Genomic DNA, 112,279 nt, shown 5'->3' with positions numbered 1-112,279 from the left:
CGCGACGATGTCACGCGGGGCGAGGTCCTTGATGGTGGGGGCGTAGCGCTCCATGAAGCGCTCACCGGAGGCGTTGCGCAGGATCGCGCCTTCGCCTCGTGCGCCCTCGGTCAGGAGGATGCCGAGACCGGCGAGCCCGGTCGGGTGGAACTGGAAGAACTCCAGGTCCTCGAGGGGGAGTCCCTTGCGCCACACGATGCCGACGCCGTCACCCGTGAGGGTGTGCGCGTTCGAGGTGGTCTTGAAGATCTTGCCGAAGCCGCCGGTCGCGAAGATCACGGCCTTGGCCTGGAAGACGTGCAGCTCGCCGGTGGCCAGGTCATATGCGACGACGCCGGAGACCTGGGTCTTGCCGTCGGCGTCCTTCACCGTGAGCAGGTCGAGCACGTAGAACTCGTTGAAGAAGTTGATGCCGAGCTTGACGCAGTTCTGGAACAGCGTCTGCAGGATCATGTGGCCGGTGCGGTCGGCGGCGTAGCAGGCCCGGCGGACCGGAGTCTTGCCGTGCTCGGCCGTGTGACCGCCGAAGCGACGCTGGTCGATCTTTCCCTCGGGCGTGCGGTTGAACGGGAGGCCCATGTTCTCGAGGTCGATGACCGCGTCGATGGCCTCCTTCGCGAGGATCTCGGCGGCGTCCTGGTCGACGAGGTAGTCGCCGCCCTTCACGGTGTCGAAGGTGTGCCACTCCCAGGAGTCCTCTTCGACGTTCGCAAGGGCTGCCGCCATGCCGCCCTGCGCCGCACCGGTGTGCGAGCGCGTGGGGTACAGCTTGGAGATCACCGCGGTCTTCGCGCCAGGGCCCGCTTCGATGGCGGCACGCATGCCCGCTCCACCGGCTCCCACGATCACGATGTCGAACTGGTGGTAGTGCACGCCGTCACGGACGACGGAATCCTGCGTCTCGGTAGTCACTTCTCGTATGCCTTCTTCTAGTTCCCGACGATCGCGGCGCATTCGGACCAGAGGACGCTGTCCTCGGTCACACCCAGGCACGGGTCGAACGTGAAGACCACGAGCGTGCCGAGGATGATGAGCAGGCCGGCGGCCAGCCCGAGCGCCCAGACCAGCGCCTTGCGCGCCGTGCTGTTCGTCACGTAGTCGTTCACGATGGTGCGCATGCCGTTGGCGCCGTGGATGAGTGCGAGCCACAGCATCAGCACATCCCACCACTGCCAGAACGGCGTGGCGAACTTGCCCGCGATGAACGCGAAGTCGAGGGCGTGGATGCCTTCGCCGACCATGAGGTTGACGAACAGGTGACCGAAGATCAGCACGACGAGCACGACGCCCGAGACGCGCATGAAGATCCAGCCCCACTTCTCGAGATTGACGCCGCGGCGGCGACGAGCCGGGGCGGCGGCGATGGTCTGTGCAGACATCAGTGTCCCCCTCCGAATCCGGCGAACGCGAGCATCAGGTGGCGGGGCACGAAGCCGGCCATGATGATGCCCCACACCAGCAGGACGCCCCAGAACAGCTGGCGCTGGTACTTGGCGCCCTTCGACCAGAAGTCGACGGCGATGATGCGCAGGCCGTTCATCGCGTGGAACACGATGCCGGCGACGAGCACGACCTCACCGAGGGCCATGATCGGGTTCTTGTATGTCCCGATGACGGCGTTGTACGCCTCCGGTGACACCCTGATCAGCGCCGTGTCGAGCACGTGCACCAACAGGAAGAAGAAGATGGCGACTCCGGTGATGCGGTGAAGCACCCACGACCACATGCCTTCGCGACCCCGGTAGAGGGTGCCGCGGGGGGTCTTGGACGTGGTTTCCGAAATCGACGGTGTCAAGCGGGCGCTTGTGGACACGGTCGTCCTCCCTGGATCGATGTGACTCGGTCGCGTGCGCTGCGCTTGTCCAAGTGTGAGCCTGTCGAAGTGTCAGGCACGCCCGATCGGTGACCATCCTATTCCTGTCAGATCACTGGGAGCGACGAAGGGGAGCCTAAGTGTCTCGATGTCGAGATGATCGCTGCGGCTACCCTGGGCAGGGTGAGCACACCCATCGAGGACTTTTACGCAGTGATCCCCGCCGGCGGCATCGGCAGCAGGCTGTGGCCGCTCTCTCGTGCGGATGCACCGAAGTTCCTGCATGACCTGACGGGATCCGGACACTCCTTGCTGCGCGACACCTGGGATCGGCTCGTGCCGCTCGCCGGTGCGGATCGGATCGCCGTGGTCACCGGCCGGGCTCACCGGGCGGCCGTCGAGGCGGAGTTGCCGGGGATCCCCGACCTGAACGTGTTCCTGGAGTCGGAGCCGCGCGAGTCGGCAGCCGCGATCGGGCTCGCCGCGGCCATCCTGCACCGTCGCAATCCCGACGTGATCATCGGCTCCTTCAGCGCGGACCACGTGATCCGCGGCACCCGGGTGTTCGAGTTCGCCGTGCGCGATGCGGTCGAGGTGGCGCGTGAGGGCTACATCTGCACGATCGGCATCACGCCGACCGAGCCGGCGATCGGCTTCGGCTACATCAAGATGGGACCCGAGCTCGTCGTCGACGGTGCGCGTGAGGCCGCGCTGGTGGCGAGCTTCGTGGAGAAGCCCGACCTCGAGACCGCCAAGGCGTACATCGCCGACCGCGGCTACCTCTGGAACGCGGGCATGTTCATCGCCAAGGCCGGTGTGCTGCTGGAAGAGCTGGCCGTGAACGAGCCTGAGCTGCACGCGGGACTGCTCGAACTCGCCGAGGCCTGGGACGATCGCGACCGTCGTGGCCCCGCGGTCGATCGGATCTGGCCGCGACTGAAGAAGATCGCCATCGACTACGCCGTCGCCGAGCCCGCCGCCCGACGGGGACGCCTCGCCGTGGTCCCCGGTCACTTCGACTGGGACGACGTGGGGGACTTCGCGTCGCTGACGAAGCTCATCACCAACGGTCGCAAGAACGACCTCGCCGTGCTCGGCCCGAACGCGCGGGTGCTCACGGATGGTGCGAGTGGGATCCTCGTCAGCCAGACGTCCCGCGTCATCAGCCTGGTGGGGGTGCAGGACATCGTCGTGGTCGACACCCCCGACGCGCTGCTGGTCACGACGGTGCAGAATGCGCAGCGGGTGAAGAGCGTCGTCGAGTCGCTCAAGCTCACCGGTCGCGGGGACGTGCTCTGACGTCTGCTCCGATGAGCAGGCGGAGACGCTCATCGGCTGTCTTGATTTCAGCTTGGTAACCATTGGCCAGCACGTGCGGCACGGGCGTGCACAAAAGCCGAAACAGTAGGTAACTTTGATCGATCCGCGATGGCCGCGGTTTCGTTGAGGGAGGCATCAGTTGACCATCTCCACCACCAAGAAGCTGCTCGGCGTCACCGTCGCCGCTGGCGTCGTCTTCGCACTCGCCGGTTGCGGCCAGGCTCCGACAGACAAGCCCGCCGGCTCCGGCGAGCCGGTTGCCTCCGACTTCCTTCCCTGCCTCGTCTCCGACGCCGGCGGATGGAACGACAAGTCGTTCAACCAGTCCGCCAAGGAGGGCATGGACAGCGCCGCCAAGGAGCTGGACATCAAGCCGCTCGAGTTCGAGTCGGCCAACGACAACGACTACGCGCCGAACCTCGAGACCGCGGTCTCGGAGGGCTGCTCGCTCATCGTCTCGGTCGGCTTCAAGCTGTCCGCCGCGACGGTCGAGTCGGCTCTCGCGAACCCCGACATCGACTACGCGATCATCGACGACTGGGCCGACAACGACTTCGACGGCAACGTCGATGCTCCCAACATCAAGCCCCTGGTCTTCGACACGGCTCAGGCCGCATACCTCGGTGGTTACGCCGCCGCGTCCTGGTCCGCGCAGAGCGGCGTGAACAAGGTCGGCACCTTCGGTGGAATGCAGATTCCGTCGGTCGCCGTGTTCATGGACGGCTACCAGCTCGGTGTCGAGAAGTACAACGAGGACAAGTCCGCTGCGGTCGAGGTCTTCGGCTGGGACGAGGCCACGCAGAAGGGCTCGTTCACGGGCGGCTTCGACGCGAACGACACCGCCAAGCAGACCGCACAGGGTGTGCTCGACCAGGGCGTCGACGTCATCCTCCCGGTCGGCGGCCCCGTCTACCAGAGCGCGGCTGCGGCGATCGCCGACAGCGGCAAGGACACCCTGATGCTCGGTGTCGACAGCGACCTCGCCGTCGCCGACCCGAGTGTCGCCGGCATCACGCTCGTCTCGATCATGAAGGCGATCGACGTCGCCGTGAAGGACGCGACCATGGCCGCGGCCCAGGGCGAGTTCGACCCGGCCCCGTACGTGGGCACGCTCGAGAACGAGGGCGTCAAGCTCTCCGGCTTCGGTGACTTCGAGTCGAAGCTCCCGGAAGGTCTGACCGACGAGCTCAAGACTCTGCAGGAGCAGATCATCTCGGGCGACATCAAGGTGGAGTCCCCGAACTCCCCGACCTCCAAGTAAATCCGTCGCAGTTCCCGCACGGGGCGAGTGGTGAGCAGGATGCCACTCGCCCCGTGTCGTGGACGCACGATGATCCCCCTGGAAGACTCGTCTGGATGGCTCTTCTGGATGACTCTTCTGGATAAGGTGCAGATATGAAGCTCGAACTTCGCGGCATCACCAAGCGATTCGGCACCCTCGTTGCCAACGACCACATCGATCTGGTGGTCGAACCGGGTGAGATCCACGCGCTGCTCGGTGAGAACGGCGCAGGCAAGTCCACCCTCATGAATGTCCTCTACGGCCTGTATCAGGCCGACGAGGGCGAGATCCTCCTCGACGACGAGGTGCAGCGCTTCCGCGGTCCCGGTGACGCGATGGCTGCGGGGATCGGCATGGTCCACCAGCACTTCATGCTCGTCCCGGTGTTCACCGTGGCCGAGAACGTCATGCTCGGACATGAGCAGACCAAGGCCCTCGGCACGCTCGACATCGCGAAGGCGCGAGAGCACGTGCGATCGGTCGCGGCCCGCTTCGGCTTCGACATCGACCCCGACGCGCTGGTCGGAGATCTTCCCGTCGGCGTGCAGCAGCGCGTCGAGATCATCAAGGCGCTGTCGCGTGACGCGAAGGTGCTCGTGTTCGACGAGCCCACCGCGGTGCTCACTCCGCAGGAGACGGACGAGCTGATGGGCATCATGCGCCAACTGCGTGACGAGGGCACGGCGATCGTGTTCATCACGCACAAGCTCCGTGAGGTCCGCGAGGTCGCGGACAAGATCACGATCGTGCGCCTCGGCAAGGTCGTGGGTGAGGCTTCGCCCACAGCGACGAACTCCGAGCTGGCATCGCTCATGGTCGGCCGCGCGGTCGAGCTCACCGTGCACAAGGAGCCGCCGCGCCTGGGCGAGGGCGGCTTCGAGGTCACGGGTCTGCGCGTTCTGACGCCCACCGGCGCCATCGTCGTCGACGGGGTCGATTTCGCCGTCCGGCCGGGGGAGGTGCTCGCGATCGCGGGCGTCCAGGGCAACGGTCAGACCGAGCTGGTGGAGGCCATCGTCGGTCTCGCCGCCCGTGTCGAAGGCAGCATCCGACTCGACGGCAACGAACTCGTCGGCAAGAGCGTGCGGGCGATCCTCGACGCCGGCGTCGGCTTCGTGCCGGAAGACCGGACGGAAGACGGCCTGGTGGCCGGGTTCTCCGTCGCCGAGAACCTGATCCTCGACCGTTCGGACGACCCGGCGTTCAGCCGCGCCGGCACGCTGCGGCGTGGAGCACTCGACGAGTTCGCCCGTGCGCGCATCAAGGAGTACGACATCCGCACGCAGGGTCCCGAGACCCCCGCCGGCACGCTGTCCGGCGGAAACCAGCAGAAGGTCGTCATCGCCAGGGAGATGAGCCGCGATCTGCGCCTTCTCGTCGCGGCGCAGCCCACCCGCGGCGTGGACGTCGGCTCGATCGAGTTCATCCACAAGCGGATCATCGAGACGCGTGACGCGGGTGTGCCCGTGATCGTGGTCTCCACGGAGCTCGACGAGGTCGCAGCTCTCGCCGATCGGATCGCGGTCATGTACCGCGGCACGATCGTCGGCATCGTCCCCGGCGACACGCCTCGGGAGACGCTCGGACTCATGATGGCCGGAGCGGCCGAAGGGGAGGTGGCCGCGTGAGCGGAGCGACGCCCGGCGCAGGAGATGTGACCAAGGGGATCCCGCCGCAGGAGCTCGCCACGAGCACCGGCACGGTCCCGCGCGACCCTTCCGACGTGCCGCCGCCCCCGCGCGGCAACGTCATCCTCAAGGAGATCCTCCGCGGCAGCGCCGTGACCACGGTCCTCGCGATCGTGCTGGCGCTCATCGTCGGCGGCATCCTCATCGCGCTGACGAACGAAGACGTCCAGGCGGCATCCGTCTACTTCTTCGCGCAGCCCGGTGACACGTTCGTCGCCGCCTGGAACGCCGTCTACAACGGATACGAGGCGCTGTTCCGCGGGGCCATCTTCAACGCCCGTGGCGCGGACTTCGCGGCGCAGATCCGACCCCTCACCAACACGCTCGGCTTCGCGGCACCGCTCATCGCGGCCGGCCTCGGCGTCGCGCTGGCGTTCCGCGTCGGGCTGTTCAACATCGGTGCCCGCGGTCAGATGCTGATCGGCGTCGCCGTCGCCGCGCTGCTGACGTTCTCGCTCGACCTGCCGATCTGGCTGCACATCCCGGTCACGCTCATCGCCGGTATCGCGGGCGGTGCGCTCTGGGGTGCGATCGCGGGACTCATCAAGGCCCGCACCGGTGCGCATGAGGTGATCCTCACGATCATGCTCAACTACATCGCGTACTACCTGCTGCTCTGGATGATCCGCACCCCGGGGCTGCTGCAGAAGCCGGGCACCAACCAGGCCCTCGGATCGGCGACGCCGGAGAGCGCGCAGTTCCCGACGCTGCTCGGACCGCAGTTCCCCCTTCTCGACCTCGGCTTCGTGATCGTGATCGTGGCGACACTGTTCGTCTGGTGGCTCATCGAGCGCTCGTCGCTCGGCATGCGGATGCGCGCCGTGGGCGAGAACCCGCACGCCGCGCGGGCCGCGGGCATCAGCGTGCAGCGCATCTACGTGTACGCCATGCTCTTCGCGGGTGGCCTCGCGGGCCTCGCGGGCATGAATCAGATCCAGGGAGCGGTGACCACGGGTGTCACCGAGACGATCGACGCCGGCATCGGCTTCGACGCCATCACCGTCGCCCTCCTCGGGCGCAGTCGTGCCTGGGGCACGTTCGCCGCCGGCATCCTGTTCGGCGCGCTCAAGGCGGGGTCGTTCTCGATGCAGGCGCAGGACATCCCGGTCGACATCGTGCTCGTCGTGCAGTCGCTCGTCGTGCTGTTCATCGCCGCGCCGCCGCTGCTGCGCACGGTGTTCTTCCTCCCCAAGACCGATATCGAGAAGGCGGCACGGCTCAGAGCCAAGGCCGCGAAGAAGGCGGTGGCGGCATGATGTCCCTCGTGCAGACCCAGGCCGCCGACGGCACGGTGCAGCTCGCGACCGTGAAGGAGCGGCACCTCAAGGCGCCGATCGTGCTGGCCGGAGCGACCGTGCTCCTGGCCCTGCTGTTCCTGCTCGTGCCGCGCGACGGCATCAGCACGTTCCGCCTTTCCGACCAGTCCTCGGCGCTCGCGCTGCCGGATGTGGCGCTGCCGACGGCCTCGACCTTCTGGGTCGTGTTCGGCATCCTCGTGGTGCTCACGGTGGGGGCGTTCCTGCGGGCATGGACCTACCGTCCGCCGTCCCTGTGGCTCGTGATCGCCTTCAGCGTGCTGGCCGTCTTCGCGTTCCTCGTCTGGGCCTCCGCCGGCGGACTCGTGCCGGTCACGAGCCTGCTGTTCGGCGCGGTCTCGCTCTCGGTGCCCCTGGTGTTCGGTGCCCTGGGCGGTGTCATCGGCGAGCGTGCCGGCGTCGTGAACGTCGCGATCGAGGGGCAGCTGCTTCTCGGCGCCTTCTCGGCAGCGCTCCTGTCGAGCATCACCGGAAACCCGTTCGTCGGCCTGGTCGGCGCGATGATCGGCGGCGTCCTGGTGGCGAGCGTCCTCGCCGCGTTCGCGATCAAGTATCTGGTCGAGCAGGTCATCGTCGGTGTCGTCCTCAACGTGCTCGTCACCGGTCTCACCGGCTTCCTCTACGGCGCACTCCTCGCTCCGAACGAGGCGACCCTGAACACACCCGTGCGATTCCCGCGCGTCGAGATCCCGGTCCTCAGCGACATCCCGATCATCGGGCCGGTGCTGTTCAACCAGACCTTCATCGGGTACCTGATGTTCATCACGGTCGCCGTGGTGGCCTGGGGCCTCTACCGCACCCGGTGGGGTCTGCGGCTGCGTGCCGTCGGCGAGCACCCGCAGGCGGCCGACACCGTGGGCATCAAGGTGAACCCGACCCGGTTCTGGAACGTGCTGCTCGCCGGCGCGATCGCCGGCATGGGAGGTGCGTACTTCACCCTCGTCTCGGTGCCGCAGTTCGGCAAGGACATGACGGCCGGGCTCGGCTTCATCGCCCTCGCCGCTGTGATCTTCGGCCGATGGGATCCCATCCGTGCGACCCTCGCGGCGCTGCTGTTCGGTTTCGCGACCAACCTGCAGAACCTGCTGTCGATCCTGAAGACGCCCATCCCGGGCGAGTTCATGCTGATGCTGCCGTATGTCGTGACGCTGCTCGCGGTCGCCGGATTCGCCGGGCAGATCAAGGCCCCTGCCGCAGACGGCAAGCCCTACATCAAGTCGTAGCCCTGCCGGAAGAGAGAATCATCGCAATGACCGACATCGACTGGGATGAACTGCGCCAGGTCGCCACGGATGCCATGACGAAGGCGTACGCGCCGTACTCGCGCTACCGCGTGGGTGCGGCCGCCCTCGTCGGCGACGGCCGCATCGTGGCCGGCTGCAACGTGGAGAACGCGTCGTACGGTGTGACGCTGTGCGCGGAGTGCGCGCTGGTCGGTGACCTGCACATGTCCGGCGGCGGCCAGCTCGTCGCGTTCGTGTGCGTCAACAACGAGGGGCAGACGATCATGCCGTGCGGACGCTGTCGCCAGCTGCTGTTCGAGCATGCGATGCCCGGGATGCTCCTGGAGACCGTCTCCGGCATCCGCACAATCGACGAGGTGCTGCCCGATGCGTTCGGGCCGCGCGACCTGGAGGAAGCACGATGACCGCTGGACAGGCTCAGGGAGCCATCGAACCGTTCGACGCGATCGATGTGATCCGCGCCAAGCGCGACGGGGGTGCCGTGCCCGAGGCGGAGTTGCGGTGGATGGTCGATGCCTACACCCGCGGCTATGTCTCGGACGCGCAGATGGCGTCGTTCGCGATGGCGATCTTCCAGCGCGGCATGGAGCGCGACGAGATCCGCGTGCTGACCGACGCGATGATCGCGTCGGGGGAGCGGATGAGCTTCGCCTCCCTCGGCAAGCGCACGGTCGACAAGCACTCCACCGGTGGCGTCGGCGACAAGATCACGCTGCCGCTCGCCCCGCTGGTCGCCTCGTTCGGCGTGGCCGTGCCGCAGCTGAGCGGTCGCGGGCTCGGTCACACGGGCGGCACGCTCGACAAGCTCGAGTCGATCCCCGGATGGCGCGCTGCTCTGAGCAACGAGGAGATGTTCGCGCAGATGCAGGGAGACGTGGGTGCGGTCATCTGCGCCGCCGGCTCTGGCCTCGCACCCGCGGACAAGAAGCTGTATGCGCTCCGCGACGTCACCGGCACCGTCGAGGCGATCCCGCTGATCGCGTCGAGCATCATGTCGAAGAAGATCGCCGAGGGCACGGACGCTCTCGTGCTCGATGTGAAGTTCGGCTCCGGTGCGTTCATGCAGGACATCGATCGCGCCCGCGAGCTCGCCCGCACCATGGTCGCTCTCGGCACCGACTCCGGGGTCGCGACGACGGCCCTGCTGACCGACATGAACGTCCCGCTCGGCCTTGCGATCGGCAATGCGAACGAGGTCCGTGAATCCGTCGAGATCCTCGCCGGTGGCGGACCCTCGGATGTGCGCGAGCTCACGATCGCCCTGGCACGCGAGATGCTCGCCCTCGCAGGACAGCCGGACGCCGACGTGGAGGCCGCTCTCGAGGACGGCCGCGCCATGGACACCTGGAAGGCGATGATCCGCGCTCAGGACGGAGATCCGGATGCCGCGCTCCCGACGGCGCGCGAGACCCACCAGGTGCTCGCCCCCACCGACGGAATCATCACGCGCATGGATGCCCTCCCGTTCGGCGTCGCTGCCTGGCGTCTCGGCGCGGGGCGCGCCAGGGCGCAGGACCCGGTGGTCTTCGAGGCAGGCATCGATCTGCATGCGAAGCCGGGCGATCGCGTCGTCGCCGGCCAGCCGCTCTTCACCCTCTCAGCCGCCGACGATGCCCGGTTCGGCAGGGCTCTCGACGCCCTCGATGGTTCGTGGGAGATCGGGGATGAGGCGCCGGTGACCGGCCCCATCGTCCGTGAGCGCATCACGGCGTGACGGCGGACCGCTAGCCTGAACTGAGCACATCCGCGACCGAGAGGATCACCATGTCGATCGATGCGAACGGCGACGTCACACTTCAGGGGGTCTCCCTGCGGAGCCTTCCCAAGGTGTCGCTGCACGACCACCTCGACGGCGCGCTGCGGCCCGCCACGATCATCGAGCTCGCGGACGCGATCGGCCTGGAGATTCCGGAGTCCGACCCGAAGGCGCTGGGATCGTGGTTCGCGAAGCAGAGCGATTCCGGTTCGCTGGTCGAGTACCTCAAGACGTTCGACCTCACGACCGCCGTGATGCAGACGCAGGAGGGCCTCACCCGTGTCGCACGGGAGTTCGTCCAAGACCTCGCCGCCGACGGCGTGATCTACGGCGAGGTGCGCTGGGCGCCCGAGCAGCACCTGGCTCGCGGCCTCACGCTCGAACAGACGGTGGAGGCGGTGCAGCAGGGCATCGAAGAGGGTGAGGACGCCGCGGACCGCTCGGGACGCAGCATCCGCGTCGGGCAGCTGATCACGGCGATGCGGCACACCGATCGCGCCCTCGAGATCGCCGAACTCGCGGTCGACTTCCGCGGACGCGGTGCCGTGGGCTTCGACATCGCCGGTCCTGAGGATGGCTTCCCGCCGTCGAACCACCGCAGGGCGTTCGACTACCTCGCCGAGAACTTCTTCCCCGTCACCGTGCACGCGGGAGAGGCGGCGGGTCCCGCCTCCATCCGCTCGGCTCTGCTGGACGGACGCGCGCTGCGGCTCGGCCACGGTGTGCGCATCGCCGAAGACCTCGAGGTCATCACCCAGGAGGGCGACGAGGTGCAGGTGCAGTTCGGCGACCTCGCGCGCTGGGTCCGCGACCGCGAGATCCCGCTCGAGCTCTCGCCTTCGTCGAACCTGCAGACCGGGGCCATCGCCGCGTGGGGCAACACCATGGTGGACCACCCCTTCGACCTGCTCTACCAGCTCGGGTTCGCGGTGACCGTGAACGTCGACAACCGCACCATGAGCGCCACGTCTCTCACGCGTGAGCTCGCCCTGCTCGTCGAGGCGTTCGAGTACGACCTCGACGACCTCGAGACCTTCCAGTTCAACGCCGCCGCCGCGGCGTTCCTCCCCGTCGAGGAGCGCGAGGAGCTCGTGGAGATGATCGCCGAAGGCTTCGACGCCTGACCATGGCTTCCGGGGGGAAGAAGCGCCGCACGCGCGCCGCGATCATCGTCAGCGCCGTCGTGACCGCCGTCGTCGTCGGAGGTGGCGCTGCCGCCTTCGTCTGGCTGAACCGTGCGCAGGAGAACACGATTCCGAAGGCGCAGTCCGCCACGATCGAGCATCCGCTGACGCCGGCGGAGCAGATCGTGGCGGATGCGAACGATCCGCGCGCCTGTGCGGTGACCTTCTCGGGCGACGGGGCTCCTGCCGACCCGATGCTGCAGTTCCAGGACGCCCTGTACCAGGGCCTTCCGATCCCGCAGCTGGAGGGTCGGGTGTTCGCCGGCTGGTACGCGACGGCGGCGGACGCCGGAGCGTTGACGGTCGCGGCCCGCGTGAACGGCGCCGACCCCGTGGTGTGCACGGACCAGCAGGTCGAGCTCTTCGCCGCCTGGAAGACGCCGGAGCAGAACGCCGCGGAGAACGTGCGAGTGCCCATCCTCATGTATCACCAGTTCACGGCGAACCCCGAGGGGGAGAAGGGCTGGCTGCGCGGCAACTACGCCTACATCGGTGACTTCGATGCACAGATGAACCACATCGCGACGACGGGCTTCTACCTGCCCACCTGGGACGAGCTCAGCGCCTTCATCGACGGGCGGCTCTCGCTTCCTGCGAAGAGCGTGATCATCACCGATGACGACGCCGACCAGTCGTGGTTCGATCTCGCGGTGCCGGTCGTGGACAAGTACAAGCTGCTCAGCACGTCGTTCATGATCACGGCCGCTCGGCAGGACCCGGCGCCGTCCATCTACGTGCAGCGCCGCTCGCACACGCATGACATGCACCAGGCGGGCGACAACGGCAAGGGGCGGATGGTCAACTGGACGGCCGATCAGATCGCGGCAGACTTGACGACGTCGGCTCAGATCCTCGGTGTGGGTCAGGTCGTGGCGTATCCGTACGGGCATTACAACGACACCACCAAGCAGGGCGTCGCCCAGGCCGGCTACGAGATGGGACGTACCATCGAGCCCGGATATGTGAAGGTCGGCACCGACAAGCTCGCCCTTCCCGTCGTGCGCATCGACTACGGCATGGGGCTGGACGCGCTGGTCTCGCGCATCGGCTGAAGGAGACGGCCGAGACGAGGCACGGCAGGATGGTCCCATGCCCTCCTCCTCAGAGTCCGCAGCGGAATCCGCCTCCGTCGTCATCGTCGGGCCGGCATCGTGGAACACGATCATCGTGCTGGATCGGCTTCCCGAGCCGGTGCCGCACATGCAGTTCGCCGAGGACACGTGGGAGACGGTCGGAGGGACCAGCGCGGGCAAGGCGCTCAGCCTGACCGCGCTGGGCCGGACCACACGGCTGCATGCCATCTCCGGGACGGATGCGGAGGGCGGGCGCGTGCGCGACGCACTGCGCGCCGCCGGCGTGCAGACCTCCTGGGACGACGGGGTCACCGAACGGCATCTGAACCTGATGACGCGTGAAGGCGGTCGCGTCTCGCTGTACCTGTCGACCCCGAGCACGGCCGAGGGCACGCGCGACGACCGGATGCGCGACCGGATGGTCGCTGCCGATGCGGTCGTGCTCGACCTCGCCGCGGAACCCCTGCGCCTGCTGCCTCTCGCCCGATCGACCGGCACGCCGATCTGGGTGGATGTGCACGACTACGACGGCAGGGCGCACTACCACCGGCCGTTCCTCGACGCCGCTGATGCGGTGTTCTGCAACGCCGACCGGCTGGACGACCCGGTCGTGTTCCTGCAGTCCCGCATCGCGGCGGGAGCGCGCCTGGCCGTGTGCACCCTGGGAGCGGAGGGGGCCGTGGCGGTCGACGAGCACGGCGTGGTGCATCGGGTTCCTGCGGTGCCCGTCGAGGTCGTCGACACGAACGGCGCGGGTGATGCGTTCCTCGCGGGCGTGCTCGACGCGCGGCTCGACGGGGCGGGCGTCACCACTGCGCTCGAGGCGGGGGCGCGTTCGGCGGCGGCGGTCCTGCGCACCCGGCACCTCCATCCGCTGCTCGACCCGGTCCTCGGGGCCGTGGGGAGGTGACGCTCAGGGCGAGAGCGGTGCGAGGAACTCGTCGGTCAGACGCGTGACCTCCGCGTGCATCTCGTCGCGGGAGATCGTCGGAGTGCCGTCGCCGTCCTGCGGTCCGTAGTCGCCGAAGGACGCGTGCGACGCCCCTTCGATCTCGACCATGTCGGCATCGGCGGGCAGCTGATCGCGCGCATCGGCGATCTTCTCGGGGGTGGACAGCCCGTCTTCGCTGCCGGACAGGCTGAGGACGGGAAGCCCACTGCCGGAGAGATCGTTCGCGCAGTAGGAGGCGAACAGGACGAGCGCATCGGCGTCGTCCGCGAGCTGGCATGCACGCACGCCGCCCAGGGAGTGCCCGCCGACGCCCCAGACATCGACGTCGGGGGCCGCCGAGGTGAAGGCGTCGAGTCCGCGCGGGTCGAAGAACGCCAGGTTCAGCCACGGGCGTGTGATCACGACCGTGACCCCCTCTTCGGCCAGCCCCTGCAGGATCGCGGCATACGCCCACGGATCCACCTTGGCCCCGGGGATGAAGACGAGGCCGAGGTCCGATCTCCCGTCGGCGGGGGCGAGCACGATGCCCTGGTCGGCATCGGTCACGGTGATGGCCGGGTTCTCCCGCACCGAGGCGAGCGGCTCCGGCTCCGCGGCCATGACGCCGATCTGGGTCCAGGCGAGCACGCCGCCGACGGCGACGACCAGCACGATCGCGACGCTCCACAGCACGCGCTTCAGGATCCGGCGGGGCTTCTTCTGCACGAGACAACGCTACTCCGCCCGGTCGACGGTCGCTCGTCACCGAGGGGTGCTACGCCCGTGACTCCAGAATGCGCTTCTCGTTCCGGACGGCACCGCGGTAGGCGTCCTTGTTGACGTAGTAGGCCATCCGATCCAGGCCCAGGTAGCGGTAGCCGCCGGTCACATCGGGCCAGGGGCTTCCGGTCACACGATCGCGGAATCGCGACGCGCGCTCCGGATCCTGCTCGACCGCGTTCAGGTAGGCCGCGAGCAGCTCCGCCTGCTCGTAGCGGCCCTGCCAGCCGATGCCCGAGGCCTCGATCATGCCCATCACGTAGAGGCCGTTGAACGAGGCGGGGAAGACGTTCAGGAACAGCCGCGGCGCGGCACCGCGCCAGTGCAGGTGCTCGCGGTCGACGAACGGATAGTCGAGGGTGTAGCCGGTGGCGAGCAGCACGAGGTCGTAGTCGTCGGCGCTGCCGTCACGGAAGTGCACGCTCGCGCCGTCGAAGCGCGAGACGTCGGGACGGATGCGCAGATCGCCCTGCCCGAGGTGGTTCAGGACCATGGTGTTCACGATCGGGTGCGACTCGTAGATGCGGTAGTCGGGCTCCGGGAACCCGAACCGCACGGGGTCGCCGGTGAAGGCCCGCAGCACACGACTGTCGATGGCCTGCTTGATGCGCGCGGGGAGCGGTCGCCCCTGGTTGAGAGTGTCGCTCGGCCTGCCGAACAGATACCGCGGAACGAAGTAGTACCCGCGGCGGACGCTCATGTCGACGGATACCGCATGATGCACGGCGTCGACCGCGATATCGCAGCCGGAGTTGCCCGCGCCGATCAGCAGCACGCGCCGGTCCTTGAGCTGCTCGGGCGACTTGTACGCGTGTGTATGCAGCAGTTCGCCGGTGAACTCACCAGGGAATGCCGGGATGTTCGGCTCGGCGAGCGTCCCGTTCGCGAGAACGACGCCCGCGTACCAGTGCGTCTCGTCTCCCCTGGGGCCGGAACTGGTCAGATCCCAGCCGCCGTCGCGCGGCTCGAGACGCGCGACCCGCGTGTCGAAGAGGAAGAGGTCGGTGAGCCCGAAGTGCCGGGCATAGTCGTCGAAGTAGTCCCTGAGTGCCCGGTGTCCGGGGTAGTCGACCCGGGACCGCATGGGGAACTCGGTGAACTCGGTCGTCGTGCGGGAGGAGATGAGATGCGCGGACTCGTACATCGTGCTGCGGGGATTGCTGATGTCCCACAGCCCGCCGACGCCGTGCGAGGCCTCGTATCCGTCCACGGAGATCCCGCGCTTCTGCAGGGCGCGCGCTGCGGCGAGGCCGGACGGACCAGCGCCGATCACGGCATATCTGTTCATGTGGCTCCCGGATACCTGTGTGTTCTCGCACGTCGTCGTGCGCGAAACGCCCCCGCCCACCGATCGTATCGGCAGGCGGGGGCGTCGACGGGTCGCGGCTCAGGCCCTCTCGATGTGCTGCTGGTGGGCGGTGACGGCATCCCGGATCAGCGGGAACAGCGGATGCTCGGGGTCGAGGCCCGTCGTCCGCGTGGTGAACCCTGCGGCGTCCTCCGCGCGCAGCATCTGCTGCAGCTCGACCGACTGCTCGTCGGCCGGGTCGTCGAACTCGAGCGCTGCCGAGACGGCGGCGACCAGGGCCTCGGTGGACAGTCCGCGCTCCGCGGCCATGGCTGCGGGGCCCACGAAGCGCTCGTGACGCGAGATCTTGCGCAGCGGCTGACGTCCGACCCGCTGCACGGTGTCGACGAGTGCGGGGTTGCGGAACCGGTCGAGGATCTTCGCGCGATAGGCGGCGAGATCCTCCGGGTCCAAGCCGTGCTCGGCGACCAGCACGGCCGACGTCTCTTCGAGGGCAGCCGAGACGCTCGCGGCGATCGTCGGATCGGCCAGGGCATCCGAGATGCGCTCGATGCCCGCACGGGCCCCGAAGTATGCCGTTGCCGCATGCCCCGTGTTCACGGTGAACAGCTTGCGCTCGATGTACGGCGCCAGGTCGTCGACGAAGTGCGCGCCGGGGATTCTCGGCAGCTCTCCGCCGAACGGTCCCGACTCGATCGCCCATTCGAAGTAGGGCTCGACCGTCACGTCGACGCCCGATCCCTCCGGCTGCGCCGGCACGATGCGATCCACGGCGGTGTTCGCGAAGACCGCTCTGGTCAGCAGCGTCTCGGCATCGGCTCCTGCTGCGGCGACGATCTCGCGGCGCAGCAGGTCGGTGGCGCCGATCGCGTTCTCGCATGCCATCACCTGCAGCGGTGCGGCGGCGGGGGAGCGCAGGGCCAGTCCCGCGACGATCGACGGGGCCACGAACCGCAGCACCGTCGGTCCGACGGCGGTGGTGACGACGTCGGCCGACGCCACCTCTTCCGCCACTGCGGCGGGGTCCGTCCGGCTGTTCACGGCACGGAATCCGGTGACGACGTGATCGGTCCCTCCGGGGCCGGCCTCGTGCACGGTGTACGAGTCGACCGCGTTGATCGCGTCGACCAGCGCGTTGGCGACGTCCGAGAAGACGACCTCGTACCCGCCCTCGCGCAGCAGCAGACCGACGAATCCGCGCCCGATGTTGCCCGCCCCGAAGTGGACCGCCTTCATCCCTCGTTCACCTCCGAGAGGAGGGCGTAGAGCTCCTCCGGGGTCTGCGCAGCGGAGAGCCGGGCCACGTCGTCCTCCTCGGAGAACAGGATCGCGATCCGGGAGAGGATCTCCAGGTGCTCGTCACCCACGCCGGCGATGCCGATCACGAACGTCGCAGGGTCACCGGACCAGTCGACACCGCCGTCGTAGCGGACCACCGACAGGGCGGACGCGAGGATCGTGTCCTTCGCGTCGTTGGTGCCGTGCGGAATCGCCAGCCCGTTCCCCATGAAGGTCGAGACGGTCTCCTCGCGCTGCCGCATCGCGTCGACGTAGGCCGGGGTGACGGCTCCGGCCGCGACCAGGATGTCGGTCGCCTCCTGGAGGGCCTCGTCGCGCGACGCCCCTCCGGGGTGGATGCGGACCTGTTCGGGGGTGAGAACACTCATTCGTTTTCCTTTCGCTGTTCACGCACCATCTCGACGACCTCTTCGTACTTGGGCGAGTTCATGAAGTTGTCGACCGACACGTGGACCGAGTTCGGCGACTTCGCTTCGGCGCGCTCGGTGAGCTGCTGCTGCGTGATCACCACGTCGGCCGTTCCGTCGAGGTTCGCGATCGCCTGGTTGGTGACCGTGATGTCCTCGATGCCGGCCTTCTTCAGCTTGTTGCGCAGCACACTGGCGCCCATGGCGGATGAGCCCATGCCGGCGTCGCACGCGAACACGATGCGCTCGATCGGCGCGGCGGCGATCACCGTCGTGCTCGCGGCGGCAGCCGCCTCGGGGGATGAGGTCGCGGTCGACGTGCGCAGCGCGTCCATCGCGGCCGACGACTTGCCCTTGTTCGCCTCGGTCTGGGCGATCGCGGCACCGAAGGTGTCACCCTCGGCCTCCAGATCGCGCTTGCGGGAGGCCCGCAGGATCACACCGGTGATGAGGAAGGTGACGGTGGCGGCGATGATCACCGACAGGTACACGACCAGCAGGTTGCCGACGCCGGGTCCGATGGCGGCTGCGGTCACGGCGATGATGCTCCCCGGTGCGGCCGGGAATGCCAGACCGCCGCCGAGCACCATGTTCGTGGTGACTCCGGCCGCGCCACCCGCGATGAGCGCGAGGATCGTGGTCGGCTTGCTCAGCGCGTACGGGAAGTAGATCTCGTGGATGCCGCCGAAGAACTGGATGATCGCCGCACCCGGTGCGGAGGCCTTCGCCGCGCCGACGCCGAAGAACGTGAAGGCGAGCAGCAGTCCGAGGCCGGGGCCGGGGTTCGCTTCGATGAGGAAGAGGATCGACTTGCCGGTCTCCGCCGCCTGCTCGATCCCGAGCGGGGTGAAGACGCCGTGGTTGATGGCGTTGTTCAGGAACAGCACCTTCGCCGGCTCGACGATGATCGACACCAGCGGCAGCAACTGCAGCGTGACGAGCCAGTGGACCGCGGAGCCGAGCGCCGCGCTGATGCCGAGCATGACGGGGCCGAAGGCGAAGAAGCCGACGATCGCGAGGATCATTCCGAGGATGCCGGCGGAGAAGTTGTTCACCAGCATCTCGAAACCGGGGCGGATCTTGCCTTCCCACAGCCGGTCCATCTGCTTGGTGATCCACGCGGCGATCGGGCCCATGATCATGGCGCCCAGGAACATCGGGATGTTGGTGCCGACGATCACACCGACGGTGGCGATGGTGGCCACCACACCGCCGCGCTCGCCGTAGACCATGCGGCCGGCCGTGTTCGCGATCAGCAGCGGAAGCAGGTACGTGACCATCGGTCCGACGAGGCCGACGTAGGCGAGGATGTTCCCGTTGTCACCCTCGGCGACCGCGGTCATGGCACCCTGCCACCCGATGATGGCGGAGTCGCCGCCCCCGCCGATGATCTCGGACACGCCGGCCCAGTGCCAGCCGAACGGGCTGTCCGCGCCGAAGAACCCGGCCGGGATGAAGAGCATCGTGATGAAGCCCCAGGCGATGAAGGCCGCGATGTTGGGCATGATCATGCCCGAGAGGAATGTGCCGAAGCGCTGCACTCCTACGCGGAGGCCGCCGGGTCTGGTGGCGGCAGGTGACGTCGTCGTCATGATGTCGTCTCTTTCTTGTGGAGGGGGAGTTCCGCGGCGAGCGTCGCCACGGCGGTTCGGGCGGAGGAGGCATCGTCGGCAGCCAGGGCGGCCTGGGCGAGGCTCCGCGCCTCGGACGGGGTGCGCTCGGACAGCGCGTGTCGTACGTCGGCGAGGGCCGACGGTGCCATCGAGAGGCTGGTCGCGCCGAGCCCGACCAGCACCACGGCGAGGAGAGGGTCGGCCGCGGCCTCGCCGCAGATCCCGACGGGCTTGCCGAGACGTGCGCCCGCATCGCCGACCTCGCGCACCAGGCGCAGGACGGCGGGGTGCCAGGGGTCCTGGAAGCCGGCGACCGAGCCGAGCATGCGGTCGGCAGCCATCGTGTACTGCGTGAGGTCGTTGGTACCGATCGACGCGAAGTCCGCATGGGCGAGCACGCGGTCGGCGAGCAGGGCGCTCGCCGGGATCTCGACCATGACGCCGGCGGTCTTCAGCCCGTATTCCCGAGCGAGGCCGGTGAAGTAGATCGTCTCCTCGACCGTCGCCACCATGGGGGCCATCACCCAGAGGTCCGCCTCCGTCTGGGCGTCGGCTTCCGCAAGCGCGGTGAGCTGCTCGCGCAGGATGTCCTCGCTCGCCCGCAGCGCCCGCAGGCCCCGAAGACCGAGAGCCGGGTTCTCCTCGTGCGCGTCGTTGAGGAACGCCAGCGGCTTGTCGGCGCCCGCATCCAGCATCCGGACCACGACCTTCTTGCCGGGGAACGCCGCCAGCAGTTCGCGATACGACTCGCGCTGCTGCGCGATGGTGGGTGCCTGCGCCGAGGACAGGAACAGGAACTCGGTGCGGAACAGCCCGACGCCCTCGGCCCCCCGAACGACCGCATCGGCCGCGTCTGCAGGCTTCCCCAGATTCGCGAGCAGCGCGACAGGCGTGCCGTCGGCGAGAGCGCCGGGAGTGGGTGGGGCCGCGTCGGCCGACTGGCGAGCGGCTGCGCGCTCCGTGGCTCGGGCCTTCTCGTCATCCGTCGGTTCGCGTGTGACGACGCCGCTGGCCGCGTCGACGATCACGGTCTCGCCGGTGGTGAGCATCTCGCCGTCGGCGACCCCGACGATCGCGACGATGCCTTTCTCCCGCGCGAGGATCGCGGTGTGGGATGTCGGGCCGCCATCGGTGGTGATCAGCGCGAGCACCTGGTCCAGATCGAGGAGCGCCGTGTCGGCGGGGGCGAGGTCGCGCGCGACCAGGACGAACGGGTGTCCCGGGTTCGGAACGCCGGGGGCGTCGACGCCGCGGAGGCGGGCGAGCACGCGCTGCGCGATGTCGTCGAGGTCGGCTGCGCGCTCGCCGAGGTAGCCGCCGACGGCTTCGAGCGTGGCGCGGAATCCGGCGAACGCATCGTGCACAGCCCATTCGGCCGTCGCACCCGCGTCGATCCGGGTGTCGACCTCGTCCTGGAGAGTCGGGTCCTCGGCGATCATGGCCTGCGCCTCGAGCACCTCCTGCGCGGATCCGCCGGCGGCTTCGCCCCGTTCGTTCAGCTCGTTCGCAACGGTGGAGACGGCGTCGCGGACTCGGGCGCGTTCGACGTCCGCGCCCGCGGTGCTGGGCGTGTTCTCCGGAGCGGGCATCGCCTCGGCCATGCGGACGATCGGGCCCTGGGCGACCCCGAGACCGATCCCCACTCCCCGGAGCTCGCTCATGCGGAGTCCTGATCGTGGTCGGTGGTGAGGAGTTCGGTGAGCGTGTCGAGCACGTTCTCGGCGCCTTCGCCGTCGGCCGTGAGCGTCACGTAGTCGCCGTGCTCGACGGCCAGGGCGATGACCCCGAGGATGCTCGCCGCGTTGACCGGCTTGCCCGAGTCCTTGGCGATCGTCACGGCGATGCCGGAATCCTTCGCGGCCTGCGCGAAGAGCTTCGCGGGGCGGGCGTGCAATCCGTGCGAGGAGCCGATCCGAACGGTGCGGGTGGCGGTCATGATGTTCCTTTCGGGGTTTCGCCGGCGGCGGCGAGGATCGATCGGGCGAGGTCGAGCGTGCGCGAGCCGTCGAGATCGGCGAAGACGTCGTCCGGAAGCACCGCGACGGGCGCGCTCGCACCTTCGCGGATGGCGTCGAGGCGGTCGCTCAGATGAGGGCCGACGAGGACGAGGTCATGGTCGGATCCGGCGACGGAGCTCTCCATACCGGCCGCCGCGTCCCAATCGAGACCGGCCGCGGCTGCCGCACGGCGGAGCCGCTGCGCGACGAACGTGCTCGATGCTCCCGCACCGCACACCACGAGAATCCTCATCGATGCCCACCCTTCCTGAGAACAGTCTGGGAACGGTGGAGGGGTGCGCGCCAACACGTTCCTTTCCGCCCCTGCGGAACAGGCCCTTCCGCCCGAGGGCGCCGGGCACCTGACATCATGGAGAACACGTCGAGACAGTGCGGTCAGCACGCGGAAGGGGAGGATCATGTCGCGCCAGCGCCAGGACCAGCTCCTCGCGGCGTTGCTGCGCCAGGAGGGGTGGGCGACGGCGGCGAGCCTCGCCGACCTGATGGGCGTCACCCCGCGCAGCATCCGCTCCTATGTCGCGGCGCTGAACGCCCGCACGCCCGGGGCCGCGGTGATCGAGTCGGGTCCTGCGGGCTACCGTGCCGGATCCGGCGCCCGTGGCGCGCTGCGGATGCGCCAGACGGGGGATTCCGCACCCCGCGACCGTCTGCACACGCTTGTGCGGCTCCTGCTCGACGAGCACGGAGGCATCGACGTGTTCGACACCGCCGAGGATCTGCACGTCAGTGAAGCGACGCTCGAAGCGGACCTGGTGCGCGTGCGGGGTCTGCTCGACGGCACGGATCTGGTGCTCGAGCGCGAGCGCGAGACCGTGCGACTGCGCGGCAACGAGACGGCGCAGCGCCGCCTGCTCAGCAGACTCGCCCACGACGAGATGGACGACGCCTCGTTCCATCCGGAGACGTTCCGTCGGGCGCTCTCCGGATCGGCGGTGGCCGCCAGCGCGGTCGGGCCGTTCAAGTCCGCGCTCGTGCGCGAACTCGGCGAACTCGGCTACTACGTGAACGAACTCGCGATCTCCGATGTGCTGCTGCACATCGCGATCGCCGCCGAGCGGGTCGCCGCTGGACACACCCTCGAATCGACCCCGGCGGGCACCCGAGAGGAGATCCCGCGCGTCGGGACCGTCATCGCCCGCCTCGCCTTCGAGCATTTCTCCGTGGTCCTCGGCGAGGGGGACAGCGGTCATCTCGCATCCCTCGTGCTCACCCGCATCGTCGCGCCGGGCGAGGACGCGACGCGTGAGGTCGCACGCAGCGGCGTGGATCCGAAAGTCGAGGCCGCGGTACGCGCGGAGATCGCCCGAGCGGCGGAGGACTTCCAGGTCGACCTCGTCGACGAGACCTTCGTGCTGCGTCTCGCCCTGCACGTGCAGAATCTGCTGCGCCGCGCCGAAGAGAGCGCCCTCACCCGCAATCCGCTCACCCGGTCGCTGAAGACGACGTACCCGATGATCTTCGAGGTGGCCGTCTCGATCGCCAGCGGCCTGCACGACCGGGTCGGCACACCCATCCACGACGACGAGATCGCCTACATCGCCATGCACGTGGGTGGGCGTCTCGAACGCAGCCGCAAGGCCGAGTCGATCCTCACCGCCACCATCGTCTGCCCGGGCTATCACGAGTTGCATGAGCTGCTCCGCTCCAGCGTCGACCGCTCCCTGGGGTCGGCGATCGAGGTCACGACCGTCGTGACCAACGTCGATCCCGACTGGGCGTCCTTCGACACCGACCTCGTGCTCAGCACGATCGAACCGGGGTCGTCCGGCGACCGATTCGTGCGCATCCAGCCGTTCCTGACCGACGCCGACGTCGACCGGATCCAGCAGGCGGCCGCCCGGGTGCGCCGGGGGCGACGTCTCACGCGCCTCCGTGGCGAACTCGCCCGCTACTTCCTCGCCGACGCGTACGTGTTCCCGCTTCCCGATGAGGGGGAGGAGGCGATCATCCGTCGTCTCGGCGGTCTCCTGGTGCAGGCCGGCCTGATCGGCGAGGACTACGTCGAGAACACCATCGTGCGCGAGCGGATGTCGTCGACGGCGTTCACCGATGCACTCGCCGTCCCCCACGCACTCCAGATGACCGCCACCCGCACCGCGATCGCCATCGGCGTCGCGGACGGCTCAGCGGCCTGGGGCGGCGGACGCGTGCAGGTCGTCGCGCTCGCCGCGTTCAGCGAGAGCGATCGTGCGGCGTTCCAGACCGTGTTCGAACAGCTCGTCGAAGTGTTCAGCGAACGCGAGAGCGTGCAGCGGATCGTCCGGAAGGGAACGACGTTCGAGGCGTTCCTCGATGAGCTCGTCGCTGTGATCGACGGCTGACGGCGCAGCGGTCACCCGCGGGGAGCGAGTACCTCCGCGAGCTGGTCGAGAACGGCCTCCGCCGTCGCGGAGGGCGCCGTCTCGATCACCACGGAGTCCCCGGAGGCGATCCCCAGGTCCATGACCGCCAGCACGCTCGTCAGATCGACGGTCGTGCCGTCGGCCGTGCGCAGGGTGACCGGAGCCTCGTGCGACTGCGCGAGTCGCACGAGCTCGGCCACCGGACGCGCGTGAACCCCGTTGTGCGCGCTGACGATGAGGCGTCGGACCGGCATGCTCAGGAGCGTTCGTCGAGGAGGGCGCGGACGCCCGCTTCGAGCTCCGCGACGGCGTCACGTGCGCTCTCGGCCGACTCCGCCCTCGCATCGATGTAGACCTTCAGCTTGGGCTCGGTCCCGCTGGGGCGCACGATCACACGGGAGCCGTCGCCGAGACGGTACCGCAGCACGTCTCCGGAGGGCTGACCCGGTGCGGCCTGCAGCAGGTCCTCGGCCGAGGCGATCGATCGGCCGCCGATGTGCGTCGGCGGGAGTGTGCGCAGCGCGAGCATCACGGAGCCGATGACGGCGAGGTCCTCGACCCGCACCGACACCTGACCGCTCGCGAAATGCCCGTACGTCTCACCCAGCTCGTCGAGCAGATCGACGAGCGTGGCTCCGCGATCGCGGGCCTCGGCGGCGAGGCCGAGGATGGCGACGGCCGCCGACACCCCGTCCTTGTCGCGCACGGTCTCCGGATTCACGAGGTAGCCGAGAGCCTCTTCGAAGCCGAAGACGATACCCGGTGCCCGGGAGATCCATTTGAAGCCGGTGAGGGTCTCGTGGAAGTCCAACCCGTGATGCGCGGCGACGGCGCCGAGGCCGGGGGAAGAGACGAGAGAGCACGCGAGCGAGGCGCCCGGTGTGCCGGCCGCCGCGCGTGCGGCTCTCGCGCCGAGCAGGAGACCGACCTCGTTGCCGGTGAGACGACGCCAGCCGTCGGGGGCGGAGTCGTCGGGGACCGCGACGGCCAGTCGATCCGCATCGGGGTCGTTCGCCAGGATGAAGTCGGCCTTCACTCGTCGGGCGCGCGCGAACGCGAGATCCATCGCCCCCGGTTCTTCCGGATTCGGGAACGACACGGTGCGGAACGTGGCGTCGGGGGTGAGCTGCTCGTCGACGACGAACGGCTGCGGGTATCCCGCTTCCTTGACGATGCGGGACAGCGTCTCCCAGCCGACCCCGTGCATCGCGGTGTACACCCACCGCATCCCGGTCGTCCCGGCGGGTGCTGGCGCCACGGCCACGGTTGCCGCGATGTAGGCTTCGACGACCTCTTCGCCGGCCGTCTCATACTCGGTGGAGCGCGGCAACGCGGTGAAGGAGCCCGCGTCGGCGATGCGCTGGATGTGCGCGGCGATCTCGGCGTCCGCCGGGGCGACGATCTGGGATCCCTGGTCGGCGCCACCGAGGTACACCTTGTAACCGTTGTCGTTCGGCGGGTTGTGGCTCGCCGTCACCATCACGCCGGCATCGGCGCCGAAGTGGCGCACGGCGAAGGCGAGGACGGGCGTCGGGAGCAGGCGGGGAAGCAGGATCGCCCGCAGACCGGCTCCGGCGAACAGCTCGGCGGAGTCCGTCGCGAACACGCGGGAGTTCCGGCGCCCGTCGTAGCCGATCACGACCGTCGGGGTCGCGCCGTGCGACTTCTCGCGCAGGTAGGCGGCGAAGCCGGCTGCGGCCTGGCCGACGAGAACCCGGTTCATCCGGTTGCTGCCGGCGCCGAGTTCGCCGCGGAGACCCGCGGTTCCGAAGGCGAGGCGAGTGCGGAAGCGGTCGTCGAGGTCGGCGACGGCCTCTCGGTCGCCGGCGGCGGCACGTGTGATCACGCCGGCCAGCTCGTCGCGCGTCTGCGGATCCGGGTCCTGTCGCAACCAGGCGCGGGCCTGGGCGAGCCGCTCGTCGCTCACAGGGCCTCGACCACCCTGGCCAGAAGCCCGGAGATCACCGGTTCGGCCTCGCGCCCGGCCTCGATCACCTCGGCATGGCTGAGCGGTGTCTGCTGGATGCCGGCGGCGAGGTTGGTGATGAGCGAGAACCCGAGGATCTCCATGCCGGCCTCGCGGGCGGCGATCGCCTCGAGCGCGGTCGACATGCCCACGATGTGGCCACCGATGTGCTTCGCCATCTGCACCTCCGCCGGGGTCTCGTAGTGGGGGCCGCGGAACTGCGTGTAGACGCCCTCGTCGAGCATCGGGTCGATCGTCCGGGCGATCTCGCGCAGACGCTTCGAGTAGAGGTCGGTGAGGTCGACGAACGTGGCGCCCTCGAGCGGAGAGTCGGCGGTGAGGTTGATGTGGTCGCTGATGAGCACGGGCTGACCGGGCGTCCACGTCTCGCGGATGCCGCCGGCGCCGTTCGTGAGCACCATGATCTTGGCGCCCGTCGCGGCGGCGGTGCGCACGCTGTGCACGACACGGCGCACACCGTGGGCTTCGTAGTAGTGGGTGCGCGCGCCGATGACGAGGACGTTCTTGCCGTCGGGGGTGCGGATGCTGCGCAGGGTACCGACGTGTCCTTCGAGCGCGGGCTTGGAGAAGCCGGTGACCTCGGTCGCGGGGATCGTCGCCACGGTCTCGCCGATGATGTCCGCGGCCTTGCCCCAGCCGCTGCCGAGGGTGAGGGCGATGTCGTGCTTCTCGACGCCGGTCAGACGGGCGATGTCGGCGGCGGCCTGTGCGGCGACCTCGAACGGGTTCGCGGTCGGGTCGTCGAGGGGGTTGCTGTGCGTTTCGGGCATGGATCCACTCTAGGAAGGTGCAGGCTCGGGTGCCAGGATTGCGCGAGAATGGATTCCATGTCTTCCACCACTTTCGAGCGCACTCAGCGCGTCGCCGTCCTCGGCGGCGGTCCCGGCGGCTACGAGGCGGCCCTCGCGGCAGCCCAGTTGGGGGCCGAGGTCACCCTGGTCGAGCGCGTGGGAGTCGGCGGATCCGCCGTCCTCACCGACGTCGTGCCCTCGAAGAGCCTGATCGCCACCGCCGATGCGGCCGTCGCCATCTCCGAGGCGAGCGACCTCGGGGTCAACTTCTACGCCAAGGGCGACCACTCGCGACCCCTCAAGCCCGAGATCGCGATCAACCTCGCCGCCGTGAACAAGCGGCTCCTCGCGCTGGCGGGTCAGCAGTCCGAGGACATGCGTGCGACGCTCCTCGAAGCCGGCGTACGCATCCTCTCCGGTCACGGTCGCCTCGAGGGGCCCACCGCGATCATCGTGTCGACGGGCCAGGGCGGGACCGACTTCGACCGGGTCGAGGCCGACACGATCATCGTGGCGGTCGGTGCCTCTCCGCGCGAGCTGGACTCGGCCAAGCCCGACGGCAAGCGCATCCTGACGTGGACGCAGCTGTACGACATGAAGGCGCTCCCCGAGCATCTCATCGTGGTCGGTTCCGGTGTCACCGGTGCGGAGTTCGCCTCCGCCTATATGAACCTCGGTGCCAAGGTGACCTTGATCTCCAGCCGCGAGCAGGTGCTCCCTGGCGAGGACAAGGATGCGGCGAGCGTTCTGGAGAAGGTCTTCAAGCGCGGGGGCATGCAGGTGCTCTCCAAGTCCCGTGCCGACCGCGTCGAGGTCACGGATGACGGGGTCACGGTCACCCTGTCGGACGGGCGCACGGTCGATGGCAGCCACTGCCTGATGGCGGTCGGTTCCATCCCGAACACCGCGGGCATCGGTCTGGAGGAGGCGGGTGTCGAGCTCGATGAGTCGGGACACGTGCGGGTGAACCGGGTCGCGCGCACCTCCGTCCCCAACGTGTACGCGGTCGGCGACTGCACGAACTTCTTCCCGCTGGCCTCGGTCGCCTCGATGCAGGGGCGCACGGCCGTCTTCCACGCCCTCGGCGACATCGTCATCCCGCTCGAACAGATCAAGATCACCTCGAACATCTTCACCGCGCCCGAGATCGCCACGGTCGGCTACGGCGAGAAGGACGTCGAGGACGGTGTGGCCGACGGCCTGGTCTACAAGCTCCCGCTCGCGGCGAACCCGCGCGCGAAGATGATGGGCATCAAGGACGGCTTCGTCAAGCTCATCGCCCGCAAGGGATCGGGCACCGTGATCGGCGGCGTGATCGTGGCGCCGAAGGCATCGGAGCTGATCTACCCGATCGCGGTCGCCGTCGAACGCCGTCTCACGGTCGACCAGGTCTCGCGGGTCTTCGCGGCATACCCCTCGCTCTCCAGCAGCATCACCGATGCGAGCAGGGCGATGCATCTCGTGAACATCTCCTGATCCCGGGAGAGATGCGGAAAGGGCGCCCCACCTCGGTGGGGCGCCCTTTCCGCTGATGCCGGGTGTCAGCTGATCGTGAGCAGCTGGTGTCCTGCGGAGACCGTGGCGCCGGCATCCGCGTTGATGTTGCCGACCACGCCGTCCTTGTGCGCCTGCAGCGGCTGCTCCATCTTCATGGCTTCGAGCACGACCACCAGGTCGCCCTTGACGACCTGCTGTCCGTCGGCGACGGCGATCTTGACGACGGTCGCCTGCATGGGCGACTTCACCGCGTCGCCGGAGGCCCCGGCGTTGGCGGTGGTGGCGTGGCTGCGGCGCGACGGCGGAACCGCTGCCGGGCGTCCGGCGGTACCGGCGGCGACGGCCACGCGGTCGGGGAGGCTCACCTCGAGGCGCTTGCCGGAGACCTCGACGACCACGGTGTGACGTGCTTCGGCGGAGGCCGGTGCTTCGAGCTCCCCGTCCCACGCGGGGATGTCGTTGACGAACTCGGTCTCGATCCAGCGGGTGAAGATCCCGAACTCGCTGTCCTCCGCCGTGAACGCGGGATCGCGCACGACCTTGCGGTGGAACGGGATGACGGTGGGGAGACCGGCGACCTCGAACTCATCGAGTGCGCGGCGCGAGCGCTCCAGCGCTTCCGCCCTGTCCTTGCCCGTCACGATGATCTTCGCGAGCAGGGAGTCGAAGGCGCCGGACACCGAGTCGCCGGCGGTGACGCCGGAGTCGAGACGGATGCCGGGGCCTCCGAAGGTCTTGAAGACGTGGATCGGGCCGGGCTGGGGCAGGAATCCGCGACCGGGGTCCTCGCCGTTGATGCGGAACTCGATCGAGTGCCCCTGGGGCTTCGGGTCGTCGTAGTCGATGGTGCCGCCGGCCGCGATGCGGAACTGCTCGCGCACCAGATCGATACCGGTGACCTCTTCGGAGACGGGGTGCTCGACCTGCAGGCGCGTGTTCACCTCGAGGAATGAGACCGTGCCGTCGGCGCCGATGAGGAACTCGCAGGTGCCGGCACCGACGTATCCGACCTCCTTCAGGATGGCCTTCGATGCCGAGTAGAGCAGCTCGTTCTGCTCCTCCGTGAGGAACGGGGCCGGTGCCTCTTCGACGAGCTTCTGGTGGCGGCGCTGCAGCGAGCAGTCGCGCGTCGAGATGACGACGACGTTTCCTGCGGCATCGGCCAGACACTGGGTCTCGACGTGACGCGGCTTGTCGAGGTACTTCTCGACGAAGCACTCGCCGCGTCCGAAGGCGGCGACGGCCTCGCGGGTGGCGGATTCGAAGAGCTCTGCGACCTCGTCGAGCTCGCGGGCGACCTTGAGGCCGCGTCCGCCGCCGCCGTACGCGGCCTTGATGGCGATCGGGAGGCCGAACTCCTTCGCGAAGGCGATGACCTCATCGGCGCCTTCGACGGGGCCGGGGGTGCCGGGAGCGAGAGGCGCGCCGACCTTCTCAGCGACGTGACGCGCGGTCACCTTGTCGCCGAGAGCCTCGATGGCCTCCGGAGACGGGCCGATCCAGGTCATCCCCGCCTCGATGATGGCGCGTGCGAACTCGGCGTTCTCGGCGAGGAACCCGTAGCCGGGGTGCACGGCGTCGGCACCGGCGCGGCGGGCGATGGAGAGGATCTTCTCGATCTGGAGGTAGGTCTCCGCGCTGGTCGAGCCGCCGAGAGCGTAGGCCTCGTCGGCGAGGCGGGTGTGCAGGGCATCCCGGTCCTGGTCGGCGTAGACGGCGACCGAGGCGATCCCGGAGTCGCGGGCGGCGCGGATGATGCGGACGGCGATCTCGCCGCGGTTGGCGATGAGCACCTTGGCGATAGCAGGCATGCTTGCCAGCCTAGCGAGAACGACCCCGATCCCTTTGACGACTCCCCACAAGAAAGTCGGGAAAACGTGGAGGGGAGTCTACGACCAGAGGTCGGTCCAACGGACACCGAGCTCGGTGGCGAGACGGCGGACGGTCGACAGGGACATGCCGACGACCGTCGAAGGATCGCCGTCCACACGGGTGATGAATGCCCCGCCCAGGCTGTCGACGGTGAAGGCTCCCGCCACGAGGAGCGGCTCTCCGGAGGCGACGTACGCGGCGATCTCGGCGTCGCTCACGTCGTCGGCGAACGTCACGGCGGCCGCGGCGACCGCGGTGGCCTCTTTGGGTTCGGCGTCGGGGGAGACCCGGAACACCGAGTGCCCGGAATGCAGGATGCCGGTCTCGCCGCGCATCTCCTGCCAGCGCCTGGTCGCCTCCTCGGCGGTGTACGGCTTGCCGTAGACCCGCCCGCCGAGCGCGAACATCGAATCCCCGCCGATCACCAGGCCGTCGAAGGTCCCGTCCGCAGCGAGGCTCCGTGCGACGGCGGCCGCCTTCGCGCGGGCGAGCAGAAGCACCAGTTCCTCGGGCGCGAGGGGGGCGCCCCTCTTCTCCTCCTCGGCGGCGGCGACCGCATCCTCATCGACGTCGGGCGACAGCGTGAGCGGTTCGATTCCCGCCTGCCGGAGCAGCATGAGGCGGGCGGGCGAGGTGGAGGCGAGGCAGACGCGCATGTCCACCACCGTATCCTCGAAGAATGACTTCCTCCCCAGCCGACGTGCTCGAACTCGACATCACCGGCATCGCGCACGGGGGCACGTTCATCGCCCGCCACGAGGGACGCGTGGTCTTCGTCTCCGACGCGATCCCCGGAGAGCGGGTCCGTGCCCGACTGATCGCCCCGCAAGAGGGGGCGGACGCCTCGACCCGCAGCTTCTGGCGGGCCGAGACCATCGAGGTGCTGGAGGCGTCGGAGCACCGCCGCCCGCACGTGTGGGCGGAAGCCGACGTGTCGCGGGACCCGGCCGACCGCCCCGGTGGCGCCGACCTCGGCCACATCGACATCGACCACCAGCGTGAGCTCAAGCAGCGTGTGCTGACCGAGGCGCTGGAGCGTTTCGCAGGCAGCGGTCTGGTCGCCCCCGAGATCGAGTCGGTGGAGTCGGGCGACGGTCTCGGATGGCGCACACGCGTCACCCTGCACGTCGACGACACGGGAGTCGCCGGTCCGTTCGCCGCGCGCAGCCACCGCGTCGTCCCCGTGACCTCGCATCCGCTGGCCCGGCCCGCGATCGCCGAAGCGGCGCTCGCGCTGCGGGGCGAGGCCCCCGGCCGCATCGAACTCGTCGAGCCCGCCGACGGCACGGTGCGCGTCATCCGACGTGAGGAGACCGAGCGCGCCCCCCGCGTGCAGCGTGGGTTCCGCAAGCGTCCCACTCCCGAGGTGATCCACGAGATGGTCAACGACCGTCGATTCGAGGTCGACGCCACGGGCTTCTGGCAGGTGCACCCGCGTGCGGCCTCCGTGCTCGACGCCGCGGTCTACGGAATCCTCGACGGACATGTCGACGACCAGAAGACGCACTACGACCTGTATGGAGGGGTCGGCCTGTTCGCCGCGACGCTCGCCGATCTCGGCGGGACCGACATCGTGACGGTCGAGTCCAGTGCACGCGCCACTGCGCACGCCGCCGTGAATCTCGCGCCGCTCGACGTGAACGCCGTGACGGCGCGCGTCGATCGCTTCCTGGCGACGCAGAAGAGCGGGCGCACCGGCGCCGTCGTGCTCGACCCGCCCCGCGCCGGTGCCGGTCGGCAGGTCGTCGAAGCGCTGCACGCGCTCGCGCCGGAGGCCATCGCGTACGTCGCGTGCGACCCCGTGGCACTCGCCCGGGATCTCGGCACCTTCCGCACCCTCGGTTGGAACGTCGACCGACTTCGGGGCTTCGATCTGTTCCCGCACTCGCACCACTTCGAAGTCGTCGCGCTGCTCACACGATGAGCGATCCGCGGCTTCTCGGGGGGACTCAGTAGGCTGAGGGGATGAGCACGGTCGCACTCATCGACGATCACGAGTCCGTTCGCCTCGGCCTCGAGGCCGCGTGCGCGCGTGATTCGCAGACCGTGGTCTTCTCCGGGAGCACGGTGGTCTCCTACCTCGAATGGCGCAAAGCCACCGCGGCCGCACCTGCCGAGGTGGTCGTCCTCGACCTCACCCTCGGCGACGGCACGACCGTGACCGAGAACGTGACCTCACTGGTCAACGACGGCGCGAGCGTCGTGATCCACAGCGTCGCCGATCGGCCGGCAGCCGTGCGCGAGGCGCTCGCCGCCGGGGCCGCCGGCGTGGTGAGCAAGTCCTCCGCCCTCGACGACGTGCTCGACGCGATCCGCACGGTGGCGCAGGGCGAGGCTCTCAACAACGTCGAATGGGCGAGCGCGGTCGAGGGAGACCGGGCGTTCGCCGATGCGCAGCTCGCCACGCGCGAACGCGAGGTGCTCCGTCTGTATGCGACGGGGCTGCCGTTGAAGGCCGTCGCCGAGAAGCTGGGTGTCGCCTACTCCACGGCCAAGGAGAACATCACCCGCATCCGCGTGAAGTACGTCGAGGTCGGGCGCCCGGCGCCGACGAAGGTCGACCTGCTGCGCCGGGCGATGGAAGACGGGATCGTCACGGCTGACGAGGCACCCGGTGGCCGCTGAGCCGCTCAGCATCCGCGACGCGTGGAGCAAGATCCCCTCTCCGGGGAGCACGGAGACGGCGTACGAGCGCTTCACCGGCACACGCATGGAGCGGATCCTCGCGATCGTCGTCGCGATCGGCTCGGCGGTTCTCGGCGCGCAGGCGCTGATCTCTGCGATGGCGTCGCTCTCGCACGCGGATCCTGCGCACGTCGTCACCCTGATCGTGGTGTTCGTGCCGTTGGCTGCGATGCTGGTCGCTTGTCTGGTGGGCCGGGGGGTGCGCACCTTCTCCGGTATCTTCGCCGTGGTCTACGTCCTCGCGCTCGCCGCCTGGCCGACGATCGTCGACCCGTCGGACAAGGGCGCCGGCGAGCAGCCCTGGATCTTCTTCCTGGTCAATGTCGGCGTGGTCGCGGCGATGCTCGCGTTCCCGTTGCCGCTCCAGTTCGCCTGGGCGGCGGGGATGCCGTTCGTCTACGGCTACGTGCGGCTCGTCCAGGGGGAGTTCTCGCGCGAGTTCTGGGTGACGACGGCGTTCGACGTGTCGTTCACCCTCATCCTCGGGGTCGTCATCATCTCCCTGGGCTGGATGTTCCGTTCCGTCGCCGCCGGCGTGGACGAGGCCAGGGGACAGGCGGTGGCGTCGTACTCGACAGCGGCTGCGGCGGCCGCCGCGGAGGAGGAGCGGGCGACGATGTCCGCACTGATGCATGACAGCGTCCTCGCCGCGCTGATCGCCGCGGAGCGGGCTGAGGGGGAGCGTGCCGAAGAGCTCGCCGTCGCCATGGCCCGGGAGGCACTCACTCGCCTCGCCAATACCGAAGCGGCCGTCGCGCAGGAGGGCAGTGACGAGCCGGTCGGCACGGCGCAGATCGTCGTGGAGCTGCGTAGAGCCCTGTCCGAGCTCGGCGCTGATGCGATCGTCGAGGAGCGCGGCGGCATCGGCCTCATACCCGGGCGGGCCGCTCGCGCACTCGTGCTCGCCGCGCGGCAGGCGATCGGCAACGCCGTGTCCCACGCCAACGGTCGTGGACTCCACATCATCGTCGAGGGGCACGGCGACGAGGGGATCGGCGTGACGGTTTCGGACACCGGCGGCGGCTTCGACGTGGCGTCGATCGGTGCCGACCGTCTCGGGATCCGGGCGTCGATCTTCGCACGTATGGCGGGCGTCGCCGGCACGGCCGACATCGTCTCCGACGCGCACGGCACGACCGTGACCCTGGGATGGGAGCGCGCGTGAACCGCACCGTGCGCAGCGTCGCCACCTCTCTCGCCGTCGGCTTCGCCCTGTACTTCGTCGCACGGGGGATCTGGTGGATCGAGCAGCCGACCGCTCCGCTGCTCATGGTCCTCGCCATCGGCCTGTATCTCGTGGTCGTGAACATCGCCATCCTCGGCGACGGCTCCTCGGTGCGGATGCCGACGTGGTCGGCGGTCCTCGCGCTGCTCGCGAGCATGGCGATTCCCGTGCTCGTGACCTTCTCGCTCGAGCCGGCGGATCGTACCGCCCCGTTCGCGACCTGGTACATCGGGGCGCTCGGACTGCTCGCGGTCGTGTGTGTGGTGCGTCGGCGGTCTCTGATCGGCTGGCTCGTGTTGGCGGTGCTCGTCCTGGCCGCGTCGGTGGCTCTGGGGTTCGTCGTGGCCCTCAACCTGGGGCTGGTCGGCTCGATCATGTGGGTGGCCGTCGCTCGACTCCTCGTGATGTTCTGGGATCGTGCGGTGCGCGACACCGAGCGCCTCGCCGAGATCCAGCAGGCGGTGTCCGCGTGGCATGCCACGCAGCGGGTGCGTCAGCGCGAGAGGCGTCTGCGCACGCAGTTCGCTCTGGCTGTCGCCGGTCCGGTGCTCAGCAGAGTGGTCGCGGCGCGAGGTGTGTTGAACGATCAGGAACGTCTGGACGCGCGGCTCGCCGAGGGCAGGCTGCGCGACGAACTGCGCGGCGCCGACCTCCTCAACGACGCGGTACGCAACGCGATCGAAGCTGCCCGACGGCGTGGAGTGGTCGTGACCGTCTTCGATGAGGGCGGGTTCGACGGCATAGACGAGTCCCGTCGCAAGGCGATCAGGGACGAACTGGCGGTCGTGCTGAGTCATGCACAGACATCTCGGCTCATCATCCGCTCGGGGCGGGACCCGCGTGTCGCCGTGACGGTGGTGGGCCGCGCGGGCACCCGATCCTCGGGTGATGACGACGCGGTCGACCTCTGGCACGAGATTCCGCGCTGACGCAAGAACTATCGGCAGGACCGGTGAGCGACCTCGGCTCCGTCCTCGGCCCCGGCCTGGGGAGGTGACCGGAGTCGAGGATGTGAGAGTGGGAGAGGGGCGGCGAATCCGCCTGCCCCTCTCCGTGCGGACAGTTACCCGAAAACCATCCGCTGGTGGCCGATCAGCGTCTGTCTACCCTGGGACAGAGAGACCAGCCGAACGCGAAGCGTCCTCTTCAGTCTGAGGGGTTCCGCAAACATTGTCTGTAGGTATTTTGGGGGACAAGATTCGGCATTTCGGGGGACACGATTTTCCGTCGATGGGGGATCATTGGACGATGGCAACGCGTCGTGGCACCAATCTTCCGCGTATGGGCGACTTCAACCAGTCCGTGATCCTGGAGGCGATCCGCCAATCAGGCGAGGGGTTGAGCAGGATCGAGCTGTCGACCGCGACCCGGCTGTCGGCGCAGACCGTCACCAACATCACTCGGCGACTGCTCGATGACGGCTTCATCCGAGAGGCCGGCCGCACGATCAATGGACCGGGCAAGCCGCGCGTGACCCTGCGGCTCGTCGCCGACAGCCGCTTCGCGGTCGGCGTGCACCTCGATCCCGCCCTGATGACGTTCGTGCTGCTCGACCTGTCCGGCGCCATCGTCAGACGCCGGAGTGTGCGCACGCCGGCCGATGATCCGCTCCGGATCGTGGAGGCCATGGCGGAGACGATCGATGCCCTGATCGCGGAGTCCGGTGTGGATCGGTCGCGGATCGCAGGGGTGGGAGTCGCGGCTCCCGGTCCGCTCGACGCCGAGAAGGGCACGGTCATCGACCCGCCGAAGCTCGCCGGGTGGCATCGTGTGCCGCTGCGCGCGGTGCTGGCGGAGATGACGGGGATGCCGGTGGTGCTGGAGAAGGACACGACGTCGGCCGCGGTCGGAGAGCTGTGGACACGACGCGAGTCGGCCGACGACTCCTTCGTGTTCGTCTACCTGGGGATCGGCATCGGCGCCGCCCTGGCGAGAGACGGCGAGGCGGTCCGCGGGAGCACACGCAACATCGGCGAGGTCGGGCACATCATCGTCGACCCCGACGGGCCCTCATGCTGGTGCGGGTCCCGAGGGTGCGTGGAGGTCGTCTGCACCCCGCAGGCGATCGTCGAACGGGCTGAGCGCGCGGGAGTGTTCGACGACGCCCACCAGGCGTCCGATGCTGCGGCAGTCGATGCGAGATTCAGCCGACTGTGCGAGTACGCAGCGGACGGGAATGCCGCGGCGGTCGAGGTTCTGCGACAGGCAGCGGCACACATCGCGGTGCTGACGGCGGCTCTGACGAACATGCTCGATGTGGATCGGGTCGTGTTCGGAGGCCCTTTCTGGTCACGGCTCGCCGATGTGTACCTCCGAGAGGTTCCCGGCAGGCTCGATCACGCGAGTGCGACCCGCGCGGTGCGCACTCTCCCCGTCGATGGCACCGTCGTCGGGGACGACGTCGGTGCCGTGGGGGCCGCGTGCGTCGTGCTCGATTCCGTCCTCAGCCCTCGCGCCTCCGACCTGCTGCTCGAGAGCTGATCTCCGGACCAAACGCCGTCCGGCAGCGGTCGAGGCTGCGGGTTTTGCGACTATAAGTCGATTCGATGTAGTATTTGGCGTTCCCCCACGACCAGACGAGTGGAGTCCACCGTCTCCCCGTGCGCTCGGCACCGTCGCACGTCGAGAAGGCGACTCCGGTCTGCGCCGGGGTGGACGCCCGACCCTGCACGGGAAGGGTGAGGCGGCAACGGGGAACGTCGCCGAGCGGGGCTCTGGGGGTCCTGCGACGATCGTCTGCGTGATTCGTGAAGCGGAGGGTTCGCGGATCACGCAGACGCACTCCTGCGCCACCGGAGCCGGCGCATGCTCCGCAGTGGCTGTCAGCCCGCGAAACGTCCCCACGGGATGTCACGCCGCAGCGGACGGCGGAGCGGACGCTGTGTCCGCGTCCACGCCGAGACAGACGGCTCCTCGGCGACGGCGTCCGCCGCCTCCGTCGCGTAGGCCTCGCTGATCACGGCGATGAGGGCGGCGAGTTCTTCTTCCGTAGCCGTCCCGCGCATGATGTCGAGCATCGGCGTCTCCGAACCCGAAGCGCCGTGGTCCTGCGTGTCATGCCCGGTCACAGCGGGATGTTCCCGTGCTTCTTCGGGGGCAGCTCGGCACGCTTGCCACGCAGTGCGCGCAGCGCCTTCGCGATCGAGACGCGGGTGTTGGCCGGCTCGATGATCCCGTCGAGCTCGCCCCGCTCTGCCGCGAGGAACGGGGAGGCCACGTTGTACGTGTACTCGTTCGCGAGTCGGGTGCGGACGGCCGCGACGTCCTCGCCGGCCTCCTCCGCCTTCTTGATCTCGCCCCGATACAGGATGTTGACCGCGCCCTGGCCGCCCATCACCGCGATCTCGGCCGTCGGCCATGCGAGGTTCACGTCGGCACCGAGCTGCTTCGAGCCCATCACGATGTAGGCGCCGCCGTAAGCCTTGCGCAGGATGACGGTGACCAGCGGCACGGTCGCCTCGGCGTAGGCGTAGAGCAGCTTCGCGCCGCGGCGGATGACGCCGGTCCACTCCTGATCGGTGCCGGGGAGGTAGCCGGGGACATCGACGAGCGTGACGATCGGGATCGAGAAGGCGTCGCAGAAGCGTACGAAGCGGCTCGCCTTCTCGCCGGCTTCGATGTTCAGCGTGCCGGCCATCTGCGAAGGCTGGTTGGCGATGATGCCGACCGACCGGCCCTCGATGCGTCCGAAGCCGATCACGATGTTGGGCGCGAAGAGCGGCTGGACCTCGAGGAAGTCGCCTTCGTCGACCACGTGCTCGATGACGGTGTGGATGTCGTACGGCTGGTTGGTCGAGTCGGGGACGAGCGTGTTGAGCGCGCGGTCGGCGTCGGTCGTCTCGAACTCGAAGGTGCTCTCGTATGTGGGAAGCTCCGCCATGTTGTTGTCCGGCAGGAAGCTGAGGAGCGTGCGGGCGTAGTCGATCGCGTCGTCCTCGTCTTCGGCGAGGTAGTGCGCGACGCCCGATCGGGTGTTGTGCGTGTAGGCGCCGCCGAGCTCTTCCATTCCGACGTCCTCGCCGGTGACCGTCTTGATCACGTCGGGGCCGGTCACGAACATCTGGCTGGTCTTGTCGACCATGATCACGAAGTCGGTGAGGGCGGGGGAGTACACCGCGCCGCCCGCAGCCGGCCCCATGATGATGGAGATCTGCGGGATCACACCGGACGCGCGGGTGTTCAGGCGGAAGATCTCACCGTACTTGCCGAGGGCGACGACGCCCTCCTGGATGCGCGCGCCCCCCGAGTCGAGGATCCCGATGCAGGGCATCCCGCCGGCGAGGGCGAACTCCATGATCTTGATGATCTTCTCGCCGGCGACTTCGCCGAGCGAACCGCCGAAGGTGGAGAAATCCTGCGAGTACACTGCGACCGTGCGGCCGTTGATCGTGCCCACGCCGGTGACGACCGAGTCGCCGTACGGTCGCGAACGATCCATGCCGAAGGCCGTGGTGCGGTGGCGCACATACTCGTCGAACTCGACGAAGCTCCCGGGGTCGACGAGCAGCTCGATGCGCTCGCGGGCGGTCATCTTGCCCTTCGCGTGCTGCTTCTCCTTCGCCTTCGCTTCCGCGTCGACGACGGCTTCTGTATAGCGAGCGCGCAGATCCGCGATCTTGCCGGCGGTGGTAAAGAGGTCGGGCTTGTCCGTCACGGATTCCACCCTATCGTCGGCTCGCCTCCGGCTGTTGGATGCTCGCCACAACGGGGCGGCCGATCCTTTGGCGAAGTGCGCTCAGCCCTCGGGTTCACCGGACTCGAGTTCCGGGTCGGTCTTGGGGCGGCGGCCGATCGAGCGCGCCTTGCGTCCCGCCCACTCCACCCCGCGGACGGTCGTGCCGGCCGCTCCCGCGACCGCGTTGCCCGCGTAGCGGGCACCTCGCAGCATCCGCAGCTCCAGCTTCTCGGTGCCGGGCACGGGTTCCAACTCGAGGGGAAGGTCCATCGGGGCGGCACCGAAGGCCTTGTGGGACGTCGTCAGCACGCGACGGCCGAGGATGTTGTTCCCCGCGCCTCCGATCGCAGCGCCGATGCCGAACGGGAGTGCCTTGCCGATGACCGAAGCGCCGCCCTTCGCCGCGAACTGCTTCACGAACATGCTCTTGAGCTGATCGACGAGGGGGCCGACCGCGGCGCGGGGGAGCGACTTCGTGACGAGCTCGCCCCAGTACGACGATCTGCTTCCTCCACGCCCGGCCACCTGACCGGCGAGCTGTCCGACGAGGTCGACGCCCTCTTTGCCGAGCATCAGCGTCATCACCAGCGCTCTGGCGCGATCCGGGTTCGCGACCGCGATCCCGTGCACCTCGGCGACCGACTGCGCGAACAGAGCGGTGGACTCCACGAAGCCGACCGTCTCCACGCCGGAGAGCGCAAGCGTGATGCCGGTGCCGATCCCGGGGACGACCGCCGTCGCGCCGACCGCCGCTCCGCCCGTCGTCACGGCTGCGAGGTAGCGACGCTCCAGGATGCGGATGATCTCCGCAGGCGATGCGTGCGGATTGCGCAGGCGGATGCTCCGGATGTGCGCCAGGACGAGCGGGCGCTGGATCGACAGCACGCGGTCGAGGCCCCGCACCATCATTGGGTGCTCCGCCGATCCGGCAGGGGGCACGCCCTTGTCCCAGGGAGCGTCGTCCGGGAGCGAATGGATCTTGTGCACCTTGGGAGCCATGGTGCGATCCTATGGAGCCAGCCCGCGAAAACGCCGAAAGCCCGGCCCCTCCGAGAGGCCGGGCTTTCGAGTCGAGCGATCAGACGAAGAGGTTCGCACGCTCCAGGTCTTCCGCGAAATCGACCTCGACCGCGTACAGGTCGGACACGTCCATCGGCTCGAGCAGCAGGCCGTCCTCGGCGATCGCGAGCTCGAGGCCGCGCTCGAAGTAATCCTGGTCCTCGACGCGCTGCAGCTGACGCATGAACGCCTTCTTGTGCGCGGAGGAGATGTAGTTGATTCCCACGGCCTCGCCGAGTCCGCCCTTGACGGTCTTGGACAGCTCGTTGATGAAGCCCTCGGCCGTGACCGTGTACTTCACCTCTTCGTCGCTGACCTTGGAGGTGTTCACCGTGACGAACGACTGGTCGCGCTCGATGTACTCGAGTGCGCGGCCGAGGATCATCGGGTCGAAGACGACATCGCCGTTCATCCAGAGAACTCCGCCGCGACCGGTCGCGCCCAGGGCGCGCAGGAGGCTCTTCGAGGTGTTGGTCTCGTCATAACGCTCGTTGTGGACGTAGTTGACCTGCGGGAACGCGTCGATGATGGTCTCGGCGCGGTAGCCGACGACGGTGGTGATGCGGGCGTCCGAACCGAATGCGGCGCGGATGTTGTCGTGCTGCTGGCCCATGATCGTGCGGCCGTCGCTCAGTTCGGTGAGCGGCTTCGGCAGCGCGCGGCCGAGGCGCGAGCCCATTCCGGCGGCGAGGATGACGGTCTGAAGAGTCACGAGTGCTCCTAAAGGAAGTTGTGTTCACGGTCGATTAACCGACCAGACACTTCGTCGTGCCGCGTTCATGGTATCGATTCCGCCTGGGAAGCTCAGGGCCGGGAGGCCCCTGTTGTCATTTCGTGACCGACTACACACCGGATGCACAGGGTTCCGTCTCCCGTGCGATCGCGGCGGAAATGCGCGATCCGAGGGCAGTTTATTGCGCGGCGGCCTTGGCGTACAGGCACCCGTTGATACCGTAGGACGGTGACTGCCTCCCCTGACGACCGCACCGCCCAGGTGGACCAAACCGAGACCGCGCAAGAGAAGACGTCGGCGAAGCGCGCGCCGGCGAAGAAGCAGAGTCCGGACGCGGCATCCGCCGCCGAGAAGTCGGCGCGACCGCCCGCGGTGAAGAAGCCCGCCGCGAAGACGCCCGCCGCGAAGAAACCCGCGGTGAAGAAGCCTGCGAGCGCGAGCACCTCCGCGGGTTCGAAGGCCGGCAGTGCCGCGGTGTCGAAGTCGTCGGCTGGGAAGTCGTCGGCAGCGACGTCCGGGACGCAGGCTGCTGCCGAGAAAGCGGCTCCCAGTGCGGATGTCGTGGTCGAGCCGCTCGTCAAGGCCGTCAACGGCTCGACGGCGAACCTCTCGTCGACCGCGAGCTCCGCCCGGAGCACCGCCGCGGCGCGCAATGCCGACGCGAAGGCCACGGCTGCGAAGACCACCGCGGCCAAGACGACGGCTGCGAGGACGACGGCGGCGAAGACGACGGCGGCGAAGACGACGGCGGCGAAGACAGCGGCTGCGAAGACAGCGGCTGCGAAGACGACGGCTGCGAAGACGGCCGCGGCCAAGACGACGGCAGCCAAGACGACGGCAGCCAAGACGACGGCGGCGAAGGCCGCTGCATCCAAGGCGGCTGCGGCGAAGACCACGGCGCGCTCGGCTGCCGCGAAGACCACAGCCGCGAAGGCCACGGCGGCCAAGATGGCGGCCGCGAAGAAGGCGGCGGCGAAGAAGGCCGCAGAGGAGGCGAAGGCGGCCGCGGAGACGGCGGTGACCGCACCCGAAGTTCCGCCCGTCACGGCTGCTCCTCTCGCAGCCTCTCCCGTGATCGAGACCGCATCGGTCGTCGAGACCGTTCCTCCGGCCGCCTCCGCTGCGGCGCCGACCGGGTCTGTCGCGGAGCCCGTGCCCGCCGCAGAGCCTGCGCCCGCGCCCGCCTCGGTGCCGCCTCTCGCTGCGGAGCCTGTCGAGGAATCTGTCAGTGCGGAACTTCTCGAGACGGAGACGCCCGTCGGCGATCCGTCCGAGGTGGAGTCGAGCGAGGCCATCCAGGCGGTCGGGGACTCCGACGACGCAGCTTCCGACGCCGTTAAGCCCGATGAGGTCCTCTCCGCCGGCGAGGCGATCAGCATCCGCGGGCTCATGAAGCAGTTCGGCGACAACCGCGCAGTCGACGGCATCGACCTGACCGTGCCCGCGGGGTCGTTCTACGGAATCGTCGGGCCCAACGGTGCCGGCAAGACCACGACGCTCTCGATCGTCGCCGGGCTTCTCCGCGCCGACGCGGGCAGCGTCGTCATCTGCGGTGTCGACCAGGCCAAGAAGCCGCTCGCGGCGAAGAGGCTGATGGGTGTGCTCCCCGATCGGTTGCGCACGTTCGACCGCCTCACCGGTCGGCAACTGCTCTACTACTACGGGTTGCTGCGCGGCCTCGCCGCGGATGTGATCGAGAAGCGCGCGGCCGACCTCGCTCGTGCCTTCGATCTGGGCGATGCCCTCGGCCGCGTGGTCTCGGACTACTCGGCCGGCATGACGAAGAAGATCATGCTCGCAGGGGCCATGATCCATTCGCCGCGCGTGCTGGTCCTCGATGAGCCGTTCGAGTCGGTGGACCCCGTCTCGTCGGCGGTCATCCTGGACATCCTCCGCGCCTATGTGTCGCACGGCGGCACGGTGATCCTCTCCAGCCACGGCATGGATCTCGTCGAACGCGTGTGTTCGCGCGTCGCGATCATCGTCGGCGGAGAAGTGCTCGCCGAGGGGACGATCGACGAGGTGCGCGCGGGTCAGACGCTCGAAGCGCGCTTCGTGGAACTCGCCGGCACCAGCGGAGAGGTGGAGGGGCTCGAGTGGCTGCACACGTTCTCCGACTGAGACTCGCGCTTCTTCTCGGTTCCCTGCGCGGCGACCGTCGGGTTCGATCGATCGTCTCGTTCGTCGCGGTGGTCGCGGTCACCGCCGCGGTGTGCGTCGCCGTGTTCAGCCTTGCCGCAGCCTCTGTACCGGTGGCCCGCGCGGTCACGGTGCTCGGTGGCGCGGCCCTTCTCATCGGATTCCTCGTCGGCCCGATCCTCGTCGGGGCCGTCGATCAGCTCGACCCGAGACGCTTCGCGGTCTTCGGCGTCGATGATCGCCAGATGCCCTGGGTGCTCGCACTGGCCGCCTTCGTCAGCGTGCCGAGCATGGCGCTTCTCGCCGTCTACATCAGTGTCTGCATCGTCGCGATCGGAGCAGGCACGCCCTGGCCTCTGGCTGTGCTGGTGACGATCGCCGGTGTCCTGACCACGATGCTGGTCTCGCGGATCGGTATGGCCCTCAACGCACTGCTCCTTCCCGAGCGCCGCTCCCGCGAGCTCACGGCGCTGTTCGCACTCGCGCTGATCGTGGTCGCCTTCCCTGTCGCGGTCTTCTTCGGATCGCTTCGTTGGGACGGTCTCGTGCCCCCGTCTCTGGCGACCCTGTCGAGCGTGTTCGGCTACAGCCCGTTCGCTGCTGCCCCCGCCTTCCTCTTCGATTCCGCGGCCGGTGCGACCGCTTCCGCGTGGATCAGCGGTGTCATCGTGGTGCTCACCGTCGCTCTCCTCTGGATGGTGTGGACGTGGCTCGTCCGGCGTCTGCTGACCACGACCGAGCGTCCGGTCGCCTTGCGCGAGCGCACCGGACTCGGGTGGTTCGGGCTGCTGCCGTCGAACGCCTTCGGTGCGATCGCGGCGCGAAGCCTCGTGTATTGGCTTCGTGACCGTCGCTACATCATGAACATCATCGTCGTCCCCGTGGCCGGCGTGCTCTCGATGCTCCCGCTCGTCGTGGCCGGAGTCCCGTTGGAGATCGCCGCGCTCGTGCCCGTGCCGGTGATGGCGCTGTTCTTCGGGTGGCTGCCGCACAACGACGTCGCCTACGACTCGACGGCATTGTGGACCCACGTCGCGAGTGGCGTCCGGGGGCTTCCTGATCGTCTCGGGCGTCTCGTTCCTGTGCTGCTCGTCGCCATCCCCGTTCTCGCCATCGCGGTTCCGCTCTCACTCGCGCTGATCGGGGACTGGAGTCTGCTGCTGCCGTTGGGCGGCTTGGCGGCCAGTCTGCTGTTCTGCGCGCTCGGCGTCTCGAGCATCGTCTCGGTCGTGGCTCCGTATGCGGTCTCGCGGCCTGGTGACAGTCCGTTCCAGCAGCCGCAGCGACCGACCTCTCGCGGGGCGTACGGTCCTGCAGCGGCGTTGCTCGGCGCCATCGTGCTGAGCGTGCCGACCATCTGGTTGTTCGCAGCGACGATTCTCGACGGTTCGGCGTACGCTCCGGCGACCTTCTGGGTCGGGCTTCTCGTCGGTCTCGTGACCGCGGCAGCCGGAGCCGTCGTCGGCGGTCGCATCTTCGAGCGCAGCGGAGAGCGCCTGATGGAGTTCGTCGAGACCGCGTGAGGACCGCCCGCTGGGCGTTCGACGCCGCTAGACTCACGGGATGAGTACTCCGCTGGACAGCCCCGATCAGGGCGGCGTGGCAACGCTTGATCGCGAACTGGAAGAGCTCCTCCGCGAGGAGAATCTCGAACCGGGTGACCATGAGCGCTTCTCGCATTACGTGAAGAAGGACAAGATCCTCGAGTCCGCGATCACCGGCAAGCCGGTGCGCGCGCTGTGCGGCAAGAAGTGGACCCCGGGCCGTGACCCGGAGAAGTTCCCGATCTGCCCCACATGCAAGGAGATCTACGAGTCGATGATCGGCTGACCTCAGTCGGCTTCGAGATACACGGTGGGAATCGCCGGGTCGGACTTGCTGAGAGCGAGCGCACGTACCGGGAGCTCTTCGCGCACACGCAGATGATGAGCGCGTGCCGCTGCCGTGCCGTCGACTCCCTCGTACGAGGAGTCGATCTCGCCTGCCTCGACGAACGTCACCTGCAGCGGGCGGCCGTCGGGGTGCTCGGCCGCAGTGTCGAGATCTTCGAAGCCGTCCGACACGACGACCGTCTCTGCGGTGGCGACGCCGTCGACCAGGGTGCGGAACGCTGCTTTGCGTCCGCCATGCGATGCCTTGTCGGCGGACGCCTTCGCGACGCCGATCCAGGACCCCTCGGCATCCTGGCGCGCCACCAGCTTGTAGACCATGCTGGCGGTCGGATACCCGGACCCGGTGACGACCGACGTTCCGACCCCGTAGGCGTCGACGGGCGAGGCGGCGAGGGCGGCGATCGCATACTCGTCGAGGTCGCTGGTCACGGTGATGCGTGTCGACGTCGCACCGAGTTCGTCGAGCTGCGCGCGGACATCGCCCGCGACGATCGGGAGGTCACCGGAATCGATCCGGACGCCGCCGAGCTCCGTGCCGGCGACGCGGATCGCCGTCTCGACACCCGTGCGGATGTCGTACGTGTCGACGAGCAGCGTCGTTCCGGTGCCCATGCTCGCGACCTGGGAGCGGAAGGCTTCCTCCTCTGTGTCGTGCAGCAGCGTCCAGGAGTGCGCGGCGGTGCCCATCGTGGGGATGCCCCAGCGTCGTCCGGCCTCGAGATTGCTGGTCGCCCCGAAACCGGCGATGTATGCGGCTCGGGCTGCGGCGACGGCCGAGCGCTCGGCGGCCCGGCGGGAGCCCATCTCGGCCAGCGGACGTTCGCCGGCGGCGATGCTCATGCGCGATGCGGCGGTGGCGACGGCGGAGTCGTGGTTGAGCACGCTCAGCGCGAGAGTCTCGAGCACCACGGCATCGGCGAACGTGCCCTCGACTGTGAGGATCGGAGAGCCCGGGAAGTACAGCTCGCCTTCGCGGTAGCCGCGGATGGATCCGGTGAACCGATAGTTCTCGAGGTGAGCGATGGACGCGGCATCCACGACGTTCTCATCTCTGAGGAACCGCAGTTCGTCGTCGCCGAAGCGGAAGTCGCGCAAGAGGCCCAAAAGGCGGCCGGTGCCCGCGACGACACCGAAACGGCGGCCGCCGGACAACCGTCGGGAGAACAACTCGAAGACGCTGGGGCGGAACGCCGTCCCATCACGCAGGGAAGCGGCGAGCATCGTCAGCTCATAGCGGTCGGTGAGCAGCGCCGTCGACGTGGTCATGCGCTCAGTTTAGTGAGAGCGCCGATGCACGCGGCGGGTTCCGCGCGGGTAGGCTGGGGAGTCATGAACGACGCGCCGATCGGGATCTTCGACTCCGGTGTCGGCGGGCTCACGGTGGCGCGAGCCATCCGCGCCCAGCTGCCCCGGGAGTCGTTCGTCTACATCGGCGACACCGCGCACTCGCCGTATGGTCCGAAGCCCATCGCGGACGTGCGCCGCTACTCCCTCGAAGTGCTCGACACCCTGGTCGAGCAGGGCGTCAAGATGCTGGTGATCGCGTGCAACACCGCTTCCGCCGCCATGCTCCGCGACGCTCGCGAGCGCTACGACGTTCCGGTGGTCGAGGTGATCGGCCCCGCGGTGCGCCGCGCGGTCTCCACCACGCGCAACGGACGAGTCGGTGTGATCGGCACTGTCGGCACCATCGGTTCGCGCGCCTACCAGGACATGCTCGAGGTCAACGAGAGGCTGCAGGTGTTCACCGCCGCCTGCCCGCGCTTCGTCGAATTCGTCGAGGCCGGGATCACGGGTACCCCGGAGGTGCTCGCGGTCGCCGAGGAGTATCTCGCGCCCCTTCGAGACGCCGAGGTCGACACACTCGTGCTCGGCTGCACGCACTATCCGTTCCTTCGGGGCGCGATCAGCTACGTCATGGGAGAGGGCGTCACCCTCGTCTCCAGCGACGATGAGACGGCAGGCGACGTCTACCGCCAGCTCGTCCGGGGTGATCTGCTCGCGTCGCCGGATGCCACCGCCAGCTACGTGTACGAGGCCACCGGCGCCTCGACCGACGACTTCACCGCGCTGGCCAACCGCCTGATGGGCCGCGAGGTCCGGGACGTGCAACTGGTCCAGACCGGCGTGATCACCCTCCCCGAGATCGCTTTCGAGTAACCCGGATCGAGTCGCTCCGATTCGTTCCGCCATCCCGACCTGAAAGAAGCACATGTCCGAAATCGTCCGCGTCGACGGCCGCTCCACCGATCAGCTTCGTGAGATCACGATCGAGCGCGGTTGGAGCGCGCACGCCGAGGGATCGGCATTGATCAGCTTCGGCGGCACCAAGGTGCTGTGCACCGCCTCCTTCACCAACGGCGTCCCGCGCTGGCTGACCGGCAAGGGCAAGGGCTGGGTCACGGCCGAGTACTCCATGCTCCCGCGCGCCACGAACAGCCGGAACGACCGAGAGAGCGTCAAGGGCCGCATCGGCGGTCGCACCCACGAGATCTCGCGACTGATCGGGCGCGCGCTGCGGGCCGTCGTCGACACGAAGGCGCTCGGCGAGAACACGATCGTCATCGACTGCGACGTGCTGCAGGCCGATGGCGGCACGCGCACGGCGGCCATCACCGGCGCGTACGTGGCGCTCGCCGACGCGATCGAATGGGGCCGGGAGAAGAAGTTCATCGGCAAGAACTCCACGCCGCTGCTCGACTCGGTCGCGGCGGTGTCGGTCGGGATCATCGACGGCGAGCCCATGCTCGACCTGGCATATGTCGAGGACGTGCGCGCCGAGACCGACATGAACGTCGTGGTCACCGGCCGTGGGCTCTTCGTCGAGGTGCAGGGAACAGCCGAGGGCGCACCGTTCGACAAGCGGGAGCTGGATGCGCTGCTCGAGCTCGGTCTGGCCGGATGCGCCGACCTGAAGGGCACGCAGCTCGCCGCGTTGAAGGGGGAATGACGATGCGAGTCGTTCTCGCGACGCACAATCCGCACAAGGTCGCGGAGTTCCAACAGATCGTGGAGCAGACACGCCCCGACCTCGAGATCGTCGGCTACGACGGTCCGGAGCCGGTGGAAGACGGCGTGACGTTCGCCGAGAATGCGCTCATCAAGGCGCGAGCGGCCGCCGCTCACACAGGACTCGCTGCGCTCGCTGATGACTCCGGCATCTGCGTCGACGTGCTCGGCGGGTCACCGGGGGTGTTCTCCGCCTACTGGGCGGGGCAGAAGAAGGACGCGACGGCGAATCTCGAGCTGCTGCTCGACCAGCTGCACGACATCGCCGACCCCCACCGCTCCGCGCACTTCACCTCGACGATCGCCCTCGTGCTGCCGGACGGCCGGGAGCAGGTCGTGGAAGGACGCTGGCCGGGTCGCCTGGCGCATACGGCGTCGGGCGCCGGCGGCTTCGGGTACGACCCGATCTTCATCCCTGACGGCCAGCCGGCAGGGGAGGAGCGGTCGGTGGGTGAGCTCTCCTCCGATGAGAAGCAGGCGCAGTCGCACCGAGCGCGCGCCTTCGCGGAACTGGCTCCGCTGCTTGCCGCGCTCTGAGCACGGCGGCCGCGAGAAACCGCTGCTGAAGCTGAGAATCGTTACCCTTCCCGACTAGCCGGAACCCGCCTTCCGGCCCTCGATCCCGGTCTAGCCTGGGGGCATGCACGATCACGCACCCGCCCCCGGTGGCATCCGTTCCGCGAGCAGCAGACGCCTGCTCGCGATCTCGCTGTCCCTCACTGCGACGGTGATGCTCGTGCAGGTCGTCGGCGCACTGCTCTCCGGCTCTCTGGCGCTGCTCGCCGATGCGGCGCACATGTTCACAGATGCGTCCGGTCTCGTGATCGCCCTCATCGCCGCCACCGTCGCCGCACGTCCGGCCGACGACCGGCGCACTTTCGGGTATCAGCGCGCCGAGGTGTTCGGCGCGCTGATCAACGCGGTGATCCTGATCGCCCTCGCGACCTGGGTCGCGATCGAGGGGATCGGGCGACTCATCAATCCGGGGGAGGTCGAGGTCGCCGGCGGGCTGATGCTGGTCGTCGCCGTGGTCGGGCTCCTCGCGAACGCGGTGTCGATGTGGCTGTTGAGTCGTGCGCAGCGCACCAGCATCAACGTGCGCGGTGCGTACCTCGAGGTGATGGGAGATCTGATCGGTTCGGTGGCGGTCATCGTGGCAGCCGCGGTCATCCTCATCACCGGATGGATGCCGGCCGACGCCATCGCCTCGCTGTTCATCGCGGCGATGATCATCCCCCGGGCCATCGCGCTGCTGCGGGAGGTGTTCTCGGTTCTCGCCGAGTCCGCGCCGAAGGGCACGGCGGTGAGCGAGATCCGTACCCACCTGCTCGGTTACGACGGTGTCGTCGGGGTGCACGACGTCCATGTCTGGCAGCTGACCCGCGGGGCCCCGGTGTTCACGGCCCACGTCAGCATCGAGCCGGAGCTGTTCGCCGACGGACGCTCGTCGCAGCTGTTGACCGAGATGCAGGCATGCCTCGCCGACCACTTCGACGTGGCGCACTCGACCTTCCAGATCGAGCCTGCGGAACAGGCGGACTGCGAACCGCGACACGCCTGAGCGATCCGGTCCTGACCTCAGCTTTCGACGGCGATCTCGTGCGGGCTCTTGTCCGGGCGGAGCCCCCGCCAACGGGCATGGCGGAGCACACCGTCGGGCGTCCAGTTCGCGAACTCGACCTCGCCCACGACTTCCGGACGCACCCACAGGGCGTCGGAGGCATCGGGCGCGGGGACGCCGTCGAGTGGGGCAGCGTCCACGCGCAACGGATCGAGTCGTGCGAGCAGGTCGCGCAGTATTCGGTCGGTGAATCCGGTCCCCACACGTCCGACGTAGCGGAGACCGCCCGTTCCTCGGTCCGGATCGGGCACGGCGAGCAGCAGAGATCCGAGCTTGCTCTCCCTGTCGCCCTTCCCGGGCCGGATACCGACGATCACCGCCTCCTGCATCCGCGTGTGCTTCAGCTTCAGCCACGAGGGGGAGCGCTGCCCTGGCCGGTATCGCGACTGAGGATCCTTGACGACGACGCCCTCGAGTCCGAACTCCCTGCTCGCGGCGAGTGCCGCGTCCACGTCGTCGAACACGGGAGGGATCTGCACGGGGGCGTCGAGATCGTCGATCAGCTCCTCGAGCAGGGTCCTGCGTTCGCGCAGAGTCATACCGGTGAGGTCGTGTCCGTCGAGACGCAGCAGGTCGAACAGCATGTAGACGACGGGGGTGCGGACCACTTCGCGTTCGATCTCCCGTGGCCGGGTGAGGTGCATCCGGTTCTGGAGGAGGGAGAAGCTCGGCCGGCCGTGGGAGTCGAACGCGACGATCTCGCCGTCGACGACGGCGTCCGCCACGGGGAGGAAGGGCGCGCCGTCAGCAGTGAGTTCGGGATACCGGGCCGTGATGTCCGTGCCGCGGCGCGCGTGCAGCAGCATGCGCCCGTCTGCCCAGGTGCCCATCGCACGGATGCCGTCCCACTTCACCTCGACCCACGAGGGGTCGCTCAGTGCACGTGCCACTCCGGGGGTGCCGTTCTCCGCGAGCATCGGCGCCATCGACGCCGTGGCCGGAGGGGCGACAGCGGCGCCAGGGGCGGGAGAGCTTCGGGGATATCGATGGGAGTGATGGGTCTTCGCGGGTTGCGGGAGCGGAGTCGTCGCCGGCGGGCGGAGCATCGCGAGCGGGTCGATTCCCGCGGCGGCTCGCGCGAGCACCTCGTCGAGGTCGAGCTGCGCGAGTTCCGGGGCGTCGAGTTCCTCCCACGTGCGAGGGGCCGCCACCCACGGCTGTGCACGTCCGCGGAGGGAGTAGGGCGAGATGGTGGTCTTCTTGCCGTTGTTCTGGCTCCAGTCGAGGAACACCTTTCCCCCTCGGACCGCCTTCGCCATGACGCTGGTCGCGAGGTCCGGGTGATCGCTCTCGATCATCCGTGCGAGCTCCTTGACGACGGCGGAGACCTCGTCGCTCGTCTGCTCGCCGGGCAATGACGCGTAGAGGTGGATGCCCTTGCTTCCGCTGGTCACCGGCAGAGGGTCGAGCCCCATGCCGGACAGGAGGACGCGCGCGATGCGGGCGACCTCGGCACACTGCGCCAGCCCCACGCCGGGGCCGGGATCGAGATCGAGGACGAGTCGATCGGGGTTGCCGGGAAGGCCCGCGGAGGAGAAGCGCCACTGCGGCACATGCAGCTCGATGGCGGCGACCTGCGCAAGCCACACGAGCGTCGGGATGTCCTGGACGAGGGGGTATTCCTTCGGACCGTCCGAGTGCTGGATCGCCTGTCGAGGAATCCACGAGGGTGCGCCCGGTTCGAGCTGTTTCGTGAAGAAGGCGTCGGCCGGGGCATCCGCGGTCCCGACGCCCTCGACCCAGCGTTTGCGCGTGACGGGGCGCCCGGCGAGGAGGGGGAGCAGGAGTGGAGCGATGGCCGTGTAGTAGGCGATGACCTCGCCCTTGGTGGTGCCGGTGGAGGGGTAGACGACTTTGTCGAGGTTCGTCACCCGCAGACGACGACCGTCGACCTGCACGATCTGCGCGTCTGCGACCATGGGGCCAGCGTAGTCAAGGCGCAGCATCGCCAGGGGTAGCGCCGTCAAGGGGCTGGTCGTGACGGCTGTGACTGGTGTCTACTGGTGTGATGAGGACGATCTGGAAGGGCGCACTGACGTTCGGGCTCGTGAACGTACCGGTCAAGGTGTACTCCGCGACCGAGGACCACGACGTGCCGCTGCATCAGGTGCACGAGAAGGACGGCGGGCGCATCCGCTATCAGCGCACCTGCGAAGTCTGCGGAGAGACCGTGGCGTACGCCGACATCGACCGCGCCTACGTCGACGAAGGCCAGACCGTCGTGCTGACGAAGGACGACCTCGCCGCCCTCCCCGCGGAGAAGAGCCGGGAGATCGACGTCGTCGAGTTCGTGCCCTCCGAGCAGGTCGACCTGCTCACCCTCGACAAGCCGTACTACCTCGAACCCGATTCGAAGTCGCCCAAGGCGTATGTGCTGCTGCGGAAGACGCTCGAACAGACGGACCGCACGGCGATCGTGCGCTTCACACTTCGGCAGAAGACACGGCTCGCCGCGCTCCGGGTGCGGGGGAAGGTCCTCGTGCTGCAGACCCTGCTCTGGGCCGATGAGGTGCGCGAAGCCGCGTTCCCCTCGCTGGACGAGGACGTGCGGATCTCGAAGAAGGAGCTGGAGCTCTCGGCCTCGCTCGTCGACAGCTACTCGGCGGACTTCGACCCCGAGGCATTCGTCGACGAGTACCAGAAGGAGCTCCGTACCCTCATCGACGCGAAGATCGAGGCGGGCGACACGTTCGACGTGGCCGAGACCTTCGGGGAAGCAGAGAAAGCGGCCGAGGGCGGCGAGGTCATCGACCTCATGGAGGCGCTGCGCGCGAGCGTGGCGCGCTCGAAGGAAGAGCGCGCGAAGAACGCGGGGTGATCATCGGGTGCCGAGGAACCGGCACCCGATGATCGATCAGTGCTTGCCGTCGCCGTCCAGGTCGGGGGCGCGGTCGAACACGTCGGCGTCGAGCACGAGCTCCTGCGCTTCCTCGGCATCGGTGACCACGTCTTCGCCGGCCGCCTCGGCCTTCTTCGCCTTGTGGCGCTCGGACAGGTAGTGCCACAGCGTGACGAGTGCGGTGCCGCCGACGGCCGCGAGCAGGATGAGGTCGATGTAGCTCTCCACGAACTCGGCGACCGGCGGGATGAACCCGATGAGGTAGCCGAACATCGTGAGCCCGAAGCCCCAGAGGACCGCACCGATCAGGTTGTAGAGCGTGTACTTGCGCCACGGCATGTGGCCGACGCCGGCGGCGACCGGGGCGAAGGTCCGCACGATCGGCACGAAGCGCGCGAGGATCACGGTGATGCCGCCGAAGCGTTCGAAGAACGCGTTCGTGCGTTCGACGTTCTTCTTGCTGAAGAGGCCCGATTCCTTGCGCTCGAAGACCGCCGGTCCGCCCTTGTGGCCGATGACGTATCCGACTTCACCGCCCACGAACGCCGCGAGGCCGATCAGGAGGGCGACCCACCAGACGCTGATGCCGAAGACGCCGTGCTCGGAGCCCGCGATCGGGTGCGAGAGCAGGCCGGCGATCACCAGGAGGGTGTCACCGGGAAGCAGGAATCCGACGAGCAGACCGGTCTCGGCGAAGATGATGAAGCACACCACGAGCAGTGCCCACGGCCCGGCGGTCCCGATGATCGTCGCAGGATCGAGCCAGGGGATGAGAGCGGTCGGTGCGTGCAGCATGGTTTCGAGCACTGGGGGAGTCCCGTCGGTCGTGAATGGTCGGCGGTAGAACAGAGCGATGTCGTGACGACCGGAGAAAGGTCGTCGTCGTCTCTCGTGCGGAAGGTGGGACTTGAACCCACACGCCCTGGGGCACAGGAACCTAAATCCTGCGTGTCTGCCAATTCCACCACTCCCGCGCGGTGGGAACAGTCTACTGACCGCCGAATCCGCGTGTCTGGGGATCAGCCCGTAGTCCGCGCCGGCCGACGGTCGGGCGCGGGGAAGGCCTGTGGATAACTTCCGAGGCAGGCCTCGGATTGTTGCGAGGATGCCGGGGTGAGTCATCCGTCCGCCCTTGTCGCCGAGCGCGTGCGGTCGCGTCTGCGTGCCGAGGGCATCGATCCGTCCGTCGATCCGGACGCGGCATGGCGGATCACCCATGCCGAGGTCCGGCGTCACGACGATCTCGCCCTCGCTCGCGGCGAGTCCCTGATCGACGATGAAGCGGCGTGTGTGAGAGAGGTCATGGCGTCGCTCAGCGGATTCGGTGCGCTGCAACCGTTGCTCGACGATCCGGAGATCGAGGAGATCTGGCTCAACGGAACGGGACACGTGCACGTCGCGCGAGAGGGAACGGCCGAGCGGACGACCCTTCGTCTCGACGAAGGGACCGTGCGCGACGTCGTCGAGCGCATGCTGCAGTCGACCGGTCGGCGGGTCGACATCAGCCAGCCGTTCGTGGATGCTTCGCTGCCGGACGGGTCCCGTCTGCATGTGGCGATCGCTGATGTGGTGAGGGGCTCGTGGGCGGTCAATATCCGCAAGTTCCTGCCGAAGTACCGATCTCTCGGAGCGCTCGCCGCGCAGGGGATGATGCCCGCCGATGTCGCCGAGCTGCTGCGGGTGGCCATGAACGACGGCAAGAGCGTGATCGTCTCCGGCGCCACGCACGCGGGGAAGACCACGATGCTCGGCGCGCTGCTGGCCTCGTGCGCCGACGTTCAACGCATCGTCACGGTGGAGGAGACGTTCGAACTGGCTGTGGACGGGCCCGATCTCGTCGCGCTGCAGGGGCGACAGGCGAGCCTCGAGGGGACCGGGGAGATCACGTTGCGCAGGCTGGTGAAGGAGGCGTTGCGTATGCGACCGGACCGTCTCGTGATCGGCGAGGTCCGCGACGCGGAGGCTCTCGATCTGGTCCTCGCGCTCAACACCGGGGTGCCGGGCGCATGCACCGTGCATGCGAATTCTGCGGCCGAGGCCATCGAGAAGCTCACGATCCTTCCACTCTTGGCCGGGCGCAACATCGACCGCGCCTTCATCGCCCCTGCACTCGCCGCGTCTGTCGACCTGGTCGTGCACTGCGCCAGGGACCGCGCGGGGCAGCGACACGTGCAGGAGATCATCGCCCCGACCGGCGACCTCGCCGAAGGACGGCTCCAGACCAGGAACGTCTACCGGGCAGGAGCGCCAACGAGCGACGGCATCGGCACCGGCCGCAGCGAGCCACGCCTGATCGGGATCGTGTCGTGACAGTTTTCGTCGGCGCCCTCCTCGCGGCCGGGGTGCTTCTGTGCCTGTCGCCCTGGATGTGGCCGCGATCGGACGCGGCCGAGGCGGCCACCCGGCGAGGGCGACTCGTCCGCCTGATCGAGGAGGCCGGCTTCGACCGGCTCTCCCGGCGCGCGCTCCTCGTCATCGTCACCGCGGCCGGACTGATAGCCGCATCGGTCGCCTGGCTCCTGACCGGGATCGCCGTACTCGCGCTGCTGGCGGGCGTCGCGGGAGCCGTCGCACCCATCGTGTTGTTGCGGGGGCGCCGAGCGCGGTTGCGACGGTTGCGGCGACAGCTCTGGCCGGACGTGTGCGATCTCCTGATCGCGGCGATTCGCGTGGGCCTATCGCTCCCCGACGCAGTGGCGAGCCTGGCGGAGTCCGCGCCGAAGACGCTGAGACCGGCATTCGTCGTGTTCGCGAGGGATCTGCGTGCGAGCGGCAGATTCGAGACCAGCCTCGACCGACTCAAATCCACGCTGGCCGACCCCATCGGCGATCGCATCGCCGAGACATTGCGGATGGCGCGTCAGGTCGGTGGCACGGAACTGATCAGTGTGCTGCGCGCGCTGTCGAGTTCGGTGCGGGCGGATGCCGCCCTGCGGGGCGAAGTCGAGGCTCGCCAGTCATGGATCCGGGGCGCGGCCGTCCTCGGCGCGATCGCCCCCTGGGTGATCATAGGGCTGCTCGTTCTCCGGCCTGAGGGAGCAGCAGCGTACGGCACTCCCGAAGGGATGCTCGTGATCTGCCTGGGAGCAGCGGTGTCGGTGGTCGCGTTTCACATCATGGTCCGCATCGGCAGGCTTCCTGAGCCGCGGCGGTGGTTCGGGTGAACGGGGTCTCGGCGCTCGCGATCGCGGTTCTGATCGGGTGCGGCTTCGCTGCGGGGATGCTGAGCATCCTCTCCGTGCTTCCGCGCTGGAGAGCGGCATCTCTCGTCGTGCGGATCGGGCCGTATGTGCGCGATGTCGTCGCTGACGACTACCTGCCCCGAGGTGTCCTCCCCGCGGTGGGATCACTTCCCACGAGCGGGCGGACGCTGTGGGAGCGTGCGCGGGGCGCTTTCGAGAGGCTGGTCGGCGGGGGAGAGGCTCTCCGCCAGCGCCTCGCGCAGGCGGGTGTGCGCATGAGCCCCGCATCGTTCCGTGGTCGGCAACTGGGCTGGGGCCTCGCCGGGATCGGTGTGGGCGCAGTCGTGCTGACCGTGCTCGCGCTGGCCGGACGGCTGACGGTGCCGACGAGTGTGATGCCGCTGCTCTGCGGGGCGGCTGCCGCCGCTGCGTACGACCTTCAGCTCTCTGTGAGGGCCAAGGCTCGCCGGGTGCGACTCACCGACGAGCTCCCGACGACTCTCGAGTTCCTGGCTCTGTGCCTCTCCGCAGGTGAGGGGTTCCTCGATTCTCTGCGTCGGGTGGCCGACGTGGGCTCCGGCGAACTCACTGCTGAACTGCGCCAGGTGGTGCTCGCGGTCGGCACGGGCTCGCCGATGGCCGACGCACTGCACGAGATGGCGCGACGCCTCCAGCTTCCCGAACTGTCGCGCGTCGTCGACCAGGTGATCGCGGCGCTCGAGCATGGTGCGCCCCTCGCCGCGGTACTGCACGCTCAGGCGGGTGATGCGCGCGAAGACGCGAAACGTGTGCTGATCGAGCAGGCGGGACGCAAAGAGATCCTGATGCTGCTCCCGCTCGTCTTCCTGATCCTTCCGCTCTCGGTGCTCTTCGCCGTGTATCCAGGGCTGTTCATCCTCCGGCTCGGCATCGGCTGACCGCACGACGAAAGGACCACCATGACCGCACGAACGCAGGAGCGGCGGCGACGCCCCTGGCATGACGCCGCACCCCGGTTCCGCGCCTTCATCGACGACGAAACGGGTGACGTTCCCGGATGGGTGCTCGTCACATTGATGACCGCGGGATTGGTGGTGCTCATCTGGGCCGTCGCCGGTCCTGCTCTGACCTCGCTGTTCGAGCAGGCGATCCAGAGGGTCTCGGGGCTCTGACATGGAGGACCGGAGTGGTTGCGCGGATGATCGCGGCTCCAGCCCGGTGGAGTTCGTGCTGGTCGGAACGCTCCTCACCGCCCTCACACTCGCTGTGCTGCAGCTCGCCTTCGCGGTGTACGTGCGCAACGTGGTGCACGACGCTGCCGTCGAAGGCGCCTACCACGCGGCTCTCGCCGATACGACCCCGGAGGAGGGCATCGCACGCACCAGAGACGTGATCTCGCGAGCGGTGGGGGCGGACTACGCCGAGGACATCCGCATCGGCGTCTCCGGCGCCCCGCCGTACGAGACGGTCGACGTCCGGGTCCGCACGACGTTTCCGCTGCTCGGACTGATCGGCCTCCCCCTCGCGATGGAGGTGGAGGCTCGTGCACCTGCCGAGACTTTCGGAGAAGAATGACGAGGGATCGGCCGCGCTCGAGTTCATCGCGGTGGGGGTGATCCTTCTCGTGCCGCTCATCTATCTCGTGATCGCGCTCGGTGCGATCCAGGAACAGACGCTCGGAGCCGAGGCAGCAGCACGGCACGTCGCCCGTGTCGTCGCGCGCGCACCCGATGCGACGACGGCGGCGGAGAGGAGCGATGCGGTGCTGGCGGGGATCGTGGACGAGTACGGTCTGGATGAGGAAGCGGTGAATCTGACGATCGCCTGCACCCCACGCGCGGTCGAGTGCCCGTCAGCCGGGGCGACCATCGTCGTCACCGTCACCACGTCGGTGCGACTTCCATTGGTGCCGGAGATGCTCGGACTCGATCGCTCGACCGCTGTCCCCGTGCAAGCCGAAGCGGTGCAGAAGGTGTCGCGACTGTGGGGCGCAGAATGAGAGACCTGTCCCGGACAGGGACGGGCGCCGTCGGCGACCACGAAGAGGGGAGTGTGCTGCTCCTCACCCTCGGCTACGTGCTTCTGGCTCTGGCCGTGATCTTCGTGTGCGTCTGCGCGACCGATCTCTACATCGCCCAGAAGCGGTTGGATGCGCTCGCCGATTCCGCCGCGCTCGCCGGAGCGGACGGCTTCACCCTGGCGGTGCGCGACGGCAGCGTGCGTGCCGAACTCACGGATGACGGCGTCGAGCAGCAAGCCGAGGCGATGGTGTCCGCGTTGCCGGGGGAGGCGTCGATCACCGCCGCAGGCACGCCTGACGGCGTCACCGCACGAGTCACCGTCACGGCGGAGTGGCGTCCGCCCTTGGTGTCCGTGTTCGTGCCCGACGGCGTCCCGCTGGAGTCGACCGCCACGAGTCGCACCGCCCTGCGGTGACCGGGCCCTGTGGTGACCGGCCCCTGCGGTGACCGGCCCCTGCGGTGACAGGACCCTGGGGATCAGCGTGGGGCGCGCAGCTGCGCGAGCAGTCCGTCGAGTCGAGGAACGAGCTGCGGCGGCACCTCGGCCGGCAGCGCGTCGACCGGCCACCAGCGCAGGTCTTCCGATTCCTCGCTCACCGTGAGCGCAGCGTCGCGGTCGACGACCACGGCGATCCCGACGTCGAGGTGCGAGGCGCAGGAGCCGAAGCGGGACGAAAGTCCGTGATGGTCGAGATCGTAGGCGAGAGGTGCGGCCGCCGGGTCCACCGCGATACCCGTCTCCTCGCGCAGTTCGCGCAATGCACCGCTCAGGACCGAATCGTCTCCGTCCTCGACGTGACCTCCCGGCTGCACCCAGAACTGCCCCTTGCGATGGAAGACGAGCAGCGTGTGCTCGAGCGACACATCGAACACGACACATGACGCGGTGAGGTGATCCGGGCCCGACTCACGATGCACCGGGCCTCCGTCGGCCCCGAAGAACGAGGCGAAGTCGGCCTGCGCGGCGCGGTCGCGCTCCGATCGGGGAGCGAAGGCCGAGATCAGGCGGTGGGCGTCCGCTTCCAGAATCGAGATCATTCCTGCTCTCCTTCGGAGGAGTCGTCGTCGGCTTCCGGTCGCTCGCGAGGGACGAACTGCGGGATCCAGCGCAGGAAGCCGAGGGCGCCGACCAGACCGACCACACCCATCGCGGCCGCCGCGAACGGCAGGGCGGCGACAGCGGTGATGGCCGAGACCAGTAGCGGAGCGATCGCCCCGCCCGCGTCGGTGAGCGTGCGCCAGGAACCGAGGAAGGCCGCGGGTTCGCGCTTCGGCGCGACGTCGGCGCCCAGGGTCAGCAGGATCCCGCTCGACAGGCCGTTGCCGACACCGAGGACCACGGCGAACATGCCGAACCACAGCACCGCCGCATCGACGTCGTGCGTGAAGGACAGCGCGAGGAAGCCGGCTCCCATCAGCACCATCGCGGGCATCGCCGCCCACAGTCGACCGAAGCGATCCATCACCTGCCCGCTCGCGTAGAACAGGGCGAAGTCGATGGCCCCGGAGACACCGACGACGAGGGCGATGGTCGAGGCGTCCAATCCCAGCGACAGTCCCCAGAGCGGCAGCACGACCTGACGAGCCGAGCGCACGGCGGAGAGCGACGCGGCGGCGAGTCCGAGGCGTCCGAGCACCGCCCGCTGGCGCCACATCGTCTGGAAGATGCCCAGGCGTTCGACTGTCGGGATCGACCCGCTCACCGCCTCGCCGGAGTCTTCCAGATAGCGCTCGTGGGCGCTCGCCGGAACGGGAGGGATCATCTTCTCCGGGTCGGGCCCGAAGAGCACCAGCACCACCATGACCACGAGACAGGCGAGGAAGAACCAGATCGCCGCGCTCTCACTCCCGAACAGCTGCAGGAGTCCTGCGGCCACGAACGGTCCGATGAAGATGCCGAGGCGGAAGCTGCCGCCGAGAAGGGAGAGGGAGCGCGCGCGGAAGGCGACCGGCACTCGAGTGGTCATGAAGGCGTGCCGGGCGAGACCGAAGGCTGCCGCGCAGATCCCGAGAAGGAACACCGACGCCGCCAGCACGCCCAGCGACGGCGCGAACACCATCCCGATCCCGGCGACGATCGCGATCACGCCGGCGATCACCATCGTGTATCTCTCGCCGACCTTGCCCACTGCCCATCCGGCGGGGAGATTCCCGCACAGCTGCCCGATGACGAGCGCGGAGGCCACGAGTGCCGCGAACGCCACGTCTGCGCCCATGGACGCGGCGAGCACCGGGATCAGCGGGATCACGGCTCCCTCGCCGAGTGCGAAGAGGATCGTCGGCAGGTACACCATGGGTCCGAATTGCCGAAGGACCGTCGATGCACTGCTCACAGCTTCACGCTACTCCGCTCGACCAGGGATCTCGGACGACGGGGTCCCCGCGCGGGCAGGCGGCACGTTAGGCTGAGGTGTCATGCTCGAACTAGATCTCTCCGCCGAAATCCAGGCGCTCAGGCACACCTTCGGCGACATCAGCGAGGTCGTCGATGTCTCCCGTCTCCGCGACGACATCGCGCGTCTCAGCGAGGAGGCCGGCGCCCCCGACCTCTGGGACGACACCGAGAACGCGCAGAAGGTGACCAGCGCACTCAGCCACCGTCAGTCCGAGCTCGCCCGCATCACCGGCATCGCTCAGCGTCTCGACGACCTCGAGGTGCTCGTCGGGCTCGCGAACGAGATGGGCGATGAGGACTCCGCACAGGAGGCTCGTGCCGAACTCGCCGCCCTCACCGACCTGATCAACCAGCTCGAGGTGCAGACGCTGCTCGACGGCGAATACGACGAGCGATCCGCGATCATCACGATCCGCTCCGGCGCGGGCGGCGACGACGCCACCGATTTCGCCGAGATGCTGATGCGCATGTACCTGCGCTGGGCGGAACGGCACAAGTACCCGGTCAAGGTCATGGACACGTCCTACGCAGAGGGCGCGGGCATCAAGTCGGCGACCTTCGAGATCGACGCGCCCTACGCCTTCGGCACCATCTCGGTCGAGGCCGGAACGCATCGCCTCGCGCGCATCAGCCCGTTCGGCTCGGCCGACAAGCGCCAGACGTCGTTCGCCGCCGTCGAGGTCATCCCGCTGATGGAGGAGGCCACCGAGGTCGACATCCCGGAGAGCGATATCCGCGTCGACGTCTTCCGCTCCTCCGGTCCTGGTGGGCAGTCGGTCAACACGACCGACTCGGCCGTGCGCCTCACCCACCTCCCGACCGGCATCGTCGTCTCCATGCAGAACGAGAAGTCGCAGATCCAGAACCGCGCCGCAGCGATGCGCGTGCTGCAGACCCGATTGCTGCTGCTGCAGAAGGAGCAGGAGGCGGCGAAGAAGAAGGAGCTCGCGGGCAACATCACCGCGAGCTGGGGCGACCAGATGCGCTCCTACTTCCTCTACGGCCAGCAGCTGGTGAAAGACCTCCGCACGGGTCAGGAGTCCGGCAACCCTGCGGCCGTCTTCGACGGCGATCTCGACGACTTCATCTCCGCGGGCATCCGTTGGCGTAAGCGCAAGATCGAGGACTGAGTCCGCGAAGAAGGCCCCGGAGCGATCCGGGGCCTTCTTGCTGCGCGCGCGCGTTCAGCGCCCGGAGTCGCGGAGGGTCCCGGTCACATCCTCGTAGCTGAAGAGGATGCACTGCACGGTGCGGTCGTTCTCCCGGATCCAGGTCGCCTTCGTTGGCTGGTAGTTGTAGAAGTCGAGTTCGGAAGCCTCGTAGGATCTGCCGACATACGCCTCGAACGCCTCATAACAGCCGTTCCACGCACTTTCGTTCAGCACGTCGTCGCCGGGGAATTCGCCGTCCTCGACGTCGTAGATGAAGAAGACCTCGTCGGTATGCGGTTGCTCACAGGGAACCACGGGCAGCTCGAACACCAATTCGTCTTCGCCGTACTCGACCAATGGCAGGCAGTCGCCCACTTCGAGGTCGGCGAAGGGCACCATCTCGGCACCCTCGATCGACGAGGGGTCCTGGCTCTCGGTGGCGGTGCCGCCATCCGTCGGCCGTTCGCTGGGAGTGCCGAACGACGTGCCGTCGGTATCCGGCGACGAGGTCGTCGCGACCACCAGGAAGGACACAGCGGCAGCGAGGATCGCACCGACCACGGCGATGACGAGACCGGTGATCCCCGGCCACTTCCTTCCGCGGAGGAACAGGGAGATGAGCGACATCACGAACCCGACCGCGAGAAGGGCCCACCCGGCGATCACGATCGCGGGAATGCAGGCACTGACGACGCCGACGATGACGGCGACCAGGCCGAAGATGCCCACCACCGGCACTCCGGCCGCAGGCTGCGGAGAAGGAGCCACCGGCCACGTGGCCGCCGGATACCCGCCATAGGGCGCGGAGGTCGTGCTGGTCTGGGGTGCTGCGGCAGCCGATGGAGAGAACGTCTGGCCGGCGAGCGTGTATGGCGGGACGAAGGGCGCCTGCTCGGCGTCGGCTGAGGGAACGACAGGTGCGGCCGGTTCCGGAGTCGACCCGGCGGGGGTCGACGCGGCTGCGGTCGTCTCGGCTGCGGTCGTCTCGGTGGCGGGTGCGTGTTGCCCGGTGACGACGTGCTCCGTCCACTGCAGTCCGTCCCACCACCGTCGGTTTCCGGAGCCGTCGTCGTACCAGCCGGCAGGTGTTGTCATCAGGCGTTCCGTGCGTCTTTCTCGGTCGGCGGATGCGTGGTGAGGTCGTCTCGCTACGCAGGCCTCTCCACAGGGGCTCGGCCGTCAGTGACGACGGTAGCGGCGCTGCGGGGTCTGTGTCGAATGAGAAGACGATCACGTGAAGAAGGCCTCGGGAGCACGGTGCTCCCGAGGCCTTCTTGGCCCATTGGGGACGGGTCAGGGCACCAAGCACCCGGTGATCGCATCGGTGTCGCCGAGCACCTCGGCGACACCGTACAGGGCATCGGTGTCGGTGAGGGTGCCGTCGCTGTCGGCGATCGTGCGCAACGTCGCATTGTCGAGGTCGGAGGCGACGAAGAGGTCGGCGAGGCAGGTGATCTGAGCCTCGGTGTACCCCTCTGCACCCGACGAGGCGAGAATCGCCGTCAGACCTTGCGCGACCTCAGGAGCGGTCGGACGAACTCCGACATCCGTTCCTTCGGAGCCGTCGGTATCGCTCGGCGCGGTGGCCTCGATCGACGGAGAAGAGGTGGGCAGCTTGTCGATCTCCTCGCTCACTCCCTGCGCGAAGGCGAAGAGGTAGACGAACGACATCACGATGCCGATGATCGTCCCGACGACCGCCAGGATGAGTCCGGCGATGCCCGGCCACTTCTTCCCCTTGAGGAACAGCGAGATGAGCGACACGATGAATCCCGCGCCGAGCAGGATGAAGCCGAAGAATCCGATCACCGGGATGAAGACCAGGATGGTGCCGAGCACCCCGAGCCCGAGCCCGACGAGTCCGAGGATCGAGAGCTTCTTCGGTTCCTCGACGGCAGGCTGCCCGTACGGGGCTGCAGCCGGATACCCCGTCGTGCTGCCGGAGTACGCCGGGGCGGTGCCGGGGTAGAAGTCGGCCGACGGCGTCGGAACCTCCGCCGGGGCGGCTGGAGCGGCCGGAGCGGCTGGTGCGGAGTAGGCGCCGAGGTCGTCGCTCAGGGGAGTCGTCGGTGCGGTCGCGTCCGGCGACGGGGGTGTGGTCGCGGTGTCGTCGGATGCACGGATCACGGTGTCATCGATCGACGATGCCGAGGACCCGGCCTGTTCCGAAGACCCGGCGTGCGCGTCGGGATCGACCGCGGCGTCCGCGGCCTCCGGGGCGAAGTGCTCGGTCCACTGCTGGCCGTCCCACCAGCGCTGTCGACCCGATCCGTCGTCGTACCATCCTGCGGGCGTTGTCATGGCTCCCCCTTGAAAGAACTCGGCAGCTGCTTCCTGCAGCCGACATCTTCATGTATAGCAGTGGGAGGCGACGCGCCACCGGGTCGCGGATGGGGAGCTCTCCCCATCCGGCCCTGAGGGCGGAAGCGCCGTGCGGGGTGTCGCTCGCGGCCAGCGGACAGCCCGCACGTAGGCTCGTAGCGCCATGATTCGGTTCGAGAACGTCACGAAACGCTACCGCGGGACGTCGAAGCCCGCCCTTTCCGGAGTCGACTTCGAGGTGCAACGCGGGGAGTTCGTCTTCCTCGTCGGAGCCTCGGGTTCCGGCAAGTCCTCCTGTCTGCGCCTTATTCTGCGCGAAGACGTCCCGACGTCGGGGCGGGTCGCGGTGCTCGGCAGAGACCTGCGCGCGCTCGCGAACCGGAAGGTGCCGTACTTCCGCCGCCACATCGGGTCGGTCTTCCAGGACTTCCGGTTGCTGCCTTCGAAGACGGTCTACCAGAACGTCGCGTTCACGCTTCAGGTGACCGGTTCGTCGCGCGGCTTCATCCAGCAGGCGGTTCCGGAGGCCCTCGCCCTCGTGGGTCTCGACGGCAAACAGAAGCGGATGCCCCACGAGCTCTCGGGTGGAGAGCAGCAGCGGGTCGCCATCGCGCGAGCCCTCGTCAACCGTCCCCAGGTTCTGCTCGCCGACGAGCCGACCGGAAACCTCGACCCCGCGACGTCGGTCGACATCATGCAGCTGCTCGCTCGCATCAACGCCGGCGGCACCACTGTGTTGATGGCCACGCACGAGGCCGGATTCGTCGACCAGATGCAGCGCCGAGTGATCGAGCTGCGTGACGGGGAGATGGTGCGCGACGAGGTGCACGGCGGATACGGCGACACCTCCAACATCCCGCGCCTCGTCCCGGAGGAGGTGCGCGGAGCGGCGGCGGCGGCTGCTCTCACCGCGGTCCAGGAGGTGCAGCGTCAGACAGCCGATCTCTCGGTGGTGCGTGCCGCGCTGGCCGAGGAGCTCAGCACTCAGCGCACGGCGGCCGCGTCCTCCGTCGACCGCGAGGGAGAGACCGTGGTTCCCCCGGCCCCGCGCACGGTCGAACCTCCGGAGTCGGTGCATTCCCCGGAGACCGGCGCCGCGGCCGGAGTCGTGGAGCCTCCTGCTGTCGCGGAGACCCCTGCTGTCGCGGAGCCTCGTGCTGTCGTGGAACCTCCGACGGTGATCCGGCCGCGTACCCATCCGATCGCTCTGCCGACGGTGGACGTCGCCGAGCTCGGCGTCGCCGATCGCCTCGGACTCTCCGATGAAGACGACGAGGAAGTGGGCCCGACCTCATGAGAATCGGACTCATCCTGACCGAAGCCCTGGGCGGCCTGCGGCGGAACATCTCGATGGTGATCTCCGTCGTGCTCGTCACCTTCGTCTCCTTGACGTTCGTGGGCGCCGCGATCCTCATGCAGGGGCAGATCGGGGTCATGCGCGGGTACTGGGCCGAACGTGCCCAGGTGGCGGTGTACATGTGTTCGGCGGTCTCGGAATCCGAGACGTGCCTCGACGGCGCGGCGAGCGAGGAGCAGGTCGCCTCCGTCCGGGCTCAGCTCGAGGGTGACGCGCTCAAGCCGCTCATCAGCTCCATGACCTTCGATACGAAGGAAGAGACGTACGCCAAGCTCGTCGACCAGCTCGGCGCGGACCAGGCGAGCGTGCTCTCGCCCGACCAGGCGTTCGAGGTGTTCTTCGTCACGATGAAGGACCCTGGTCAGTCGCAGGTGCTCGCCGAGGCGTTCAGTGGACAGGCCGGGGTCGAGCAGGTCAAGGACCAGCTGCAGTATCTCGAGCCGTTGTTCTCCGCGTTGACGGTCGCGACCTACATCGCGGTGGGAATCGCCGTGCTCATGCTCATCGCGGCGACCCTACTGATCGGCACGACCATCCGATTGTCCGCGTATGCGAGGCGCAAGGAGATCGGCATCATGCGCTTGGTCGGAGCCTCGAACCGCTTCATCCAGACGCCGTTCGTCCTCGAGGGCGTGTTCGCCGCCTTCCTCGGCTCGGCTCTGGCCAGCGCCGCCGTCGTCGCCGGTATGCACTTCGGGGTCAACGGCTACCTGCGGGGGAGGGTGCCGTTCATCACCACATGGGTCACGATGCAGGACGCGGCTCTCGTGGTTCCCGTGCTGATCGGGATCGGCGTGATCCTCGCAGCGCTCTCCGCCGGCTTCGCGATCCGACGCTGGCTGCGTACCTGATAGCCTGAAAGGCTGCTCGGTCGGAACGATCGATCGAGCTCATCACGGCAACAGGAGAGCATCATGCCCAGGGAACGCGGAGAGAAGGTCGTCGCGACCAATCGTCGCGCACGTCACGACTACACGATCGAGAAGTCGTACGAAGCGGGGATGGTGCTCACCGGCACCGAGGTCAAGTCGCTGCGTCAGGGTCGCGCCAACCTCAGTGACGGCTATGCGTTCGTGAAGGGGAACGAGGTCTTCCTCGATTCCGTGCACATCCCCGAGTACTCGCAGGGGCACTGGACGAACCACTCGGCCAAACGCATCCGCAAGCTGCTCCTCCATCGCGAGGAGATCGCCAAGATCGCGCACGCCGTCTCGGCCGGGGGATACACCCTCATCCCGCTGAAGCTGTACTTCTCCGACGGTCGTGCCAAGGTCGAGATCGCCCTGGCGAAGGGCAAGCGCGAATACGACAAGCGGCAGACCCTGCGCGAGCGTCAGGACACCCGTGAGGCCGACCGTGCCATGCGTCTGCGCAATCGCGTGGGAGAGTAGCCCCGGGCTCTCAGGCCCCGACTCTCCGGCACTGCCGTGACGAGTCGACAGCCCGTCACGGGCGCGGGTGGAAGCCGAAGACGCGGCCGAGGAACGCCAGCTCGCGGTCGAGGGAGTCGACGATGGTCTCCGCGCTCCGGAAACCATGTCCCTCGGTGGGATAGAGGACGTACTCGTGCTCGATGCCGCGCTCTGCCAGAGCATCGCGGATCGCCTCGGACTGGGATGGAGGGACGACGCGGTCCTCGCCGCCCTGCAGGAGCAGGACGGGGACAGTGATGCGATCTGTGTGCGTGAGCGGTGAACGCTCGACGTACAGATGCTCGTACTCGGGCAGCGGGCCCACCAGGCCGTCGATGTACGATGCCTCGAAGTCATGAGTCTCCGCGGCCAGCATCCGCAGGTCGGCGACGCCGTAGCGGCTGATCCCCGCGGCGAAGGCTCCGCCTCGCACCAGTGCCGACAGCACGGTCCAGCCGCCTGCCGATCCGCCGCGGATGGCCAGGCGGTCGGGGTCGGCGAGCCCGGCGGCAGCCAGGCCCCGCGCCGCCGCGATCACGTCGTCGACGTCGACGACACCCCACTGGCCGTCCAAGCGTTCGCGATAGGCACGACCATAGCCGGTGGAGCCCCCGTAGTTCACGTCGAGCACGCCGATCCCGCGGCTCGTGTAGAAGGCGATCGCTGCCGAGGCTGCCCCAGTCACATGCGCCGTCGGTCCGCCGTGGACCAGCACGACGTAGGGCGGGAGCTCGTCGACGGGGGCCTCCTCGTCGGGGTTCGCCGGCGGATAGGCGAATGCGTGCACGGCGCCGTGCGGACCGTCGATCTCGATCGACATCGACGCCGGCATCCAGCGCGGATCGACGGGCTCCCCGCCGCGCACGGCGACGACCTCTCCCGACTCGATATCGACGCACCAGAGCCCCGCCGCCACCCGGGAACCGTTGCCGGAGAGCAGCACCCGGGTGCCGCGGACCGCATCGACGCTCACATGACCGTCGCCGGGGAACTCGATGATGCTCTCGCCCCCTCCGGTGTCGATCACGACGACGTCGTCGCGCCCGTTCGTGCGGACGGCGACGATGCGGCCGTCCTCCAACGGCTGATACCAGCGGTTGCCGAGCACCCAGAGCCCGTAGCCCGTGTCGGCATCGGACGGAGCCAGCGGCCGCGGGGATCCGGAAGGCGTCACCCCGTCGATGGCGATGCGGTGGAGTGTCCAGCGGTCATCGGCGATGTCGGCGAAGACCAGTTCCGTGTCGCTGAGCCACTCGGGCTGCAGCGCCGCTCGCGAGGGGATCGTCCGCGGGAGGCCTCCGTCGACCTCGGCGACCTGCACGCGCGCGCTCTCCCACGGCATCTTCCCCCGTTCCCAGGCGACCCACGCGGCGCGGGTCCCGTCAGGGGAGAATGCGGGGTGGGCGAAGAACCCCTCGCCCTGCACGATCACGCTGACCGCTGACTCGTCTTCTGCGGCGGAGCCGTCGAGCGGGATCTCGACGATCGCACGGAGTTTCGGTGTGGTCGAGAGGTCTTCGCGCACGGCGAGCAGACGTCCGTCCTGCACGCGCAGACCTCCGTGCGCGGGACCGGCAGCGGTGAGCGTGACGAGATCCCCGTCGGGGGTCAGGCGGCGCACCCGCTGGTCTGAGGCGTCGACGAAGTAGAGCGTCCCCCGATCGTCCGCCGTCCAGGCGCCACCACCGTATTCGTGCACGCGGGAGCGGGCGTTCCAGGGCGCGGGGAGGACCTCGGCGCCCGTGGAACTCCGTACCGTCACCCGTCCCTTCTCGGACGGCACCGACTCACCCCACCAGATCTCCGTGCCGACGAAGCGGGCGCCGTCGATGCGAGGTGAGGACGCCGCGACTGATGCCGCGGAGAAAGGCGAAGGCCAGGAACCGTAGGGGGACGACGTCATGCTTCGAGCCTATGGGGCGCTGGCACGAGCGTCACGCGGGGCGCACACGAAGGCCCTCCAGGGAGCCGGGAGGGCCTTCGTCGTGCTCTCGTCTCAGACCGCGCGGAGCACCGCCACGATCTTGCCGAGGATCACGGCTTCATCGCCCAGGATGGGCTCGAACGCCGAGTTGCGCGGGAGCAGCCACGTGTGGCCGTCGCGACGGCGCAGCACCTTGACGGTGGCCTCGCCGTCGAGCATCGCCGCGACGATCTCGCCGTTCTCGGCGCTGTTCTGCGAACGGACGACGACCCAGTCGCCGTCGCAGATGGCGGCGTCGATCATCGACTCGCCGGAGACCTTGAGCATGAACAGGTCGCCCTTGCCCACCAGCTGGCGGGGGAGCGGGAAGATCTCCTCGACCTGCTGGTCGGCGGTGATCGGCACACCCGCGGCGATTCGTCCGACGAGGGGGACGAGTGCCGCATCGCCGACCGGGGCCGCCACGTCGGCTGGATTCTCGGTGCTGGCCCCCGGGAGGTCGATGAGCACTTCCATGGCGCGGGTCTTCCCGGGGTCGCGACGCAGATAGCCGCTGAGCTCCAACTGCCCGAGCTGGTGGGTGACGCTGGAGAGGGACTTGAGACCGACGGCGTCGCCGATCTCGCGCATGCTCGGCGGGTAGCCGTGGTGCGCGATCGAGTTCTGGATGACCTCGAGGATCGCCATCTGCTTCGGGCTGAGGCTCTTCCGGCGGCGCGTGCGCGGTGCCTCCGACTCGGGGGCAGAGTTCTCGCTCATGGTGCTCCTTCAGTGCGTGATCCGACGTCCCTCTTCGAATGTCGGAGGCCCGTGGTGGGGTGTCCTTATCGAAACCGTATCCGAGAAACGGGCCGATCTGGAAGATCTGTTCGAGCGTGTCGGCTCATTTCCGGATTCGGTTTCGAAGAATACTTGACAGATGTTCGAACTCGAAGATATCTTCGGTACGTAGCTTCGCATTCACGGCTCCCGGCCGAGACGGGAATGCGAACGCTACGCCAACTTCCCCGGCGGCCTCACCGCTCCGGGACAGGCTAAGGAGCACCACATGAGCAGCATCAGCTTCAGCACCGCAGCAGTCATTCCGGCGTCGACCCGTCCCACGACGCGACTCCGACTGACGACGCGTGGCCGCGCCGTGCTGCTGGCCTTCGCCTCGGTCCCGCTCGCGATCGGTATCGCCTTCGCGGCGCTCAGCGGTGGCAGCGCGATCGCTTCGGGAGCAGATTCGGCCGCCGTCAGCGTCGAGACGGTGACCGTCATGCCGGGAGACACCCTCTGGTCGATCGCCACCAGCGTCGCTCCCGATGCCGACCCGCGCGACGTCATCGGTGAGATCAGCCGGATGAACCTGCTGCGCGGTGGAGAACTCCAGATCGGCCAGACGCTCGCCATCCCGGCCCAGTACGTGAACTGATCCGGCGGCGGCAGCACTGCAGCAACTTTGCGTCATCGAGGCGAGGCGCCGCTTAGCATGGGAAGGGTGACCCTCTCCCTCAACGATCTCCCGCTACGTGACGATCTTCGCGGATTGACGCCATACGGCGCTCCGCAAGCGCCGCTCCCGATCGCGCTCAACGTGAACGAGAACACGCATCCGATCCCCGACGCGGTGGCGAGCGACATCCTCGACGACATCGCCGTCGCGATCCGCGACGTCAACCGCTATCCGGACCGGGAGTTCACGACGCTCCGCGAGTCGTTCGCGGAGTACCTGGGGCACGGGCTCACGCCGGAGCAGATCTGGGCCGGCAACGGCTCGAACGAGGTTCTCCAGCACATCCTCCAGGCTTTCGGAGGTCCCGGGCGCACGGCGTTCGGTTTCGCGCCGACGTATTCGATGTACCCGCTCATCGCCCAGGGGACGGGAGCACGCTGGATCGCCGGCACGCGTCAGCCCGACTACACGATCACCCCGGACGAGGCTGCCGAGCAGGTGCGGGCCGCCGATCCCGATGTGGTCATCCTCTGTTCTCCCAACAACCCCACCGGCACGCCGCTCGGGCTGGACGTGATCGAAGCCGTGTACGACGCGGCCCGTGGCATCGTGATCGTGGATGAGGCGTACCAGGAGTTCGCGCCGCGCGATGCGATCTCTGCCCTGACCCTGCTCGACGGACGCCCGCGTCTCGCCGTCTCGCGCACCATGAGCAAGGCCTTCGCCTTCGCCGGGGCCCGGGTCGGGTACCTCGCTGCTGACCCCGCCTTCATCGACGCGTTGCGTCTGGTGCGTCTGCCCTATCACCTGAGCGCTCTCACCCAGGCGGCGGCGATAGCGGCCCTGCGCAACGCCGACGTGATGCTCGCGATGGTGGAGGAGATCGTCGAGCAGCGCGATCGGATCACGGCGACCCTCGAAGCGCTCGGATACCAGCCGCACGAATCGTGGTCGAACTTCGTCCTGTTCGGCGGCGTCGCCGACCCGCGGGCCACCTGGCAGCAGCTGTACGACCGCGGCGTGCTCGTGCGCGATGTCGGCATCCCCGGACACCTCAGGGTCAGCGCGGGCACGGAGGCCGAGACCACCGCGTTCCTCGAGGCGCTGGCCTCGATAGGATCGGCTTCATGAGCACCCCCGCACTGACCCCGCGCACCGCGAACCGTGTGCGCAGCACGTCGGAGTCCACCGTCGAGCTCGAGCTGAACCTCGACGGCACCGGGGCGAGCCGTATCGACACGTCCGTGCCGTTCTTCGACCACATGCTCACCGCCTTCGCGAAGCATTCGCTGACCGACCTCACGGTGCGGGCTTCCGGCGACACGCACATCGACGCGCACCACACGGTGGAAGACGTCTCGATCGTGCTCGGCCAAGCCATTCTCGAAGCTCTCGGGGACAAGTCCGGGATCTCCCGTTACGGCGACGCGCTCGTTCCCCTCGACGAGGCACTGGCGCAGGCGGTCGTCGACATCTCCGGTCGTCCGTATCTCGTGCACACGGGAGAGCCTGAAGGCTTCGAACACCACCTCATCGGCGGGCACTTCACCGGTTCGCTGGTGCGTCACTCATTCGAGGCCATCAGTTTCAATGCCGGTCTGACCGTGCACGTGCGTGTGCTCGGCGGGCGTGATCCGCACCACATCGCCGAGGCGGAGTACAAGGCTTTCGCTCGCGCATTCCGCGAAGCCAAGGCTCTGGACCCGCTCGTCGACGGCATCCCGTCCACGAAGGGCGCGCTGTGAGCGCAGCGCCCCGGGTCGCGGTGTTCGACTACGAGTCGGGCAACGTCCACTCGGCGGTGAAGGCGCTCGTCGCCGCCGGCGCGGATGCCGTGCTGACGCGCGACCGCGCCACCGCTCTCGAGGCGGATGGACTCGTCGTCCCCGGTGTCGGGGCATTCCAGGCCGTCCGCGATGCCCTGCGCGCCCACGGAGGGGACGAGATCATCGATCGCCGTCTCGCCGGCGGCCGTCCGGTCCTCGGGATCTGCGTCGGGATGCAGGTCCTCTTCGAGCACGGCGTCGAGCGCGGGCACGACACCGAAGGGCTCGGCGAGTGGCCCGGCGCGGTCACCGAGCTCAATGCCCCGGTGCTGCCGCACATGGGCTGGAACACGGTCGAGCCCGGTGCCGACAGCGTGCTCTTCCGAGGCATCGAACAGGAGCGCTTCTACTTCGTGCACTCCTACGCCGCGCAGTCCTGGGAACTCGACGTCATCCCGCCGTTCCCCGAGCCCGTTTTGACCTGGACGAGGTACGGCGACCCGTTCCTCGCCGCCGTCGAGAACGGGCCGCTCTCGGCGACGCAGTTCCACCCGGAGAAGTCCGGGGAAGCCGGCATCCAGCTGCTGCGCAACTGGGTCGGAAGCCTCTGACGTCTTCGGCAGGCGTCACCCGTTTTGTTCCCCGCCGTCCGGCGGACTACCCTCGGTTCTCGTGCCCGCACCGGGCCGTAGAGCTTCCCGATACAAGGACCCCATGAACGACTTCGCGCAGTCCCCCTCGCTCACGCTCCTTCCCGCGGTCGATGTCGCCGGGGGCAAGGCCGTCCGTCTGACCCAGGGTGAGGCCGGAACCGAGACCAGCTACGGCGACCCGTTGGATGCCGCAGGGGAGTGGGTGGCGCAGGGAGCGAAGTGGATCCACCTCGTCGACCTCGACGCCGCATTCGGCCGTGGCAGCAACGCGCCGATCCTGCGCAAGGTCATCAAGCAGTTCAAGGGTGTGAGCATCGAGCTCTCCGGTGGCATCCGTGATGATGCGACGTTGGAGGCGGCTCTGGAGAGCGGCGCCACCCGGATCAACCTGGGCACGGCCGCGCTGGAGAACCCGGAGTGGGCGGCCGATGTGATCGGCCGTTACGGCGAGGCGATCGCGGTCGGCCTCGACGTGCGGGGGACGACGCTCGCCGCCCGCGGATGGACCAAGGAGGGCGGTGACCTCTGGGAGGTGCTCGACCGCCTCGAGGACGCCGGCTGCAGCCGTTATGTCGTCACCGACGTCACGAAGGACGGCACTCTTCGCGGCCCCAACATCGAACTTCTCCGCGAGGTCACCTCACGTACCCCGAAACCGGTCGTCGCATCCGGCGGGATCTCGAGCCTCGACGATATCGCCGCGCTCCGCGAGCTCGTGCCGCTGGGCGTCGAAGGTGCGATCGTCGGCAAGGCACTCTACGCCGGCGCGTTCACGCTGGCTGAGGCTCTGGATGTCGCAGGAGACTGACGCGCACGCCTGCGGGCCGGAATCGCACAACCACGGCGATTCGGCGGGCGTCCCCTGGGAGGGGCGCAGCTTCGAGTCGAATCCGCACGCGTCGGACGACGGTTCCGCCGATCCCGCCCTGCTGGGCGCGCTGCTGCGGTTCCGTGCGGGTGAAGGCAGCCAGGTCGACGTGGTCGACGCCTTCCGTACCGCGCGTGTGCTGATCCCCCTCATCGCTGAGAAGGGTGAGGAGGGTGTGGCGCCGAGCGGTCTCACCGTCGACAAGACGCAGGAACTGTCCATCGTGACGGTCGCGGCGCCTGACGGCCGGCGCGTGCAGCCGGTCTTCTCGTCCGTGCAGGCGATGCAGGCATGGGATCCGACCGCGCGACCGATCCCCGTCGCGGCCGTTCGAGCCGCGTTGGCGGCGTCGGCGGAGGACACCGATCTCATCGTTCTCGACCCGACGTCAGAGACGGAGTTCGTGATCCGGCGTCCCGCGGTCTGGGCGATCGCTCAGGAGCAGCGCTGGGAGCCCAGCTTCCTGTCGACAGAGGTGTTCACGGCTCTCCAGGAGAGCGTGGCGCACGAACTGGCGGTGATCGACGTGGCGGTGGCTGCGGGCGATCCCGACGCGCGGCTCCGGGGCCCCGAGCTGATCGTGGTCCTCGAGCTCGTCGACGGTCTGGAGCGTGAGGTGCTCGATGCCGTGCTCTCGCGTCTCGCTCAGCGCTGGGCGTCCGATGATCGCATCGCTGTGCTCGCCGACTCGCTGACCGTGAAGCTCCGCCGCAGCGTCTGAGAACGTTCGCTACGATCGGGGCATGTCCCGCGGTCTGATGCGAGTCCTCGCCGTGGGCGCGCTCCTGGGTGGTGCCGCGACCGGCACCACGGGTTGCTACACCGCGTGCCCGGCGATCGGCTACGTCAACGGGGTGGTCGTCGACGTGAGCGTATTCCCGGACACCGCGGCCATCCAGTTCTGCGTGGACGCGGAGTGCTCACCGGCGCCGGGGGAGGACGAGACCTCCTCGACCAACCTGTTCGCGGCGTCCCGTCAGGACGACGGGACCTGGCGGCTCATGTTCGACATGTCGACACCGGAGGAGGTCGACATCCGCCTGTTCGACGCGCAGGGCACCGTCATCCACGAATCCGAGGAACCGATCGTCTGGACGCACGCTGATGGCCCGTGCAGCGGCCCCTCCACCGCGGACCCCCTGATCCTGGAGCCCTGATCCTTCGTCGCCGGAGATGACGGTCTCCACTTCGGACCGCGGGCGGGAACGGGAACGCGTCTCCGCGGGGAGGTGCGCGGTCCGATCGCTGCTGCCGGTGCTGATAGCGTCGGAGATCCGTGCAGGAAGTGAGGAGGTGGTATCCGTGAACGAAGTGACGTCGGTGCTCCTCCGGGGAGTCACGGTCGGGCGATAGGTCGTCCGGGAGCGCCGCATATCAGCAGCACTCCCGAAAGGCATGACCATGCACTTCACGTCTGAACAGAACCTCGACGGCGGCCTCACCGAGCGCGAATTCACCATCGGTGACATCTCCGGCATCATGTGGACGCCGCCAGCCGCTTCCTCCTCCGCGCCGGTTCGGCGCGGCGCAGGCGCGGGCTGACCTTGTTCGTGCGATCTCTGCCGGCGAAGGGCCGGGCGAGGAGGTCATCGACCGGCTGATACTTCCTCTCGTCGATCAGGCGGTGCCGGAATGGCAGACCACGCTCGACGAGGCTCTTGCCCTTCCCGAGATCGGCGAGCGGACGGCATTCTCCGGTGGGGTGATCGCAATCGGAGTACGTCTCGCCGCGATCGACTCACGCATCGTCGCGGCAGGCCTCTTCGCCAGCAGCTATGTGCCCCGTACGACGATGGAGGAGGCGCGTCGGGTCACGATCCCGCTGCATGTCCTCCTGCAATGGGATGACGAGGGCAACGACCGCCGGATGGCGCTCGACCTGTTCGACGCCTTCGGATCGACCGAGAAGACGCTCTACGCCAACATGGGCGGCCACACGGGCGTCCCGCAGTTCGCCGGCGAGGATGCCGCGCGCTTCTTCGCCCGCCATCTCGGCTCTGTCGGCGGCGGAGAATGCGCGGCTTCGTGAGCCCGTCGGTTGCGCAGGTCTCACACCTGCGCCGAAGCTAGTTGACCGGTCCGGTCCACTTCTCGCCCGGGCCCTTGCCGATCGGGTCGGGGATCGTGGAGGCCTCGCGGAAGGCGAGCTGCAGTGAACGAAGGCCGTCGCGCAGGGAGCGCGCGTGCATGTCGCTGATCTCCGGAGCGCCGGCGGTGATGAGTCCGGCGAGGGCGTTGATGAGCTTGCGCGCTTCGTCGAGGTCGATCTGCGCCGCGGCGTCCGGATCGTCGGCGAGCCCGAGCTTGACGGCTGCCGCGCTCATGAGGTGCACGGCGGCGGTGGTGATCACCTCGACGGCGGGTACATCGGCGATGTCTCGTGTGGCCGACGATGCGGCCTCCTCCTGACGTGCCCAGCGCTCTTCGCGCTCGCGTGCAGCCTCGTCCGGTGCCTGGTTCGTCACTTCGCCTTGCTTTCTGTTAGACTTTGGCGGGCTCCGGAGCGTCATGCTCCGGATCGAAAGAGGATTCACTTCCCACCCGCGCTTGCCGTTCAAGGCTACCGGGTCTTGCACTCCACCGGCTCCGTTCTCAAGACGGAACCGGCAGGTAGGGTGCGGGGCCGGCGTCTGAATGCCGGTGGGCGGGGACGATTCCGATTTCGCCCGTGATGCAGACAGCATCGCGGTGGCCGAATCACATCGTCTAAGGAGTTCCGCATCAGCGATCCCCGTACCAATGAGCGCATCCGCGTCCCCGAGGTCCGCCTCGTCGGCCCCGCGGGTGAGCAGATCGGCGTCGTCCGCATCGAGGCAGCGCTGCGCCTCGCGCAGGAAGCCGATCTCGACCTCGTCGAGGTCGCCCCCAACTCGAAGCCGCCCGTCGTCAAGATCATGGACTACGGCAAGTTCAAGTACGAGGCCGCCCAGAAGGAAAAGGAAGCTCGCCGCAACCAGGCGAACACGATCCTCAAGGAAGTCCGTTTCCGTCTGAAGATCGAGGCCCACGACTACACGACCAAGCTCAAGCGCGCCGAGGGGTTCCTCAAGGCCGGCGACAAGGTCAAGGCCATGATCCTTTTCCGTGGTCGTGAGCAGTCGCGTCCCGAGCAGGGTGTTCGTCTGCTGCGCAAGTTCGCCGAAGACGTTGCCGAGCTCGGCACGGTCGAGTCGAACCCGACCATCGACGGTCGCAACATGGTCATGATCGTGGCGCCGCTCAAGAGCAAGTCCGAGGCCAAGCAGGAGCAGAATGCGGTTCGCGACGCGCAGCGCGCGGCGAACAAGCAGGCTTCGCGCGACGCGAAGAACGAGTCGGACGCACCGGCCGCGGCTCCGGCGGAGTGACTCCCGCCCCCAGAACTCCCGCACCGCGGGTTGACACCGTCGCCTGAGAAGGCGCCATACGAAGGAAGAGAAGATGCCGAAGCAGAAGACCCACTCGGGTGCTAAGAAGCGCTTCAAGATCACCGGAAGCGGAAAGCTGAAGAAGCAGCAGGCCGGGATGCGCCACAACCTCGAGCACAAGTCGAGCCGTCGCACCCGTCGTCTGAACCAGGACCAGGTGCTGTCGAAGGCTGACACCAAGGTCGCGAAGAAGCTTCTCGGTCGCTGACGCGCGCCGAACGCACGAATAGGAACACAGGAAAATGGCAAGAGTCAAGCGGGCAGTAAACGCCCACAAGAAGCGCCGGGTCATCCTCGAGCGCGCCTCCGGTTACCGCGGACAGCGTTCGCGCCTGTACCGGAAGGCCAAAGAGCAGGTCATCCACTCGCTGGTCTACTCGTACCGTGACCGTCGCAAGCGCAAGGGTGACTTCCGTCGCCTGTGGATCCAGCGCATCAACGCTGCGGCTCGCCAGAACGGCATGACCTACAACCGCTTCATCCAGGGCCTCGGCATCGCCGGTGTCACGGTGGACCGTCGCATGCTCGCCGACCTCGCGGTCAACGACGCGGCGACGTTCACGACGCTGGTCGAGACGGCGAAGAAGGCTCTGCCCTCCGACGTCAACGCACCGAAGTCGGCTGCGTAAGCACCTCTTCACACAGGGCGCTCTCCTTCGGGAGGGCGCCCTGTGGCGTTTCTGGATGCAATGCGGCCCACGGCCCGCGTGACTCCCATGTCGATCAGGGAGGTCGCGGCGACCGCGATCGCGTACACGGCGAGGTCCCGCAGGTCGAAGCCGGAGCCGAGGACGAGTCGGATCGGCGGGAACATCGCTCCCCATTCGCGCGGAAGGCCGGTGAGCTGGAGCAGCTCGACGCCGGCGCAGACCACGAAGGACAGGAACGCCACAGCGGGACGAGGCCATCGCGGGGCGACGAGGGCCACGAGCAGGTAGATGAGCACGGCGTACAGCGCGTCGCCCGCGATGTCGCCGACCGCACCGCTCATGCCGCGATGGACGACCAGACCGATCCCGACCGTCGCGACAGCGAGAACGGCGAGGGCGACCCGCCGACGAGAGGTGTTCGCAGCAGCGCTGTGGGTCATCCCGGCACCTTATCCCGATGGTGCGGGAACCAGCCCGGCGTTCCCTAGACTGTGATCGTGCTGGAGAACCCCCGTTCGCCCCGAGTCCGAGCCGTCGCGAAGCTGACCAAACGAAGCGCGAGGACCGAGACGGGCCTGTTCCTTCTGGAAGGCCCGCAGTCCGTGCGCGAAGCGCTCACCTATCGTCCCGAGGCGATCGTCGAGCTGTTCGCGACGCCCAACGGGTGGGAGCGGCACCCCGACATCCGCGCGAAGGCCGCCGATGCCGACATCGACGTCGAGTACGTCACCGAGTACGTCCTCAACGCGATGGCCGACACCGTCACTCCGCAGGGACTCGTGGCGGTGGTGCAGCAGACACCGACCTCCGTGCGCGACATCTTCGACGCCGCGCCGCGACTGGTGGCGATCTGCGAAGAGGTGCGCGATCCCGGCAATCTCGGCACGATCATCCGGGCGGCGGATGCGGCGGGCGCCGATGCCGTCGTGCTCACGGGACGAACCGTCGATCCGTACAACCCGAAGGTGGTGCGTGCCACGACGGGTTCGCTGTTCCACCTCCCGGTGTCGGTCGGGGGAGACCTCGCCGATGTCGTCAAGCGCGCACACGATGCAGGTCTCCGCATCCTCGCAGCCGATGTGAAGGGTGACGATCTCCTGGAGGCGCGCGCCGAGGGCGTGCTCGCCGAGCCCACCGGATGGCTCTTCGGGAACGAGGCGCGGGGGCTCGAAGACGATGCGCTGGCCCTCGCCGACCAGGTGCTCAAGCTGCCCATCTTCGGTCGTGCCGAATCCCTCAACCTGGCGACGGCCGCCAGCGTGTGCCTCTACGAGAGTGCATTTGCACAGCGTGCGTCCGCTGGCGACTGAGTTCTCGGGCGCCGAGGGAAGCAGGAAGCGGAGTCGATGAGGATTCTGATCGTCGAGGACGACGACCGGGTCGCCGGGGCGCTCGAGGCCTTCCTCGGACGGTCGGGATACGCGACTGTGCGCGCGGCGGACGGCGCTGCCGCGCTGGGCATGCTGGGAGCCGACACCGAGGTGGTCCTCCTCGACCTCGGTCTCCCCGACATCGACGGCGTCGACCTGTGCCGTCGCATCCGGGGGCGCTCGGAGGTTCCGATCGTGATCGTGACCGCCCGCAACCAGGTCGCCGAACGCATCAAGGGACTGCGCGCGGGCGCGGATGACTTCGTCGTGAAGCCCTATGACGTGCACGAGCTCCTCGCCAGGATCGAGGCGGTCACTCGGAGGTCGAGGCCGATGAGACCGGAGGCCGACGCCCGGGTGCTGCTGCACGACGGCCATGTCGACATCGACCTCGTCGCCCGTCAGGTGCTCGTCGACGGCACGGCGATCGACCTCACACGCAAGGAGTTCGACATCGTCGCCGTCCTCGCCCGATACCCGGGGGTGGCGGTGCCGAAGGAGCGCCTGATCCGTGAGGTATGGAACACCGACTGGCGCGGGTTCGGGCACTCGCTCGAGGTGCACGTCGGAGCGATCAGGAAGAAGACCGGAGTCCGTGGGGTCATCGAGACCGTGCGCGGAGTCGGCTACCGTCTTGCGGGGTCCTGAGCCATGCGGCGCCGTCTGATCATCGTCTTCCTCGTGCCGCTCGTCGCGATCCTGGCCGCGCTCGGCGGCGCAGCCGGATGGAGTGCGGCGCACAGCGTCCAGCAGGCGTTCTACACGCAGCAGCTCGGCGACCTCGGGTATTTCGTCACGAGTGCGCGTCAGGCCCTGCGGTCCGGCAGCGCCGCCGTGATCGACGCCGAGGTGGCGCGCTTCCGCGAGGTGTACGGAATCGAGGTCACGGTCTTCGATCTCGGCGGCAATGTCTGGGCGGCGGGGGAGCAGGACCCGGCCGCGCTCCGGGACGAGGACGCCGAGCGGGTCAGACTCGCGCTTTCCGGGCGGCGCGCCGAGCAGCCGACGGTCCTGTTCCCGTGGACCGTCGCGGACGCCGCCCTGGCCGAGCCGGTGTTCGACGACGGGGACGTGATCGGTGCCGTGCTGGTGGCCGGAGATGTGGAGGCGCCGCGCGCGGCGATCCTTCAGCAGATCCTGCTCATCTCGGCGATCGCGCTGGTGCTGGTCGCCCTCGGGGTGCTGCTCGTGTTCCGGCTCGCCCGGTGGGTGCTGTCGCCGGTGCGACGGCTCGACGAGGCGATGGTGGCGATCGAGCGGGGCGAGATGGACGCGCGTGTCGCCGCCGACGACGGTCCGCCGGAGCTGCGCCGCATGGCGCAGGTCTTCAACGGCATGGCCGACGAGATCGAGCGTGTGATGACGCGGCAGCAGGAGTTCGCGCTGAATGCCTCCCACGAGCTGCGCAACCCCCTCAACGCCCTGCTCCTGCGCGTCGAGCATCTGGCGACGGGACTGGGGAAGGAGTGGCAGGGTGATGTCGAGGAGACGCGGGAAGAGGGGCGACGGATGACCCGCATCCTCGAAACGCTCCTCGGGCTGGCTCGTGGGGGACGAGGCGACTCGACCATCTCGGCGGTCGACCTCGCGACGCTCGCCGCTCGCCGACGGGACGCGTGGCGCGACGTCGCCGCCCAGCGCGGGGTCGTCTTGCGTGCCACGGGGGTTTCGCCGGTGATGAGCGTGACCGACCGGACGATCGTGGAGAGTGCGCTGGATGCGGTGATCGACAACGCCGTGAAGTTCTCTCCCGAGGGCGCGCCGATCGAGATCGGTGCGGAACGCGAGGGCCAGGTCTGCCGGATCACCGTCCGCGATCACGGTCCGGGGCTGACGGAGGAGCAGGCCGCGGCGGCGACCGACCGGTTCTGGCGCAGTGCCGACAGCGGGGACACCCCGGGGTCCGGACTCGGCCTCGCCATCGCGAGTGACCTGCTCGCCACGGTCGGCGGCGAATTGGCCGTCGCTGCGGCGGAGGGCGGCGGTCTCGCTGTCACACTCGTGCTCCACGATGGGACGACCCCGTGACGGCCGGCGTGCGACGGTTGCTCGCCGGCGCGAGCGCTCTCCTGCTGGCGGTCGGCGTGACCGCGTGCAGTCCGCGTGCGAGCGAGTGGACGGACGAGGAGTACGCCATCGCCAGCGGCGGGTCCACCGGCGTCTACTACGACTACGGCAGCCACCTGGCCGAAGACCTGTCGGACTCGTTGGATATCCGGATGGTCGCGCAGGAGACGGCGGGTTCCGTCGACAACCTGCTGCGGGTGAGTTCGGGGGAGGCGCTGATCGGGTTCGCGCAGGGAGACGCCGCGGCAGACGCGGTGGCGGGCTCCGGCGCCTTCGACCATCCGCTGGAGGTGCAGGCCCTCGCCCGCCTGTACGACGAGTACGTGCAGGTCGTCGTACGCGGAGAGTCGGAGATCTCGGGTATCGGGGATCTGGCCGGCCGCACCATCTCCCTCGGTGCGGAGAACTCCGGGGTGAACGTGATCGCCGCTCGGGTGCTGGATGCGGCAGGTGTCGATCTCGGCTCCGTGCGCAATCCCCAGCTCGACCTCAGCGAGTCGATCGAGGCGATGGAGCGTGGCGACATCGACGGCTTCTTCTGGGTCGGCGGGCTGCCCACCCCGGGGGTGGCCGAGCTCTCGGAGAGGTCATCGGTCCGCCTGCTCCCGATCGAGCAGGAGTGGGTCAACGAGGTGAACGAACGGTACTCGCACGCGTATCGACCGGCCGACGTCCCGGCCGGCACCTACGGCCTGCAGGATTCCGCGCCCACGATGGCCGTTCCCAACTATCTCGTCACCGCAGCCTCCACCCCGGACGCCGTCGCTCGTGACGTGCTCGCCGGATTGTTCGATGCACGTCTGCGCATCGCGGGGGAGGTGCCGACCGCCGCGCTGCTGGACCGGCGTTCGGCGATCTTCACCGGCCCCGTCCCGCTGCACCCCGGGGCAGCCGACTACTACCGGGATCAGCGCGGCTGACTGCTCAAGAAATCCTCAAGAAGTCTGACACCGTGGGTGGCGCTCTGCCATTGTGAGGTCGATCGCGCACGATCGTCGCCTGTTGCTCAACTGTCGTTGGGGAGCTGCAGCAGGACGATTCCGCGGCCCGTGGGGGCGGGCCGCGGGGTACCCATGCACAGCAGCATTGGTGCCGCGATCAGGTGATTACGAACGTGTAAATCTCACCGAGGTGCCTGGAGACCCGCGTCCGACGTGGCTAGTTTGGAGAAATGATGACCTCTGATACCCCGCTTGTCGTGGTCGAGAACGTCCAGAAGCACTACGGCGACTTCCAGGCGCTCACCGACATCGACCTGACCGTCAACTCGGGAGAGGTCGTCGTCGTGATCGGCCCGTCCGGCTCCGGCAAGTCGACTCTGTGCCGCACGATCAACCGCCTCGAGACGATCACGAGCGGCACCATCCGCATCGACGGCAAGGAGCTGCCTGCGGAGGGGAAGGGACTCGCCCACCTGCGTGCGGACGTCGGCATGGTCTTCCAGTCCTTCAATCTCTTCGCACACCTCACGATCCTCGAGAACGTGACCCTCGGCCCGATCAAGGTCCGCGGCCTCAAGAAGGCGGATGCCGAGAAGGAGGCGATGGTGCTGCTCGAACGCGTGGGCGTGGCGCAGCAGGCATCGAAGCTCCCGGCCCAGCTGTCCGGCGGGCAGCAGCAGCGCGTGGCGATCGCCCGCGCCCTCGCGATGCAGCCCAAGGTGATGCTGTTCGACGAGCCGACCAGCGCCCTCGACCCCGAGATGATCAACGAGGTCCTCGACGTCATGGTCGAGTTGGCCCAGGACGGCATGACGATGATCGTCGTCACCCATGAGATGGGCTTCGCCCGCAAGGCCGCCGACCGCGTCGTCTTCATGGCCGACGGACGGATCGTGGAGGAGGCGACTCCCGAGGAGTTCTTCACGCACCCGAAGAGCGACCGCGCCAAGGACTTCCTCTCGAAGCTCCTCACGCACTGACGCCCCCGCACCGACCACACAGACCCTGCACACACAGCACACGAAGGAGACGCACATGCGACGCACACGGACACTGGCAGGTATCGGAATCGCAGCGGCCGCGCTGCTGGCGCTCACGGCCTGCAACAGCGGCACGCCGTCCAGCACAGGAGCCCCGGAGGGCGGCGACGAGGGCGACACCTCCAGCAGCACGCCGTGGACCGTGCTGACCGACGTCAGCATCGAGGGAAGCCCGACGTTCGACCGGATCGAGTCGGCAGGCACGGTCAAGGTCGGCGTCAAGGAGGACCAGCCGGGTCTGGGGTACCTCGACCCGGTGACCGGCGACCGCACCGGATTCGACGTCGACATCGCCCGCTGGATGGCGGCATCGCTCGGCGTCGACCCGGAGAAGATCGAGTTCCAGGCGATCGCCTCCGCGAACCGCGAGCAGGCCATCGTGAACGGCGACATCGACTACTACGTCGGCACGTACTCGATCACCGACAAGCGCAAGGAGCAGATCTCGTTCGCCGGGCCGTACTTCGTCACGGGTCAGGGCCTCCTCGTCGGTGCCGACAGCGACATCAAGAGCGTCGATGACCTGAGCGCGGAGACGACCGTCTGCTCGGCGACCGGCTCGACGCCGATCCAGAACATCAAGACGAACTACCCCGACGTGCCCACCAAGGAGTACGACACGTACTCGAAGTGCGTCGAGGACCTCAAGAACGGTCAGGTCGACGCCGTCACGACCGACGAGGCGATCCTCATCGGCTACGCGGCCCAGGACCCGGACAAGCTGAAGGTCGTCGGAGAGCCCTTCAGCGAGGAGCGCTACGGCATCGGACTCGCCAAGGGCGACGACGCTCTGGCCGAGTACTTCAACACGCAGCTGACCGACGGCGGCAAGATCTGGCAGCAGATCTTCGACAACAACCTCGGCGCGTCCGGCGTCAAGGCGACCCAGCCCGAGGTCGACCCGATCGGTTGATCCCGGCGGGGCGGTCGACCCGGTCGACCGCCCCGCTCATCGGCACGAACCACCCGAGAACCCGAATCGACAGGAGCAGCAGTGGGAGTCATCACCGACCACCTCGACCTCTGGGGAGAGGCACTGTGGGGAACCATCGTGCTGTTCCTGGGTGGCGGCATCATCGCGCTGGTCCTCGGGCTGATCGTCGGAGCCGCGCGTGTGTCTCCGGTTCCGATCGCCCGCGCCGTCGGCGGCGTGTACGTCAACTGGATCCGCAACACCCCGCTGACGCTCGTCATGTTCTTCTTCGCGTTCTGCCTCCCGATCCTGCTGGGGGAGCGGGTGAACCCCCTGCCTCTGGCAGTGGCCGCTCTCGGCATCTACACCGCGACGTACGTCGCCGAGGCGCTGCGAGCCGGCATCAACACCGTGCCCGTCGGCCAGGCCGAGGCGGCGCGAGCGATCGGCCTGAACTTCGGACAGGTCATGCGCTACGTCGTGCTGCCGCAGGCGACGCGCTCCGTCGTCCCGCCCATGATGAGCGTCCTCATCGCCCTCATGAAGAACACCACGGTGGCTGCGGGCTTCTCCGTCGCCAACCTGGGGACCATCCGGGCGGCATTGAGCGAACAGGGGGAGAACGCTCTGGCCGTGCTGCTCTGGGTCATGGTCGTCTTCGTGGTCCTGGTGCTGCTGCTCGCCTGGGTGCAGCGCGTTCTCGAGAACAAGTGGAGGATCGCGCGATGAGTTCCGTTCTTTTCGACGTCCCCGGCCCCCGTGCCATCGCCCGCAACCGGCTCATCGGAGCCGCCACGGTCCTCGTCGTCCTCGCCGTGCTCGGCTGGGTCGTGTGGAGGCTGTTCGCCACCGGACAGTTCTCCGCCGAGAAGTGGAACATCTTCACGTTCTCCGCCGTCTGGGTCCGCTTCGGCGAAGGGCTGCTGGCCACGCTGGCCGCCTTCGCGGTCGCCGGCGTCGGGTCCATCGCGCTCGGCTTCCTGCTCGGCATCGGCCGCCTGTCGGAGCACGCCTGGGTGCGTGAGCCCGTCCGGTGGATCATCGAGGTGCTGCGAGCGGTGCCCGTGCTCATCCTGATGATGCTGCTGTACTACGGCCTTCCCGTGATCGGCGTGAAGATGCCGCCGTATTGGGCCGTCGTGATCGCTCTGATCGTGTACAACGGCTCCGTGCTCGCCGAGGTGCTGCGTGCCGGCATCGAATCGCTGCCGCGCGGGCAGAAGGAAGCCGGCTACGCGATCGGACTCCGGAAGACCGGGGTGATGTACTTCATCCTGATCCCGCAAGCCGTGCGGGCCATGATGCCGGTGATCATCGCGCAGCTCGTCGTGGCGCTCAAGGACACCGCGCTCGGATTCATCATCACGTACCAGGAGCTCCTCTACGTCATCAACCAGATCGGCAACCAGGCGCCTTACGGATCCCCGCTGATCCCCGCGGCGATCGTCGGCGGATCGATGTACGTGGCCGTGTGTCTCCTGCTCTCCTACATCGCCTACCGCCTCCAGCGCCGTGCCAAGCGCTCGCCGAAGGCCGGGCCGGCGGTACCGGATCCCCGTCAGCACGGGGGCGAGACGAACACCTCGCTCATCGTCCTGCAGGGCGACGGGTCCGAGGCGTCGCGCTGATCCGCGAAAGCGACCCACGCGCCCCCGGTAGACTCGATTCTCGTGTCAGAGTCTCTTGAAATCACCCCGGAAGCGGTCGAAGCCGCTGTCGCCGACGCCCTCGCGGCGATCGCCGCAGCCACCGACACCGCCGAGCTGAAAGCGGCTCGTGCCGCACACGTCGCCGACGGATCGCCGCTCGCGGTCCTGAATGCCTCGATGCGACAGGTCGCCCCCGAGAACAAGGCCGCTTTCGGCAAGCTCGTGGGTCAGGGACGCGGGCGGGTGACGCAGGCGCTGGCGGCGAAGGAAGCCGAACTGGCGGAGGCCGAGGTCGCTGCGCGGCTCGAGGCCGAGCGGGTCGACATCACCGCCGTGCCGTCGCGCACCCGCGTCGGTGCCCGGCACCCGCTCACCCTGCTCCAGGACCAGGTCTGCGACATCTTCGTCGGCATGGGATGGGAGATCGCGGAGGGGCCGGAGCTCGAGCACGAGTGGTTCAACTTCGACGCCCTGAACTTCGATGTCGACCACCCCGCCCGTCAGGAGCAGGATACGTTCTACGTCGACCCCACCTCCCGCCATCTCGTGATGCGCACGCACACGAGCCCGGTGCAGGTGCGTTCGATGCTCGACCGCGAGGTGCCGATCTACGTGCTGTGCCCCGGCCGCGTGTACCGCACCGACGAGTTCGACGCCACGCACCTGCCGGTGTTCACCCAGTTCGAGGGACTCGTGATCGACAAGGGCATCACGATGGCGCACCTCAAGGGCACACTCGATCACTTCGCGAAGCAGCTCTTCGGGCCCGAGGCCAAGACGCGCTTCCGCACCAACTACTTCCCCTTCACCGAGCCCTCCGCCGAACTCGACCTGTGGCACCCGACCTTCAAGGGCGGCGCGCGCTGGATCGAATGGGGCGGCTGCGGCATGGTCAACCCGAACGTGCTGCGCGCCGCCGGGATCGACCCCGAGGTGTACAGCGGCTTCGCGTTCGGCATGGGCATCGAGCGGGGACTGATGTTCCGCAGCGACGTCCAGGACATGCGCGACATGGCCGAGGGCGATGTCCGATTCAGCGAGCAGTACGGGATGGTGGTGTGATGCGCGTCCCGCTTTCGTGGTTGCGTGAGTACGTCGATCTGGCAGCGGATGCCACGCCCGAGGATGTCCTCGCGGCACTGGTGACCGTCGGATTCGAAGAAGAGGATGTGCACCGCTTCGACATCACCGGTCCCGTGGTCGTCGGACAGGTCGTCTCGCTCGAGGCCGAGCCGCAGTCGAACGGCAAGACCATCAACTGGTGCCAGGTCGACGTCGGCGAGGCGAACGGCGGCATCCGCGGGATCGTCTGCGGTGCGCACAACTTCGTCGCCGGTGACAAGGTCGTCGTGACGCTGCCCGGTGCCGTGCTTCCCGGTCCGTTCCCGATCGCCGCCCGCAAGACCTACGGTCACGTGTCGGACGGCATGATCGCGTCGGCGCGCGAGCTCGGCCTGGGCGATGAGCACAACGGCATCGTGGTGCTGTCCGATCTCGGCATCGACGCGCCCGTCGGCACCGACGCGATCGCTCTGCTCGGCCTCGATGACGTCGCGGTGGAGATCAACGTCACTCCCGACCGTGGATATGCCTTCTCGCTCCGCGGCGTGGCCCGTGAGTACGCGCATGCCACCGGTGCGACCTTCCGCGACCCGGCCGAGCGCGACTTCGCCGAGCTCCAGCCCGGGTCCGGGCACACGACCGTGGTCGATGACGTCGCACCCGTGCGCGGGAACGTGGGTGCGAGCGAGTTCGTGACCCGCGTCGTCCGCGGTGTCGACCCCTCACGTCCGACGCCGCCGTGGATGGTCGCCCGGCTGAGTCTTGCGGGCATGCGCTCGCTCGGCGTGCTGATCGACATCACCAACTACGTGATGCTCGAGCTCGGCCAGCCGCTGCACGGCTACGACCTCGACAAGCTCACGGGCGGCATCACGGTGCGCCGCGCCACTCCCGGCGAGAAGATGACCACGCTCGACGGCGTCGAGCGCGCTCTGCACGCGGAAGACCTCCTCATCACCGACGAGTCCGGCCCGATCGGCCTTGCCGGCGTCATGGGCGGTGGCACGACCGAGATGAGCGACACCACGCGGAACGTGCTGATCGAGGCGGCGAACTTCGACCCCACGACCATCGCCCGCTCGGCACGTCGACACAAGCTGCCCAGTGAGGCGTCCAAGCGCTTCGAACGCGGCGTCGACCCGCTGATCCCGTTCGTGGCCGCCCGCCGAGCTGCCGACCTCATGGTCGAGCTCGCCGGCGGCACGCTCACGGAGGAGGGTGGCGCGCTGTTCACCGAGGTCTTCGTCGGCGAGATCGAGCTCCCCGCCGGATTCGTGCAGGGGCTCATCGGCGTCGACTACTCCGACGACGAGATCACCGGTGCGCTGACCACCATCGGTGCCGATGTCACGGCGTCGGATGCGGGTTCCGGCTGGAGCGTGATCCCGCCGACCTGGCGGCCCGACCTCACCGACAAGTGGACGCTCGCGGAGGAGGTCGCCCGCATCCACGGGCTCGACCGCATCCCCTCGGTGCTGCCGACGCCCCCGTCCGGTCGCGGCCTCACCGCCGACCAGCAGGGTCGTCGACGCGTAGCCGATGCCCTGGCTGCTGCCGGTCTCGTCGAGACGCCGTCGTTCCCGTTCACCACCGAGGCGCAGAACGACCTCCACGGCTCTGCATCGGGTGAACACCTCCCGAGCATCCGCCTGGCGAATCCACTCGACGGGCAGGCGCCGTATCTGCGTCGTTCGCTCATTCCCGGTCTGCTGCAGACCGCGCACCGCAACATCTCGCGCGGACTCACCGACCTGGCGATCTTCGAGACCGGCGTGGTCTTCCTGCCCGAGCCGGGCGTGGAGTACGGCACGGACGAGGTGCCGCCGCTGGGCGAGCGCCCGTCCGATGAGACGCTCGCCGCCCTGAACGCGTCGATCCCGCCGCAGCACCGGTTCATCTCTGCGCTGCTCACCGGCCTTGTCTCCCCGCGTCAGCCCGGTCGTCCCGCCGAAGCCGCAGGTCTCGCCGAGGCACTGGACGCGGTCCGCGTCATCGCGGCGGCGGCCGGCGTCGACATCGACGTGGTCCAGGCCGAGCGTGCGGCCCTGCACCCCGGACGCACCGGATCGCTCCGGGTTGCCGGGGAAGAGGTCGGCTACGTCGGTGAGCTGCATCCCGCTGTGGCGGAGGGCGCCGACCTTCCGGGGCGCGCGACCGTGTTCGAGCTCGACCTCGACCGCATCCTGTCGCTCGCCGGTGGTCGGGTCGTCGCGGCCTCGCTGTCGACGTTCCCCGCTGCGACGCAGGACGTCTCGCTCACGTTGCCGGCAGACGTTCCGGCCGCGGACGTGCAGGCGGCTCTCGCCGAGGGTGCCGGTGCGCTGCTGGAATCGGTGCGTCTCGTCGACGACTATCGCGGGGAGGGCGTGCCGGAAGGGGCCAAGAGCCTGACGTTTGCCCTGCGCTTCCGTGCCGACGATCGCACGCTCACGGCGGCCGAGGCCACCGCGGCCAAGCTCGCCGGTGTCGAGGTCGCTGGGCAGCGCTTCGGCGCAGCACTGCGCGACTGAGCACGGGAGCACGACGCACCGCGCCGTGGGACGTACCGTGTCGTCGGTCAGACGATTCCGGTCGGCGCCGGAGTACCGTGGCGGGATGAGAATCCTCCCCCAGGGCACTCCGGCCGCCGTCCCGGATGACGCGCGGCCGCTCGGAGAAGGACCGTTCCTCGAGTCGGGCATGCAGATCGACTGGCACTATCGGAAGCCGGGATGGCAGCCGGGGGAGCCCTCCAGGATCGCTCCGATGCGGGTGGTGCGCGACGACGAACGGGGGCTCGTCGCATGGCTCGCGCCCGGAACGCTGCAGGAGGCTCCGGGAGCTCTCGGCGGACAGCGAGTGCGTGAAGTACCGCTCTCGCGTCGCTGGCTCGAGCCGCGGACGCGCATCGTCGAGCCCTGGCGCGGGAACGGCGTGCTGTGCATCGCCCCCGCCGGGCTGCCATGGTCGGTCTGGTTGTTCTGGAGCGACACCACAGGCCCGGACTGGTCCTTCGCCGGCTGGTACGTGAACCTCGAGAACGCACATCTGCGCACCGATCACGACACCTACTCGTCCGACCACATCCTCGACGTCGAGATCGATCCGGAGGGCGGCATCCACCTCAAAGACGAGGACGAGCTCGTCGCCGCGATCCAGCAGGGGCGTCTCAGCCCCGAGCAGGCGGCGCAGATCGAGCGGCACGCGGACGCGGCCATCGCCTCGTTCGAGTCCGGTGACTGGTCGTTCGACGCCGCGTGGACACGTTGGCAGCCCGATCCCGCGTGGAGCGTCCCGGTGCTCGCGGGCCTGGATCGTCTGAGCACGCCCCCCGATCTGCTCTGAAGCGATCTGCTGTGGGCGGAGGAGGTTCCGCAGAGATCCGCCACCTGATGACATGGAATCATGACGGATGTTCTGATCCTCGGCGGTACGGGCTGGCTCTCCGGGCGCATCGCCCGGAGGTGGGTCGACGAAGGCGCCGCGGTCACGTGTCTCGGCCGCGGTTCCCGTCCGGCCCCCGAGGGTGCCGTGCTCGTGCGCGGCGATCGTGAGGATGCCGACGTCTATGCCGATCTCTCGCGGCGGGACTGGGATCACGTCGTGGACGTCTCGTCCCAGGCGGTGCAGGTCGAGACCGCGGTCGATGCGCTCGGCGATCGGGCGGGGCGCTGGAGCTACGTATCGTCCGTCTCGGTGTACTCCGATGACGAGACGGTCGGAGCAGATGAGTCGACGCCGCGACATCCGGCTGCGAGCCCGGGTGATGAGTACGACTACGGTGCGCAGAAGGCAGCAGCCGAAGATGCTGTCCTGCGCCTGGGGGAGCGCGGCTTCATCGTGCGCCCTGGGCTCATCGTGGGCGACGGCGACCCCAGCGACCGGTTCGGGTACTGGGCCGCGGCGTTCGCGCGAGCAGGCTCGGAAGCCGTGCTGCTGCCGCCGCTCGAGGGAAGGAGCACGCAGGTCATCGATGTCGACGATCTCGCGGCGTACATCGTCACGGCCACACGCAGCGGCGTGGTCAACGGCGTGGGCGATGAGCACCCCCTCACCGATGTGCTGGGTGCGGTGCGCCTCGCGGCCGGTCACACCGGCTCCGTGTACGTCGCGGACGAGGGATGGCTCCGTGCGCACGACGTCGAGTACTGGGCGGGGCCGCGGTCCCTGCCGCTGTGGCTGCCGACCGACATGAGTGGCTTCATGACCCGCTCGAATCGCGCATTCCACGCGAGCGGCGGGCGGCTTCGTCCGCTCGCGGACACGATCGAGCGCGTCGTCGCCGACGAACGGTCACGAGGCGTCGACCGGGAGCGCCATGCCGGCCTCACACGGGCAGAGGAGAGGGCTCTGCTGAGCGATCGCTAGACTGCGAGCAGTGACACGGGGTGCCGCGATCCGCGGCTGAGAACAGACCCGTCGAACCTGATCTAGTTCGTACTAGCGAAGGGATGTCGCGATGAGCGATCTTCTGCGTCCTGAATCCACCCACGACCTCGCCGGTTCCGCCGCGACCCTCCTGGAGGTGCTGCGCGAGGCTCCGCCGTTGACGCACTGCATCACCAATGCGGTCGTGACGGGATTCACCGCCAACGTGCTGCTGGCACTGGGCGCCGCACCCGCGATGGTCGACATCGTCGACGAGGCGGGGATGTTCGCCGGGGTCGCCTCCGGGGTGCTGATCAACCTGGGGACTCCCACGCCCGAGCAGCGGGCGGCGAGTCTGGAGGCGGTCGCCGGAGCCGCGGCGAACGGTACGCCTTGGGTTCTCGACCCGGTAGCTATCGGTGCGCTTCCGGTGCGCACCGCCCTCGCCCACCGGCTCGCGCAGCACCGACCGACCGCTATCCGCGGCAACGCCTCCGAGATCCTCGCCCTCGCCGGGCTCAGCACGGGCGGACGTGGGGTGGATGCCACCGACACCACGGACTCCGCAGCCGATGCCGCCGCAACGCTCGCGCGGACCACGGGCGCGGTGGTCGCAGTGTCGGGGCCGATCGATCTCATCACCGACGGGGTGCGGATGCTGCGCCTCGCCAACGGCCACGAGCTGCTGACCCGTGTGACCGGAGGAGGATGCGCGCTCGGCGCGGTGATGGCGGCCTTCCTCGGTGCGGCCGAGGCGACGGATCACGATGCGCTGACCGCTGTGGCTTCCGCGAGCCTCGTCTACACGATCGCCGCCGAGCGGGCAGCGGCGACATCCGCGGGGCCGGGCAGCTTCGCCGTCGCCCTGCTGGATGCGCTCGCCGCGGTGGGCCCCGACGACATCAGAGCCGATGCACGCGTCGAAGGCGGCGTCCGGTGAACGCCGATCTCTCGCTCTACCTCGTCACGGACGCGGCGCTCTGCGGGGACAGAGGCGTCGTCGAGACGGTGCGCCGAGCGGTCGACGGTGGGGTGCGAATCGTCCAATTGCGCGATAAGGACGCGACCGACGCCGAGACGGTCGATCAGCTGATCGCGTTGTCGCGGGTGATCGACGGGCGGGCGCTGCTCGTCGTGAACGACCGGCTGGACGCCGTGGTCGCTGCCCGGGAACGGGGCGCTCGGGTCGACGGCGTGCATCTGGGACAGGGCGATGCCTCCGTGCTGCGTGCGCGTGAGGCGCTCGGACCCGACGCGCTGATCGGCCTCACCGCGAACACTCGTGCGCATCTCGACGCGGTCGATGCTCTGCCCGCCGGCACCGTCGACTATCTGGGTATCGGTGTGATCCGCCCGACCGCCACCAAACCCGATCACCCCGCTCCTCTCGGCGTCGACGGCTTCCGTGATCTCGTGGCTGCCAGCTCTCTGCCGTGCGTGGCGATCGGCGGCGTCGGCATCGATGACACGGAACCCCTCCGCGACGCCGGTGCGGCCGGCCTCGCCGTCGTCTCGGTGCTGTGCGCCGCCGACGATCCCGAGGCCACGGCAGCGGAGTTCCGCCGGCGCTGGCTCGCCGGCGCCGTGCCGAGGGTGCTCAGCATCGCCGGCAGCGATCCGTCCGGGGGCGCGGGCATCCAGGCCGACCTCAAGTCCATCGCCGCGAACGGCGGATACGGGATGGCGGTCCTCACTGCGCTGACGGCGCAGAACACGCAGGGAGTGCGTGCCGTGCATGTGCCGCCCGCGCACTTCCTCCGCGCGCAGCTGGATGCGGTGTCGGACGACATCGTGATCGACGCCGTGAAGATCGGGATGCTCGCCGACGCCGACGTCATCCGCGTGGTGGGTGCGTGGCTCGACCGCGTTCGTCCGCCGGTCGTCGTGCTCGACCCCGTTATGGTGGCGACCTCCGGCGATCGGCTGCTGGATCCGGATGCCGAGCGGGCGCTGCACGATCTCCTCGCGCGGGCGACTCTGGTGACCCCGAACCTCGCCGAGCTCGCAGTGCTGTCCGGCCGCGACGTCCTCGACTGGGAGGACGCGCTCGCCGCGGCGGAGCAGCTGTCGGCCGCGGTCGGGGCGGCTGTCCTGGTCAAGGGGGGACACCTCGACGGCGATTCGGCTCCGGATGCGCTGGTCGATGCGCATCGCGGGACGCGCCAAGAGTTCGCCGGCACCCGGATCCCGACCAGGAACACGCACGGCACCGGCTGTTCGCTGTCGTCCGCGCTCGCGACGCTCCTCGCGCGCGGGGAGCGGCCGGCCGATGCGGTCAGCGCCGCGCGCGCCTGGCTCCGCGAATCCCTGCGCGCAGGGGACGCGCTGAGCGTGGGGCGGGGTCACGGGCCGATCGACCACTTCGCCGGGCTCCGGGAGCGTGCGGGGACAGAGACTCGACCGGCGGCTGACGACATCGCCGAGGACTGGTGGCAGGACATCGCGGAGATCCGCGCGGGGATCGACGAACTCGCGTTCATCCGGGCGCTCGCCGAGGGGACGCTGGAGCGCGGCCCCTTCCTGACCTATCTCGCGCAGGACGCGCTGTATCTGCGCGAGTACGCCCGTGTCCTCGCCGAGGCCGCCCGGCTCGCGCCGACGTCGGAGGAACAGGCCTTCTGGGCCGATTCCGCGCACGGCTCGATCGTGGGCGAACTCGAGCTGCACGCGTCGTATCTGACCCCGGCTCAGGGAGTGAGCGCGGCGACGTTCGCCGCGGAGCCGGGGCCGGCGACCACCGCGTACCTCGACCACCTGCGCTCCGTCGCGTTCGGCGGCGACTACGGCGAGATCGTCGCGGCCGTCCTTCCCTGCTTCTGGCTCTACACCGACCTCGGCCGACGCCTGCATGCCGGAGAGTTCGGGGAGTACGCGCGGGATCCGCAGCATCCCTTCGCGTCCTGGCTCACGACGTACGCGGATCCGGCATTCGAGGCGGCGACGGAGAAGGCGATCGCCTACGCTTCCGAGGCTGCGGCGCAGGCCGATGCCCCGACCCGTGCGCGCATGCGCCGGGTGTTCGCGGTGTCGAGCGCACACGAGCTCGCGTTCTTCGCCGCGCCGATGGGGCTGCAGCCTCTCAGATGACGGGGTGGATTTGCGGTGGCCGCCGGGGCCGCGCTACTGTCGCGACATGCCTTCGGCCGCCACCGCTTCTCCGACGCTCGCTCCGAGCGTCATCGCTGTGCGCCGACGCCGCGGCCGCCGACTGTAGGCGACCCCGCCCTCCTGCCTGCGCACGCGCAGCGGTCGAGAGCCGGTGTCGCCGCCTCCGGCCCCGTCCCCGGTCCTCCCTTCGAGGAAGGACCCGACCGTTAAGGTAGAAGCATGACGTATTCCGTCGCCGTCTCCGGCGCATCCGGCTACGCAGGCGGCGAGATTCTCCGTCTCCTGGCCGATCATCCCGACATGGAGATCCACACCGTCACGGCGCACTCGAACGCCGGGCAGCCTCTCGTCGACCACCAGCCGCATCTGCGCTCTCTGGCACACCTCACCCTGCAGGACACGACGCCCGAGATCCTCTCCGGCCACGACATCGTGTTCCTCGCACTCCCGCACGGGCAGTCGGGGCAGTACACCGATGCGCTCGGTGCGGCTCCGCTCGTGATCGATGCCGGAGCCGACCATCGGCTCACGTCGGCATCCGCGTGGGAGGCGTTCTACGGCGGGGCGTTCCACGAGCCCTGGACATACGGCGTCCCCGAGCTCCTGATCGACGGGGTCAAGCAACGAGAGCACCTCCGCGGCGCGACGCGCATCGCGGCTCCCGGCTGCAACGCCTCGACGGTGAGTCTCAGCCTCGCGCCGGGCGTCGCCGCCGGCGTGATCGACCCCTCGGACATCGTCTCGGTGCTGGCGGTCGGTCCGTCCGGTGCGGGGAAGAGCCTCAAGACGAACCTTCTCGGCAGCGAGATCCTCGGCACCGCGAACCCGTATGCGGTCGGGGGAACCCACCGGCACATACCGGAGATCCGTCAGGCGCTCGCCGCGGCATCGGGTATCGACGCCGACGGCATCCGTATCTCCTTCACTCCGGTGCTGGTGCCCATGTCGCGCGGAATCCTCGCCACGTCGACCGCACGGATCGCCGACGGCGTGACCGATGCGCAGATCCGCGACGCCTGGCAGAGCGCCTACGGCGACGAGACCTTCGTGCAGCTGCTGCCGGAGGGACGCTTCCCGCGCACGGCCGACGTGCTCGGCGCCAACACCGCGCTGATCGGGCTCGCGATCGATCGCGCCGCGAACCGGGTGACCGTGGTCACCGCGGTCGACAACCTCGTCAAGGGCACCGCCGGCGCTGCCATCCAATCCATGAACATCGCGCTGGGGCTTCCCGAGGCCCGCGCCCTCTCAGTGAACGGAGTCGCGCCGTGAGCGTCACCGCCCCCGCAGGTTTCGAGGCGGCCGGTGTGGCCGCAGGACTCAAGTCCACCGGCAAGCCCGATGTCGCCGTCGTCGTCAACCGCGGACCGCGCAAGGTCGGCGCCGCCGTCTTCACGAGCAACCGCGCCAAGGCCAACCCGATCATCTGGTCGCAGCAGGCCGTCGCCGACCGGGTGGTCGAGGCCGTCGTGCTCAACTCCGGCGGGGCGAACTGCTTCACCGGCGCTTTCGGATTCCAGACGACGCATCAGACGGCTGAGAAGGCGGCCGAGCTCCTCGGCGTCAGCGCCGGCGACGTGCTGATCTGCTCCACCGGTCTCATCGGCACAGGAGACGAGACGTTCCGTGCGCGTGTGCTCGCCGGCACGGAGCAGGCGATCGCCGAGCTCAGCGCTGATGGTGGAGAGAGCGCGGCGCACGCCATCATGACCACCGACACCGTCGCGAAGACCGCCGTGGTCAGCCGCGACGGCTGGACGATCGGTGGGATGGCGAAGGGAGCAGGAATGCTCGCGCCGGGCCTCGCCACGATGCTGGTCGTGATCACGACCGACGCCGTCCTCGAGCCGCTCCAGGCCGATGACGTGCTGCGCCGTGCGACCGGGCGGACCTTCGACCGGCTCGACTCCGACGGCTGCATGTCGACGAACGATCAGGTCACCCTCCTCGCCAACGGCGCCTCCGAGGTCGTGCCTGACCTCGACGACTTCGCCGCCGCGCTGATCGAGCTGTGCCAAGAGCTCGCGGTCAAGCTGCAGGGCGATGCCGAGGGCGCGAGTCACGACATCACGATCGAGGTGCAGCACGCGGTCTCCGAGCAGGACGCCGTCGAGGTCGGCCGGTCGGTCGCCCGCAACAACCTCTTCAAGGCCGCCATCTTCGGCAACGACCCGAACTGGGGCCGTGTGCTCGCCGCGATCGGCACCACGAACGCGCAGTTCGATCCCTACGACGTCGACGTCTGGATGAACGGCGTCCGCGTCTGCACGGCGGGCGGCCCCGACCGTCCCCGTGAAGAGGTCGACCTCACGCCGCGCGCCACGCACCTCGTGATCGACCTCAAGGTCGGCGAGTCGACGGCGACCGTGCTCACGAACGACCTCACCCACGACTACGTGCACGAGAACAGCGCCTACGCCTCATGACCGACATCCAGGACACCCCGGCCGAAGTCGCCGCACAGAAGGCCACGACCCTCATCGAGTCGCTGCCGTGGCTGAAGAAGTTCCGCGACCAGATCGTCGTCATCAAGTACGGCGGGAACGCGATGGTGTCGGAGGAGCTGCAGGACGCCTTCGCGCAGGACATCGCCTACCTCCGTTACGTCGGCGTGCTGCCGGTCGTCGTGCACGGCGGCGGCCCGCAGATCTCGAACATGCTGCAGCGGCTCGAGATCCCCAGCGAGTTCAAGGGCGGCTACCGGGTCACCAACACCGAGGCGATCAGCGTCGTGCGCATGGTGCTCACCGGTCAGGTCAATCCGCAGCTGGTGTCCAAGATCAACTCGCACGGCCCGATCGCGACCGGCCTCAGCGGGGAGGACGCCGGACTCTTCGGCGGGCGCCGTCGCGGTGTCGTGATCGACGGCCAAGAGGTCGACCTCGGTCGCGTCGGCGATGTCGTCGAAGTCGATCCGACTCCCGTGCTCGACCATCTCGCCGCCGGGCGCATCCCGGTGGTGTCGAGCATCGCGCCTGATCTCGATCATCCCGGCCAGTCGCTCAACGTCAACGCCGATGCCGCCGCCGCGGCTCTCGCCGTGTCCTTGCATGCGCGCAAACTCGTGATCCTCACGGATGTGCCGGGGCTCTACGCCGACTGGCCGAACCGCGACTCCCTCGTCTCGCACCTGACCTCGTCGGCCCTCATCGAGATGCTGCCGAAGCTCGAGTCGGGGATGATCCCCAAGATGCGCGCCTGCCTCGACGCGGTCGAAGGCGGCGTGGACGCGGCCGCGATCATCGACGGACGGGTGCCGCATTCGGTGCTCGTCGAACTGTTCACCAGCAAGGGAATCGGGACCGAAGTGGTCCTGGGAAAGTCGGAGGTGACGGGATGACCGTCTGGCAGGACGACGCGGCACGCGATCTCGTGCTCAATGCGGGGGAGCGGCTCGCGCTGCTGGTCCGCGGTGAGGGCTCGTACCTGTGGGATGCCGACGGTCGACGCCACCTCGACTTCCTCGCCGGCATCGCGGTGACCTCCCTCGGGCACGCGCACCCGGCCTTCGTCGAGGCCGTCTCGACGCAGGCGGCCACACTCGCGCACGTGTCGAACTACTTCGCCACCCCGCCCCAGCTCGCACTCGCCGCACGCATCAAGCGTCTCGCGGGTGCCGGTATCGACGGGCGGGTGTTCTTCTCGAACTCGGGTGCCGAGGCCAACGAGGCCGCTTTCAAGCTCGCCCGGCTGCACGGGGGCACCGAGCGTCCGCGCATCCTCGCGCTCGAGAACGGCTTCCACGGACGCACCATGGGCTCGCTCGCTCTCACCGCGAAGGCATCGATGCGCGCGCCGTTCGAGCCGATGCCCGCGGGCGTCGAGCACATCCCCGCCACGATCGAGGCGTTGGAAGCGGCGATGGACGACCGCGTCGCCGCGATCATCGTCGAGCCGATCCAGGGCGAGGCCGGAGTGGTCGAGCTGCCGGAGGGCTACCTCGCCGCCGCCCGCTCGCTGACCCTCGCGCACGGCGCGCTCCTGATCGTCGACGAGATCCAGACCGGAGCAGGCCGCACCGGTGAGTGGTTCGGGTTCAGCCACGAGGGCATCATTCCCGATGCGATCACGCTCGCGAAGGGGATCGGCGGCGGTTTCCCGATCGGCGCGCTGGTCACCTACGGCAGCGCCAGCGCGCTGTTCACCCCGGGGTCGCACGGCTCGACGTTCGGGGGCAACCCCCTGGCGACCGCTGTCGCCGACGCCGTGCTCGCCGAGATCGAGAGCGCCGGCCTGGTGGAGAACGCGGCCCGTCGCGGCGCGGAGCTGCGCGAGATCCTCCTCGGGATCGACTCCCCACTGGTCGAGGGCGTGCGCGGACGTGGTCTGCTCGTGGGCGTCGCGCTCACCGCTCCGGTGGCCGGTGCCGTCGTCGCGGCCGCACAGGAGCGCGGTCTCATCGTCAACGCCGCCAACCCCGAGACGGTGCGCATCGCGCCCGCTCTCACCATCGGCGACGCCGAACTCGCCGAGTTCCGCGAGCTGTTCACGGCCGCTCTCGCCGACGTCCAGGCCTCTGTAGCCGGAAAGGTATCCGCATGACCCGCCACCTGCTGCGTGACGATGACCTGACCCCCGCCGAGCAGGCGGAGATCCTCGACCTCGCCATCGAACTGAAGAAGGACCGCTGGGCCGACAAGAGCCTGGCCGGTCCTCAGACGGTCGCGGTCATCTTCGACAAGTCCTCCACGCGCACCCGTGTCTCGTTCGCGGTGGGCATCGCCGACCTCGGCGGCTCGCCGCTGATCATCTCGACCGCGAGCAGCCAGCTCGGGGGCAAAGAGACGCCGTCCGACACCGCGCGCGTCCTCGAGCGCCAGGTCGCGGCCATCGTGTGGCGCACCTATGCGCAGTCGGGGCTCGAAGAGATGGCCGAAGGCACGAGGGTGCCCGTCATCAACGCGCTCTCCGACGACTTCCACCCGTGCCAGCTGCTCGCCGATCTGCTGACGATCCGCGAGCACAAGGGAGATCTGAAGGGGCTCACGCTCACGTTCCTCGGCGACGGACAGAGCAACATGGCGCACTCGTACGCCCTCGCCGGTGTGACGGCGGGCATGCACGTGCGCATCGCGTCGCCGGAGGACTACGCGCCCCGCGCGGATGTCATCGAGGCCGCGGATCGCCGCGCTGCCGAGACCGGTGGCTCGATCACGCTCTACACCGACCCGGTCGAGGCGGCCGCCGGTGCCGACGTCGTGGTGACCGATACATGGGTCTCGATGGGCAAGGAGGAGGAGAAGCTCGCACGCATCCGCGATCTCGGCGGCTACAAGGTCACCCCCGAGACGATGGCGCTCGCCGACCCCGAGGCGATCTTCATCCACTGCCTCCCTGCCGATCGCGGCTATGAGGTCGACTCCAGCGTGATCGACGGGCCGCAGAGCGTGGTCTGGGATGAGGCGGAGAACCGTCTGCACGCGCAGAAGGCCCTCCTGGTCTGGCTCCTCGGCAAGAAGGACGCGTGATGAGCGAACCGACACACGAAGGCACCAACGAGGGCGCGCTCTGGGGTGCCCGCTTCGCCACGGGCCCGTCGCCGGAACTGGTCGAGCTGAGCCGTTCCACGCACTTCGACTGGATCCTCGCGCCGTACGACATCGCCGGCTCGCATGCACATGCCACGGCGCTCGAAGCTGCCGGATACCTCGAACCCGACGAGGCACGACGGATGCACGAGGGGCTGGATGCCGTGGCGCGCAAGGTCGCCGACGGCACGCTGCGACCGGTGCCGACCGACGAGGACGTGCACGGTGCGCTCGAGCAGGCGTTGATCGCCGAGCTCGGGCCGGAGCTGGGCGGGCGCCTGCGCGCCGGTCGCAGCCGCAACGACCAGATCGCCACCCTCGTGCGCATGTACCTGATCGATCATGCGCGGGTGATCGCCCGTGACATCCTGCGGGTGGTCGACGCGCTGGTGGCCCAGGCCGAAGCACATCCCGCCGCGATCCTGCCCGGACGCACGCACCTGCAGCATGCGCAGCCGGTGCTGCTCGCCCATCACCTGCAGGCCCACGGTTGGCCGCTGGTGCGCGAACTCGAACGCCTCGTGGACTGGCGGCGTCGTGCCGGCGTCTCACCGTACGGCGGGGGAGCGCTGGCCGGTTCCACGCTCGGTCTCGATCCGACGCTCGTGGCGACGGAGCTGGGTCTGGACCGCCCGGCCGAGAACTCCCTCGACGGCACCGCGGCCCGCGACGTCGTGGCGGAGTTCGCGTTCATCACGGCGATGACCGGGGTCGACATCTCGCGTCTCTCCGAGGAGATCATCCTCTGGAACACCCGCGAGTTCGGTTTCGTCACGCTCGACGATGGCTACTCCACGGGTTCGAGCATCATGCCGCAGAAGAAGAATCCCGACATCGCCGAGCTCGCTCGCGGCAAGTCGGGTCGCCTCATCGGCAACCTCTCCGGTCTGCTGGCCACGCTCAAGGGCCTTCCGCTCGCGTACAATCGCGATCTGCAGGAGGACAAGGAGCCGGTGTTCGACTCGGTTCAGACCCTCGAGGTGGTGCTCCCCGCCTTCGCGGGCATGATCGCGACGCTGCGTTTCGACACCGAACGGATGGCAGCTCTGGCTCCGCAGGGCTTCTCTCTCGCGACGGATGTCGCGGAATGGCTCGTGAAGCGCCGGGTGCCCTTCCGTGATGCCCATGAGATCTCGGGTGCGCTCGTGCGTGCGTGCGAGGAGCAGGGGATCGGGCTGGAGGACGCCTCCGACGAGCTGTTGCTGTCGGTGTCGCCGCATCTCGTGCCCGAGGTGCGCGAAGTCCTGACGATCGAGGGTTCGGTCGCATCGCGCACCGGCGCCGGGGGGACCGCCCCTGTGCGGGTCGCGGAGCAGCGTGCCGAGCTGGTCTCGCGCGCGCAGGCCGCCGCCCACGCCCTCGGCCTCTAGCCGAAGGCGTCGGCGGCCGGTCCGCGGCGGTTCAGTGCAGCTCGGCGTCGGCCGCCGACCGCTCCCAGCGGGTGAAGCGGACGGTGAGTCCGGCCCGGGTGGGCGCCGCGAGGAAGGGGCCGGCTGCAGCTGCGGACTGCCCGTCGAACGGCGCGACCCGCACCAGTCGCCATGGTCCGTCGTCGGCGCGGGCACGCACGATCACGGAGTCCGCCCAGCGGCTGACACGCACCGTGATCTCGCTCTCGAACCATTCGTCGACGTGGCCGACCGACCAGTCGGAGCCTCCCGCGGTGACCACGGCGCCGAGCCCGAGGTGATCATCGGCGTATTCCAGGCCGGTCTTGACCCAGTGCTCGTCGTCGATGCGCACGAATACGCCCGCCTGGTCGAACTGCCCGTCCCACGGGGCCCGGAAAGCGACCTCCATGGCCTCGCCCACCGCGAGCGGGGCGAGGAGAGCGTGCTCGTTATCGTGCACGAAGCCGTAGGCGGTGTGCCGCCAGGCATCGCTGCTTTCCACGGCGGTGATGTCGAGCGGAGCCGAACCGTCGGGGAGGGTGGACGGGGAGGCGGGGGCGTTGGTCCAGGTGCCCTGAGACCAGGGGATCATGTGCGATTCAGGCATGTTCTCAAGATATAGCCGATAAGCGCATAAGTCGAGCATTATTCGTGTTATGGTTATGCCATGGTCATCGCGGTACTCGCTGACATCGTGGGGTCTCGCCGACTCGACGATCGCACCGCCGCGCAACGCGTCCTCGACGACACCATAGCCGCGGTGGAGGTCGACCTCCCGCTGGCGACGCAGCCGCTCACGCCCACCGTAGGAGACGAGCAGCAGGGTGTCTACCGCGATCTGAGCGACGCGATGGTGTCGCTGCTGATGATCCAGCTGCGATTGCCCGACGGCATCGCCTTCCGCTTCGGCATCGGTGTGGGGGAGGTGCGTCCTGTCGAGTCGGTCCATCGCGAGCTCGCCGACGGACCGGGGTGGTATGCGGCCCGCGCGGCGATCGAGACCGTGCACGCCCGTGAGGGTCGCGCCGTGCCGCGCACGAGATCCTGGATTGTCGGAGCCCCGGGGCAGGATGAGGTCATGGAGAGCACGATCGCCGCATCGAACGCCTATCTCCTCGTCCGCGACGAGGTGGTCGGCGCGATGAGCGAGCGGGAACGACGGCTCACCTACGGTCGTCTGCTCGGTCGATCGCAGCAGGAGCTCGCGACCGAAGAGGGGATCACACAGCCCAGCGTTTCGAAGTCGCTGCGCACAGCGGGTACGGCCGCACTCATCGAGGGCGTCGCCGCGCTCCGAGGCGAGCGCGCATGATCGTCGCCGGATTCATCCTGCTGGCGGTCGGCGCCGCCGACCTGGTGCGTCAGTTCGCACCGCGCCGTTGGATCGGGTATCTCTCCGTCGCTGTCATCCTGCTCCTGCTCGGCAGCGTCAGCGACGCGCTCCTTCCCATGGTGCTCGCGATCGTTGCCGGTGCCCTCTGGGTGTGGTGCATGCCCACCGGACGCCCCGCCCCGCTGGGGTTCTGGCCCGCCGTGCTGCTCGCGGTCGTGAGCGTCGGCGCCGTCGTCGGGCTCGGTGCCCGTGCTGACGCCGGTCTGATCGGCGCGATCTGGCACCTCCGATCGCCGTTCGGTGAGGTCCCCTTCGACCTCGCGCTGCTGGCGCTGGGGGCCGGGGTCTTCCTCCTCGAGTCTTCGAATCTCGTGGTGCGTGCGGCGCTCGACGGGGAGCACACCTGGCTCCCGGCGGACCCGGCAGACCCGGCAGCGAGCGCGTCGAGGGGGACTGTCGCGGCCGCCGAGACCCCGGTGGCTTCCGAGACGGTCGATGGTGTCTCCGACGACGCCACGGAGGATGCTGTCGCGATGTCGGCGACGCTCCCGGTGGCAGCGCCCCGAGATCCGCGCAGCGGATTCAAGGGCGGACGACTGATCGGACCGCTGGAGCGCATCCTCGTCCTGATCCTCACTCTCGCTGCGGCCTATCCGATCCTGGCCGCGATGCTCGCGGCGAAGGGCATCGTCCGATTCCCGGAGATCTCGCGCGACGGCGAGACCGGGGCCCGCGCGGAGTACTTCCTCGTCGGCAGCCTGGTGAGCTGGGTGATCGCCCTCGGCGCCGCGTTCCTCGTGTGGTGGGCCGCGCACAGCTGACGGCAGTTCAGCCTCTCGACCGGTACCAGTCCAGCTTCTCCACCAGACGCCGCTGCTGCGCGAGAACGTCGGCGAGTTGCTTCTCGACCGTCGCGGCGTGCTCCTCGAGGAGCGCTATCCGCTCGGGGACGGTGTCCTCGCGTTGGCAGAGCCGGCCGTAGCGACGCAGGCGTTCCACGGGCATGCCCGTCTCGCGAAGGCACTTGAGGAACTCCAGAAGTCCGAGCTCGGTGTCGGTGTACGCCCGATGTCCGCCCGCGGTGCGGGACACGGCGGGCAGGATGCCCTCGCGCTCGTAGTACCGGAGCGTGTCGATGCTGAATCCGGAGCGTGCCGCAGCCTCCGCCGGCGTGTAGGTGGTCATGAACCGAGCATAGGACTTGACCTGGAGCGCACTCCAGGTTGCACAGTGAGGTCATGACCAACCGGAACGCCTCTGCATCCCCGCTCGTCCTCGGAGCGATGTCCTTCGGCACGCTCGTCGACGAGGAGACCTCATTCGCACTGCTCGACCGCTTCGTCGAGCGCGGCGGCATCTGGATCGACACCGCCGACTGCTACAGCTTCTGGGTGAGCGACACGGGGCAGGGGGGAGCCTCCGAGGAGGTTCTCGGACGCTGGCTCGCGGCGCGACCGCAGGCGCGAGCACAGGTCCGCATCTCGACGAAGGTCGGTGCCGAACCCCTGTGGCCCGGGTCCTGGCCCGAACATCGGACAGGGCTCTCCCCGCGAGCCATCCGCGCTGCTGTCGACGGGAGCCTCGCGCGTCTGGGCGTCGACAGGATCGACCTGCTGTGGCTGCACCAGGAGGATCGGGCCGTCGCGATCGAGGAGACCGTGGACGCTCTCGCGGCGCTCACCGCAGATGGCACCGTGAGCCGCGTCGGTGCCTCGAACCACCCGGCCTGGCGCATCGAGCGCGCCCGTGCGCACGCCAGGTCCATCGGCAGCGTTCCCATCGACGCGTTCCAGTTGAACAGCACGTACCTGCGCACGCGACCGGGAACGCTTCCCCCCGGGGTCGCCCATCCTTTCGGTGTGTTGAGCGATGAGCAGCGCGACTTCGCCCTGGCGAACGGGCTCGAGATCTGGGCGTACACGCCCCTGCTCTCGGGGGCCTATGACAATCCCGCGAAGCCCGTGCCCCCGGTGTACGACCATCCCGGAACCGCAGGTCGGCTCGCGGTGCTGGGCGAGGTCGCGGCGGCGCGAGGGCTCGGACGGGGGCAGATCGTGCTGGCCTGGCAGCTGGCCCGCGGCATCCGCCCGATCCTCGGCGGCAGCAGGGTCGATCAGCTCGACGTCGCGATGGATGCCGCGTCGATCTCTCTGTCTGCGGACGAGATCACTCTTCTCGACGGGCCGGTGTGAGTCGTTTCGCCGGTGCGCTGCGCTGATAGCCTGGAGCGCGTGTCAACTCCCGCTCTGACGACCGCACCCCAGGCGATCGATCCCACGTTCGAGAACGTGTGGGACGAACTCGTGTGGCGTGGTCTGGTCCATGTGTCCACCGACCAGGAGGCGCTGCGCGCCCTGCTCGCGGGAGACCCCATCACGTATTACTGCGGGTTCGATCCGACGGCTCCCAGCCTGCACCTGGGCAACCTCGTGCAGCTGTTGACGCTGCGCCGCATCCAGCTCGCCGGCCACAAGCCCCTCGGCCTCGTCGGCGGCTCGACCGGACTCATCGGAGATCCGCGCCCCACGGCCGAGCGCACGCTGAACACTCGGGAGACGGTCGAGGACTGGGTCGGTCGCCTGCGCACGCAGGTCGAGCGCTACCTCAGCTTCGAGGGCGACAACGCCGCCCGCATCGTGAACAACCTCGACTGGACGGCCCCGCTGAGCGCGATCGACTTCCTGCGCGAGATCGGCAAGTACTTCCGTGTCGGCACGATGCTCAAGAAGGATGCGGTCGCCGCGCGCCTGAACTCCGACGAGGGCATCAGCTACACCGAGTTCAGCTACCAGATCCTGCAGGGCATGGACTTCCTCGAGCTGTACCGGCAGTACGACTGCGTGCTGCAGACCGGCGGCTCGGATCAGTGGGGCAATCTCACCAGTGGTACTGACCTCATCCGTCGTGCCGAGGGAGCGTCGGTGCATGCCATCGGCACGCCGCTCATCACGAACAGCGACGGCACCAAGTTCGGCAAGAGCGAGGGCAATGCCATCTGGCTCGATGCCGACATGTGCAGCCCGTACCGGATGTACCAGTTCTGGCTGAGCACGACCGACGCCGACGTGATCGATCGCCTGAAGGTGTTCACCTTCCTCGGCAGAGCCGAGATCGAGGAATATGCCGAACTCGTGGCGACCGAGCCGTTCCGTCGGGCTGCGCAGAAGCGGCTCGCCCTCGAGGTCGTCGCGACGGTGCATGGTGTCGAGGCGACTGCGGCCGTGATCGCCGCGTCCGAGGCACTGTTCGGGCAGGGTGATCTGACCGCGCTCGATGCCGGCACGCTGCGCACCGCTCTGGAGGAGCTTCCGAACGCGACGGTCGCTCTCGGTGCACCGGTGGTCGAGGTCTTGGTGTCGACCGGTCTGGTGGCGAGCCTGTCCGAAGCCAGGCGTGCGATCACGCAGGGTGGCGTCACTCTCGACGGCGAACGGGTCGAAGACGAGACAGCCGCGGTCCAGGGCACCCTTCCCGGAGGAGTCTCCGTGCTCCGCCGCGGCAAAAAGACCCTCGCCGGCGTCTTCCTCGGCTGAGTCCCCGGCTGTCGGCAGCAGAGGTCTTCGGGTAGCAGGGTCGGATGCCGTTCACCGCCAGTCACGCTTTGGTCGCGCTGCCGTTCGTCCGCACGCCGCTGGTGCCGGCGGCGATCGCGATCGGCGCGATGGCGCCTGACCTGCCACTGTTCGTGCGGGGTGTCGGACTGAACTACTCGTTCACGCATACGTTCGGCAACGTCGTGTGGACCGCGCTGCTCGCGTTCGCACTGTTCCTGATCTGGCGGGTCGTCTTGCGTCCGGCGGTTCCCGAACTCGGTCCGCTGTGGGTGGCGCGGCGGCTGCCCGAGGACTGGACCGATCGCGGGGCCACGGCAGCACGAGCGGCGGTCGGCATCGGTCAGAAGCGCGCGTATCCGGTCCTGCTCGCCGCGTCGCTCGCGATCGGGGTGCTCTCGCACATCGTGTGGGACCTCTTCACGCACGAGGGACGATGGGGCGTCGGTCTGATTCCCGGGCTCGATGAGATGTGGGGTCCGCTCCCCGGTTTCAAGTGGCTTCAGCACGGGTCGAGCCTGGTGGGCCTCGCCATCATCGGTGTCTGGGCGCTCCTGTGGCTGCGTCGGCAGGCTCCGCGTCGCGCAATCACGCAGTCGGTACCCACCTGGCTGCGTGTGTCATGGTGGGTGTCGCTTCCCGTGATCCTGCTCGCCGCCTGGGTCGGTGGACTCGTCGTCTTCGGTCCGCTCGACGCGGAGTTCACCGTCCAGCACCTCGCCTACCGGGTTCTTCCTCCGGCATGTGCGCTGTGGGGCGCGATCACGTTCGTCCTCTGCGTCGCGCTGTCGGTGCGCGGCCGTCACCAGACGGGCTGATCCGATCCCCAGGGATGCGGGGCCCGGAACTCGAAACCCGGCAGAGCGGGTCGCGCCGTCACGAGGGCGCTCCCGTCGACATCGAATCGCGCGAGGTGCGGCCGAACGTCGAACTCGACCTCGGCTGCGGGGTCTCCACGGCGCGGCATCCCGAGCAGCTCCGCGGCGATGCGACGCAGTGACGTGCGCACGATCCGTGACCCTCCCTCCCGTGACCGCCGCCTGAGCAGCGTGGTCACCGCGGCGGCGAGAAGATACCCGGCGCTGTGATCGAGGGCCTGCGCCGGGAGCGCTCCTGGACGCCCGCCTTCCGCGGACTCGATGCGCGAGATGCCGGATTCGGCCTGCACGAGGCTGTCGAAGCCGGCGCGGTTCGGACTCTCCGTACCCCAGGCGCTGAGTTGCGCGACGATGAGCCCAGGGTGTCGGCGCGCGAGCAGCTCCGGATGCAGCCCGAGTCTGTCGAGAGCGGCCGGTCGGTAGCCGAGGACCACGGCATCGGCTTCGGCCAGCAACTCCTGGAGTCGGGCACTGCGTGCGTCGAGTATGGCGGATCGTTTGCCGTGGCCGGTATCGAGATGCTGCCACGCCGGTTCCGGCAGATGCGGGGGATCGATGCGCAAGACGTCGGCGCCGAGAAGAGCGAGGGTCCGCGTGCAGACCGGCCCCGCGATGACGCGCGTCAGATCGAGCACGCGCATGCCGCTCAGGGGGAGGGAACCGGGTGACGTCGCCGTGAGCTCCGATCGACGGGGGTGCGAGGCGGATTCCTCATCCACCCGGCTGACCTCGAGGAGTGGTCGTTCGCGCAGTGCCCGATCGACGGCGGGCCTCTCGACGGCGACAGGAACAGCCAGACCGCCGGCGGATGTGATGTCGGAGACGGCCGTCGCTGTCCTCCGCTCCGCGAGTGCAACACGAACGGCAGCCGGATCGGCGTCTTCTCGCAGGTGGAGTCCCGCACGCAGCGCGGCAGCGTGATGCGGGTAGTTCCCGTGCGTGCGGACCCATCCGTCGGTGGTCTCCCAGAACCCGGAGTACGGGGACCAGACCGGGGGAGCGTCGCCATCGATCGTGAGCACGCGGTCGCTCCGGTAGGCGATGGCGACGCGGGCCGGATCCAGCGAGACGGGGGAACAGCCAGCCGCGAGAACCGCCGCGCTGACGCTCGCCCACGCCAGCGTGCCGGTGGCCAGTCGGGAGGGAAGCGGGACAGTCGGGGGAGGCGGGAGCACCGTCGAGCCACGGTCGATCCCGAGTTCACGCCGCACGCGATCGAGCAGCGCGGCGCCCGCGTCACCATTCCCCGAGGCTTCATCGTGCGGGGGAACGACCGGGCGGAAATCCGCAGATGCAGGCATGGCGCGATCGTACTCCCGACCCCCACAGAGGGCGGAAACTACTCCTGATCCGGCGGAAACATGGGAGAGAGCACCAGCGACACGCCCGGGTGGTGTGGCCCGATTTGCCAGAACCCCGAGATCCACGTAACTTATTACTTGTTCGCCCCACAGGGACGCGGAGGAGCCAAGAGCTTCACCCCCCTCAAGCGGAGAACCACTCCCGATCCACTCTCACTTGAGAGATCAGGCGCTTGCGTCTAGGATAGGGACTCCACCTCTTCTGCGGCTGTCATCAGCTGCGCTGCGGATCTTCGATCCGCGCGGCGCGCCGATTTGACAAGCAAGAGAGAGTGGGTAAGATAGAGAAGTTGCCCTTCGGGCCTGGCTGTGATGGCTGGGTCGTGGGAGCATCCGATCCTTGAGAACTCAACAGCGTGCACTTGTCAAATGCCAAATTATCCTCGTCTAGCTTCGGCTAGTTGAGAATTCCTTTGGATCAAAGACCAACCTCCTTGTGGGGTTGGCAATGGATGAAGTCAGCAATGAATTTGTCTCTTTGGTCAGCATCAAACTCGCTGCGTCACCGTTTTCCCGGTGGGGTATGCATTTCTTTTTTACGGAGAGTTTGATCCTGGCTCAGGATGAACGCTGGCGGCGTGCTTAACACATGCAAGTCGAACGGTGAACACGGAGCTTGCTCTGTGGGATCAGTGGCGAACGGGTGAGTAACACGTGAGCAACCTGCCCCTGACTCTGGGATAAGCGCTGGAAACGGCGTCTAATACTGGATATGTGACGTGACCGCATGGTCTGCGTCTGGAAAGAATTTCGGTTGGGGATGGGCTCGCGGCCTATCAGCTTGTTGGTGAGGTAATGGCTCACCAAGGCGTCGACGGGTAGCCGGCCTGAGAGGGTGACCGGCCACACTGGGACTGAGACACGGCCCAGACTCCTACGGGAGGCAGCAGTGGGGAATATTGCACAATGGGCGCAAGCCTGATGCAGCAACGCCGCGTGAGGGACGACGGCCTTCGGGTTGTAAACCTCTTTTAGCAGGGAAGAAGCGAAAGTGACGGTACCTGCAGAAAAAGCGCCGGCTAACTACGTGCCAGCAGCCGCGGTAATACGTAGGGCGCAAGCGTTATCCGGAATTATTGGGCGTAAAGAGCTCGTAGGCGGTTTGTCGCGTCTGCTGTGAAATCCGGAGGCTCAACCTCCGGCCTGCAGTGGGTACGGGCAGACTAGAGTGCGGTAGGGGAGATTGGAATTCCTGGTGTAGCGGTGGAATGCGCAGATATCAGGAGGAACACCGATGGCGAAGGCAGATCTCTGGGCCGTAACTGACGCTGAGGAGCGAAAGGGTGGGGAGCAAACAGGCTTAGATACCCTGGTAGTCCACCCCGTAAACGTTGGGAACTAGTTGTGGGGTCCATTCCACGGATTCCGTGACGCAGCTAACGCATTAAGTTCCCCGCCTGGGGAGTACGGCCGCAAGGCTAAAACTCAAAGGAATTGACGGGGACCCGCACAAGCGGCGGAGCATGCGGATTAATTCGATGCAACGCGAAGAACCTTACCAAGGCTTGACATATACGAGAACGGGCCAGAAATGGTCAACTCTTTGGACACTCGTAAACAGGTGGTGCATGGTTGTCGTCAGCTCGTGTCGTGAGATGTTGGGTTAAGTCCCGCAACGAGCGCAACCCTCGTTCTATGTTGCCAGCACGTAATGGTGGGAACTCATGGGATACTGCCGGGGTCAACTCGGAGGAAGGTGGGGATGACGTCAAATCATCATGCCCCTTATGTCTTGGGCTTCACGCATGCTACAATGGCCGGTACAAAGGGCTGCAATACCGCGAGGTGGAGCGAATCCCAAAAAGCCGGTCCCAGTTCGGATTGAGGTCTGCAACTCGACCTCATGAAGTCGGAGTCGCTAGTAATCGCAGATCAGCAACGCTGCGGTGAATACGTTCCCGGGTCTTGTACACACCGCCCGTCAAGTCATGAAAGTCGGTAACACCTGAAGCCGGTGGCCTAACCCTTGTGGAGGGAGCCGTCGAAGGTGGGATCGGTAATTAGGACTAAGTCGTAACAAGGTAGCCGTACCGGAAGGTGCGGCTGGATCACCTCCTTTCTAAGGAGCATCTGACACTTTCGGGTGTCCAGAACCCAGATCGAGAACGTTCGTTTCTCGCTGGGAGCTCATGGGTGGAACATTTGACATGGTGCGAAGGATGCTGTTCTTCTCCAGTACGCCACTTCGGTGGTTGGAACGGGGAGGGTGGCGGATGTCGCACCTGCACGCTGTTGGGTCCTGAGGGACCGGATGCGGATCTTTCGGGATCTGGTCTGAACCTCTGGGCCTCTTTCTGTTTCCCCCGTGTGGGGTTGTGGATAGGGGCACCGCCCGTACTTTGAGAACTACACAGTGGACGCGAGCATCTTGCAGCTGGCTTCGGTCAGTTGCACAAGATGATCTTAAAGATCATTAGTCAATTTCAGATTCCATCTTCGGATGGGGTCGAGTTTTTGATTCAAACTCATGTGATTTCAAGTCTTTAAGAGCAAACGGTGGATGCCTTGGCATCTGGAGCCGAAGAAGGACGTAGCAATCTGCGATAAGCCTCGGGGAACTGATAAGCAAGTTTTGATCCGAGGGTGTCCGAATGGGGAAACCCCGCTGGGCGGCGTGCCGACCTAGTGACTCCCGCCTGAATATATAGGGCGGGTAGAGGGAACGTGGGGAAGTGAAACATCTCAGTACCCACAGGAAGAGAAAGCAACCGCGATTCCGTTAGTAGTGGCGAGCGAAACCGGAACAGGCTAAACCTAGCGTGTGTGATAGCCGGCAGGCGTTGCACGTTGGGGGTTGTGGGACTTTTCAGTCATCTCTGCCGAGGTGGCGGCGTTACAAGAAGGTATAGACGAACGGTCTTGAAAGGCCGGTCATAGAGGGTGCCAACCCCGTAGTCGAAATGCCTCTCTTGGCGCGAAGAGTATCCCAAGTAGCACGGGGCCCGTGAAATCCCGTGTGAATCTGTCAGGACCACCTGATAAGCCTAAATACTCCCAGATGACCGATAGCGGACAAGTACCGTGAGGGAAAGGTGAAAAGTACCCCGGGAGGGGAGTGAAATAGTACCTGAAACCGTTTGCTTACAAACCGTTGGAGCCTCCTTAGTAGGGGTGACAGCGTGCCTTTTGAAGAATGAGCCTGCGAGTTAGCGATATGTGGCGAGGTTAACCCGTGTGGGGTAGCCGTAGCGAAAGCGAGTCTGAATAGGGCGATTCAGTCGCATGTCCTAGACCCGAAGCGAAGTGATCTATCCATGGCCAGGTTGAAGCGACCGTAAGACGTCGTGGAGGACCGAACCCACTTAGGTTGAAAACTGAGGGGATGAGCTGTGGATAGGGGTGAAAGGCCAATCAAACTTCGTGATAGCTGGTTCTCTCCGAAATGCATTTAGGTGCAGCGTTGCGTGTTTCTTGCCGGAGGTAGAGCTACTGGATGGCCGATGGGCCCTACAAGGTTACTGACGTCAGCCAAACTCCGAATGCCGGTAAGTGAGAGCGCAGCAGTGAGACTGTGGGGGATAAGCTTCATAGTCGAGAGGGAAACAACCCAGACCACCAACTAAGGTCCCAAAGCGCGTGCTAAGTGGGAAAGGATGTGGAGTTGCCTTGACAACCAGGAGGTTGGCTTAGAAGCAGCCACCCTTGAAAGAGTGCGTAATAGCTCACTGGTCAAGTGATTCCGCGCCGACAATGTAACGGGGCTCAAGCACGCCACCGAAGTTGTGGCATTGACATTATTGGTAGGCCTTCGTGGTCCAGCCGTGTTGATGGGTAGGAGAGCGTCGTGTGGCCAGCGAAGCGGCGGTGTAAACCAGCCGTGGAGGCTACACGAGTGAGAATGCAGGCATGAGTAGCGAATGACGTGTGAGAAACACGTCCTCCGAAAGACCAAGGGTTCCAGGGTCAAGCTAATCTTCCCTGGGTAAGTCGGGACCTAAGGCGAGGCCGACAGGCGTAGTCGATGGACAACGGGTTGATATTCCCGTACCGGCGAAGAACCGCCCAAGCTAATCCAGTAGTGCTAAGTGTCTGAATCCCAGTGACTGATCCCTTCGGGGTGACGCTCTGGGCCTAGCGCACGACCCCATTCTGGTGCGGTTAGCGTATTAACAGGTGTGACGCAGGAAGGTAGCCCAAGCCAGGCGATGGTTGTCCTGGTGCAAGTGCGTAGGCCGAGTCGTAGGCAAATCCGCGATTCACATAGGCTGAGACACGATGCGGATAAAAAGTGGGTGATCCTATGCTGCCAAGAAAAGCATCGACGCGAGGTTCTAGCCGCCCGTACCCCAAACCGACTCAGGTGGTCAGGTAGAGAATACCAAGGAGATCGAGAGAATCGTGGTTAAGGAACTCGGCAAAATGCCCCCGTAACTTCGGGAGAAGGGGGGCCTTCGGCGTATAGGGATTTACTCCCGAAAGCGTTTGGAGGCCGCAGAGACTAGTGGGTAGCGACTGTTTACTAAAAACACAGGTCCGTGCCAAGTCGCAAGACGATGTATACGGACTGACGCCTGCCCGGTGCTGGAAGGTTAAGAGGACCGGTTAGCCGCAAGGCGAAGCTGAGAATTTAAGCCCCAGTAAACGGCGGTGGTAACTATAACCATCCTAAGGTAGCGAAATTCCTTGTCGGGTAAGTTCCGACCTGCACGAATGGCGTAACGACTTCCCAACTGTCTCAACCGCGAACTCGGCGAAATTGCATTACGAGTAAAGATGCTCGTTACGCGCAGCAGGACGGAAAGACCCCGTGACCTTTACTACAGCTTGGTATTGGTGTTCGGTGTGGCTTGTGTAGGATAGGTGGGAGACTTTGAAGCATGGACGCTAGTTCGTGTGGAGTCATTGTTGAAATACCACTCTGGTCACTCTGGATATCTAACTTCGAACCGTAATCCGGTTCAGGGACAGTGCCTGGTGGGTAGTTTAACTGGGGCGGTTGCCTCCCAAAAAGTAACGGAGGCGCCCAAAGGTTCCCTCAACCTGGTTGGCAATCAGGTGTCGAGTGTAAGTGCACAAGGGAGCTTGACTGTGAGACTGACAGGTCGAGCAGGGACGAAAGTCGGGACTAGTGATCCGGCAGTGGCTTGTGGAAGCGCTGTCGCTCAACGGATAAAAGGTACCTCGGGGATAACAGGCTGATCTTGCCCAAGAGTCCATATCGACGGCATGGTTTGGCACCTCGATGTCGGCTCGTCGCATCCTGGGGCTGGAGTAGGTCCCAAGGGTTGGGCTGTTCGCCCATTAAAGCGGTACGCGAGCTGGGTTTAGAACGTCGTGAGACAGTTCGGTCCCTATCCGCTGCGCGCGTAGGAAATTTGAGAGGATCTGACCCTAGTACGAGAGGACCGGGTTGGACGAACCTCTGGTGTGTCAGTTGTTCCGCCAGGAGCACCGCTGATTAGCTACGTTCGGGATGGATAACCGCTGAAAGCATCTAAGCGGGAAGCCGGCCTCAAGATGAGATTTCCATACCTTCGGGTGAGAGGCTCCCAGCCAGACTACTGGGTTGATAGGCCAGATGTGGAAGTGCAGTAATGCATGCAGCTGACTGGTACTAATAAGCCGATGACTTGATAACACACCGTTTGTTGGTGCTACGCGTCCACTGAGTGGTTCTCGATGTACGGTCGAGAACCGCATAACAACAATGACTTTGTTATGTGTTTGATTGAAACATCAATAGTGTTTCGGCGGCCATAGCGTGAGGGAAACGCCCGGTTACATTCCGAACCCGGAAGCTAAGCCTCACAGCGCCGATGGTACTGCAGGGGGGACCCTGTGGGAGAGTAGGACACCGCCGGACTCCTTTTAGACAA

107 protein-coding genes, 1 tRNA gene, 3 rRNA genes and 1 riboswitch (1 of these 112 cut by a window edge) are annotated in these 112,279 nt (G+C 68.0%); of the genes, 76 read left to right on the top strand and 35 right to left on the bottom strand.

All coding sequences use genetic code 11. From position 1 onward, the window contains the following. The 3 genes in view from sdhA to sdhC are tightly spaced (at most 17 nt apart) and all read right to left on the bottom strand, a layout consistent with a single transcriptional unit that may run on beyond the window. A protein-coding gene (sdhA, locus tag GZ64_RS0107655) for a succinate dehydrogenase flavoprotein subunit (RefSeq protein WP_021199712.1) crosses the window boundary here: on the bottom strand, positions 1-912 show its 5' portion. The gene continues 915 nt to the left of window position 1, outside the view; the window shows 912 of its 1,827 coding nt (coding positions 1-912); it begins with the start codon at positions 910-912; its stop codon lies beyond the left edge, outside the window. A gap of 17 nt (positions 913-929) precedes the next feature. Next, on the bottom strand, positions 930-1,379 hold the full coding sequence (locus GZ64_RS0107650; protein WP_029260561.1) for a succinate dehydrogenase hydrophobic membrane anchor subunit: 450 nt from the start codon (positions 1,377-1,379) through the stop codon (positions 930-932). Next, positions 1,379-1,813: a succinate dehydrogenase, cytochrome b556 subunit gene (gene sdhC / locus GZ64_RS0107645; protein WP_072591539.1), complete on the bottom strand. Its 435-nt coding sequence runs from the start codon at positions 1,811-1,813 to the stop codon at positions 1,379-1,381. The genes GZ64_RS0107650 and sdhC overlap by 1 nt, the downstream gene beginning before the upstream one ends. Positions 1,814-1,996: 183 nt before the next feature. Between sdhC and GZ64_RS0107640 the strand changes: the two genes are divergently transcribed. The 10 genes from GZ64_RS0107640 (at position 1,997) to GZ64_RS0107595 (ending at position 13,586) form a co-directional block, all read left to right on the top strand. Beyond that, complete coding sequence (locus GZ64_RS0107640) at positions 1,997-3,112, top strand: mannose-1-phosphate guanylyltransferase (RefSeq protein WP_029265715.1); 1,116 nt, start codon at positions 1,997-1,999, stop codon at positions 3,110-3,112. Positions 3,113-3,272: 160 nt separating this feature from the next. Further along, on the top strand, positions 3,273-4,394 hold the full coding sequence (locus GZ64_RS0107635) for a BMP family lipoprotein (RefSeq protein WP_021199708.1): 1,122 nt from the start codon (positions 3,273-3,275) through the stop codon (positions 4,392-4,394). 134 nt (positions 4,395-4,528) lie between these two features. Then, positions 4,529-6,043: an ABC transporter ATP-binding protein gene (locus GZ64_RS0107630; RefSeq protein ID WP_021199707.1), complete on the top strand. Its 1,515-nt coding sequence runs from the start codon at positions 4,529-4,531 to the stop codon at positions 6,041-6,043. Beyond that, positions 6,040-7,359 carry an ABC transporter permease gene (locus GZ64_RS0107625; RefSeq protein WP_029265713.1) on the top strand — a complete coding sequence of 440 codons (1,320 nt, stop codon included), beginning with the start codon at positions 6,040-6,042 and terminating at the stop codon, positions 7,357-7,359. Before GZ64_RS0107630 ends, GZ64_RS0107625 begins: the two co-directional genes overlap by 4 nt. Further along, positions 7,359-8,642: an ABC transporter permease gene (locus tag GZ64_RS0107620; RefSeq protein ID WP_029260565.1), complete on the top strand. Its 1,284-nt coding sequence runs from the start codon at positions 7,359-7,361 to the stop codon at positions 8,640-8,642. Before GZ64_RS0107625 ends, GZ64_RS0107620 begins: the two co-directional genes overlap by 1 nt. A 26-nt stretch (positions 8,643-8,668) precedes the next feature. Beyond that, complete coding sequence (locus GZ64_RS0107615; RefSeq protein ID WP_017828470.1) at positions 8,669-9,067, top strand: cytidine deaminase; 399 nt, start codon at positions 8,669-8,671, stop codon at positions 9,065-9,067. Further along, positions 9,064-10,377, top strand: a complete 1,314-nt coding sequence (locus GZ64_RS0107610; RefSeq protein ID WP_029265711.1) for a thymidine phosphorylase — start codon at positions 9,064-9,066, stop codon at positions 10,375-10,377. The genes GZ64_RS0107615 and GZ64_RS0107610 overlap by 4 nt, the downstream gene beginning before the upstream one ends. Before the next feature lie 50 nt (positions 10,378-10,427). Continuing rightward, positions 10,428-11,543: an adenosine deaminase gene (locus tag GZ64_RS0107605; protein WP_029265709.1), complete on the top strand. Its 1,116-nt coding sequence runs from the start codon at positions 10,428-10,430 to the stop codon at positions 11,541-11,543. 2 nt (positions 11,544-11,545) lie between these two features. Beyond that, positions 11,546-12,655 carry a polysaccharide deacetylase family protein gene (locus GZ64_RS0107600; RefSeq protein ID WP_029265706.1) on the top strand — a complete coding sequence of 370 codons (1,110 nt, stop codon included), beginning with the start codon at positions 11,546-11,548 and terminating at the stop codon, positions 12,653-12,655. A gap of 37 nt (positions 12,656-12,692) precedes the next feature. Next, entirely contained in the window at positions 12,693-13,586 is an 894-nt protein-coding gene (locus tag GZ64_RS0107595; protein ID WP_029260567.1) for a carbohydrate kinase family protein, read from the top strand. A 3-nt stretch (positions 13,587-13,589) separates the two neighbouring features. On the opposite strand, the gene GZ64_RS0107590 is transcribed toward GZ64_RS0107595, so the two are convergent. The 8 genes from GZ64_RS0107590 to GZ64_RS0107555 form a co-directional block, all read right to left on the bottom strand. Continuing rightward, positions 13,590-14,333 (bottom strand): alpha/beta hydrolase, encoded by a 744-nt coding sequence (locus GZ64_RS0107590; protein WP_029260568.1) that lies wholly within the window; start codon positions 14,331-14,333, stop codon positions 13,590-13,592. A gap of 49 nt (positions 14,334-14,382) precedes the next feature. Further along, positions 14,383-15,675 (bottom strand): flavin-containing monooxygenase, encoded by a 1,293-nt coding sequence (locus GZ64_RS0107585; RefSeq protein ID WP_029265704.1) that lies wholly within the window; start codon positions 15,673-15,675, stop codon positions 14,383-14,385. A 99-nt stretch (positions 15,676-15,774) separates the two neighbouring features. Then, the gene (locus GZ64_RS0107580) at positions 15,775-16,932 is read right to left on the bottom strand and encodes a mannitol-1-phosphate 5-dehydrogenase (RefSeq protein ID WP_029265702.1); all 1,158 of its coding nucleotides are present in this window, start codon (positions 16,930-16,932) and stop codon (positions 15,775-15,777) included. Continuing rightward, the gene (locus GZ64_RS0107575) at positions 16,929-17,363 is read right to left on the bottom strand and encodes a PTS sugar transporter subunit IIA (protein ID WP_029265700.1); all 435 of its coding nucleotides are present in this window, start codon (positions 17,361-17,363) and stop codon (positions 16,929-16,931) included. Before GZ64_RS0107575 ends, GZ64_RS0107580 begins: the two co-directional genes overlap by 4 nt. Beyond that, positions 17,360-18,994: a PTS mannitol transporter subunit IICB gene (locus GZ64_RS0107570; protein ID WP_029265699.1), complete on the bottom strand. Its 1,635-nt coding sequence runs from the start codon at positions 18,992-18,994 to the stop codon at positions 17,360-17,362. The genes GZ64_RS0107575 and GZ64_RS0107570 overlap by 4 nt, the downstream gene beginning before the upstream one ends. After that, a complete protein-coding gene (gene ptsP, locus GZ64_RS0107565; RefSeq protein ID WP_036331196.1) occupies positions 18,991-20,676 on the bottom strand; it encodes a phosphoenolpyruvate--protein phosphotransferase in 1,686 nt (561 codons plus the stop codon). Before ptsP ends, GZ64_RS0107570 begins: the two co-directional genes overlap by 4 nt. Next, on the bottom strand, positions 20,673-20,951 hold the full coding sequence (locus GZ64_RS0107560; protein ID WP_021199694.1) for an HPr family phosphocarrier protein: 279 nt from the start codon (positions 20,949-20,951) through the stop codon (positions 20,673-20,675). The genes ptsP and GZ64_RS0107560 overlap by 4 nt, the downstream gene beginning before the upstream one ends. After that, complete coding sequence (locus tag GZ64_RS0107555) at positions 20,948-21,265, bottom strand: PTS sugar transporter subunit IIB (protein ID WP_029260573.1); 318 nt, start codon at positions 21,263-21,265, stop codon at positions 20,948-20,950. The genes GZ64_RS0107560 and GZ64_RS0107555 overlap by 4 nt, the downstream gene beginning before the upstream one ends. 166 nt (positions 21,266-21,431) lie before the next feature. Here GZ64_RS0107555 and GZ64_RS0107550 point away from each other — a divergent pair, with 166 nt between their 5' ends. Beyond that, positions 21,432-23,354 (top strand): BglG family transcription antiterminator, encoded by a 1,923-nt coding sequence (locus tag GZ64_RS0107550; protein WP_029265695.1) that lies wholly within the window; start codon positions 21,432-21,434, stop codon positions 23,352-23,354. Positions 23,355-23,365: 11 nt separating this feature from the next. On the opposite strand, the gene GZ64_RS0107545 is transcribed toward GZ64_RS0107550, so the two are convergent. The 3 genes from GZ64_RS0107545 to GZ64_RS0107535 are packed head-to-tail and all read right to left on the bottom strand — an operon-like array spanning position 23,366 to position 26,132. Continuing rightward, complete coding sequence (locus GZ64_RS0107545; protein ID WP_029260575.1) at positions 23,366-23,629, bottom strand: HPr family phosphocarrier protein; 264 nt, start codon at positions 23,627-23,629, stop codon at positions 23,366-23,368. A 2-nt stretch (positions 23,630-23,631) separates the two neighbouring features. Then, complete coding sequence (locus tag GZ64_RS0107540; protein WP_029265693.1) at positions 23,632-25,302, bottom strand: phospho-sugar mutase; 1,671 nt, start codon at positions 25,300-25,302, stop codon at positions 23,632-23,634. Beyond that, entirely contained in the window at positions 25,299-26,132 is an 834-nt protein-coding gene (locus GZ64_RS0107535) for a purine-nucleoside phosphorylase (RefSeq protein ID WP_029265691.1), read from the bottom strand. The genes GZ64_RS0107540 and GZ64_RS0107535 overlap by 4 nt, the downstream gene beginning before the upstream one ends. 48 nt (positions 26,133-26,180) lie before the next feature. Here GZ64_RS0107535 and GZ64_RS0107530 point away from each other — a divergent pair, with 48 nt between their 5' ends. Further along, on the top strand, positions 26,181-27,629 hold the full coding sequence (locus tag GZ64_RS0107530) for an NAD(P)H-quinone dehydrogenase (RefSeq protein WP_021199688.1): 1,449 nt from the start codon (positions 26,181-26,183) through the stop codon (positions 27,627-27,629). A 65-nt stretch (positions 27,630-27,694) separates the two neighbouring features. Here the strand turns inward: GZ64_RS0107530 and GZ64_RS0107525 are convergent, their stop codons facing one another. Both GZ64_RS0107525 and GZ64_RS0107520 read right to left on the bottom strand, forming a co-directional pair. Next, entirely contained in the window at positions 27,695-29,461 is a 1,767-nt protein-coding gene (locus GZ64_RS0107525) for an acetyl/propionyl/methylcrotonyl-CoA carboxylase subunit alpha (RefSeq protein WP_029265688.1), read from the bottom strand. 78 nt (positions 29,462-29,539) lie between these two features. Then, on the bottom strand, positions 29,540-30,178 hold the full coding sequence (locus tag GZ64_RS0107520) for a Maf family protein (RefSeq protein ID WP_029260578.1): 639 nt from the start codon (positions 30,176-30,178) through the stop codon (positions 29,540-29,542). 23 nt (positions 30,179-30,201) lie between these two features. On the opposite strand from GZ64_RS0107520, the gene GZ64_RS0107515 reads away from it, so the two are divergent. The 5 genes from GZ64_RS0107515 (at position 30,202) to GZ64_RS0107495 (ending at position 35,913) form a co-directional block, all read left to right on the top strand. Continuing rightward, a complete protein-coding gene (locus GZ64_RS0107515) occupies positions 30,202-31,446 on the top strand; it encodes a class I SAM-dependent RNA methyltransferase (protein WP_029265686.1) in 1,245 nt (414 codons plus the stop codon). A 41-nt stretch (positions 31,447-31,487) separates the two neighbouring features. Continuing rightward, positions 31,488-32,147 carry a response regulator transcription factor gene (locus GZ64_RS0107510; protein WP_021199684.1) on the top strand — a complete coding sequence of 220 codons (660 nt, stop codon included), beginning with the start codon at positions 31,488-31,490 and terminating at the stop codon, positions 32,145-32,147. Continuing rightward, on the top strand, positions 32,137-33,372 hold the full coding sequence (locus tag GZ64_RS0107505) for an ATP-binding protein (RefSeq protein ID WP_021199683.1): 1,236 nt from the start codon (positions 32,137-32,139) through the stop codon (positions 33,370-33,372). The genes GZ64_RS0107510 and GZ64_RS0107505 overlap by 11 nt, the downstream gene beginning before the upstream one ends. Further along, positions 33,369-34,361, top strand: coding sequence for a hypothetical protein (locus tag GZ64_RS0107500; RefSeq protein WP_231479847.1), 993 nt, complete (start codon positions 33,369-33,371; stop codon positions 34,359-34,361). Before GZ64_RS0107505 ends, GZ64_RS0107500 begins: the two co-directional genes overlap by 4 nt. 352 nt (positions 34,362-34,713) lie before the next feature. Then, complete coding sequence (locus GZ64_RS0107495; RefSeq protein WP_029260580.1) at positions 34,714-35,913, top strand: ROK family transcriptional regulator; 1,200 nt, start codon at positions 34,714-34,716, stop codon at positions 35,911-35,913. A 341-nt stretch (positions 35,914-36,254) separates the two neighbouring features. On the opposite strand, the gene GZ64_RS19025 is transcribed toward GZ64_RS0107495, so the two are convergent. The 4 genes from GZ64_RS19025 to GZ64_RS0107475 form a co-directional block, all read right to left on the bottom strand. Then, on the bottom strand, positions 36,255-36,449 hold the full coding sequence (locus GZ64_RS19025; protein ID WP_036331215.1) for an acyl-CoA carboxylase subunit epsilon: 195 nt from the start codon (positions 36,447-36,449) through the stop codon (positions 36,255-36,257). Between the two features lie 47 nt (positions 36,450-36,496). Continuing rightward, positions 36,497-38,086, bottom strand: coding sequence for an acyl-CoA carboxylase subunit beta (locus tag GZ64_RS0107485; protein WP_373695373.1), 1,590 nt, complete (start codon positions 38,084-38,086; stop codon positions 36,497-36,499). Positions 38,087-38,167: 81 nt separating this feature from the next. Next, positions 38,168-39,106: a hypothetical protein gene (locus tag GZ64_RS0107480; RefSeq protein WP_029265683.1), complete on the bottom strand. Its 939-nt coding sequence runs from the start codon at positions 39,104-39,106 to the stop codon at positions 38,168-38,170. A gap of 79 nt (positions 39,107-39,185) precedes the next feature. Next, a complete protein-coding gene (locus tag GZ64_RS0107475) occupies positions 39,186-39,878 on the bottom strand; it encodes a phosphocholine cytidylyltransferase family protein (protein WP_017828502.1) in 693 nt (230 codons plus the stop codon). A 249-nt stretch (positions 39,879-40,127) separates the two neighbouring features. Between GZ64_RS0107475 and GZ64_RS20170 the strand changes: the two genes are divergently transcribed. The 3 genes from GZ64_RS20170 to GZ64_RS0107460 are packed head-to-tail and all read left to right on the top strand — an operon-like array spanning position 40,128 to position 43,868. Continuing rightward, positions 40,128-42,020 (top strand): ABC transporter ATP-binding protein, encoded by a 1,893-nt coding sequence (locus tag GZ64_RS20170; protein ID WP_231479846.1) that lies wholly within the window; start codon positions 40,128-40,130, stop codon positions 42,018-42,020. After that, positions 41,996-43,561: a hypothetical protein gene (locus GZ64_RS0107465; protein WP_021199675.1), complete on the top strand. Its 1,566-nt coding sequence runs from the start codon at positions 41,996-41,998 to the stop codon at positions 43,559-43,561. Before GZ64_RS20170 ends, GZ64_RS0107465 begins: the two co-directional genes overlap by 25 nt. 40 nt (positions 43,562-43,601) lie before the next feature. Then, positions 43,602-43,868: a DUF3039 domain-containing protein gene (locus GZ64_RS0107460; RefSeq protein WP_026049764.1), complete on the top strand. Its 267-nt coding sequence runs from the start codon at positions 43,602-43,604 to the stop codon at positions 43,866-43,868. A 2-nt stretch (positions 43,869-43,870) separates the two neighbouring features. Here the strand turns inward: GZ64_RS0107460 and GZ64_RS0107455 are convergent, their stop codons facing one another. Continuing rightward, on the bottom strand, positions 43,871-45,196 hold the full coding sequence (locus GZ64_RS0107455) for a nicotinate phosphoribosyltransferase (RefSeq protein ID WP_021199674.1): 1,326 nt from the start codon (positions 45,194-45,196) through the stop codon (positions 43,871-43,873). A gap of 63 nt (positions 45,197-45,259) precedes the next feature. Between GZ64_RS0107455 and murI the strand changes: the two genes are divergently transcribed. The 4 genes from murI to GZ64_RS0107435 all read left to right on the top strand — a co-directional run bounded on the left by murI (position 45,260) and on the right by GZ64_RS0107435 (position 48,500). Beyond that, positions 45,260-46,090, top strand: coding sequence for a glutamate racemase (gene murI, locus GZ64_RS0107450; protein WP_021199673.1), 831 nt, complete (start codon positions 45,260-45,262; stop codon positions 46,088-46,090). 52 nt (positions 46,091-46,142) lie between these two features. Continuing rightward, positions 46,143-46,880, top strand: coding sequence for a ribonuclease PH (gene rph, locus GZ64_RS0107445; protein ID WP_029260587.1), 738 nt, complete (start codon positions 46,143-46,145; stop codon positions 46,878-46,880). Continuing rightward, a complete protein-coding gene (rdgB, locus tag GZ64_RS0107440; protein ID WP_029265679.1) occupies positions 46,877-47,476 on the top strand; it encodes an RdgB/HAM1 family non-canonical purine NTP pyrophosphatase in 600 nt (199 codons plus the stop codon). Before rph ends, rdgB begins: the two co-directional genes overlap by 4 nt. 103 nt (positions 47,477-47,579) lie before the next feature. Next, complete coding sequence (locus tag GZ64_RS0107435; protein ID WP_029260589.1) at positions 47,580-48,500, top strand: cation diffusion facilitator family transporter; 921 nt, start codon at positions 47,580-47,582, stop codon at positions 48,498-48,500. A gap of 17 nt (positions 48,501-48,517) precedes the next feature. Here the strand turns inward: GZ64_RS0107435 and ligD are convergent, their stop codons facing one another. Then, positions 48,518-50,479: a non-homologous end-joining DNA ligase gene (gene ligD, locus GZ64_RS0107430; protein ID WP_029265676.1), complete on the bottom strand. Its 1,962-nt coding sequence runs from the start codon at positions 50,477-50,479 to the stop codon at positions 48,518-48,520. A gap of 89 nt (positions 50,480-50,568) precedes the next feature. On the opposite strand from ligD, the gene ku reads away from it, so the two are divergent. After that, a complete protein-coding gene (gene ku / locus GZ64_RS0107425; RefSeq protein WP_029265674.1) occupies positions 50,569-51,378 on the top strand; it encodes a non-homologous end joining protein Ku in 810 nt (269 codons plus the stop codon). Between the two features lie 36 nt (positions 51,379-51,414). On the opposite strand, the gene GZ64_RS0107420 is transcribed toward ku, so the two are convergent. Together GZ64_RS0107420 and GZ64_RS0107415 are read right to left on the bottom strand one after the other, a co-directional pair. Further along, the gene (locus tag GZ64_RS0107420; RefSeq protein WP_021199667.1) at positions 51,415-52,194 is read right to left on the bottom strand and encodes a DedA family protein; all 780 of its coding nucleotides are present in this window, start codon (positions 52,192-52,194) and stop codon (positions 51,415-51,417) included. A gap of 97 nt (positions 52,195-52,291) precedes the next feature. Continuing rightward, a tRNA-Leu gene (locus tag GZ64_RS0107415) sits at positions 52,292-52,373 on the bottom strand. 139 nt (positions 52,374-52,512) lie between these two features. Here GZ64_RS0107415 and GZ64_RS0107410 point away from each other — a divergent pair. Genes GZ64_RS0107410 through GZ64_RS0107380 form a run of 7 tightly spaced genes read left to right on the top strand, consistent with a single transcriptional unit; the run spans position 52,513 to position 56,996 of the window. Continuing rightward, positions 52,513-53,709, top strand: coding sequence for a CpaF family protein (locus GZ64_RS0107410; RefSeq protein ID WP_231479845.1), 1,197 nt, complete (start codon positions 52,513-52,515; stop codon positions 53,707-53,709). Continuing rightward, positions 53,706-54,563, top strand: coding sequence for a type II secretion system F family protein (locus GZ64_RS0107405; protein ID WP_029265670.1), 858 nt, complete (start codon positions 53,706-53,708; stop codon positions 54,561-54,563). Before GZ64_RS0107410 ends, GZ64_RS0107405 begins: the two co-directional genes overlap by 4 nt. Then, positions 54,560-55,498 carry a type II secretion system F family protein gene (locus GZ64_RS0107400; protein ID WP_029265668.1) on the top strand — a complete coding sequence of 313 codons (939 nt, stop codon included), beginning with the start codon at positions 54,560-54,562 and terminating at the stop codon, positions 55,496-55,498. The genes GZ64_RS0107405 and GZ64_RS0107400 overlap by 4 nt, the downstream gene beginning before the upstream one ends. Positions 55,499-55,519: 21 nt before the next feature. Beyond that, on the top strand, positions 55,520-55,732 hold the full coding sequence (locus tag GZ64_RS0107395) for a hypothetical protein (RefSeq protein WP_029265667.1): 213 nt from the start codon (positions 55,520-55,522) through the stop codon (positions 55,730-55,732). Between the two features lies 1 nt (position 55,733). Beyond that, positions 55,734-56,135 (top strand): TadE/TadG family type IV pilus assembly protein, encoded by a 402-nt coding sequence (locus tag GZ64_RS0107390; protein WP_029260595.1) that lies wholly within the window; start codon positions 55,734-55,736, stop codon positions 56,133-56,135. Further along, positions 56,104-56,559: a hypothetical protein gene (locus tag GZ64_RS0107385; protein WP_021199793.1), complete on the top strand. Its 456-nt coding sequence runs from the start codon at positions 56,104-56,106 to the stop codon at positions 56,557-56,559. Before GZ64_RS0107390 ends, GZ64_RS0107385 begins: the two co-directional genes overlap by 32 nt. Beyond that, on the top strand, positions 56,556-56,996 hold the full coding sequence (locus GZ64_RS0107380) for a pilus assembly protein TadG-related protein (protein WP_046398939.1): 441 nt from the start codon (positions 56,556-56,558) through the stop codon (positions 56,994-56,996). Before GZ64_RS0107385 ends, GZ64_RS0107380 begins: the two co-directional genes overlap by 4 nt. 62 nt (positions 56,997-57,058) lie before the next feature. Here the strand turns inward: GZ64_RS0107380 and GZ64_RS0107375 are convergent, their stop codons facing one another. Together GZ64_RS0107375 and GZ64_RS0107370 are read right to left on the bottom strand one after the other, a co-directional pair. Continuing rightward, positions 57,059-57,619: an NUDIX hydrolase gene (locus GZ64_RS0107375; RefSeq protein ID WP_051667890.1), complete on the bottom strand. Its 561-nt coding sequence runs from the start codon at positions 57,617-57,619 to the stop codon at positions 57,059-57,061. Next, a complete protein-coding gene (locus tag GZ64_RS0107370; protein ID WP_051667889.1) occupies positions 57,616-58,875 on the bottom strand; it encodes an MFS transporter in 1,260 nt (419 codons plus the stop codon). The genes GZ64_RS0107375 and GZ64_RS0107370 overlap by 4 nt, the downstream gene beginning before the upstream one ends. A 121-nt stretch (positions 58,876-58,996) precedes the next feature. On the opposite strand from GZ64_RS0107370, the gene prfB reads away from it, so the two are divergent. Then, on the top strand, positions 58,997-60,106 hold the full coding sequence (gene prfB / locus GZ64_RS0107365; protein WP_029260598.1) for a peptide chain release factor 2: 1,110 nt from the start codon (positions 58,997-58,999) through the stop codon (positions 60,104-60,106). Positions 60,107-60,160: 54 nt separating this feature from the next. On the opposite strand, the gene GZ64_RS19425 is transcribed toward prfB, so the two are convergent. Together GZ64_RS19425 and GZ64_RS0107355 are read right to left on the bottom strand one after the other, a co-directional pair. Next, positions 60,161-61,222, bottom strand: coding sequence for a DUF2510 domain-containing protein (locus GZ64_RS19425; RefSeq protein ID WP_051667888.1), 1,062 nt, complete (start codon positions 61,220-61,222; stop codon positions 60,161-60,163). Between the two features lie 198 nt (positions 61,223-61,420). Further along, positions 61,421-62,428: a DUF2510 domain-containing protein gene (locus tag GZ64_RS0107355; protein WP_029265660.1), complete on the bottom strand. Its 1,008-nt coding sequence runs from the start codon at positions 62,426-62,428 to the stop codon at positions 61,421-61,423. A gap of 184 nt (positions 62,429-62,612) precedes the next feature. Here GZ64_RS0107355 and ftsE point away from each other — a divergent pair, with 184 nt between their 5' ends. From ftsE to smpB, 3 genes are all read left to right on the top strand, one after another. After that, positions 62,613-63,746 (top strand): cell division ATP-binding protein FtsE, encoded by a 1,134-nt coding sequence (ftsE, locus tag GZ64_RS0107350; protein WP_029265658.1) that lies wholly within the window; start codon positions 62,613-62,615, stop codon positions 63,744-63,746. Next, positions 63,743-64,657: a permease-like cell division protein FtsX gene (gene ftsX, locus GZ64_RS0107345; RefSeq protein ID WP_029260601.1), complete on the top strand. Its 915-nt coding sequence runs from the start codon at positions 63,743-63,745 to the stop codon at positions 64,655-64,657. The genes ftsE and ftsX overlap by 4 nt, the downstream gene beginning before the upstream one ends. 63 nt (positions 64,658-64,720) lie before the next feature. Further along, on the top strand, positions 64,721-65,197 hold the full coding sequence (gene smpB, locus GZ64_RS0107340) for an SsrA-binding protein SmpB (RefSeq protein WP_021199784.1): 477 nt from the start codon (positions 64,721-64,723) through the stop codon (positions 65,195-65,197). Between the two features lie 55 nt (positions 65,198-65,252). Here the strand turns inward: smpB and GZ64_RS0107335 are convergent, their stop codons facing one another. Beyond that, positions 65,253-67,121, bottom strand: coding sequence for a S9 family peptidase (locus GZ64_RS0107335; protein ID WP_029265656.1), 1,869 nt, complete (start codon positions 67,119-67,121; stop codon positions 65,253-65,255). Positions 67,122-67,214: 93 nt separating this feature from the next. Continuing rightward, positions 67,215-67,901 (bottom strand): transcriptional repressor LexA, encoded by a 687-nt coding sequence (gene lexA, locus GZ64_RS0107330; RefSeq protein ID WP_029265655.1) that lies wholly within the window; start codon positions 67,899-67,901, stop codon positions 67,215-67,217. Positions 67,902-68,190: 289 nt separating this feature from the next. On the opposite strand from lexA, the gene GZ64_RS0107325 reads away from it, so the two are divergent. The 9 genes from GZ64_RS0107325 (at position 68,191) to GZ64_RS20160 (ending at position 73,896) form a co-directional block, all read left to right on the top strand. After that, complete coding sequence (locus GZ64_RS0107325) at positions 68,191-68,559, top strand: LysM peptidoglycan-binding domain-containing protein (protein ID WP_021199781.1); 369 nt, start codon at positions 68,191-68,193, stop codon at positions 68,557-68,559. Between the two features lie 57 nt (positions 68,560-68,616). Further along, complete coding sequence (locus tag GZ64_RS0107320) at positions 68,617-69,711, top strand: histidinol-phosphate transaminase (protein ID WP_029260603.1); 1,095 nt, start codon at positions 68,617-68,619, stop codon at positions 69,709-69,711. Further along, positions 69,708-70,325 carry an imidazoleglycerol-phosphate dehydratase HisB gene (hisB, locus tag GZ64_RS0107315; protein WP_021199779.1) on the top strand — a complete coding sequence of 206 codons (618 nt, stop codon included), beginning with the start codon at positions 69,708-69,710 and terminating at the stop codon, positions 70,323-70,325. Before GZ64_RS0107320 ends, hisB begins: the two co-directional genes overlap by 4 nt. Next, positions 70,322-70,957 (top strand): imidazole glycerol phosphate synthase subunit HisH, encoded by a 636-nt coding sequence (gene hisH, locus GZ64_RS0107310; RefSeq protein ID WP_029265654.1) that lies wholly within the window; start codon positions 70,322-70,324, stop codon positions 70,955-70,957. Before hisB ends, hisH begins: the two co-directional genes overlap by 4 nt. A gap of 103 nt (positions 70,958-71,060) precedes the next feature. Then, complete coding sequence (priA, locus tag GZ64_RS0107305) at positions 71,061-71,807, top strand: bifunctional 1-(5-phosphoribosyl)-5-((5-phosphoribosylamino)methylideneamino)imidazole-4-carboxamide isomerase/phosphoribosylanthranilate isomerase PriA (protein WP_021199777.1); 747 nt, start codon at positions 71,061-71,063, stop codon at positions 71,805-71,807. Beyond that, complete coding sequence (locus GZ64_RS0107300) at positions 71,791-72,588, top strand: SseB family protein (protein WP_029265653.1); 798 nt, start codon at positions 71,791-71,793, stop codon at positions 72,586-72,588. Before priA ends, GZ64_RS0107300 begins: the two co-directional genes overlap by 17 nt. Positions 72,589-72,610: 22 nt before the next feature. Further along, on the top strand, positions 72,611-73,024 hold the full coding sequence (locus GZ64_RS0107295) for a hypothetical protein (RefSeq protein WP_029265652.1): 414 nt from the start codon (positions 72,611-72,613) through the stop codon (positions 73,022-73,024). Between the two features lie 238 nt (positions 73,025-73,262). Next, a complete protein-coding gene (locus tag GZ64_RS20165) occupies positions 73,263-73,409 on the top strand; it encodes a hypothetical protein (protein WP_231479844.1) in 147 nt (48 codons plus the stop codon). 82 nt (positions 73,410-73,491) lie between these two features. Then, positions 73,492-73,896 (top strand): hypothetical protein, encoded by a 405-nt coding sequence (locus tag GZ64_RS20160; protein ID WP_231479843.1) that lies wholly within the window; start codon positions 73,492-73,494, stop codon positions 73,894-73,896. Between the two features lie 37 nt (positions 73,897-73,933). Here the strand turns inward: GZ64_RS20160 and GZ64_RS0107285 are convergent, their stop codons facing one another. Beyond that, on the bottom strand, positions 73,934-74,332 hold the full coding sequence (locus GZ64_RS0107285) for a DUF1844 domain-containing protein (RefSeq protein ID WP_017828562.1): 399 nt from the start codon (positions 74,330-74,332) through the stop codon (positions 73,934-73,936). A 255-nt stretch (positions 74,333-74,587) separates the two neighbouring features. Here GZ64_RS0107285 and infC point away from each other — a divergent pair, with 255 nt between their 5' ends. From infC to rplT, 3 genes are all read left to right on the top strand, one after another. Next, positions 74,588-75,214 carry a translation initiation factor IF-3 gene (gene infC / locus GZ64_RS0107280; protein WP_096359486.1) on the top strand — a complete coding sequence of 209 codons (627 nt, stop codon included), beginning with the start codon at positions 74,588-74,590 and terminating at the stop codon, positions 75,212-75,214. 73 nt (positions 75,215-75,287) lie between these two features. Next, on the top strand, positions 75,288-75,482 hold the full coding sequence (rpmI, locus tag GZ64_RS0107275) for a 50S ribosomal protein L35 (protein ID WP_017828564.1): 195 nt from the start codon (positions 75,288-75,290) through the stop codon (positions 75,480-75,482). Positions 75,483-75,516: 34 nt separating this feature from the next. Continuing rightward, positions 75,517-75,903, top strand: coding sequence for a 50S ribosomal protein L20 (gene rplT / locus GZ64_RS0107270; protein ID WP_021199772.1), 387 nt, complete (start codon positions 75,517-75,519; stop codon positions 75,901-75,903). Between the two features lie 8 nt (positions 75,904-75,911). Here the strand turns inward: rplT and GZ64_RS0107265 are convergent, their stop codons facing one another. Further along, the gene (locus GZ64_RS0107265; protein WP_081859693.1) at positions 75,912-76,364 is read right to left on the bottom strand and encodes a ribosomal maturation YjgA family protein; all 453 of its coding nucleotides are present in this window, start codon (positions 76,362-76,364) and stop codon (positions 75,912-75,914) included. 57 nt (positions 76,365-76,421) lie between these two features. On the opposite strand from GZ64_RS0107265, the gene GZ64_RS0107260 reads away from it, so the two are divergent. The 20 genes from GZ64_RS0107260 to argH all read left to right on the top strand — a co-directional run bounded on the left by GZ64_RS0107260 (position 76,422) and on the right by argH (position 99,319). Next, positions 76,422-77,234, top strand: a complete 813-nt coding sequence (locus tag GZ64_RS0107260; protein WP_029260610.1) for a TrmH family RNA methyltransferase — start codon at positions 76,422-76,424, stop codon at positions 77,232-77,234. A 36-nt stretch (positions 77,235-77,270) separates the two neighbouring features. Next, positions 77,271-77,942 carry a response regulator transcription factor gene (locus GZ64_RS0107255; protein ID WP_021199769.1) on the top strand — a complete coding sequence of 224 codons (672 nt, stop codon included), beginning with the start codon at positions 77,271-77,273 and terminating at the stop codon, positions 77,940-77,942. A 3-nt stretch (positions 77,943-77,945) separates the two neighbouring features. Next, positions 77,946-79,322: a sensor histidine kinase gene (locus tag GZ64_RS0107250; protein WP_029265650.1), complete on the top strand. Its 1,377-nt coding sequence runs from the start codon at positions 77,946-77,948 to the stop codon at positions 79,320-79,322. Beyond that, a complete protein-coding gene (locus GZ64_RS0107245; RefSeq protein WP_021199767.1) occupies positions 79,319-80,281 on the top strand; it encodes a TAXI family TRAP transporter solute-binding subunit in 963 nt (320 codons plus the stop codon). Before GZ64_RS0107250 ends, GZ64_RS0107245 begins: the two co-directional genes overlap by 4 nt. A gap of 254 nt (positions 80,282-80,535) precedes the next feature. Further along, on the top strand, positions 80,536-81,282 hold the full coding sequence (locus tag GZ64_RS0107240) for an amino acid ABC transporter ATP-binding protein (RefSeq protein ID WP_029260612.1): 747 nt from the start codon (positions 80,536-80,538) through the stop codon (positions 81,280-81,282). A gap of 55 nt (positions 81,283-81,337) precedes the next feature. Beyond that, positions 81,338-82,255 (top strand): glutamate ABC transporter substrate-binding protein, encoded by a 918-nt coding sequence (locus tag GZ64_RS0107235; RefSeq protein ID WP_021199765.1) that lies wholly within the window; start codon positions 81,338-81,340, stop codon positions 82,253-82,255. 81 nt (positions 82,256-82,336) lie between these two features. After that, positions 82,337-82,984 carry an amino acid ABC transporter permease gene (locus tag GZ64_RS0107230; protein ID WP_021199764.1) on the top strand — a complete coding sequence of 216 codons (648 nt, stop codon included), beginning with the start codon at positions 82,337-82,339 and terminating at the stop codon, positions 82,982-82,984. Further along, positions 82,981-83,883: an amino acid ABC transporter permease gene (locus tag GZ64_RS0107225; RefSeq protein WP_021199763.1), complete on the top strand. Its 903-nt coding sequence runs from the start codon at positions 82,981-82,983 to the stop codon at positions 83,881-83,883. Before GZ64_RS0107230 ends, GZ64_RS0107225 begins: the two co-directional genes overlap by 4 nt. A gap of 42 nt (positions 83,884-83,925) precedes the next feature. Then, the gene (pheS, locus tag GZ64_RS0107220) at positions 83,926-84,966 is read left to right on the top strand and encodes a phenylalanine--tRNA ligase subunit alpha (RefSeq protein WP_029265649.1); all 1,041 of its coding nucleotides are present in this window, start codon (positions 83,926-83,928) and stop codon (positions 84,964-84,966) included. After that, positions 84,966-87,476 carry a phenylalanine--tRNA ligase subunit beta gene (gene pheT, locus GZ64_RS0107215; protein WP_029265648.1) on the top strand — a complete coding sequence of 837 codons (2,511 nt, stop codon included), beginning with the start codon at positions 84,966-84,968 and terminating at the stop codon, positions 87,474-87,476. Before pheS ends, pheT begins: the two co-directional genes overlap by 1 nt. Positions 87,477-87,561: 85 nt before the next feature. Then, a complete protein-coding gene (locus tag GZ64_RS19420) occupies positions 87,562-88,290 on the top strand; it encodes a DUF402 domain-containing protein (RefSeq protein ID WP_051667887.1) in 729 nt (242 codons plus the stop codon). Between the two features lie 60 nt (positions 88,291-88,350). Continuing rightward, positions 88,351-89,313 (top strand): NAD-dependent epimerase/dehydratase family protein, encoded by a 963-nt coding sequence (locus tag GZ64_RS0107205; RefSeq protein ID WP_029265646.1) that lies wholly within the window; start codon positions 88,351-88,353, stop codon positions 89,311-89,313. Positions 89,314-89,319: 6 nt separating this feature from the next. Beyond that, positions 89,320-89,414, top strand: a riboswitch (TPP riboswitch). Then, the gene (thiM, locus tag GZ64_RS0107200; protein WP_029265645.1) at positions 89,405-90,253 is read left to right on the top strand and encodes a hydroxyethylthiazole kinase; all 849 of its coding nucleotides are present in this window, start codon (positions 89,405-89,407) and stop codon (positions 90,251-90,253) included. Its footprint overlaps the riboswitch before it by 10 nt. Beyond that, the gene (locus GZ64_RS0107195; protein ID WP_029265644.1) at positions 90,250-92,400 is read left to right on the top strand and encodes a bifunctional hydroxymethylpyrimidine kinase/phosphomethylpyrimidine kinase; all 2,151 of its coding nucleotides are present in this window, start codon (positions 90,250-90,252) and stop codon (positions 92,398-92,400) included. The genes thiM and GZ64_RS0107195 overlap by 4 nt, the downstream gene beginning before the upstream one ends. 240 nt (positions 92,401-92,640) lie before the next feature. After that, positions 92,641-93,693, top strand: coding sequence for an N-acetyl-gamma-glutamyl-phosphate reductase (gene argC, locus GZ64_RS0107190; protein WP_029265643.1), 1,053 nt, complete (start codon positions 92,641-92,643; stop codon positions 93,691-93,693). Beyond that, positions 93,690-94,847 carry a bifunctional glutamate N-acetyltransferase/amino-acid acetyltransferase ArgJ gene (argJ, locus tag GZ64_RS0107185; RefSeq protein ID WP_029260619.1) on the top strand — a complete coding sequence of 386 codons (1,158 nt, stop codon included), beginning with the start codon at positions 93,690-93,692 and terminating at the stop codon, positions 94,845-94,847. Before argC ends, argJ begins: the two co-directional genes overlap by 4 nt. Then, positions 94,844-95,761: an acetylglutamate kinase gene (gene argB / locus GZ64_RS0107180; RefSeq protein ID WP_029265642.1), complete on the top strand. Its 918-nt coding sequence runs from the start codon at positions 94,844-94,846 to the stop codon at positions 95,759-95,761. The genes argJ and argB overlap by 4 nt, the downstream gene beginning before the upstream one ends. Then, on the top strand, positions 95,758-96,963 hold the full coding sequence (locus GZ64_RS0107175; RefSeq protein WP_021199753.1) for an acetylornithine transaminase: 1,206 nt from the start codon (positions 95,758-95,760) through the stop codon (positions 96,961-96,963). Before argB ends, GZ64_RS0107175 begins: the two co-directional genes overlap by 4 nt. Beyond that, positions 96,960-97,889, top strand: a complete 930-nt coding sequence (gene argF, locus GZ64_RS0107170) for an ornithine carbamoyltransferase (protein ID WP_029265641.1) — start codon at positions 96,960-96,962, stop codon at positions 97,887-97,889. Before GZ64_RS0107175 ends, argF begins: the two co-directional genes overlap by 4 nt. After that, a complete protein-coding gene (argH, locus tag GZ64_RS0107165) occupies positions 97,889-99,319 on the top strand; it encodes an argininosuccinate lyase (protein ID WP_029260621.1) in 1,431 nt (476 codons plus the stop codon). Before argF ends, argH begins: the two co-directional genes overlap by 1 nt. A gap of 31 nt (positions 99,320-99,350) precedes the next feature. On the opposite strand, the gene GZ64_RS0107160 is transcribed toward argH, so the two are convergent. Beyond that, the gene (locus GZ64_RS0107160; protein ID WP_029265640.1) at positions 99,351-99,947 is read right to left on the bottom strand and encodes a DUF1349 domain-containing protein; all 597 of its coding nucleotides are present in this window, start codon (positions 99,945-99,947) and stop codon (positions 99,351-99,353) included. A gap of 60 nt (positions 99,948-100,007) precedes the next feature. Here GZ64_RS0107160 and GZ64_RS0107155 point away from each other — a divergent pair, with 60 nt between their 5' ends. Together GZ64_RS0107155 and GZ64_RS0107150 are read left to right on the top strand one after the other, a co-directional pair. Then, a complete protein-coding gene (locus tag GZ64_RS0107155; RefSeq protein WP_029260623.1) occupies positions 100,008-100,652 on the top strand; it encodes a SatD family protein in 645 nt (214 codons plus the stop codon). Next, a complete protein-coding gene (locus GZ64_RS0107150; protein ID WP_029265639.1) occupies positions 100,649-101,494 on the top strand; it encodes a hypothetical protein in 846 nt (281 codons plus the stop codon). The genes GZ64_RS0107155 and GZ64_RS0107150 overlap by 4 nt, the downstream gene beginning before the upstream one ends. Before the next feature lie 7 nt (positions 101,495-101,501). Here GZ64_RS0107150 and GZ64_RS0107145 read toward each other — a convergent pair whose 3' ends face one another. Next, complete coding sequence (locus tag GZ64_RS0107145; protein WP_029265638.1) at positions 101,502-101,858, bottom strand: MerR family transcriptional regulator; 357 nt, start codon at positions 101,856-101,858, stop codon at positions 101,502-101,504. A gap of 53 nt (positions 101,859-101,911) precedes the next feature. On the opposite strand from GZ64_RS0107145, the gene GZ64_RS0107140 reads away from it, so the two are divergent. Genes GZ64_RS0107140 through GZ64_RS0107130 form a run of 3 tightly spaced genes read left to right on the top strand, consistent with a single transcriptional unit; the run spans position 101,912 to position 105,042 of the window. Continuing rightward, positions 101,912-102,865 (top strand): aldo/keto reductase, encoded by a 954-nt coding sequence (locus tag GZ64_RS0107140; RefSeq protein ID WP_029265637.1) that lies wholly within the window; start codon positions 101,912-101,914, stop codon positions 102,863-102,865. Between the two features lie 39 nt (positions 102,866-102,904). Then, positions 102,905-104,206, top strand: coding sequence for a tyrosine--tRNA ligase (gene tyrS, locus GZ64_RS0107135; RefSeq protein WP_029265636.1), 1,302 nt, complete (start codon positions 102,905-102,907; stop codon positions 104,204-104,206). Between the two features lie 44 nt (positions 104,207-104,250). Next, entirely contained in the window at positions 104,251-105,042 is a 792-nt protein-coding gene (locus GZ64_RS0107130) for a DUF4184 family protein (protein WP_029265635.1), read from the top strand. On the opposite strand, the gene GZ64_RS0107125 is transcribed toward GZ64_RS0107130, so the two are convergent. After that, positions 105,027-106,403 (bottom strand): CoA transferase, encoded by a 1,377-nt coding sequence (locus tag GZ64_RS0107125; RefSeq protein WP_081859692.1) that lies wholly within the window; start codon positions 106,401-106,403, stop codon positions 105,027-105,029. The genes GZ64_RS0107130 and GZ64_RS0107125 overlap by 16 nt on opposite strands. 595 nt (positions 106,404-106,998) lie before the next feature. On the opposite strand from GZ64_RS0107125, the gene GZ64_RS0107120 reads away from it, so the two are divergent. The 3 genes from GZ64_RS0107120 (at position 106,999) to rrf (ending at position 112,266) form a co-directional block, all read left to right on the top strand. Next, positions 106,999-108,522, top strand: a 16S ribosomal RNA gene (locus GZ64_RS0107120). A 414-nt stretch (positions 108,523-108,936) separates the two neighbouring features. Next, positions 108,937-112,041, top strand: a 23S ribosomal RNA gene (locus GZ64_RS0107115). Positions 112,042-112,149: 108 nt separating this feature from the next. Next, a 5S ribosomal RNA gene (gene rrf, locus GZ64_RS0107110) occupies positions 112,150-112,266 on the top strand. Together the 16S, 23S and 5S rRNA genes form the textbook arrangement of a ribosomal RNA operon. Positions 112,267-112,279: the final 13 nt, after the last annotated feature.

This window comes from Microbacterium sp. Cr-K32 (genome assembly GCF_000708345.1).
Classification (GTDB): Bacteria; Actinomycetota; Actinomycetes; order Actinomycetales; family Microbacteriaceae; genus Microbacterium; species Microbacterium maritypicum_A.
This window is presented reverse-complemented; position numbering and strand designations above follow the sequence as displayed.

What these genes read in the sequence shown, in the direction of transcription:
- lexA (WP_029265655.1), bottom strand. Translation starts at nt 67,901, where the DNA reads ATGAGCGAGAACTCTGCCCCCGAGTCGGAGGCACCGCGCACGCGCCGC.
- GZ64_RS0107570 (WP_029265699.1), bottom strand. Translation starts at nt 18,994, where the DNA reads ATGACGACGACGTCACCTGCCGCCACCAGACCCGGCGGCCTCCGCGTA.
- GZ64_RS0107575 (WP_029265700.1), bottom strand. Translation starts at nt 17,363, where the DNA reads ATGAGTGTTCTCACCCCCGAACAGGTCCGCATCCACCCCGGAGGGGCG.
- GZ64_RS20165 (WP_231479844.1), top strand. Translation starts at nt 73,263, where the DNA reads ATGACCATGCACTTCACGTCTGAACAGAACCTCGACGGCGGCCTCACC.
- GZ64_RS0107600 (WP_029265706.1), top strand. Translation starts at nt 11,546, where the DNA reads ATGGCTTCCGGGGGGAAGAAGCGCCGCACGCGCGCCGCGATCATCGTC.
- GZ64_RS0107630 (WP_021199707.1), top strand. Translation starts at nt 4,529, where the DNA reads ATGAAGCTCGAACTTCGCGGCATCACCAAGCGATTCGGCACCCTCGTT.
- GZ64_RS0107545 (WP_029260575.1), bottom strand. Translation starts at nt 23,629, where the DNA reads ATGCCGGTCCGACGCCTCATCGTCAGCGCGCACAACGGGGTTCACGCG.
- GZ64_RS0107595 (WP_029260567.1), top strand. Translation starts at nt 12,693, where the DNA reads ATGCCCTCCTCCTCAGAGTCCGCAGCGGAATCCGCCTCCGTCGTCATC.
- GZ64_RS0107620 (WP_029260565.1), top strand. Translation starts at nt 7,359, where the DNA reads ATGTCCCTCGTGCAGACCCAGGCCGCCGACGGCACGGTGCAGCTCGCG.
- GZ64_RS0107530 (WP_021199688.1), top strand. Translation starts at nt 26,181, where the DNA reads ATGGATTCCATGTCTTCCACCACTTTCGAGCGCACTCAGCGCGTCGCC.
- GZ64_RS0107435 (WP_029260589.1), top strand. Translation starts at nt 47,580, where the DNA reads ATGCACGATCACGCACCCGCCCCCGGTGGCATCCGTTCCGCGAGCAGC.
- pheT (WP_029265648.1), top strand. Translation starts at nt 84,966, where the DNA reads ATGCGCGTCCCGCTTTCGTGGTTGCGTGAGTACGTCGATCTGGCAGCG.
- GZ64_RS0107395 (WP_029265667.1), top strand. Translation starts at nt 55,520, where the DNA reads ATGACCGCACGAACGCAGGAGCGGCGGCGACGCCCCTGGCATGACGCC.
- GZ64_RS0107355 (WP_029265660.1), bottom strand. Translation starts at nt 62,428, where the DNA reads ATGACAACGCCCGCAGGATGGTACGACGACGGATCGGGTCGACAGCGC.
- GZ64_RS0107145 (WP_029265638.1), bottom strand. Translation starts at nt 101,858, where the DNA reads ATGACCACCTACACGCCGGCGGAGGCTGCGGCACGCTCCGGATTCAGC.
- GZ64_RS0107520 (WP_029260578.1), bottom strand. Translation starts at nt 30,178, where the DNA reads ATGCGCGTCTGCCTCGCCTCCACCTCGCCCGCCCGCCTCATGCTGCTC.
- GZ64_RS0107300 (WP_029265653.1), top strand. Translation starts at nt 71,791, where the DNA reads ATGTCGCAGGAGACTGACGCGCACGCCTGCGGGCCGGAATCGCACAAC.
- GZ64_RS0107325 (WP_021199781.1), top strand. Translation starts at nt 68,191, where the DNA reads ATGAGCAGCATCAGCTTCAGCACCGCAGCAGTCATTCCGGCGTCGACC.
- argB (WP_029265642.1), top strand. Translation starts at nt 94,844, where the DNA reads ATGACCGACATCCAGGACACCCCGGCCGAAGTCGCCGCACAGAAGGCC.
- GZ64_RS0107265 (WP_081859693.1), bottom strand. Translation starts at nt 76,364, where the DNA reads ATGACCCACAGCGCTGCTGCGAACACCTCTCGTCGGCGGGTCGCCCTC.
- GZ64_RS0107205 (WP_029265646.1), top strand. Translation starts at nt 88,351, where the DNA reads ATGACGGATGTTCTGATCCTCGGCGGTACGGGCTGGCTCTCCGGGCGC.
- GZ64_RS0107380 (WP_046398939.1), top strand. Translation starts at nt 56,556, where the DNA reads ATGAGAGACCTGTCCCGGACAGGGACGGGCGCCGTCGGCGACCACGAA.
- GZ64_RS0107560 (WP_021199694.1), bottom strand. Translation starts at nt 20,951, where the DNA reads ATGACCGCCACCCGCACCGTTCGGATCGGCTCCTCGCACGGATTGCAC.
- GZ64_RS0107390 (WP_029260595.1), top strand. Translation starts at nt 55,734, where the DNA reads ATGGAGGACCGGAGTGGTTGCGCGGATGATCGCGGCTCCAGCCCGGTG.
- GZ64_RS0107150 (WP_029265639.1), top strand. Translation starts at nt 100,649, where the DNA reads ATGATCGTCGCCGGATTCATCCTGCTGGCGGTCGGCGCCGCCGACCTG.
- GZ64_RS0107175 (WP_021199753.1), top strand. Translation starts at nt 95,758, where the DNA reads ATGACCGTCTGGCAGGACGACGCGGCACGCGATCTCGTGCTCAATGCG.
- rph (WP_029260587.1), top strand. Translation starts at nt 46,143, where the DNA reads ATGTCCGAAATCGTCCGCGTCGACGGCCGCTCCACCGATCAGCTTCGT.
- GZ64_RS19025 (WP_036331215.1), bottom strand. Translation starts at nt 36,449, where the DNA reads ATGCTCGACATCATGCGCGGGACGGCTACGGAAGAAGAACTCGCCGCC.
- GZ64_RS0107495 (WP_029260580.1), top strand. Translation starts at nt 34,714, where the DNA reads ATGGGCGACTTCAACCAGTCCGTGATCCTGGAGGCGATCCGCCAATCA.
- rplT (WP_021199772.1), top strand. Translation starts at nt 75,517, where the DNA reads ATGGCAAGAGTCAAGCGGGCAGTAAACGCCCACAAGAAGCGCCGGGTC.
- ku (WP_029265674.1), top strand. Translation starts at nt 50,569, where the DNA reads ATGAGGACGATCTGGAAGGGCGCACTGACGTTCGGGCTCGTGAACGTA.
- GZ64_RS0107510 (WP_021199684.1), top strand. Translation starts at nt 31,488, where the DNA reads ATGAGCACGGTCGCACTCATCGACGATCACGAGTCCGTTCGCCTCGGC.
- thiM (WP_029265645.1), top strand. Translation starts at nt 89,405, where the DNA reads ATGAGCGATCTTCTGCGTCCTGAATCCACCCACGACCTCGCCGGTTCC.
- rpmI (WP_017828564.1), top strand. Translation starts at nt 75,288, where the DNA reads ATGCCGAAGCAGAAGACCCACTCGGGTGCTAAGAAGCGCTTCAAGATC.
- GZ64_RS19420 (WP_051667887.1), top strand. Translation starts at nt 87,562, where the DNA reads ATGAGAATCCTCCCCCAGGGCACTCCGGCCGCCGTCCCGGATGACGCG.
- GZ64_RS0107375 (WP_051667890.1), bottom strand. Translation starts at nt 57,619, where the DNA reads ATGATCTCGATTCTGGAAGCGGACGCCCACCGCCTGATCTCGGCCTTC.
- GZ64_RS0107455 (WP_021199674.1), bottom strand. Translation starts at nt 45,196, where the DNA reads ATGACCACGTCGACGGCGCTGCTCACCGACCGCTATGAGCTGACGATG.
- ftsX (WP_029260601.1), top strand. Translation starts at nt 63,743, where the DNA reads ATGAGAATCGGACTCATCCTGACCGAAGCCCTGGGCGGCCTGCGGCGG.
- ptsP (WP_036331196.1), bottom strand. Translation starts at nt 20,676, where the DNA reads ATGAGCGAGCTCCGGGGAGTGGGGATCGGTCTCGGGGTCGCCCAGGGC.
- GZ64_RS0107255 (WP_021199769.1), top strand. Translation starts at nt 77,271, where the DNA reads ATGAGGATTCTGATCGTCGAGGACGACGACCGGGTCGCCGGGGCGCTC.
- GZ64_RS0107225 (WP_021199763.1), top strand. Translation starts at nt 82,981, where the DNA reads ATGAGTTCCGTTCTTTTCGACGTCCCCGGCCCCCGTGCCATCGCCCGC.
- argH (WP_029260621.1), top strand. Translation starts at nt 97,889, where the DNA reads ATGAGCGAACCGACACACGAAGGCACCAACGAGGGCGCGCTCTGGGGT.
- GZ64_RS0107160 (WP_029265640.1), bottom strand. Translation starts at nt 99,947, where the DNA reads ATGCCTGAATCGCACATGATCCCCTGGTCTCAGGGCACCTGGACCAAC.
- GZ64_RS0107460 (WP_026049764.1), top strand. Translation starts at nt 43,602, where the DNA reads ATGAGTACTCCGCTGGACAGCCCCGATCAGGGCGGCGTGGCAACGCTT.
- ftsE (WP_029265658.1), top strand. Translation starts at nt 62,613, where the DNA reads ATGATTCGGTTCGAGAACGTCACGAAACGCTACCGCGGGACGTCGAAG.
- priA (WP_021199777.1), top strand. Translation starts at nt 71,061, where the DNA reads ATGAACGACTTCGCGCAGTCCCCCTCGCTCACGCTCCTTCCCGCGGTC.
- GZ64_RS0107140 (WP_029265637.1), top strand. Translation starts at nt 101,912, where the DNA reads ATGACCAACCGGAACGCCTCTGCATCCCCGCTCGTCCTCGGAGCGATG.
- ligD (WP_029265676.1), bottom strand. Translation starts at nt 50,479, where the DNA reads ATGGTCGCAGACGCGCAGATCGTGCAGGTCGACGGTCGTCGTCTGCGG.
- GZ64_RS0107155 (WP_029260623.1), top strand. Translation starts at nt 100,008, where the DNA reads ATGGTCATCGCGGTACTCGCTGACATCGTGGGGTCTCGCCGACTCGAC.
- GZ64_RS0107235 (WP_021199765.1), top strand. Translation starts at nt 81,338, where the DNA reads ATGCGACGCACACGGACACTGGCAGGTATCGGAATCGCAGCGGCCGCG.
- murI (WP_021199673.1), top strand. Translation starts at nt 45,260, where the DNA reads ATGAACGACGCGCCGATCGGGATCTTCGACTCCGGTGTCGGCGGGCTC.
- GZ64_RS19425 (WP_051667888.1), bottom strand. Translation starts at nt 61,222, where the DNA reads ATGACAACACCTGCCGGCTGGTACGACGACGGCTCCGGAAACCGACGG.
- GZ64_RS0107240 (WP_029260612.1), top strand. Translation starts at nt 80,536, where the DNA reads ATGACCTCTGATACCCCGCTTGTCGTGGTCGAGAACGTCCAGAAGCAC.
- GZ64_RS0107610 (WP_029265711.1), top strand. Translation starts at nt 9,064, where the DNA reads ATGACCGCTGGACAGGCTCAGGGAGCCATCGAACCGTTCGACGCGATC.
- GZ64_RS0107335 (WP_029265656.1), bottom strand. Translation starts at nt 67,121, where the DNA reads ATGACGTCGTCCCCCTACGGTTCCTGGCCTTCGCCTTTCTCCGCGGCA.
- GZ64_RS0107535 (WP_029265691.1), bottom strand. Translation starts at nt 26,132, where the DNA reads ATGCCCGAAACGCACAGCAACCCCCTCGACGACCCGACCGCGAACCCG.
- argC (WP_029265643.1), top strand. Translation starts at nt 92,641, where the DNA reads ATGACGTATTCCGTCGCCGTCTCCGGCGCATCCGGCTACGCAGGCGGC.
- GZ64_RS0107585 (WP_029265704.1), bottom strand. Translation starts at nt 15,675, where the DNA reads ATGAACAGATATGCCGTGATCGGCGCTGGTCCGTCCGGCCTCGCCGCA.
- GZ64_RS0107550 (WP_029265695.1), top strand. Translation starts at nt 21,432, where the DNA reads ATGTCGCGCCAGCGCCAGGACCAGCTCCTCGCGGCGTTGCTGCGCCAG.
- GZ64_RS0107605 (WP_029265709.1), top strand. Translation starts at nt 10,428, where the DNA reads ATGTCGATCGATGCGAACGGCGACGTCACACTTCAGGGGGTCTCCCTG.
- smpB (WP_021199784.1), top strand. Translation starts at nt 64,721, where the DNA reads ATGCCCAGGGAACGCGGAGAGAAGGTCGTCGCGACCAATCGTCGCGCA.
- GZ64_RS0107615 (WP_017828470.1), top strand. Translation starts at nt 8,669, where the DNA reads ATGACCGACATCGACTGGGATGAACTGCGCCAGGTCGCCACGGATGCC.
- GZ64_RS0107420 (WP_021199667.1), bottom strand. Translation starts at nt 52,194, where the DNA reads ATGCTGCACGCACCGACCGCTCTCATCCCCTGGCTCGATCCTGCGACG.
- GZ64_RS0107125 (WP_081859692.1), bottom strand. Translation starts at nt 106,403, where the DNA reads ATGCCTGCATCTGCGGATTTCCGCCCGGTCGTTCCCCCGCACGATGAA.
- GZ64_RS0107515 (WP_029265686.1), top strand. Translation starts at nt 30,202, where the DNA reads ATGACTTCCTCCCCAGCCGACGTGCTCGAACTCGACATCACCGGCATC.
- GZ64_RS0107580 (WP_029265702.1), bottom strand. Translation starts at nt 16,932, where the DNA reads ATGAAGGCGGTCCACTTCGGGGCGGGCAACATCGGGCGCGGATTCGTC.
- argF (WP_029265641.1), top strand. Translation starts at nt 96,960, where the DNA reads ATGACCCGCCACCTGCTGCGTGACGATGACCTGACCCCCGCCGAGCAG.
- prfB (WP_029260598.1), top strand. Translation starts at nt 58,997, where the DNA reads ATGCTCGAACTAGATCTCTCCGCCGAAATCCAGGCGCTCAGGCACACC.
- GZ64_RS0107480 (WP_029265683.1), bottom strand. Translation starts at nt 39,106, where the DNA reads ATGGCTCCCAAGGTGCACAAGATCCATTCGCTCCCGGACGACGCTCCC.
- GZ64_RS0107650 (WP_029260561.1), bottom strand. Translation starts at nt 1,379, where the DNA reads ATGTCTGCACAGACCATCGCCGCCGCCCCGGCTCGTCGCCGCCGCGGC.
- GZ64_RS0107130 (WP_029265635.1), top strand. Translation starts at nt 104,251, where the DNA reads ATGCCGTTCACCGCCAGTCACGCTTTGGTCGCGCTGCCGTTCGTCCGC.
- GZ64_RS0107555 (WP_029260573.1), bottom strand. Translation starts at nt 21,265, where the DNA reads ATGAGGATTCTCGTGGTGTGCGGTGCGGGAGCATCGAGCACGTTCGTC.
- GZ64_RS0107525 (WP_029265688.1), bottom strand. Translation starts at nt 29,461, where the DNA reads ATGCCTGCTATCGCCAAGGTGCTCATCGCCAACCGCGGCGAGATCGCC.
- GZ64_RS0107320 (WP_029260603.1), top strand. Translation starts at nt 68,617, where the DNA reads ATGGGAAGGGTGACCCTCTCCCTCAACGATCTCCCGCTACGTGACGAT.
- GZ64_RS0107370 (WP_051667889.1), bottom strand. Translation starts at nt 58,875, where the DNA reads ATGGTGTACCTGCCGACGATCCTCTTCGCACTCGGCGAGGGAGCCGTG.
- GZ64_RS0107250 (WP_029265650.1), top strand. Translation starts at nt 77,946, where the DNA reads ATGCGGCGCCGTCTGATCATCGTCTTCCTCGTGCCGCTCGTCGCGATC.
- GZ64_RS0107295 (WP_029265652.1), top strand. Translation starts at nt 72,611, where the DNA reads ATGTCCCGCGGTCTGATGCGAGTCCTCGCCGTGGGCGCGCTCCTGGGT.
- rdgB (WP_029265679.1), top strand. Translation starts at nt 46,877, where the DNA reads ATGACGATGCGAGTCGTTCTCGCGACGCACAATCCGCACAAGGTCGCG.
- hisB (WP_021199779.1), top strand. Translation starts at nt 69,708, where the DNA reads ATGAGCACCCCCGCACTGACCCCGCGCACCGCGAACCGTGTGCGCAGC.